This window comes from Sorangiineae bacterium MSr11954, assembly GCA_037157815.1.
GTDB lineage: Bacteria > Myxococcota_A > Polyangia > Polyangiales > Polyangiaceae > Pendulispora > Pendulispora albinea.
In genome coordinates, this window is sequence record CP089984.1 from 11,177,501 (window position 1) to 11,292,843 (window position 115,343).

73 protein-coding genes, 1 tRNA gene, 2 rRNA genes and 1 pseudogene (2 of these 77 running past the window's edge) are annotated in these 115,343 nt (G+C 65.2%); 35 read left to right on the plus strand and 42 right to left on the minus strand.

The genetic code is table 11. The annotated features are described in order from the left end of the window. The 3 genes from LZC94_43890 to LZC94_43900 form a co-directional block, all read left to right on the plus strand. Positions 1–1,848 (plus strand): 23S ribosomal RNA (locus tag LZC94_43890) (it extends 1,113 nt beyond the left edge of the window). A 170-nt stretch (positions 1,849–2,018) separates the two neighbouring features. Then, a 5S ribosomal RNA gene (gene rrf / locus LZC94_43895) occupies positions 2,019–2,135 on the plus strand. A gap of 833 nt (positions 2,136–2,968) precedes the next feature. Beyond that, entirely contained in the window at positions 2,969–5,425 is a 2,457-nt protein-coding gene (locus tag LZC94_43900) for a transglycosylase domain-containing protein (GenBank protein ID WXB14751.1), read from the plus strand. A 588-nt stretch (positions 5,426–6,013) separates the two neighbouring features. Here the strand turns inward: LZC94_43900 and LZC94_43905 are convergent. Then, complete coding sequence (locus LZC94_43905; GenBank protein ID WXB14752.1) at positions 6,014–6,511, minus strand: nucleoside deaminase; 498 nt, start codon at positions 6,509–6,511, stop codon at positions 6,014–6,016. Between the two features lie 715 nt (positions 6,512–7,226). Between LZC94_43905 and LZC94_43910 the strand changes: the two genes are divergently transcribed. The 4 genes from LZC94_43910 (at position 7,227) to LZC94_43925 (ending at position 34,872) form a co-directional block, all read left to right on the plus strand. Beyond that, positions 7,227–31,109, plus strand: a complete 23,883-nt coding sequence (locus LZC94_43910; GenBank protein ID WXB14753.1) for a non-ribosomal peptide synthase/polyketide synthase — start codon at positions 7,227–7,229, stop codon at positions 31,107–31,109. 537 nt (positions 31,110–31,646) lie between these two features. Beyond that, the gene (locus tag LZC94_43915; GenBank protein ID WXB14754.1) at positions 31,647–32,792 is read left to right on the plus strand and encodes a cysteine synthase family protein; all 1,146 of its coding nucleotides are present in this window, start codon (positions 31,647–31,649) and stop codon (positions 32,790–32,792) included. Between the two features lie 4 nt (positions 32,793–32,796). Next, a complete protein-coding gene (locus LZC94_43920; protein WXB14755.1) occupies positions 32,797–34,059 on the plus strand; it encodes an MFS transporter in 1,263 nt (420 codons plus the stop codon). Between the two features lie 123 nt (positions 34,060–34,182). Beyond that, a complete protein-coding gene (locus tag LZC94_43925; GenBank protein ID WXB14756.1) occupies positions 34,183–34,872 on the plus strand; it encodes a class I SAM-dependent methyltransferase in 690 nt (229 codons plus the stop codon). 2 nt (positions 34,873–34,874) lie between these two features. On the opposite strand, the gene LZC94_43930 is transcribed toward LZC94_43925, so the two are convergent. Together LZC94_43930 and LZC94_43935 are read right to left on the minus strand one after the other, a co-directional pair. Further along, positions 34,875–35,627: a helix-turn-helix domain-containing protein gene (locus tag LZC94_43930; protein ID WXB14757.1), complete on the minus strand. Its 753-nt coding sequence runs from the start codon at positions 35,625–35,627 to the stop codon at positions 34,875–34,877. 270 nt (positions 35,628–35,897) lie between these two features. After that, positions 35,898–36,986, minus strand: coding sequence for a hypothetical protein (locus LZC94_43935; protein ID WXB14758.1), 1,089 nt, complete (start codon positions 36,984–36,986; stop codon positions 35,898–35,900). Here LZC94_43935 and LZC94_43940 point away from each other — a divergent pair. Then, positions 36,973–37,206: a hypothetical protein gene (locus LZC94_43940; GenBank protein ID WXB14759.1), complete on the plus strand. Its 234-nt coding sequence runs from the start codon at positions 36,973–36,975 to the stop codon at positions 37,204–37,206. The genes LZC94_43935 and LZC94_43940 overlap by 14 nt on opposite strands. A gap of 107 nt (positions 37,207–37,313) precedes the next feature. Next, complete coding sequence (locus LZC94_43945) at positions 37,314–38,252, plus strand: SH3 domain-containing protein (GenBank protein WXB14760.1); 939 nt, start codon at positions 37,314–37,316, stop codon at positions 38,250–38,252. A 51-nt stretch (positions 38,253–38,303) separates the two neighbouring features. On the opposite strand, the gene LZC94_43950 is transcribed toward LZC94_43945, so the two are convergent. The 7 genes from LZC94_43950 to LZC94_43980 form a co-directional block, all read right to left on the minus strand. After that, positions 38,304–38,750, minus strand: a complete 447-nt coding sequence (locus LZC94_43950; GenBank protein ID WXB14761.1) for a hypothetical protein — start codon at positions 38,748–38,750, stop codon at positions 38,304–38,306. 95 nt (positions 38,751–38,845) lie between these two features. Beyond that, positions 38,846–39,073, minus strand: a complete 228-nt coding sequence (locus LZC94_43955) for a hypothetical protein (protein WXB14762.1) — start codon at positions 39,071–39,073, stop codon at positions 38,846–38,848. A 789-nt stretch (positions 39,074–39,862) separates the two neighbouring features. Further along, positions 39,863–40,378, minus strand: a complete 516-nt coding sequence (locus LZC94_43960) for a hypothetical protein (protein WXB14763.1) — start codon at positions 40,376–40,378, stop codon at positions 39,863–39,865. A gap of 136 nt (positions 40,379–40,514) precedes the next feature. Continuing rightward, entirely contained in the window at positions 40,515–42,284 is a 1,770-nt protein-coding gene (locus LZC94_43965) for an amidohydrolase (protein WXB14764.1), read from the minus strand. Positions 42,285–42,302: 18 nt separating this feature from the next. Next, positions 42,303–42,596, minus strand: coding sequence for an acyl carrier protein (locus tag LZC94_43970; GenBank protein ID WXB14765.1), 294 nt, complete (start codon positions 42,594–42,596; stop codon positions 42,303–42,305). A 146-nt stretch (positions 42,597–42,742) separates the two neighbouring features. Continuing rightward, a complete protein-coding gene (locus LZC94_43975; GenBank protein ID WXB14766.1) occupies positions 42,743–44,131 on the minus strand; it encodes a DUF3459 domain-containing protein in 1,389 nt (462 codons plus the stop codon). After that, complete coding sequence (locus LZC94_43980; protein ID WXB14767.1) at positions 44,128–45,897, minus strand: ABC transporter ATP-binding protein/permease; 1,770 nt, start codon at positions 45,895–45,897, stop codon at positions 44,128–44,130. The genes LZC94_43975 and LZC94_43980 overlap by 4 nt, the downstream gene beginning before the upstream one ends. A 173-nt stretch (positions 45,898–46,070) precedes the next feature. On the opposite strand from LZC94_43980, the gene LZC94_43985 reads away from it, so the two are divergent. Beyond that, on the plus strand, positions 46,071–47,492 hold the full coding sequence (locus LZC94_43985) for a M20/M25/M40 family metallo-hydrolase (protein WXB14768.1): 1,422 nt from the start codon (positions 46,071–46,073) through the stop codon (positions 47,490–47,492). Between the two features lie 217 nt (positions 47,493–47,709). Here LZC94_43985 and bla read toward each other — a convergent pair whose 3' ends face one another. Beyond that, positions 47,710–48,561: a class A beta-lactamase gene (bla, locus tag LZC94_43990; protein ID WXB14769.1), complete on the minus strand. Its 852-nt coding sequence runs from the start codon at positions 48,559–48,561 to the stop codon at positions 47,710–47,712. A 294-nt stretch (positions 48,562–48,855) separates the two neighbouring features. Between bla and LZC94_43995 the strand changes: the two genes are divergently transcribed. Then, complete coding sequence (locus LZC94_43995) at positions 48,856–49,233, plus strand: GatB/YqeY domain-containing protein (GenBank protein WXB14770.1); 378 nt, start codon at positions 48,856–48,858, stop codon at positions 49,231–49,233. Between the two features lie 30 nt (positions 49,234–49,263). On the opposite strand, the gene LZC94_44000 is transcribed toward LZC94_43995, so the two are convergent. From LZC94_44000 to LZC94_44010, 3 genes are all read right to left on the minus strand, one after another. Beyond that, complete coding sequence (locus tag LZC94_44000) at positions 49,264–49,950, minus strand: hypothetical protein (GenBank protein ID WXB14771.1); 687 nt, start codon at positions 49,948–49,950, stop codon at positions 49,264–49,266. Next, positions 49,950–51,056: a hypothetical protein gene (locus LZC94_44005; GenBank protein WXB14772.1), complete on the minus strand. Its 1,107-nt coding sequence runs from the start codon at positions 51,054–51,056 to the stop codon at positions 49,950–49,952. Before LZC94_44005 ends, LZC94_44000 begins: the two co-directional genes overlap by 1 nt. Before the next feature lie 342 nt (positions 51,057–51,398). Further along, entirely contained in the window at positions 51,399–52,067 is a 669-nt protein-coding gene (locus LZC94_44010) for an alpha/beta hydrolase (protein WXB14773.1), read from the minus strand. 455 nt (positions 52,068–52,522) lie between these two features. On the opposite strand from LZC94_44010, the gene LZC94_44015 reads away from it, so the two are divergent. Together LZC94_44015 and LZC94_44020 are read left to right on the plus strand one after the other, a co-directional pair. Then, entirely contained in the window at positions 52,523–53,389 is an 867-nt protein-coding gene (locus LZC94_44015; protein ID WXB14774.1) for an alpha/beta hydrolase, read from the plus strand. Between the two features lie 814 nt (positions 53,390–54,203). Next, entirely contained in the window at positions 54,204–54,497 is a 294-nt protein-coding gene (locus tag LZC94_44020; protein ID WXB14775.1) for a helix-turn-helix domain-containing protein, read from the plus strand. 285 nt (positions 54,498–54,782) lie between these two features. Here the strand turns inward: LZC94_44020 and LZC94_44025 are convergent, their stop codons facing one another. From LZC94_44025 to LZC94_44035, 3 genes are read right to left on the minus strand one after another with little or no spacing between them, the layout of a single operon-like run. Beyond that, positions 54,783–55,964: a cupin domain-containing protein gene (locus LZC94_44025; GenBank protein ID WXB14776.1), complete on the minus strand. Its 1,182-nt coding sequence runs from the start codon at positions 55,962–55,964 to the stop codon at positions 54,783–54,785. Between the two features lie 18 nt (positions 55,965–55,982). Beyond that, the gene (locus LZC94_44030) at positions 55,983–56,312 is read right to left on the minus strand and encodes a hypothetical protein (GenBank protein ID WXB14777.1); all 330 of its coding nucleotides are present in this window, start codon (positions 56,310–56,312) and stop codon (positions 55,983–55,985) included. Next, positions 56,309–59,176, minus strand: coding sequence for a protein kinase (locus tag LZC94_44035; protein WXB14778.1), 2,868 nt, complete (start codon positions 59,174–59,176; stop codon positions 56,309–56,311). Before LZC94_44035 ends, LZC94_44030 begins: the two co-directional genes overlap by 4 nt. Before the next feature lie 1,031 nt (positions 59,177–60,207). Here LZC94_44035 and LZC94_44040 point away from each other — a divergent pair. From LZC94_44040 to LZC94_44050, 3 genes are all read left to right on the plus strand, one after another. Further along, on the plus strand, positions 60,208–60,927 hold the full coding sequence (locus LZC94_44040) for a superoxide dismutase family protein (GenBank protein WXB14779.1): 720 nt from the start codon (positions 60,208–60,210) through the stop codon (positions 60,925–60,927). A 429-nt stretch (positions 60,928–61,356) separates the two neighbouring features. After that, positions 61,357–62,580: an anion transporter gene (locus LZC94_44045; GenBank protein ID WXB14780.1), complete on the plus strand. Its 1,224-nt coding sequence runs from the start codon at positions 61,357–61,359 to the stop codon at positions 62,578–62,580. A 232-nt stretch (positions 62,581–62,812) separates the two neighbouring features. Beyond that, complete coding sequence (locus tag LZC94_44050; GenBank protein WXB14781.1) at positions 62,813–63,658, plus strand: methyltransferase domain-containing protein; 846 nt, start codon at positions 62,813–62,815, stop codon at positions 63,656–63,658. A gap of 329 nt (positions 63,659–63,987) precedes the next feature. On the opposite strand, the gene LZC94_44055 is transcribed toward LZC94_44050, so the two are convergent. Then, the gene (locus tag LZC94_44055) at positions 63,988–64,287 is read right to left on the minus strand and encodes a hypothetical protein (GenBank protein ID WXB14782.1); all 300 of its coding nucleotides are present in this window, start codon (positions 64,285–64,287) and stop codon (positions 63,988–63,990) included. 1 nt (position 64,288) lies between these two features. Further along, positions 64,289–64,966 carry a pectinacetylesterase family protein gene (locus tag LZC94_44060; protein WXB14783.1) on the minus strand — a complete coding sequence of 226 codons (678 nt, stop codon included), beginning with the start codon at positions 64,964–64,966 and terminating at the stop codon, positions 64,289–64,291. A 399-nt stretch (positions 64,967–65,365) separates the two neighbouring features. On the opposite strand from LZC94_44060, the gene LZC94_44065 reads away from it, so the two are divergent. The 7 genes from LZC94_44065 (at position 65,366) to LZC94_44095 (ending at position 72,103) form a co-directional block, all read left to right on the plus strand. Then, entirely contained in the window at positions 65,366–65,731 is a 366-nt protein-coding gene (locus tag LZC94_44065; protein WXB14784.1) for a nuclear transport factor 2 family protein, read from the plus strand. A 418-nt stretch (positions 65,732–66,149) separates the two neighbouring features. Further along, entirely contained in the window at positions 66,150–67,316 is a 1,167-nt protein-coding gene (locus LZC94_44070) for a PQQ-binding-like beta-propeller repeat protein (protein WXB14785.1), read from the plus strand. A 287-nt stretch (positions 67,317–67,603) separates the two neighbouring features. Further along, a tRNA-Arg gene (locus tag LZC94_44075) sits at positions 67,604–67,680 on the plus strand. Positions 67,681–68,384: 704 nt separating this feature from the next. Then, a complete protein-coding gene (locus LZC94_44080; GenBank protein ID WXB14786.1) occupies positions 68,385–69,770 on the plus strand; it encodes a hypothetical protein in 1,386 nt (461 codons plus the stop codon). Between the two features lie 382 nt (positions 69,771–70,152). Beyond that, positions 70,153–71,163: an IS21 family transposase gene (istA, locus tag LZC94_44085; GenBank protein WXB14787.1), complete on the plus strand. Its 1,011-nt coding sequence runs from the start codon at positions 70,153–70,155 to the stop codon at positions 71,161–71,163. Continuing rightward, positions 71,145–71,612 (plus strand): hypothetical protein, encoded by a 468-nt coding sequence (locus tag LZC94_44090; protein ID WXB14788.1) that lies wholly within the window; start codon positions 71,145–71,147, stop codon positions 71,610–71,612. The genes istA and LZC94_44090 overlap by 19 nt, the downstream gene beginning before the upstream one ends. After that, complete coding sequence (locus LZC94_44095) at positions 71,609–72,103, plus strand: ATP-binding protein (GenBank protein ID WXB14789.1); 495 nt, start codon at positions 71,609–71,611, stop codon at positions 72,101–72,103. The genes LZC94_44090 and LZC94_44095 overlap by 4 nt, the downstream gene beginning before the upstream one ends. Before the next feature lie 43 nt (positions 72,104–72,146). Here the strand turns inward: LZC94_44095 and LZC94_44100 are convergent, their stop codons facing one another. The 5 genes from LZC94_44100 to LZC94_44120 all read right to left on the minus strand — a co-directional run bounded on the left by LZC94_44100 (position 72,147) and on the right by LZC94_44120 (position 74,960). Then, positions 72,147–72,362: a hypothetical protein gene (locus tag LZC94_44100; GenBank protein ID WXB14790.1), complete on the minus strand. Its 216-nt coding sequence runs from the start codon at positions 72,360–72,362 to the stop codon at positions 72,147–72,149. Next, complete coding sequence (locus LZC94_44105; protein ID WXB14791.1) at positions 72,359–73,171, minus strand: AAA family ATPase; 813 nt, start codon at positions 73,169–73,171, stop codon at positions 72,359–72,361. Before LZC94_44105 ends, LZC94_44100 begins: the two co-directional genes overlap by 4 nt. Next, complete coding sequence (locus LZC94_44110; GenBank protein WXB14792.1) at positions 73,168–73,947, minus strand: integrase core domain-containing protein; 780 nt, start codon at positions 73,945–73,947, stop codon at positions 73,168–73,170. The genes LZC94_44105 and LZC94_44110 overlap by 4 nt, the downstream gene beginning before the upstream one ends. Further along, positions 73,887–74,510 carry a helix-turn-helix domain-containing protein gene (locus LZC94_44115; GenBank protein ID WXB14793.1) on the minus strand — a complete coding sequence of 208 codons (624 nt, stop codon included), beginning with the start codon at positions 74,508–74,510 and terminating at the stop codon, positions 73,887–73,889. Before LZC94_44115 ends, LZC94_44110 begins: the two co-directional genes overlap by 61 nt. Before the next feature lie 126 nt (positions 74,511–74,636). After that, positions 74,637–74,960 (minus strand): hypothetical protein, encoded by a 324-nt coding sequence (locus tag LZC94_44120; protein WXB14794.1) that lies wholly within the window; start codon positions 74,958–74,960, stop codon positions 74,637–74,639. Positions 74,961–75,544: 584 nt separating this feature from the next. On the opposite strand from LZC94_44120, the gene LZC94_44125 reads away from it, so the two are divergent. Together LZC94_44125 and LZC94_44130 are read left to right on the plus strand one after the other, a co-directional pair. Then, entirely contained in the window at positions 75,545–75,856 is a 312-nt protein-coding gene (locus tag LZC94_44125) for an ATP-binding protein (protein ID WXB20323.1), read from the plus strand. Between the two features lie 504 nt (positions 75,857–76,360). After that, positions 76,361–77,263: a hypothetical protein gene (locus LZC94_44130; GenBank protein ID WXB14795.1), complete on the plus strand. Its 903-nt coding sequence runs from the start codon at positions 76,361–76,363 to the stop codon at positions 77,261–77,263. A 28-nt stretch (positions 77,264–77,291) separates the two neighbouring features. Here the strand turns inward: LZC94_44130 and LZC94_44135 are convergent, their stop codons facing one another. The 6 genes from LZC94_44135 to LZC94_44160 all read right to left on the minus strand — a co-directional run bounded on the left by LZC94_44135 (position 77,292) and on the right by LZC94_44160 (position 82,770). Then, positions 77,292–77,909, minus strand: a complete 618-nt coding sequence (locus LZC94_44135) for an IS3 family transposase (GenBank protein ID WXB14796.1) — start codon at positions 77,907–77,909, stop codon at positions 77,292–77,294. Positions 77,910–77,987: 78 nt separating this feature from the next. Beyond that, entirely contained in the window at positions 77,988–79,358 is a 1,371-nt protein-coding gene (locus LZC94_44140; protein ID WXB14797.1) for an IS66 family transposase, read from the minus strand. Between the two features lie 118 nt (positions 79,359–79,476). Next, the gene (gene tnpB / locus LZC94_44145; protein ID WXB14798.1) at positions 79,477–79,875 is read right to left on the minus strand and encodes an IS66 family insertion sequence element accessory protein TnpB; all 399 of its coding nucleotides are present in this window, start codon (positions 79,873–79,875) and stop codon (positions 79,477–79,479) included. After that, positions 79,869–80,198 carry a hypothetical protein gene (locus LZC94_44150; GenBank protein WXB14799.1) on the minus strand — a complete coding sequence of 110 codons (330 nt, stop codon included), beginning with the start codon at positions 80,196–80,198 and terminating at the stop codon, positions 79,869–79,871. The genes tnpB and LZC94_44150 overlap by 7 nt, the downstream gene beginning before the upstream one ends. Positions 80,199–80,957: 759 nt before the next feature. Then, entirely contained in the window at positions 80,958–82,082 is a 1,125-nt protein-coding gene (locus tag LZC94_44155; GenBank protein ID WXB14800.1) for a hypothetical protein, read from the minus strand. Further along, the gene (locus LZC94_44160) at positions 82,075–82,770 is read right to left on the minus strand and encodes a hypothetical protein (GenBank protein WXB14801.1); all 696 of its coding nucleotides are present in this window, start codon (positions 82,768–82,770) and stop codon (positions 82,075–82,077) included. The genes LZC94_44155 and LZC94_44160 overlap by 8 nt, the downstream gene beginning before the upstream one ends. 1,464 nt (positions 82,771–84,234) lie before the next feature. Between LZC94_44160 and LZC94_44165 the strand changes: the two are divergent. Further along, a pseudogene (locus LZC94_44165) lies at positions 84,235–84,525 on the plus strand (ISKra4 family transposase). Between the two features lie 399 nt (positions 84,526–84,924). On the opposite strand, the gene LZC94_44170 reads toward LZC94_44165, so the two are convergent. Both LZC94_44170 and LZC94_44175 read right to left on the minus strand, forming a co-directional pair. Continuing rightward, the gene (locus LZC94_44170; GenBank protein WXB14802.1) at positions 84,925–85,278 is read right to left on the minus strand and encodes a hypothetical protein; all 354 of its coding nucleotides are present in this window, start codon (positions 85,276–85,278) and stop codon (positions 84,925–84,927) included. A gap of 1,096 nt (positions 85,279–86,374) precedes the next feature. After that, entirely contained in the window at positions 86,375–88,090 is a 1,716-nt protein-coding gene (locus tag LZC94_44175; GenBank protein WXB14803.1) for a 4-alpha-glucanotransferase, read from the minus strand. A 141-nt stretch (positions 88,091–88,231) separates the two neighbouring features. On the opposite strand from LZC94_44175, the gene LZC94_44180 reads away from it, so the two are divergent. The 4 genes from LZC94_44180 to LZC94_44195 all read left to right on the plus strand — a co-directional run bounded on the left by LZC94_44180 (position 88,232) and on the right by LZC94_44195 (position 96,036). Next, complete coding sequence (locus LZC94_44180) at positions 88,232–90,229, plus strand: alpha-1,4-glucan--maltose-1-phosphate maltosyltransferase (GenBank protein WXB14804.1); 1,998 nt, start codon at positions 88,232–88,234, stop codon at positions 90,227–90,229. Further along, complete coding sequence (locus tag LZC94_44185; protein ID WXB14805.1) at positions 90,226–91,716, plus strand: putative maltokinase; 1,491 nt, start codon at positions 90,226–90,228, stop codon at positions 91,714–91,716. Before LZC94_44180 ends, LZC94_44185 begins: the two co-directional genes overlap by 4 nt. Then, the gene (glgB, locus tag LZC94_44190) at positions 91,706–93,592 is read left to right on the plus strand and encodes a 1,4-alpha-glucan branching protein GlgB (GenBank protein WXB14806.1); all 1,887 of its coding nucleotides are present in this window, start codon (positions 91,706–91,708) and stop codon (positions 93,590–93,592) included. Before LZC94_44185 ends, glgB begins: the two co-directional genes overlap by 11 nt. Positions 93,593–94,644: 1,052 nt before the next feature. Then, a complete protein-coding gene (locus tag LZC94_44195; GenBank protein ID WXB14807.1) occupies positions 94,645–96,036 on the plus strand; it encodes a hypothetical protein in 1,392 nt (463 codons plus the stop codon). A 171-nt stretch (positions 96,037–96,207) separates the two neighbouring features. Here LZC94_44195 and LZC94_44200 read toward each other — a convergent pair whose 3' ends face one another. Further along, positions 96,208–97,398 (minus strand): beta-lactamase family protein, encoded by a 1,191-nt coding sequence (locus LZC94_44200; protein WXB14808.1) that lies wholly within the window; start codon positions 97,396–97,398, stop codon positions 96,208–96,210. 407 nt (positions 97,399–97,805) lie between these two features. Here LZC94_44200 and LZC94_44205 point away from each other — a divergent pair, with 407 nt between their 5' ends. After that, positions 97,806–98,363: a dihydrofolate reductase family protein gene (locus LZC94_44205; GenBank protein ID WXB14809.1), complete on the plus strand. Its 558-nt coding sequence runs from the start codon at positions 97,806–97,808 to the stop codon at positions 98,361–98,363. Between the two features lie 557 nt (positions 98,364–98,920). On the opposite strand, the gene LZC94_44210 is transcribed toward LZC94_44205, so the two are convergent. Then, entirely contained in the window at positions 98,921–99,976 is a 1,056-nt protein-coding gene (locus LZC94_44210; GenBank protein WXB14810.1) for a beta-lactamase family protein, read from the minus strand. A gap of 474 nt (positions 99,977–100,450) precedes the next feature. Beyond that, entirely contained in the window at positions 100,451–101,287 is an 837-nt protein-coding gene (locus LZC94_44215) for a hypothetical protein (GenBank protein ID WXB14811.1), read from the minus strand. Between the two features lie 706 nt (positions 101,288–101,993). Here LZC94_44215 and LZC94_44220 point away from each other — a divergent pair. After that, on the plus strand, positions 101,994–103,481 hold the full coding sequence (locus LZC94_44220; GenBank protein ID WXB14812.1) for a hypothetical protein: 1,488 nt from the start codon (positions 101,994–101,996) through the stop codon (positions 103,479–103,481). Between the two features lie 497 nt (positions 103,482–103,978). Here the strand turns inward: LZC94_44220 and LZC94_44225 are convergent, their stop codons facing one another. From LZC94_44225 to LZC94_44250, 6 genes are all read right to left on the minus strand, one after another. Further along, positions 103,979–105,271, minus strand: coding sequence for a sigma 54-interacting transcriptional regulator (locus LZC94_44225; GenBank protein ID WXB14813.1), 1,293 nt, complete (start codon positions 105,269–105,271; stop codon positions 103,979–103,981). A gap of 59 nt (positions 105,272–105,330) precedes the next feature. Continuing rightward, positions 105,331–106,185, minus strand: a complete 855-nt coding sequence (locus LZC94_44230; GenBank protein ID WXB14814.1) for a hypothetical protein — start codon at positions 106,183–106,185, stop codon at positions 105,331–105,333. 60 nt (positions 106,186–106,245) lie between these two features. After that, positions 106,246–106,920, minus strand: coding sequence for a hypothetical protein (locus LZC94_44235; GenBank protein WXB14815.1), 675 nt, complete (start codon positions 106,918–106,920; stop codon positions 106,246–106,248). 354 nt (positions 106,921–107,274) lie between these two features. Then, positions 107,275–108,807 carry a serine/threonine protein kinase gene (locus tag LZC94_44240; protein ID WXB14816.1) on the minus strand — a complete coding sequence of 511 codons (1,533 nt, stop codon included), beginning with the start codon at positions 108,805–108,807 and terminating at the stop codon, positions 107,275–107,277. A 13-nt stretch (positions 108,808–108,820) separates the two neighbouring features. Continuing rightward, positions 108,821–109,801, minus strand: coding sequence for a hypothetical protein (locus tag LZC94_44245; GenBank protein WXB14817.1), 981 nt, complete (start codon positions 109,799–109,801; stop codon positions 108,821–108,823). Positions 109,802–110,252: 451 nt separating this feature from the next. Beyond that, positions 110,253–110,894, minus strand: a complete 642-nt coding sequence (locus LZC94_44250; GenBank protein WXB14818.1) for a dihydrofolate reductase family protein — start codon at positions 110,892–110,894, stop codon at positions 110,253–110,255. 66 nt (positions 110,895–110,960) lie between these two features. Here LZC94_44250 and LZC94_44255 point away from each other — a divergent pair, with 66 nt between their 5' ends. Beyond that, positions 110,961–111,968 (plus strand): RNA polymerase subunit sigma-70, encoded by a 1,008-nt coding sequence (locus tag LZC94_44255; GenBank protein WXB14819.1) that lies wholly within the window; start codon positions 110,961–110,963, stop codon positions 111,966–111,968. Here the strand turns inward: LZC94_44255 and LZC94_44260 are convergent. Continuing rightward, positions 111,904–112,956, minus strand: a complete 1,053-nt coding sequence (locus LZC94_44260) for an AraC family transcriptional regulator (GenBank protein WXB14820.1) — start codon at positions 112,954–112,956, stop codon at positions 111,904–111,906. The two genes, LZC94_44255 and LZC94_44260, sit on opposite strands and share 65 nt — an antisense overlap. A 248-nt stretch (positions 112,957–113,204) precedes the next feature. Between LZC94_44260 and LZC94_44265 the strand changes: the two genes are divergently transcribed. Both LZC94_44265 and LZC94_44270 read left to right on the plus strand, forming a co-directional pair. After that, the gene (locus tag LZC94_44265) at positions 113,205–113,579 is read left to right on the plus strand and encodes a nuclear transport factor 2 family protein (GenBank protein WXB14821.1); all 375 of its coding nucleotides are present in this window, start codon (positions 113,205–113,207) and stop codon (positions 113,577–113,579) included. Positions 113,580–114,251: 672 nt separating this feature from the next. After that, positions 114,252–115,343 carry the 5' portion of a hypothetical protein gene (locus LZC94_44270; GenBank protein WXB14822.1) on the plus strand. The gene runs 84 nt beyond the window's last position, so only the first 1,092 of its 1,176 coding nucleotides appear in the window; its start codon is at positions 114,252–114,254; the stop codon falls past the right edge of the window.

Below are 115,343 nucleotides of genomic sequence, written 5' to 3' on the forward strand. Positions count from 1 at the left end.
AGAAGCAGCCATCCTTTAAAGAAAGCGTAATAGCTCACTGGTCAAGCGAATCCGCGCCGAAAATATAACGGGGCTAAAGGTCAGCACCGAAGCTACGGGCTCAGAAATGAGCGGTAGAGGAGTATTCTCAAGTAGATACACGTCGGACCGTGAGGACCGATATCGGACTTGAGAAGAGCTTATGCAGGCATGAGTAGCGATAAAGCAGATGAGAAATCTGCTCGCCGTAAGCCCAAGGTTTCCTGGGGAAGGATAATCCTCCCATGGGTTAGCCGGTACCTAAGCCGAGGCCGAGAGGCGTAGGTGATGGAGAACAGGTTAATATTCCTGTGCTACCGAGGATGGCGTTGAAGTAAGCAGGGACGGAGTAGGATAGGCCAAGCGCGGTGAATGGATCCGCGTTCAAGCCCGTAGGGTGTTCTGCCAGGACCCGAGAGGGACAAACAGCAGGACATGAGCCCGAGAGGTGATGAGGCGAAGCTTCGGCTTCGCAACTTGGTGATTCCACACTTCCAAGAAAATCTGCGTACAGAGCCACTTCGGTAACCGTACTGCAAACCGACTCAGGTGGGCGGGAAGAGTATTCCAAGGCGCGTGAGAGAACCCTGGTTAAGGAACTCGGCAAATTGACACCGTAACTTCGGGAGAAGGTGTGCCCTTTTTCGTGAAGAGCTTTGCGCTCGGAGCGTTGGAGGGTTGCAGAGAAACGGCGGTTGTGACTGTTTACTAAAAACACAGGACTCTGCAAAGTCGTAAGACGACGTATAGGGTCTGATGCCTGCCCGGTGCTGGAAGGTTAAGGGGACACGTCAGCGCAAGCGAAGCGTCGAACCGAAGCCCCAGTAAACGGCGGCCGTAACTATAACGGTCCTAAGGTAGCGAAATTCCTTGTCGGGTAAGTTCCGACCTGCACGAATGGCATAACAACATCCGCGCTGTCTCGACCAGGGACTCAGCGAAATTGTATTGGGGGTGAAGATACCCTCTACCCGCGGCAAGACGGAAAGACCCCATGAACCTTTACTGCAACTTGGCAGTGAGTTTCGGGACATTCTGCGTAGGATAGGTGGGAGACTTTGAAGTCGGGCCTCTGGGTTCGATGGAGTCACCGTTGAAATACCACCCTGGATGTTCTGGGATTCTAACCTGCGCCCATGACCTGGGCGGGGGACACTGCCTGGTGGGCAGTTTGACTGGGGCGGTCGCCTCCTAAATCGTAACGGAGGCGTGCGAAGGTTCCCTCAGCCTGATTGGAAACCAGGCGTAGAGTGCAAACGCACAAGGGAGCTTAACTGCGAGACCGACAGGTCGAGCAGGTGCGAAAGCAGGCGTTAGTGATCCGGTGGTCCCGAATGGAAGGGCCATCGCTTATCGGATAAAAGGTACTCTGGGGATAACAGGCTGATCACTCCTGAGAGTTCACATCGGCGGAGTGGTTTGGCACCTCGATGTCGGCCCATCGCATCCTGGGGCTGGAGCAGGTCCCAAGGGTTCGGCTGTTCGCCGATTAAAGCGGTACGCGAGCTGGGTTTAAAACGTCGTGAGACAGTTTGGTCCCTATCTGCCGTGGGCGAAGGATACTTGAGAGGAGCTGACCATAGTACGAGAGGACCTGGTTGGACGCACCTCTAGTGAGCCAGTTGTCACGCCAGTGGCATAGCTGGGTAGCTATGTGCGGAACGGATAACCGCTGAAAGCATCTAAGCGGGAAGCCGGCCTCAAGACAAGGTATCCCAGGCCGCAAGGCCTCTAAAGACCCCTTGTAGACTACAAGGTTGATAGGCTGGGGATGGAAGTCCTGTAAAGGGCGGAGTTGACCAGTACTAATAGGTCGTGAGGCTTAACCATGTCTCTAAGGCAAACATCGTTTGCACCGACCGCCGCGCATGCGCGAGCCGGTCGCGTGAAGCTCGCACCCAGGATTGGGTTTGCGAAGCTCGCGCTTTAGCAGCCGTTTCGAAAAGACGATCTTTTCACTGACCAACAAGACACGGTCGGAAACGTGGAAACCCACAGTTTCCGGTGGTGATCTCGAGGAGGCCACACCCGATCCCATCCCGAACTCGGAAGTTAAGCTCCTCGGAGCCGATGGTACTGCACGGGAAGCCGTGTGGGAGAGTAGGACGCCGCCGGGATTTCTTATGAGGGCTCGAATCTTTCAGATTCGAGCCCTTCTTTTTTTGTCTCTGCGCTTTGCGGGTGCTGCTTGGCGCGCCTGTTGGGGGCGTTTGTCCCTCGCGGGGGATGAGGCTTTAGGGGGCTCGGATCTTTTCGGATTCGGGATTTTGCGTCTGTTCGGTCGCAAATGCTGCCTGGCGCGCCAGCTGGGGTTCGTCGCTCGCGGTGGATGAGGCTTCTAGGGGCTCGGATTTTTTTCGAATTCGGGCCTTTTGCGTTTTGTTCGCTCGCAGATGGTGCCTGGCGCGCCAGCTGGGGTCGTTGGTCGCTCGCGGCGGATGAGACTTCTAGGGGCGGTTGATGCGACGCGGTTAGGGCGGATCCGGCCTTGCGTTTGTTCAGTTGGTCTCGCGGCGGAGAGACTTCTAGGGGCGGTTGATGCGACGCGGTTAGGGCGGATCCGGCCTTGCGTTTGTTCAGTCGCAGATGGTGCCTGGCGCGCCTGTTGGGGTCGTTGATCGCTCGCAGCGGATGAGACTTCTAGGGGCTCGGATCTTTCTCGGGTTCGGCCTTGCGTTGGTTCGGTGCGGCGCTTCAGGAGGAGCTGGGGAGTGCGCCTGTTGGGTCGGGCGGTTGATGCGATGCGGTAGGGCGGACGTGTGCACGCGGCTTGCTGGATCGACTTCGGCTGCTCTGGCGTTAACCTCGGTGAACCGTGCGTCCGCGTTTACGAAAGGTGTGGGATTTGCTGCCGCGTGGCCCCTTGCGGTGGGTGCTTTTGGCGCCTGTGGCGACGGGGATCGTGGCGGCGATTTCGTTTGGGCCGTTTGTTCGCGGGCGGGTCCACGCGATGGGGGAGAAGCGGGGGCTCGAGGTCGATATTAAGGACGTGAGGCTGGGGTGGTTCGCCTTGAAGCTGTCGGATGTGGAGGTGCGACCGGAAGGGGTGCCCCAGGTTCGTGTCACGCTGCCCCAGGTCGATGTCGCGTTTGGTGCGTGGATGCGCCCGGAGAAGGTTGCGCTCGTTGGGGGGCGGCTTGCCGTCGAAGGGGCGCTCGCGGATCTGGAGAGTGCGTTCGACGCTTGGAAGGTGCGGCACCCGAGTGGCTCTTCAGGAAAGGGGGGCGGGTCGGCCGAGCGGCGAAAGAAGCTCGAACTGCGCGGGGATGCCCTTTCGGTCAGCTGGGTCGGTGGGGTCGATAGCTTCGAGGTGTCGGGGATCTCGTTCTCGCGCGATGAGCAAGGGGTGCGCGTGGCGGCGTCCGAGCTGCACGCCAAGCACGATGCCGAGCCGGGCGTGAGGGACGACGCGAAACCGGATGCGAAACGCGACGTCGACAAGCACGACGCGAAACACGATGCCCACAATGATTGGGCTGTCGAGATGGCGGAGTTGGGGGCGCGTCTCTCGAAAGAAGGTGCCCTCGTCGAGGCGGGCGCAAAATGGGTCGCGCTCGATCTCGGAGGGAACGCGAAGACCTCCAATGCCGCCCCGGCGAAGAAGTCCGATGCGGTCGAAGCGCCGCCCCCCGTTGCCGCGGCCCATGCCGAGCCGCCCCCGCGGGTTGCGAAGCGGCGCGGAGGCGGAGGCGCCGGAACGAACGTTACGGGAACGGGGGCTGCCGGAACCAACGCGGCCGGGCCCGGTGGGGGGCAAGCCTCGACGCGTGGAGGGCACGCGTCCGCGCCGCCCTCTCCATCCGCAAACGCCCCGGCCGCCGATCCGACCCCCCTGGTGCGGCTGCCGGACCTGCACGCGGTGCGCGCGCGGCTCGCGACATTGGCGAATCTCTTCGCTGCGCACTCCGAGCGCGACGCGGCGGTGAAGGTGGAGGGCCTCTCGTTTCGATGGGGCCGAGAGCCGCATCGGCTGACGGTGGGGCCAGGGCCGGTTTCGCTTTCGCGTTCGCAACAGGGCGACGAGCTCGTGCTCGAGTTCTCGACGAGCCAATCGCCATCGGGAACTCCGCTTTCATTGCGCGGTGAGCTTCCCTTGGGGAGAGGGGATGCTCGCGTATCGCTTGCCGGGGGCCCGGTGGCGCTCGCGGCCCTCGGGGCCAAGGAAGGCGCGGCCGGGCTCACCGATGTGGAGCGCGGAACGATCGCGGGAAAGGGGAGCCTGGTGCTCTCGGACGCAGGGGACGCGCTGTCGTTCGACGTGGACGTGGGGGCGAAGAACATTTCGATCTCGGACCCGCGCCTCGCGGACGATGTGGTGCGCGGGCTGGGGGCGAGCGCACGGGCGCGCGGTGTGCTGAGCGACCGCGGCGTGCTTCGGCTCGAGGACTCGGAGGCATCGCTCGGTGCGTTGCGTTTGGCGCTGCGGGGGACGTTGGAGCAGTCGGGCGAGCGCACGCAGGGGGACTTTGCGTTTGCCGTTCCGGGCGCGCGCTGCCAAGACCTCTTCGAGAGCATCCCCAGCGCCCTTCTGCCGACCTTGGATGGTGCGGAGATGATGGGCACCTTTGGCGGCAAGGGCGCGCTTCGCTTCGACTCGAGCAAGCTCGACGAGCTCGCGCTCGACTACGACTTCGACAACTCGTGCAAGCTGACGGTGGTGCCCCCAGAGCTCGAGAAGCGCCGTTTCTCCAGACCGTTCACGCATCGGATCTACCTCGCCGACGGAACGGTGGGGGAGCAGGAGACCGGCCCGGGCACCCCCGCATGGACCGATTTGGGCGCCATCAGTCCCTACATGCAGGTGGCCGTGCTGACCACGGAAGACGCCGCGTTCTTCCGCCACCATGGCTTCAACCATCGCGCGATCCGCGAGTCGCTCATCACCAACCTGAAGACGCGGCGCTTCGTCCGTGGTGCGAGCACCATCACCATGCAGCTCGCGAAGAACCTCTTCCTCTCGCGGGAGAAGACCCTGTCGCGCAAGTTCGAGGAGGTGATCCTCACGAGCTACCTCGAGCAGAACTTCACCAAGCAGGAGATCGTCGAGCTCTACTTCAACGTGGTCGAGTTCGGGCCCGACATCTACGGCATCACGCAGGCTGCCGATCACTACTTTGGGCGCCGGCCCGACGAGATCCACCTGGAGGAGGCCTTCTTCCTGGCGTCGCTCCTGCCCCGTCCGCTCGCGTACCATAAGAGCTACGAGCGGGGGGAGCTCTCCGAGTCATGGACCAAGACCCTCCACTCCCTGATGCAGACCGCCTTCAAGCGCGGCACCATTTCGCGCACGGAGCTCGACGATGGGCTGGGCGAATCCGTCGTGTTCCACAAGCCGGATACCCCGCGGCCCGTACCGCGTCCACCGGTTGTCGGCTCGCGGCTGTTCGAGCAGGCGATTCAGAAGTAGCAGGCCGCCTTCAAGCGCGGCACCATTTCGCGCACGGAGCTCGATGATGGGCTGGGCGAGTCCGTCGTGTTCCACAAGCCGGATACCCCGCGGCCCGTACCGCGTCCGCCGGTTGTCGGCTCGCGGCTGTTCGCGCAGGCGATTCAGAAGTAGCAGACCGCCTTCAAGCGCGGCACCATTTCGCGCACGGAGCTCGATGATGGGCTGGGCGAGTCCATCGTGTTCCACAAGCCGGATACCCCGCGGCCCGTACCGCGTCCGCCGGTTGTCGGCTCGCGGCTGTTCGCGCAGGCGATTCAGAAGTAGCGCTACTTTTTGCCCTGTGCGCGAAGCGCGGCAAAGAAGGTGCGCAGGCGCGAAGCGCAGGCGTCGGCCAAGACGCCCCGGGTGGTGGGAAAGCGATGGTTCAGGCGTGTGTCTTGGCCCGCCATGTAGAGTGAGTGCCGCGTCCGCCGGTTGTTCGCGCACGGAGCTCGACGATGGGCTGGGCGAGTCCGTCGTGTTCCACAAGCCGGATACCCCGCGACCCGTGCCGCGTCCGCCGGTTGTCGGCTCGCGGCTGTTCGCGGAGGCGATTCAGAAGTAGCGCTACTTTTTGCCCTGTGCGCGAAGCGCGGCAAAGAAGGTGCGCAGGCGCGAAGCGCAGGCGTCGGCCAAGACGCCGCGGGTGATGGGAAAGCGATGGTTCAGGCGCGTGTCTTGGCCCACCGTGTAGAGCGAGTGCAGCGCGCCGCCCTTGGGATCGTCGCAGCCGTACACGACCCGAGCGATACGCGCGTGCACGAATGCGCCGGCGCACATGACGCAGGGCTCCAACGTGACGTATGCCGTAACCCCATCCAGGCGCCAGCTGGGCGCTTTGGTCGCGGCCGCGCGGAGCGCGACCATTTCCGCGTGCGCGGTGGCATCGAGGAGCGTCTCGCGGAGGTTGTGGCCGCGCGCGATCTCCATACCCCCGGCGTCCACCAGGATGCAGCCGATCGGAACCTCGCGCTTCGCATGCGCGGCGTCGGCTTCGGCCAGGGCCACCTCCATCCACGCGATGTCGCGATCCTCCGGCGTTTGCGGTGTTGCGGCGTCGTCCACGTTGCTGGCTCGTAGCACATATCCCACCCAACGCGGGCACGGGGACCTTGCATCGTCGTCTCCGAATCGTCATAGGTCGGTCGGAGCGATGGCCGTTGTCGTGTTCGGTTCGGACGTTTGGTTCGTGCGCGAGCGCCTGCGTGACGGAAGCGCCCAGCGTCGATACCACTCCATGCATATGCAAATATTCTTCGAGCGGTTCACTCGAATTCGATTCGCAGGCGAATATCCGGCAGGCGGAACATCGTAATTCAATTCGTTCGATCGGCATCGCGCATCGCCGATCGACAGCACGGGCCGCATCGCCAATCGAGCGCGCGCCCCGCTGGTCGAAAATAGCCGCATGATCCATTCGATCATGATCTCGCCGATGTGAGCACTGCATCTGCCCATGTACCAAACCGGTACACCCCTGCGAATGCGAAGGTGTACCAAACCGGTACACTCGTACGCGCCGCGCAGTATGGTGAGTCGCTGCGTGGGTGTAGCCAAGGGCTTGGAGGCTGCCCTTTGCGGAGACTGCGCGGATGTGGATTCGGACATTCCGCAGATTTTGCGTCGTCGTCGGGTGCAATTGGCGGCACGCGTGATGCTTAAGCGCGCCGCGCAATGGTGCGCGTGAAGCACGTTGTCCATCGGTAGCTCGTAGTTGGATGTGTGGGCCTGTTCGGGGCGGAACCGCAATGCGAGTCAGGAGATGTGGAGGCATGATCCCATGAGCAACGTCAGCGTCGATCGCGAACTCGCCCATGCCGGGCACGAGCTGGGTTCGATGGAGCACGTGGTGGGCCACGTCGCCGGCGGCGCCTCCAATGTGCAAGACGTCTATCCCCTGGCGCCCGCCCAGGAAGGAGCGCTCTTTCACCATATCGTGGCGACCTCGGGCGATCCGTATTTGCGTTCGACCATCCTTCGCTTCGATCATCGCTCGCGCCTCGATCGGTATTTGCGGGCCCTGCAGGCCGTGATCGATCGGCACGATATCCTGCGAACGGGGGTGGTGTGGGAAGGTGTTCCCGAGCCCGTGCAAGTCGTGTGGCGGCGCGCCGTGCTGCCCATCGAAGAAGTGACGCTCGATTTCGTCCCCCACGATCGCGACAGCGACGAAGACAATGGCGCCAAGCAGCTGTATCGCCGGGTCGACCCGCGCAACAAGCGGCTAAACCTCGGCCATGCGCCCCTGATGCGCGCCTATGTCGCGCGCGCCCGGGCGGGCGAGGGGTGGCTCTTGCTGCTGCTCACCCACCATCTCATCGTCGACAATGTCACGCTGACGCTCCTGTCCTCGGAGATCGAGGCCCACATGGCAGGCCTCGCCGATCGGCTGCCGCCGCCCATACCCTTTCGTCACTTCGTCATGCAGGCCCGACGCGGCGTGAGCCGCGCGGAGCACGAATCGTTCTTTCGGCGCATGCTCGGGGACGTACAGGAGCCCACGGCGCCGTTTGGCCTGCTGGAAGTGCACGGCGACGGCAGCGGCATCCGGCAGGGCCGCGCGGCGCTCGACGCATCGCTGGCGAGCCGGCTCCGGGCGGCGGCGCGCCGTTTGGGCGTGCGCACGGCCAGCCTGTTTCATCTGGCGTGGGCCCAGGTCGTAGCGCGCGTATCGGGGCGCGGTGATGTGGTGTTCGGCACGATCCTGCACGGCCGCCGCAACGCGGGCGACGGCGCGCAGCGCGCGCTGGGGGTGTTCGTCAAAACGTTGCCCGTGCGCCTCCGCATCGACGCGTCGAGCGTGGAGTCGAGCGTCCGCCGGACCCACGAGCTGCTATCGGATTTGTTGCATCACGAGTACGCATCGTTGGCCTTGGCGCAGCGCTGCAGCGGGGTGGCCGCGCCCGCGCCGCTCTTTTCCTCGTTACTCAATTACCGCCGCAACCGCGAAGGCGATTTGGCGGAGGCACCGCGCCACTGGGAGGGAATCGAGGCGGTGCACGGAGAAGAGCGCACCAATTACCCATTGATCATGATGGTCGACGATCTGGGTGAAGGCTTCGGCCTGACCGCGCAGGTGCAGACACCGATCGAGCCCGAGCCGATATGCGGTTCGATGCAGACCGCCCTCGCGGCCTTGGTGAAGGCGCTGGAGCGCTCCCCCGGCGAGGCCATTCAGCGCCTCGACGTATTGCCCGCCTCCGAACGCCGCCGCGTGCTCCAGGAATGGAACGCCACCGAAACGGAGTATCCGCGCGACGCGTGCGTGCACGATCTGTTCGAGGCGCACGTCCAGCGCGCCCCCGACGCGGTAGCCTTGGTGCACGGCGCGCGCTCGCTGCGCTACGCGGAGCTGAATGCGCAGGCCAACCGGCTGGCGCATCGTCTTCGCGCGCTCGGCATTGGTCCCGAGGACCGGGTCGCGCTGTGCATGGAGCGAAGCGTGGCGTGGATCGTGGGGCTCTTGGCGGTGCTCAAGGCGGGCGGCGCCTATGTGCCGCTCGATCCCTCGTACCCGTCCGAGCGGCTCGCGTACATGCTTCGCGACAGCGCGCCAAAGGCGTTGCTGACCTCGACGGGAAGGGTGCACGACGGCATCGCGGGCGACGTCCCGGTGTTGGAGCTCGACCTCGAGGACCCGGAGTGGGCGGCGCTCTCCGCGGAGAATCCCGAGCGGCGGCACCTGGGGCTCACCCCCGAGCATCTGGCGTACGTGATTTACACCTCCGGTTCCACCGGGCTGCCCAAAGGCGTCATGGTGGAGCACCGTGGCGTGTGCAATCTGGCTCATTGGCATCGCCACGCCTTCGATATCGCCCCGGGCGCGCGTACTTCCTGCGTGGCCGGGTTGGGATTCGACGCGGCCGCGTGGGAGATTTGGTCCGCGCTGGGTTCGGGCGCGACATTGCTCTTGCCGGATCTGCCGGACGCGCCATCCGAGGACGCCGCGCGCGATCCCTCCGCGCTGCTCGCATGGTGGGCGGAGCAAGAGCTCGATACGAGCTTCATGCCGACGCCCCTGGCCGAGGTCGCGCTCTCCGAGCAAAAGACCGCCCGAGGACTGCGCACCTTGCTCGTGGGGGGCGATCGCCTGCGCGCGCCGCTCGATCGCGCATGGCCATTCGCGCTGATCAACAACTACGGACCGACGGAGACCTCCGTGGTGGCCACCTCCGGCCGTATGGAGGCGCACGCCCCGGTGGTGCACATCGGTCGCCCCATCGCGAACACGCGGATCTACATCCTCGATGGGAACGGCGAGCCCGTTCCCGTGGGGGTGACGGGGGAGCTGTACATCGGCGGCGTCGGGGTGGCGCGAGGCTATCTGCATCGGCCCGAGCTGACGGCGGAGCGGTTCGTCCCGGATCCCTTTGCGTCCGAGCCGGGAGCGCGCATGTACCGAACCGGCGATCTCGGACGATGGCTGCCCGACGGAAACATCGAATACGTGGGGCGGAACGACGAGCAGGTCAAGCTCCGCGGCTTCCGCATCGAGCTGGGGGAAATCGAATCACGGCTCGCCGCCCACGCGGGGGTGCATGAGGCGGTCGTGTTGGTGCGCGAGGACGAGCCGGGCGAAAGGCGCCTCGTTGCATATTACACGGGGTCCGAGCCGGTCGACCTTACGGCGCTGCGCGCGCATATGTCGTCGACCCTGCCGGACTACATGGTGCCCGCGGCGTATATGCATATGCCGTCCTTTCCGCTGACCGCCCACGGTAAATTGAATCGCCGCGCGCTGCCCGTGCCCCACGCAGGAGCGTACGCGGCGCGAGGATACGCAGCGCCCGAGGGCGAGGTCGAGGCCATCCTGGCGGAGCTCTGGTCGGAGTTGTTTGCGCGCGGCGCGCGCGATACGCGCGCAAAATACGAAAAAGAGGCAGAACACATCAAACGCGAAAGCATCGGCCGCTACGACAACTTCTTCGAGCTCGGCGGTCATTCCCTCCTGGCCGTGACCTTGATCGAGCGCATGCGCCATCGCGGGCTTTCGGCTACGGTTCGCACATTGTTCGCGGCGCCGACCTTGTCGGGGCTGGCCGCGGCCGTGGAGCGAGGTGTTTCGCCGGCGCCCGTACCGCCCAATGCCATTCCGGAGGATTGCCGCGCCATCGTGCCGGAGATGCTGCCCTTGGTGTCGCTCACCGCCGCGGAGATCGAGCACGTGGTGCACGGTATCGCCGGGGGCGCATCGAACGTGCAGGACATTTACCCCTTGGCGCCTTTGCAAGAGGGCATTCTCTTTCATCACCTTTTGGCCACGGACGGCGATCCGTATCTGAGCTCGAGCATCTACCGATTTGCGGATCGACCGCGCCTCGAGAGCTATTTGGCGGCGCTGCAGGCGGTCATGAACCGTCACGATATCTTGCGCACCTCGGTGGAGTGGGAGGGCGTCCCCGAGCCCGTGCAAGTGGTTTGGCGCCAGGCCGCACTGCCGATCGAGGAGGTGGTGCTCGAGCGTGGCCCAGGAGATGCGGCCGAGCAGCTTTATCGAACGATCGATCCCCGGCGGCAGCGGTTGAACCTCCGAAGGGCGCCGCTGATGCGCGCGTACGTCGCGCGCGCGCCGGATCGCGAGGGGTGGCTCTTGCTCCTGCTCACGCATCATCTAGTGGGGGACAATGCGTCGTCCAAATTGATGCTCTCGGAGATGGGCGCGCACCTCGCCGGGGAGACGGCTCGATGGCACGCGCCGGTTCCATTTCGCGATTTCGTGGCGCGCGCCCGGCAAGGCGTGGCGCGCGCCGAGCATGAAGCGTTCTTCCGGCGGTTGCTCGCGGACACCACGGAGCCAACGGCGCCTTACGGATTGTCCGATGTGCGCGGGGATGGAAGCGGAATCACCCAAGCGTCTCGGACCTTGGAGCCAGAGCTCGCCCGACGCCTTCGCGCGCGCGCCCGGCACCTCGGGGTGAGCGCGGCCAGCATCTTTCACGTCGCGTGGGCGCTGGTGTTGGCGCGCGCCACGGGACGCGGTGATGTGGTGTTCGGCACCGTGCTGCTCGGGCGCTCGGCCGGGCACGCGGGGGTGGAGCGCGCGATGGGATTGTTCATCAACACGCTCCCGGTGCGCATCCGCATCGATGCAACGGGCGCCCACGCCAGTGTGCAGCGGGCGCACGCGTTGCTCGCGGATTTGCTGCACCACGAGCACGCGCCGCTGGCGCTGGCCCAGCGTTGCAGCGGGGTGGCGCCGCCGGCGCCGCTCGTGACATCGCTGCTCAATTACCGTCATGGCCTCGAGCTCCCCAACGCCGCGCCGCAAAGTACGGGCGGATCGCCGCTTGGATGGGGCGGCATTGCGCTCGTGCACGCGGAGGAGCGCACCAATTATCCATTGACCTTGTCGGTGGACGATCGCGGCGACGACTTCGTGCTCACCGTGCAGGTGCGCGCGCCCATCGAACCGGAACGCGTCGGGCATGCGATGCACACCGCAGTATCCGGCTTGGTGGAAGCGCTCGAGCGCGCGCCGCACCAGGCGATCGAGACGTTGGACGTGCTCCCGGCCAGCGAGCGCCGTCGCGTGCTCCGCGAGTGGAATGCCACGGAAACCGCGGAGACGGCGTATGTACGCGAGCGTTGCATCCACGAGTGGTTCGAGGCGCAAGCCGCGCGAACGCCGGACGCCGTAGCGTTGACGTTGGTGCACGGCACGGAGAGCACGACGGAGGTGCGCTACGCGGAGCTGAACGCGCGCGCAAATCGCCTGGCGCATCATCTTCGCGTGCTCGGCGTTCGCCCCGACGATCGCGTGGCATTGTGCGTCGAGCGGGGGCTCTCCATGGTGGTGGGCCTCCTGGCCGTGCTCAAGGCAGGCGGTGCGTACGTGCCGCTGGATCCCTCGTATCCGCCCGAGCGGCGCGCGTACATGTTGCGCGATTGCGCGCCCAAGGTGCTCCTGACGCAATCGGGAATCGGGCGGGGCGAAGGGATGGACGACATGGGCGACGCGACCGTGCCCGTGCTGGATCTCGACGCGCCGGAGCCGGTCTGGTCCGGGTTCCCTGCGAGCAACCCCGACCCGCGTGATGTAGGGCTTACGTCGCGGCATTTGGCGTATGTCATATACACCTCCGGCTCCACCGGACTGCCCAAAGGCGTCATGACGGAGCACGCCAACGTCACCCGCTTGTTCGCCGTAAACTCGGAGTGGTTCCGATTCGATGGCAAAGACGTTTGGGCGCTTTTTCACTCCATCTCGTTCGACTTTTCGGTCTGGGAGCTCTGGGGCGCCCTTCTTCACGGCGGACGCCTCGTCGTGGTGCCCGCCGCGATCGCGCGCTCGGCCAACGACTTTTACCGCCTGGTGTGCCACGAAGGCGTGACCGTCCTCAATCAGACGCCGGGTGCATTTCGGCATTTCGTGGCCGCGCAGGCCGCGAGCGCAGCGGGAGGAGGTCTCCCGACGAGCGCATCGAGCGCGACTCCGCACCGATTGCACACCATCATCCTCGGCGGCGAAGCGCTCGATGCTGCCACGCTCGAAGCCTGGTACGCCCGAAACGGCGCCGGGGACGTGCGCATCGTCAACGGCTATGGTCCAACCGAAACGACGGTTTGGGCAACGTGGTATACGTGCCGTGAGACCGACGCGGCCCATCCACCCATTGGTCGTCCGATATGGGATACGCGTGTTTATATCCTGAACGAGGACGGCCAGCCGGCGCCGGTGGGGGCGGTGGGAGAGCTGTACATCGGCGGCGCGGGGGTGGCGCGCGGGTATCTGCACAGGCCCGAATTGACGACCGAACGATTCCAAAAGGATCCGTTCGCCGGCGAGCCAGGGGCGCGGATGTATCGAACCGGCGATCTCGGCCGGTGGCTCCCCGACGGCAACATCGAATATTGGGGGCGGAATGATCATCAGGTGAAGATTCGCGGGTTCCGCGTCGAGCTCGGCGAGATCGAATCGCGGCTCGCCGCGTATCCCGGGGTGCGCGAAGCCGTGGTGGTGGTGCGCGAAGACGCGCCGGGGGAAAAGCGCCTGGTCGGGTATTACACGGCGGCGGAGGCGCTGCCCGTCGGCGAGCTGCGCGCGCATCTTTCGTCGGCGTTGCCGGATTACATGGTCCCAGCCGCGTACGTGCATATGTTCGTCTTGCCGCTCACCGCCAATGGCAAATTGGACCGACGCGGCCTGCCGGCGCCCGATGCGGACGACTACATGGCGCGAGGCTATGTTCCACCGCAAGGGGAGGTGGAATCGACCCTCGCCGAGCTCTGGGCGGAGCTGTTGCAACGTGAGCGGGTCGGGCGGCACGACAACTTCTTCGAATTGGGCGGCCATTCGTTGATGGCCGTCACCTTGATGGAGAAGATGCGCCGGCGCAGCCTGCACGCGCACGTTCGCACCTTGTTCGCCACGCCAACCTTGTCCGACTTGGCGGCCGCCGTGGTTCGCGAGGCGCCGTTGCATGCGGTGCCGCCCAATGCCATCCCCAACGATGGCACGGCCATTACGCCCGCGATGCTTCCGCTGGTGGCGCTCACGGAAGCCGAGATCGAGACGATCGTCGCGCGCGTGCCCGGCGGGGCCGCGAACGTGCAAGACATTTATCCGCTCGCGCCTTTGCAAGAGGGGATTCTCTTTCATCACCTTTTGGCGACGGAAGGCGATCCCTATCTGATTTCGACCATCTTTCGATTTGCCGATCGGGCGCGCTTGGAGCGTTATCTGGCGGCTCTTCAGGCCGTGATGGATCGGCACGACATCTTGCGTACGGCGTTGGCGTGGGAAGGCGTATCCGAGCCCGTGCAAGTCGTCTGGCGCCGCGCGACGCTGCCGGTCCACGAGCTGACGCTCTCCCGCGAGGCCCGCGCCGATCGCGCCGCTCACGAAGATTGCGCCGAACGCGCCGATCGCGAAGGCGCAGACGCCGCGGAGCAATTGTACGCGCACATCGATCCGCGCCACCGGCGACTCGATTTGCACGAGGCCCCGCTGATGCGCGCCTACGTGGCGCGCGATACGTCCGGCGACGGCTGGCTCCTGCTCCTGCTCACGCACCACCTGGTGCTGGATCACAGCACCTTGGACGCGATGCACGACGAGGTGCTGGCGCACCTCACCGGGGAGACGCACCGCCTACCGCCCCCGGTCCCCTTTCGCAACTTCGTGGCGCAGGCGCGTCTCGGTGTGGGCCGCGCGGAGCACGAAGCGTTCTTCCGACGTCTTTTGGGCGACGTCGATGCCCCCACCGCGCCCTTTGGCGCATTGGAGCTGCGCGCCGACGGTGCCGGCATTTCCCAAGCGCGCCGCGAGCTGGATTCGGATCTGGCCGAGCGGCTTCGCGGGGCGGCGCGCCGCTTGGGCGTGAGCGCGGCGAGCATTTTTCACCTCGCGTGGGCGCAGGTGCTGGCGCGCGTCTCGGGACGGAATGACGTGGTGTTCGGCACCGTCTTGCTCGGGCGCATGTTGGGCGGGTCCGGTGTCGAGCGCGCGATGGGCTTGTTCATCAACACCTTGCCGGTGCGCATTCGCATCGACGACACCGATGCCGAATCGAGCGTGCGCCGAGCGCACGGCCTCTTGGCGGATCTGCTGCATCACGAGCACGCATCGCTGGCGTTGGCGCAACGCTGCAGCGGGGTGGCCGCGCCGGCGCCTCTCTTCGCGTCATTGCTCAATTATCGACACAGCCCGGATGACGCATCGGTGAAAGGTCGTTCGTTTTGGAACGGCATCGAGCTGGTGCACGCCGAAGAGCGCACGCACTATCCACTAACCCTATCCGTGGACGACCTGGTCCGAGGTTTTTCCATGACGGCGCAGGTGCAGGCGCCCGCCTCGCCCGAGCAGGTTTGCAGCTCGATGCAGACCGCCATCACACGGCTGGTGGAGGCGCTCGAGCGATCCCCGCAAACGGCCATCGCGGCGTTGGACGTGCTGCCGGCCACGGAGCGCCATCGCGTTTTGCAGGAGTGGAACGCCACGGAAATCGACTTTCCGCGCGACGCGTGCGTGCACGAATTGTTCGAAGCCCAGGTGGCGCGAACGCCGGACGCCGTGGCGCTGGTGCAGGGCCCGACCGTGCTGCATTACGCAGAGCTGAACGCGCGCGCCAATCGGCTGGCGCATCATCTTCGAGGGCTCGGCGTTGGTCCCGACGATCGCGTCGCTTTGTGCCTGGATCGGAGCGTCGCCATGGTGGTGGGGCTCTTCGCGGTGCTCAAGGCAGGAGGCGCCTATGTACCGCTGGACCCGTCGTACCCACGCGAGCGCCTCGCGTCGATGGTGCGCGACGCGGCCCCCAACGTGATCCTGACGCAGTCCGGGACGGCGCTCGCGTTGGCCCGTGCGATTGCGGGTGGCGTTGCCGTGTTGGACTTGGACACGCCGGAGCCCGCGTGGTCCGCGCTTCCCCCGGACAACCTGGAGCGCGACGCCATCGGGCTCACCTCGGAGGCCCTCGCCTATGTGATTCACACCTCCGGCTCCACCGGGGTGCCCAAGGGCGTGATGAACGAGCACCGCGCGGTGGTCAATCGACTCCTCTGGATGCAGCGCGAATACCAACTATGCGAACGCGACGCCGTTTTGCAAAAGACGCCTTTCAGCTTCGACGTGTCCGTGTGGGAGTTCTTCTGGCCGTTGCTGGCGGGGGCCAAGTTGGTCCTGGCGCGCCCCGAAGGCCACAAGGACGGCGCGTACCTGGCCGAGATCCTCCGGCACGAGGCGATCACCACCGTGCACTTCGTGCCATCCATGCTTCACGCCTTCTTGGAGCAGCCCGATGCCGCGCAGTGCCGCGCCTTGACGCGCGTGATCTGCAGCGGCGAAGCGCTGCCGGCGTCCCTCGTCGAACGCTTCTTCGCCCAGCTGCCCGCGGCGCGGTTGTACAATCTCTACGGTCCGACCGAAGCGGCGGTCGACGTCACCGCGTGGGAATGCACGGCCGGCGCGACGGTCTCGGATATCCCCATTGGCCGCCCGATTTCGAATGCGCGTATCTACATCTTGGATGAGCGCCGGCAGCCGGTTCCGACGGGCGTACCCGGGGAGCTCTACATCGGCGGCATCCCCGTGGCGCGGGGGTACCTGCATCGGCCCGAGCTGACGGCCGAGCGGTTCGTGGAGGATCCCTTTGCGCGCGAGCCGGGGTCGCGCATGTACCGGACGGGCGATCTCGGCCGGTGGCTCGAGGATGGAACCATCGCGTACTTGGGGCGAAACGACGATCAGGTGAAGATCCGCGGCTTCCGCATCGAGCTCGGGGAGATCGAGGCGCGGCTGCGCGCGTACCCAGGCGCGCGCGAAGCCGTCGTTCTGGCCCGCGAAGACGAGCCGGGCGAGAAGCGGCTCGTTGCATACTACACGGGTTCGGAGCCGCTCGATACGGTGGGGCTGCGCGCGCATCTCGCGTCGGCGTTGCCCGATTACATGGTGCCGGCGGCGTACGTGCACATGCCCGCACTGCCCGTCACGCCCAATGGCAAACTGGATCGGAGCGCGCTGCCCGCACCCGGCGCGGGCGCGTATACCGCGCGCCAGTACGCTGCGCCTCGAGGCGAGGTGGAGTCCATCCTCGCGGAGCTATGGGGCGAGCTCTTATCGCGGGAGCGGGTCGGACGGCACGACAATTTCTTCGAGCTCGGCGGCCATTCGCTCAAGGCCGTCGCGCTGATGGAGAAGATGCGACGGCGCGGCCTTCGCGCGACCGTCCGAACGCTGTTCGCCGCGCCCACCCTGTCCGAGCTGGCCGCCGCGACCGAGCGCGCAGCGCCGCAGGCCGAGGCGCCGCAGGCCGACATTCCGCCCAACGCCATCCCCGAGGACTGCGACGCCATCGCGCCCGAGATGCTGCCGCTGGTGACCCTCTCGGCCCGCGAGATCGCGCAGATCGTGGGTCGCGTGGCGGGTGGCGCCTCGAACGTGCAAGACATTTATCCGCTGGCGCCGTTGCAGGAGGGCATTCTCTTTCATCATCTTTTGGCCACCCACGGTGATCCTTATTTGAGCTCGAGCATCTTTCGATTGCCCGATCGGGCGCGGCTGGAGAGCCACCTCGAAGCGATACAGCACGTGATCGATCGGCACGATATCTTGCGGACGGCGGTGGAGTGGGAAGGTGTCTCCGAGCCGGTGCAAGTGGTGTGGCGCCGGGCGCTGCTGCCGGTGGAGGAGGTGGCCCTCGATCCCGAGGCCGGGGATGCGGCGGAGCAGCTGTATGCGCGCGTGGATCCGCGCCGATTGCGACTCGACGTGCGCCGCGCGCCGTTGATGCGCGTTCATGTGGCGCGTGACATTGGCGGCGCGGGGCGCGATGGCTGGTTGCTGCTCTTGCTCATGCATCACCTCGTCGGTGACAACACCACGTCCAGAGCCATGGTCTCGGAGATGGAGCTCCATGGGTCGGGGCAGCTCTCGCGTTTGCCGCCGCCGGTCCCATTTCGCGCGTTCGTGGCGCGGGCGCGGCTCGGCACCCGCCGCGCCGAGCATGAAGCGTTCTTTCAGCGGCTCTTGGGCGACGTAACGGAGCCCACGGCGCCATTCGGGCTTTTGGAGGTGCGCGGCGACGGCAGCGGCATGGTGCAAGGCCATCGGCCCGTCGCGCCGGAGCTCGCCCGGCGGTTGCGCGAGCGCGCACGGCGGCTGGGGGTGAGCGCGGCGAGCCTCGTTCACGTGGCGTGGGCGCAGGTTTTGGCGCGGGTCACGGGGCGCGACGATGTGGTGTTCGGCACCGTGCTGCTCGGGCGCATGGTGGGCGGCGCCGGGGTGGAGCGCGCCATGGGGCTGTTCGTCAACACGCTGCCCGTGCGCATCCGCATCGACGCGACCGGCGTTGCGGACAGCGTGCGCCGGGTGCACGCTTCGCTCGCGGATTTGTTGCATCACGAGCACGCCTCGTTGGCGTTGGCGCAGCGCTGCAGCGGGGTGCCGGCGCCCGCGCCTCTCTTCTCGTCGTTGCTCAATTACCGCCATGATTCTTCCGAGGCGAATCATTCCTCCCCGCATCATTCCTCCCCGCAAACCGTCATCGAAACGGTGCGGGTGGACGAGCGCACCAATTACCCCCTGACCGTATCGGTGGACGACCTCGGGGAAGCCTTTGCGCTAACGGCGCAAGTGCAAGCGCCCATCGACCCGGAGCGCCTCTGCGACACCCTGCTCACCGCCCTTGCCGGTTTGGTCGACGCCTTGGAGCGCGCGCCCGAAACCGCCATCCGAACCTTGGACGTGCTACCCGCCTCGGAGCGCCATCGCATCGTGCACGCGTGGAACGCCGTCGCGACCGAGCCTTCGCCCAGCGCCTGCATCCACGAGCTCTTCGAGGCCCAGGTGGCCCGAACGCCCGACGCGGTGGCGCTCGTTCACGGCTCGCAGACATTGAAATACGCGGAGCTGAACGCGCACGCCAATCGCCTCGCCCGTCACCTGCGTCACCTTGGCGTACGACCCGATGACCGGGTCGCCTTGTGCCTCCCGCGCGGTGCGTCGATGGTGATCGCGCTTTTGGCGGTGCTCAAAGCGGGGGGCGCCTATGTGCCGCTCGACCCGGCGTATCCGTCCGAGCGCCTCGCGTACATGCTGCGCGATAGCGCCCCGAAGGTGCTCCTCACGCAAACTGGACTGGCGCCTGCGGACCTCGGCGACGACGTCGCGGTGTTGAACCTCGACGCGGAGGAGCCGGCCTGGTCCGCTCGTTCGGCCGATGACCTCGCGCGCGGCGAGCGCGGCGAGGTGGAGCTCACCCCCGCGCACCTGGCGTACGTGATCTACACCTCCGGGTCCACCGGTCTGCCCAAAGGCGTGATGGTCGAACACGCCCAGGTCGTGCGCTTGTTCGAGGCCACCTCCGCGTGGTTCCAATTCGACGCCAACGACGTTTGGACGCTCTTTCACTCCATCGCCTTCGATTTTTCGGTCTGGGAGCTCTGGGGCGCCCTCTTGCACGGCGGACGCCTCATCGTCGTATCCCCAGAGACGGCGCGTTCCCCCGACGAGTTTTATCGCTTGGTCTGCCGCGAGGGCGTGACCATCCTCAATCAGACCCCCAGCGCCTTTCGTCACGTCATGGCCGCGCAAGCCGCCAGCGCCGATCGCCACCGCTTGCGGACCGTCATCTTCGGCGGGGAGGCCCTCGAGCCTGCGATGCTCGCGCCCTGGTACGCGCGGAACGATGACGAGCAACCTCGCCTCGTCAACATGTACGGAATCACCGAGACCACCGTGCACGTGACCTACCGCCCGCTGCAGCGCGCGGACGTGGCGCGCGCAGGCGCAAGTCCGATTGGCGAACGGATACCCGATTTGCGCATCTATATTTTGGATCGGCACGGGGAGCCCGCTCCGGTGGGGGTCGCGGGCGAATTGTTCATCGGGGGCGCCGGCGTCGCGCGCGGATATCTGAATCGCCCCCAGCTGACCGCCGAGCGGTTCGTGAAGGATCCCTTCGCCGGCGGGCCGGGAGCGCGCATGTACCGCAGCGGCGATCTCGGGCGATGGCTTCCGGACGGGAGCATCGAGTACTTGGGACGAAACGACGACCAAATCAAAATACGCGGGTTTCGCATCGAGCTCGGGGAAATCGAGGCGCGGCTGCAATCGTATCCGGGGGTGCGCGAAGCGGCCGTGGTGGCGCGCGAGGACGAGCCGGGCGAGAAGCGCCTCGTCGGCTATTACACGTCGGCGGAGCCCGCGGTCGTGGAGAGCGTCCGCGCGTACCTGGCGGCGAGGTTACCGGATTACATGGTGCCCGCGGCCTATGTGCATCTGCCGGCGCTGCCGCTCACCGCCCACGGCAAATTGGATCGGCGCGCCCTGCCCGCGCCCGACGCAGGCGCGTACACCGCGCACGAATACTCCGCGCCTCGAGGCGAGGTGGAGTCGATCCTCGCCGAGCTCTGGGCGGAGCTCTTGCAGCGTGACCGGGTTGGACGGCACGACAATTTCTTCGAATTGGGCGGCCACTCGCTCAAAGCCGTGACCTTGATGGAGCGGATGCGGCGGCGCGGTCTGCACGCACCCGTGCGCGCCATATTCGCCGCGCCAACCTTGTCCGGATTGGCGGCCGCGACCGGGCGTGAGGTTTCGGCCCTGGCGATACCGCCCAACGCCATTCCCGAGGATTGCAAAACCATTATGCCCGATATGCTTCCACTGGCGGCGCTGACGGAGCGCGAGATCGAGCACGTGGTCGGACGGGTGGCAGGGGGCGCCTCCAACGTACAAGACATTTACCCGCTGGCCCCGCTGCAAGAGGGCATTCTCTTTCATCACCTTTTGGCGACCGAAGGCGATCCCTACGTCATTTCGACCCTATTCCGTTTTCCGCATCGCGCGCGCTTGGAGGCTCACCTCGACGCCATGCAGGCGGTGATGAACCGACACGACATCTTGCGGACGGCCGTGGAGTGGGAAGGCGTCTCCGAGCCCGTGCAGGTCGTGTGGCGCCGGGCGATGCTGCCGGTGGAGGAGGTGGCGCTCGATCCTCAATCCGGAGATGCCGCGGAGCAATTGCGCCGCCGCATCGACCCTCGGCGGCAGAAGCTCGATGTGCGCCGCGCGCCCTTGATGCGCGCGTACGTGGCGCGCGACACGCGCGGCGAAGGGTGGCTGTTGTTGCTCCTGACCCATCACTTGGCCATCGACCACAGCACCTTGGAGGTGATGCACGAGGAGGTGACCGCCCACCTCGCGGGCGCGACGCAACGGCTTTCGCCCCCCGTCCCCTTCCGCAACTTCGTGGCGCAGGCGCGCTTGGGGGTGAGCCGCGCGGAGCACGAAGCGTTCTTTCATCGCCACTTGCGCGGGGTGACGGAGCCCACGGCGCCCTACGGGCTCGTGGAGGTGCGCGGCGACGGTCGCGGGATCGCGCAAGCGCACCGCCCGCTGGATCCCGATCTCGCGCGCCGGCTGCGCGATCGCGCGCGGCGGCTCGGTGTGAGCGCGGCCAGCATCTTCCACCTCGCGTGGGCCCGGGTGCTCGCCCGCGCAACGGGGCGGGGCGATGTGGTGTTCGGAACGATCCTGCTCGGGCGCATGCTGGGCGGCGACGGTGTGGAGCGCGCGATGGGGCTGTTCATCAACACCTTGCCCGTGCGCATCCGCATCGATGCCACGGAGGTCGTCGCCAGTGTGCAAAAGGTGCACGGCCTGCTCGCCGATTTGCTGCACCACGAGCACGCGTCCCTGGCGCTGGCGCAGCGTTGCAGCGGAGTTGCGTCGCCGGCCCCTCTCTTTTCGTCGTTGCTCAACTACCGCCATAGTCCCGAGATCCTCGAGACGTCTGGACGCGTTTGGAACGATATCGAGATTGTGCACGTGGAGGAGCGCACCAATTACCCCCTCACCCTGTCGGTGGACGACGGGGGTGAAGCGTTTGCGCTCACGGTCCAAGTGCAGGCGCCCATCGAGCCCGATCGCGTTTGCGAGGCGGTGCACACCGCCGTTTCGGCCTTGGTCGACGCGCTCGAGCGCGCGCCGCAAACCCGCGTCGAGGCGCTGGACGTGCTGCCCGCTTCCGAGCGGCACCACGTACTCCATGCGTTGAACGCCACCCAAACGGACCATCCGCGCGACGTGCGCATTCATGACGCCATCGAATGGCACGCCGCGCAGACGCCCGACACCCTCGCGGTGGTGCAAGGCCCGCTGGAGTCGACGTACGCCGAGCTGAACGCGCGCGCCAATCGCCTCGCGCACTACCTTAGACGGCTCGGCGTCCGGCCCGACGATCGCGTGGCGCTGTGCGTGGAGCGAGGCATCGCGATGGTGGCGGCGCTCTTGGCGGTGCTGAAGGCAGGCGCAGCGTACGTGCCGCTCGATCCGTCGTATCCCTCGGAGCGGCTCGTGTACATGCTGCTCGACAGCAACCCCAAGGTGCTGCTGACGCAAGCGGGAACCGCGCTTCATGATTATCCCCACGAGACGCGCTTGCGGGTGCTCGACTTGGATGCCGCGGAGTCGATGGCGTCCGAGCTCCCTTCGCACGATCCCGCGCAGAGCGAGGTGCGGCTCACGGCCGGGCACTTGGCCTATATCATCTACACGTCCGGCTCCACCGGACGACCCAAGGGGGTCATGGTGGAGCATCGCGGCGTATGCAACCTCGTTCATTGGCACCGCCGAGCGTTTGGCGTGGCCCCCGGATACCGCGCCTCGTGTGTGGCCGGGCTCGGGTTCGACGCGGCCGCGTGGGAGATCTGGTCGGCGCTCGGCTCCGGTGCCACCCTCGTCTTGCCGCCCGAGGAGGCGGAGCACAATCCGCACGCCTTGCTCGCGTGGTGGGCGGACCAAAAGCTCGATATCGGCTTTCTGCCGACACCCTTGGCGGAGGTGGCGCTCTCCGAACGAACGATCCCGAAGGGGCTGCGGACCTTGCTGGTTGGAGGCGACCGCTTGCGCGCGCGCCCCGACGGGGCTTTGCCGTTCGAGCTCGTCAACAATTACGGCCCCACCGAGACCTCCGTGGTCGCGACCTCGGGACCGGTGGAGTCCTCGGCGGCCCCCGTACACATCGGGCGCCCTATCGCCAATACGCGCGTTTACATTTTGGACGAGGATGGCGAGCCGGCTCCGGTGGGGGTGGCCGGCGAATTGTATGTTGGCGGTGCCGGTGTGGCGCGCGGATATTGGCGTCTCCCGGGGTTGACCGCGGAGCGGTTCGTCGAAGACCCCTTCGCGGGCGAGCCGGACGCGCGCATGTACCGCACGGGCGACGTGGGCCGTTGGCTGCCGAGCGGGAACATCGAATACCTCGGACGGAACGACGATCAAGTGAAGATTCGCGGCGTCCGCATCGAGCTGGGCGAGATCGAAGCGCAGCTCGCGTCGTGCTCCGTGGTGCGCGAAGCCGTGGTGGCGGTGCGCGAAGACGAGGCGGGCGAGAAGCGCCTGATCGGTTATTACACGGCGGCGGCGCCGGTGGCGGTCGAGAAGCTTCGCGCCCACCTCGCCTCGGCGTTGCCGGACTCGATGGTGCCCGCGGCCTACGTGCATTTGCCGGCATTGCCGCTTACACCCCACGGCAAATGGGATCGCCGCGCCCTGCCGGCGCCCGATCGAGACGCTTACGTCGCGCGCGGTTATTCGGCGCCGCGGGGCGAGGTGGAGACGATCCTGGCGGAGCTTTGGTCGGAGCTCTTGCAGCGCGACCAGGTCGGACGGCACGACAACTTCTTCGAGCTGGGCGGTCACTCGCTCCTGGCCGTGACCTTGATGGAGAGGATGCGCCGGCGCGGCTTGCGGGCTACCGTTCGCACGTTGTTCGCTGCGCCCACGCTGTCCGAGCTGGCGGCGGCCATCGGGCGCGAAGGCGCGTCGGCGTCGAATCCCACGTTCGACAATGACAGCGCTCATGGTGCCGATCTTTTGCGCCTTACGGCGGCGGAGATCGAGCACGTGATGGGCCGCGTGCCGGGCGGCGTGGCGAACGTGCAAGACATTTATCCGCTGGCGCCATTGCAGGAAGGGATCCTGTTTCACCATCTCCTGGCGAGCGACAGTGACCCTTACGTGCTCTCGAGTGTTTTCCGGTTCGCCGATCGCGCGCGGCTGGAGCGTTATCTCGAGGGAATGCAGGCCGTGATGGATCGGCACGATATCCTGCGCACGGCGGTGGAATGGGAAGGCGTTTCGGAGCCCGTTCAAGTCGTATGGCGGAAGGTGGCGCTCCCGGTGGAGGAAATCGCGCTCGACCCCGAGGCCGGTGATCCGGTGAAGGAGCTGTATCGTCGCGTCGATCCCCGACGGCAGCGGCTCGAGCTGCGCCGGGCGCCGCTGATGCGCACCTATATCGCGCGCCAGGGCGCCGGCGAGGCTTGGTTGCTTTTGTTGCTCACGCACCATTTGGCCATGGACCATGGCACAGTGGCGGTGATGCACGAGGAGGTGACCGCGCACCTCGCGGGCGAGACCGCGCGGCTCCCGGAGCCCGTGCCGTTCCGTCGATTCGTCGCGCAGTCGCGCTTCGCCGTGGGCCGCGCCGAGCACGAGGCGTTCTTCCAGCGCTTGCTCGGCGACGTCGCCGAGCCCACGGCTCCCTTTGGCTTGTCGGAGGTGCGCGGCGACGGCGATGCCATTTCGCAAGCCCGAAGAACGCTGGAGCCCGAGCTCGCGTCGCGCTTGCGCGAGCGCGCAAGGCGGCTGGGGGTGAGCGCGGCGAGCATCTTCCACTTGGCGTGGGCGCAGGTGCTGGCGCGCGTATCCGGTCGCGACGACGTGGTGTTCGGCACGGTCTTGCTTGGGCGCATGAGGGGCGGCGATGGTGTGGAGCGCGCGATGGGGCTCTTCATCAATACCTTGCCCGTGCGCATTCGCATCGACGCGACCGGCGTGGAAGCCCGCGTGCAGCGGGTGCACGAGCTGCTCGCGGACCTGCTGCACCATGAGCATGCGTCGCTGGCCTTGGCGCAGCGGTGCAGCGGGGTGGCCGCGCCGGCGCCTCTCTTCTCGTCGCTGCTCAATTACCGTCATAGCTCGGACGCCTTCGACGCGGGCCGGCCGGCGTGGAACGGGATCGAGCTGGTCTACGCGGAGGAGCGCACCAATTACCCCTTGACCATGTCCGTGGACGATATGGGTCGAGGTTTCGCCCTGACCGCGCAGGTGCAATCACCCATCGAGCCCGAGCCAATTTGCGACGCGATGCACACCGCTGTCTCGGTGTTGGTGGAGGCGCTGGAGCGCGCGCCGCAAAGAGCCATCGAAGCGCTGGACGTGCTGCCCCCAGCGGAGCGCCACCGCGTTCTCCACGCGTGGAACGCCATCGACCTCGAGCCTCCACGCGACCGGTGCATCCACGAGCTGTTCGAAGCGCAGGTCGCGCGCACCCCCGAGGCCGTGGCCTTGGTGCACCAAGGGGCAACGCTGACGTACGCCGAGCTGAACGCCCGCGCCAATCGGCTGGCGCACCACCTTCGCGATCTCGGCGTGCGCCCCGACGATCGCGTGGCGTTGTGCGTGGAGCGGAGCATCGCGATGGTCGTGGGGCTCTTGGCGGTGCTGAAGGCGGGCGCAGCGTACGTGCCGCTCGATCCATCGTACCCCGCCGAGCGGCTCGCGTACATGCTGCGCGACAGCGCGCCCGAGGTGCTGCTGACGCAAACAGGAATGGCGCTTGGCGCGCTGGCCCGTGAGGCCACCATGCCCGTCTTGGACTTGGACGCCCCCGATCCGGCTTGGTCCGGGCTCTCTTCGAGGGACCTGAAACGCGAGGACATGAACCTCACGCCCGAGCACCTGGCGTACGTGATTTACACCTCGGGCTCCACCGGATTGCCCAAGGGGGTCATGGTCGAGCATGCAAATGTCACCCGACTGTTCTCGGCGACGTCGGCATGGTTCGAATTTGGCGCCCATGACGTTTGGACGCTCTTTCACTCCATCGCGTTCGACTTTTCCGTTTGGGAGCTCTGGGGCGCGCTCCTCCACGGCGGGCGCTTGGTCGTGGTGCCGCACGACGTGGCCCGCTCCCCGGACGAGTTTTATCGGTTGGTGTGCCGCGAAGGGGTGACCATTCTCAATCAAACGCCCAGCGCATTCCGTCACTTTATGGCCGCGCAGGCGGCCCACCCCACGGCGCACCGCTTGCGGACCATCGTTTTCGGCGGGGAAGCGCTCGACGTCGCCGCGCTCGAACCCTGGCACGCGCGCAACCCGGGCGAGCTTCCCCGCCTCGTCAACATGTACGGGATCACCGAGACCTCCGTGCACGCGACGTATCGTCCGCTGGTACGGGCCGAGGTGGCTCGGGCGGGATCGAGCCCAATTGGACGGCGGATACCCGATTTGCGCATTTACATTTTGGACCGACACGGCCGGCCCGTGCCCGTGGGGGTGGCCGGGGAATTGTACATTGGCGGCGCCGGCGTGGCGCGGGGATACCTGCATCGTCCCGAGCTCACCGCCGAACGATTCGTCCGCGATCCCTTCGTCCACGGGCCGGGCTCGGGTTCATCTCGTTCGTCTCGCTTGTACCGAAGCGGCGATCTGGGGCGATGGCTTCCGGATGGAAGCATCGAGTACCTCGGACGAAACGATGACCAAGTCAAGATACGCGGCTTCCGCATCGAGCTCGGGGAAATCGAAGCGCGGCTCGGCTCGTGCCCGGGGGTGCGCGAAGCCGCGGTGTTGGTGCGCGAAGACGAGCCGGGCGAGAAGCGACTCGTCGGCTATTACGCGGCGGCGGAGCCCGTGGCGGTAGAGAATCTGCGCGCCCACCTGTCGTCGGTGCTGCCCGATTACATGGTGCCGGCGGCGTATGTGTACCTGGAAACGTTGCCGCTGACGGCCCACGGCAAGCTCGATCGCCTCGCGCTGCCCGCGCCCGACGATGACGCGTACACCGCGCGAGGGTACGAGGCACCGCGCGGCGAGGTGGAGACGATCCTGGCCGGGCTATGGTCGGAGCTCTTGCAGCGCGAACGGGTTGGACGGCGCGACAACTTCTTCGAGCTGGGCGGCCACTCGCTCCTGGCCGTGACCTTGATGGAGAGGATGCGCCGTCGCGGATTGCAGGCGACCGTCCGCACCGTGTTCGCCACGCCCGCGCTGTGCGATCTGGCCGCGGCGGTGAAGCACGACGCCGCGCCGGCCGCGATCCCGGAGAACACCATTCCAGAGGATTGCAACGTCATTACGCCCGACATGCTGCCCTTGGTGGCGCTCACGGCGCGGGAGATTGCGCACGTGGTCGCGCGGGTCGCCGGCGGTGTGCCCAACGTGCAAGACATTTACCCCCTGGCGCCGCTTCAGGAGGGGATCCTCTTTCATCATCTTTTGGCGACCGAAGGCGATCCGTATATCGTCTCGAGCATCTTCCGATTTGCCGATCGGGCGCGGCTCGAGGGCTACCTCGGCGCCATCCAAGCAGTGATGGCGCGGCACGATATCCTGCGCACCGCGGTGGAGTGGGAAGGTGTTCCCGAGCCCGTGCAGGTCGTATGGCGCCGGGCGGAGCTGCCGGTGGAGGAAGTGACGCTCGAGCCCGCGGTGGGCGATGGGGCGGGGGACGCCGCGAAGCAGCTGTACGAACGGATCGACCCCCGGCGGCAACGCTTCGATTTGCGTCGGGCCCCGCTGATGCGCGCCTCCATCGCGCGCGACGGTGCGGGCGAGGGGTGGCTGCTTCTGCTCCTGACGCACCATCTGGTGGTGGACCACAGCACGCTCGACGTGATGCACGAGGAGGTGACGGCGCACCTCTCGGGCGACATGGCGCGCCTCCCTCCGCCCGTACCATTCCGCCAATTCGTGGCGCAGGCGCGGCTCGCGGTGAGCCGTGGAGAGCACGAAGCGTTCTTCCAGCGCCTCTTGGGCGACATCGAAGAGCCCACGGCGCCTTATGGCTTGTTGGAGGTGCGCGGCGACGGCAGCGGGATATCCCAAGCGCAAAGGACCCTCTCGCCCGAGCTCGCCCAGCGGCTGCGCGCGCGCGCAAAACGGCTGGGGGTGAGCGCGGCCAGCATCTTTCATCTGGCGTGGGCGCAGGTGCTGGCGCGCGTATCGGATCGCCGCGAGGTGGTGTTCGGCACGGTTTTGCTGGGCCGCATGCTGGGCGGAGACGGCGTGGAGCGCGCCATGGGGCTCTTCATCAATACGTTGCCCGTGCGCATCGGCATCGACGCGTCGGGCGCCGAGGCCAAGGTGCGAAAGGTGCACGAGCTGCTCGCCGATCTGCTGCACCACGAGCACGCCTCGTTGGCCCTGGCGCAGCGCTGCAGCGGGGTGGCGGCGCCCGCGCCATTGTTCTCGTCGCTGCTCAATTACCGGCACAGCCCGGAGGCGCTGGAGGCTTCGCGGCGCATCTGGAACGGTATCGAGGTGGTGCACGCCGAGGAGCGCACCAATTACCCATTGACGTTGTCCGTCGACGATATGGGAAAAGGATTTACGCTGACGGTACAAGTGCAAACGCCCATCGCGCCCAATCCCATTTGCGAAGCGATGCACACCGCCGTCGCTGGATTGGTGGAAGCGCTCGAGCGCTCCCCCGGTACGTCCATCGAGACCTTGGACGTGCTCCCGGCCTCGGAACGCCACCGCCTCCTTCACGCGTGGAACGCCACCGAGGCGGATTATCCGCGCGACGCGAGCGTTCACGAGCTCTTCGAAGCGCAAGTGGCGCGCACGCCCGATCGCGTCGCCTTGGTGCACGGCTCGTCCGCGCTGCGCTATTCCGAGCTCGACGCGCGCGCCAACCGCCTCGCGCATCGTCTGCGGGCGCTCGGCGTGGGGGCCGACGACCGGGTCGCCGTGTGCGCGGAGCGCAGCGTCGCCATGGTGGTGGCCCTCTTGGCCGTGCTCAAGGCGGGAGGCGCCTATGTGCCCCTCGATCCGTCGTATCCGCCCGAGAGGCTTTCGTACATGCTGCGCGACAGCGCGCCCAAGGTGCTCCTGACGGCAGCCGGGATGCCGCTCGATGACCGCGACGGCATCGCCGCCGGTATCCCCGCGGTGCTCCGTTTGGACGCGGCGGAGCCCCTCGATGCCGGCTTCTCCAGCGAGAACCCCGAGCGCCTGGATATCCAACGAGCGCCCGAGCACCTCGCCTACGTGATTTACACCTCCGGCTCCACCGGGGTGCCCAAAGGCGTCATGAACGAGCACCGCGCCGTGGTCAACCGGCTCGTCTGGATGCAGCGCGCCTACGGTCTCGCCGAGCACGACGCCGTGCTCCAAAAGACTCCTTTTAGCTTCGATGTCTCCGTGTGGGAGTTCTTCTGGCCGTTGCTGACGGGCGCCCGGATGGTCCTGGCGCGCGCCGATGGACACAAAGACAGCGCCTACTTGGCGGAGGTGATTCGGCATGAACGGATCACCACCGTGCACTTCGTACCCTCGATGCTCCACGCCTTCCTCGAGCAACCCCAGGCCGCGCGCTGCCGCAGCTTGACCCGGGTGATTTGCAGCGGTGAAGCGCTGCCCGCCTCGCTCGTGAGACGCTTCTACGAGCAATTGCCCAACGCGCGGCTCTACAATCTTTACGGGCCCACGGAGGCCGCCGTCGACGTGACCGCGTGGGAGTGCCCCTCCGATGGATCGATATCCGAGATGTCGACCATCCCCATCGGGCGCCCCATCGCGAATGCGCGCATCTACATCCTGAACGGGCGAGGGGAGCCGTCTCCGGTGGGGGTGGCCGGCGAATTGTACATTGGCGGCGTCGCCGTGGCGCGCGGATACCTCCATCGGCCCGAGCTCACGGCCGAGCGCTTCGTTCGTGATCCCTTCGCCGTCGATCCGGAGGCGCGCATGTACCGGACCGGCGATCTCGCGCGATGGCTCCCGGACGGGGACATCGAATATCTGGGACGAAACGACCATCAGGTGAAGATCCGCGGTTTCCGCATCGAGCTGGGGGAAATCGAGTCGCGGCTCGCGTCGTACCCCGAGGTGCGGGAGGCAGCCGTCTTGGCCCGGGAGGACGCGCCCGGCGAAAAGCGCTTGGTCGCCTATTACACGGCCGCGGAGCCCGTGGCGGTGGAGGACCTCCGCGCCCATCTCTCCTCGGCGCTGCCCGAGTACATGGTGCCGGCCGCATACATGTATCTTGCAACTATGCCGCTCTCCCCCAATGGCAAGCTGGATTGCCGCGCGCTCCCGGCCCCCGACTCCGGCGCCTACACCGCGCGTGGCTACGAGCCGCCGCAGGGCGAGCTGGAGTCGCTCCTGGCGGAGCTCTGGTCCGAGCTCCTGCAGCGGGATCGCATTGGCCGCCACGATGACTTCTTCGAGCTCGGCGGCCACTCCCTCTCGATCCTGCGGGTCATCAACTCCCTCCGCCAAGGCGGCCTCTCGATCACCGCCTCCGACGTCTTCGATCACCCCACCATCGCCCGCCTCGCCGAGTCCATCGCGCGCGCTCCCCAGGGACCGAGCGAGGGCAGCATCGCCATCCGCGCCCACGGCGCAGAGCCGCCGCTGTTCGTGGTGCACGAGGGGGCAGGTTCGTTGTTCTACGCGCACCACCTGGCGCGCTTCATCGACGAAGACGTCCCGGTTTACGGGATGCTCCCCGTGTCCAAGGGCGACCGCCGGGTGCTGGCCATCCACGACATGGCCGAGCAGATGATCCGCATCCTTCGCGAGCTGCGCCCCAGTGGCCCATACCGGCTGGCGGGATACTCGTTTGGTGGTTTGATTGCATATGAAATTGCGTCGCAGCTCATCGATCTCGGTCACGAGGTGGAGTTCGTCGGCCTGCTCGATACGTACCGCTCGGTCCATCGGAGCGCGAGCCCGGCGATTCAAGCGCCCGACGAGCAAGATTACTTCTCGATCCTGCTGCACGATCTCCTCTCGGTCGGCGAAGAGCACTATTCGCCCGAGCAAATGAGCGAGCTCGAGTCGCTGGCCCGAAACGCGGACTTCGAGGGCCTGGTGGCCATTGCCAAGCGATGGTCGCTCATGCCCCCGGAGCTGGCCGATCTCTCGTGGGTCGAGGTCAAAGCGATCATCCAACAACTCCACGAGAACGCCGAGGCAGCCGGCAGCTACCACCCGAAGTGCATCTCCGCCCCCGTCCATTTTTACCGCGCCGAAGACTCGGCCAACGGCATCGATCCCATCGCCGACTGGGCCCGCATCGGGCTGCCCAACCTTCACGTGACCCGAGTCCCCGGCTCGCACCGGAGCATGATGAGCCGCCGGAACATTCACCTCCTCGCGGAGGCGATGAACGCGTCACTCAAACATCGTCCTGGCCAGGTGTAAGTCCAATTCGAAGTTCGTCGTAAGCTGCGTCGATTGGCGCGCTTCGCGTGGCTTGCGTCAGTTGCCTGCGTCGTTTTGTCGCGGGCTCCGGACCGGACGAGGTTACTTTTCGGCGCACGCACCGGTGCATGGTATGTGCTGGTACGAATACCGGTGCCATTACCAATCAGACGGCTGATACGATGTCGGTCATCGTCATTGTCGTGAGGGCGCCGTCCGTCGTGGCAGAAGCTCAAACGTCGCGGGGTGGTGAGTCAAAAGGTCGCACCGCCGTCTCGAAACGACGGCGTCCGTATCGAAATATGCGAAATTCCGCGTACTGTCTTCGATTTCGGCATGGTGGATGTGTGGCTCACGACACGCGGCCTCCCCGCGCGGCCGATCGCGGAGCCGGGGCGCCGCGAGATACCCCATGCGGATACTCTCTGTATTAAATGGGTGCGCCCACAATCGATTCTCAAATTAAGTTAATTCGTTCTTTACGTCTGCGTCCCCGCCTTGTATGAGATTGCCGCCAATCGAACTTTGGAGGAGGCCATGACTTATGAGCATGCCTTTGAGGCCGACGAGCCCGCAATCCCTAGTATCCCGCATTTGCTGGAATCGGTCGGCCACACCCCGCTGGTCCGCCTCGAGAACCTGACGACGCGGAGCGAGGGACGTCTGCTGGCGAAGCTCGAATCCGCGAACCCCGGCGGGAGCCTGAAGGATAGAGCCGCCTGGCACATCATCCGCGACGCCGAAGCGCGCGGGCTGCTCCGGCGCGGGGCGACGATCATCGAGTCGTCGTCCGGCAACTTCGGCATCGCGCTCGCCATGATCGGCGCGGCCCGCGGCTACCGGGTGATCGCCATCGTCGATCCGAAGATCACGCCGACGAACCTCGCGCTGTTCGCCGCGTTCGGCGCCGAGGTCGTCGTGATCGAAGAGAAAGACGACAGCGGCTCGTACCACAAAACGCGCATCGCCTACGCGAACCGATTGCACCGCGAAATCCCCGGCTCGTTCCGGCCGGATCAGTGCTTCAATCCGCTCAACAGCGAAGCGCATTACCAATCCACGGCGCCCGAGCTCCTCGCCGATTTGGGGCCGAGCCTGTCCACGGTGGTGTGCACGGTCAGCACCGGCGGGCAGCTCGGCGGCATCTCGCGGTACCTGCGGCGCTACGCGCCCCACGTCAAAGTCGTCGGCGTCGACGTGGATGGCTCCACCGTATTTGGCGGCGAAGCGCACGGCTACCTGACGCCCGGGGTCGGGTTGAGTTGGACCCCCGACAACCTCGACGATCTCTCCGCCGTCAACGAGGTGTACATCGTATCCGACGAAGACGCCTTCGTGGCGTGCCGCACCTTGGTGCGCACCGAGGGTTTGCTGGCCGGTGTCTCCACCGGCGCTGCGCTCTTGGTGGCGTTTCGATTGGCCATCGCCAGCCGGCCCAGGGACCATGTCGTGTTTCTCGCGTCCGATCGTGGAGAGCGTTATTTGCAAACGGCGTTCGACGAGCGATGGCTCAAGGAGCACGGCATGAGCACCGAGATATCGCTCGAGGGGCTCCGCCGTCGCGCCGCGCGATTGAGGCCCCTGTCGACCGATCCCAAGTCCGAGTGCGCGAATTACCGTTACGAGCTCGCCGAGCAGCTCGATTCGCCGACCGCGCGGCGCCGTCCGAAGAGGCTGGGGTAATCGGGTGTTCCGAGCACTGCGCCACCGGGGCTTCCGCATCGCGTGGACCAGCTACACCGCGTCCGCGGCGGCGACCGGAATGTTGCCCACGCTCTTTACGCTGCACGTGCTGCGCACGCGGGGCGCGCTGACCGCGCTCGGGCTGGTCCTGGGCTGCACCACCGCCGGCTTTCTTTTGGGCGCCCTGTTCGGTGGGTTGATCGCCGATCGCTGGCCGCGCCGCCGGGCGCTCGTTTTTTCCAGCGCGCTCCGGGGCGCCGCCGTCCTTGCCGTCGTCCCCGCGTTCGACGCGGCCTTGTGGCTCGTTTGCATCTGCGCCGTGATTTCGGGGATGGGCGAGGGGATCTTTCGAAGTGCGTATCAAGCCATCGTGGCCGAAGTGGTGCCGGAGCCCGAGCGCCAGCAGGCCAATGCCGCCACCGCGCTGAGCATGCGCGTTTGTCTCACGGGTGTGCCGGCCGCCGCGGTGCTGCTCTACAATGTGTGGGGCGGCGCGGCCAGCTTCCGATTGGCCGCCGCGCTATGGTTTGGGTCCGCCGGCGCGGCCATGTTGCTCGGGCCGAGCTCCGAACGCACCGCGAGCGGGGGAAGCGAGACCCGCGCGCGGGGGCTTTTGGCCGATTGGCGCGAAGGGTTCGCGGAGGCCTTGCGACACCGATGGTTCCTCGCGGGGCTCGCGGCGCTGGTGGTGTGGCTCGGGCTCGGCGAAGCTTCCGGTAAGCTCATGTTGCCCACCATCAGCCAACGCCATTTTGGCGGCGACGCCATGTTGGGTATTGCGCCCGGTTGCTATTCGGCGGGCGCCATCGCCGGAGCGCTGCTCCTCGGGCGATGGAAGCCCCGCCATCCGGGGGTGGTGGCCTTTGGAGGCTTGAGCCTGTACGGCCTGGTACCGCTCGCGTTGTGGGTGGGGGATCGCGGTTGGATGATCGTCGTGGCCTATGCGCTGGGCGGGCTGGGCATCGAACTGTTCAACGTGCCCTGGTTTACCGCCCTGCAGCGCGAGGTGCCGCGCGAGAAGCTGGGGAGGATCTCGTCCATCGATTTCCTCGTTTCCTACGGTCTGGCGCCGGTGGGTTTGGCGGGGTTGCCTCATCTTCTTGCGTGGCTCGGGGAACAGCGGGTGCTCCTCGCCTCGGGCCTGGGCGTGTTCGCGGCGGCGGTGCTCGCGCTGCTGGTGCCCGGCGCATCGGAGCTCTCCGAGCCGCGCCCGCGCGATTCGGTGCGACGGCCGATGGCGGCGCCCCTCGACACCATGGATTCGTGACCATGGATACGTGAGGTGCCGGCGGCGCTCGCGCAAACGTCTTTCTCGATGGCGCAAAGGTCTTCTGGCTGGCACGCGGCGGCGGCGGATCCCATCATCATGGGCTCACGAAACGGGTGAACCATGAAAACGCCGATGCGCGACGCCGCGATCGAGAGCGTCTTGAGGCGCCTCTACGGCATGCACCAACGTCAGACGCCGTCCTTGCTCTTCCATTTCCTTCCACGCATGGTCCTTCATCGCATCAAGGGGACGCGCTATCTCGAGTTCGACGACCGATTCTTTCGCGATAAATTGGTCGCGCTCGATCGCGACAAGAACGAGTTCAACTACGCCATGTGCCGCGCGCTTCGTGCGCGTCGGGTGGTGGAGGTCGGCACCTCATTTGGTGTCTCGACCTTGTACCTCGCGGCGGCGGTTCGGGAGAACGTCGCGGCATATGGCGGCGGCGGCGTGGTGATCGGGACAGAGCTCGAGCCGTCGAAGGTAGCGGCGGCGCGGGCCAATTTCCAGCAAGCGGGGGTGTCGCAGTATGTCGACCTGCGCGAAGGTGACGCGCTGACGACCCTCGAAGACGTGGGCGGCGAGGTCGACTTCGTCCTCGTCGACACCTGGATTGCGGTCGCCAAACCCGCGCTGGAGCGATTGGTACCGCGGCTGCGGCCGGGGGCCGTGGTGGTGTGCGACCAGGTCGTGGCCGCGGCGAAGGATTATGCCGATTACCTCGGTTACGTTCGAAATCCTGCGAATGGCTTCGTGTCGGTGACCGTGCCCTACTCCGGAGGATTGGAGGTGTCGGTCCGGTCCGGGTGAGCTCATGAGCGAAACCGCTTCGGCGTCTGACCGAATCGGCGTTTGAACGCCGTGGCGAAGTTTGCGGGGCTTCGGTAACCCGCCTCGAAGGCGGCCTCGCTCACCGTGAGCCCATGCTCCAACGCCTGACGGGCGCGTTGCAGATTCCGTTCGCGCAGGTATCCGAACACGGTGCTGCCGAAGGCCGCGCGGAAGTGTTGCTGAAGGGCAGCGACGTTCATGCCTGCTTGCTTCGCCACGGCGGCGAGCGACGAAGGCATGCCGCCGGAGGCGTCCAGGCGCTCTTTGACCGCGCGGATCCGTTGGAATGCGCGCGGGTCGAGGTTCCCGTGCCCCGGCCCGATCTCCCCGCCCGCGATGGTGCGAAGACCGTCGGCGAAGAGCTCGATGGCCTTGCTCTCCAGGAGCAGATGGTGCACCGGCGGGCCGTAGATGGGCGGTGCGAGGAGCTGCTCCGTCAGAAAGACGATTTGCTCCGAGAGCCGCCACCGGCGGAGCGCGAGGTGCTCCCGCTGGAACGCGCGCACCGCGGGCGGCACCGTGTCCGAATCGAGCCCGCTCGCCGCGAGCCATTCGCGCCCGGCGATGACCACGAAGTGACGCAGGTGCACGCCCTGGCGGAGTCTCCGTACGACCGTGTCGCCCTCGGCCATCGAAAACATGACGGCCGTGGCGATGCGCCTGTCCGAACTGCCTCCGGCGGCCAACGCAATTTCGCGTCCGCCCACGGAGAGGTCGGTCGGGCCATCGAGCACCAGCGAGAGGCTGATGGACGGTGGGAATGCAAATGCGGCATCCGCGTCGTGAGGGATTCCTTCCGTCCGTCCAATGCATGGCCAAACCCGGTCGGAGCTGGACGTAGTGAGCGTCCGGCGCGCTCTTCCCATGTGGTGGTCGCCACGCGCTCGTTTCACCATCGGCCGCGACCTCACGGATCATACCGACGATTATGCGTCACGTCCGCGGTTCGCCCAGTCGTGCGATGGGAGCGGGTGCGCGGTTCGGTCCCTCCGCGGCGTGGGCAGCTAGGGGCACGTGGCGCGCAGGTATTGAACACCTTGCTCGCTGCGCCAGGCATACACGATGGACCCATCGGCCCCCACGGCGAGATCGCGAAAGGATTCTTCCGGCGTGTCGTTGGTCGGGAGCGAGGTCTGCCCGAGGGTTCGCCCGTCGGCGGAGGATATGCAGAATACACGGATGCTGTCCGGCGGCTGCTCGCCCGCGACGGTCATCCAAGCTCCCACATAGATGGTACCGCGCGCGTCGGAGTCGAGGAGCAACAAAGCTTTCAGCTCCGGGCCCAGCGCGACCTTCTGCGTGAAGCGCAGGCCATTCTTGGCGCGATCGAACACATTGACATAGACCACGCCCGCGCGCGCCGAGAGCACACCGGCCGACAGGAGGAGCGCGCCATCCTTCGACGGGCGCCCACTGAGCTCGGTCCCATCGGCCGAGGGCTGCCCGCCTGCGCCGCCGAGCATGACCAATCCCCCGTGCTCGCGCTCGACGTAAACCTTCTTCCCGTCCATGAAGACACCGCTGGTGGTGCCGGGCTCCTTGATGCCCTTGGCGCCGTCGAGCGCATACTCTCCGGTCTTGCGGCCCGACGCATCGTACGTGGTGACCTTCTTTTGAACGAGGCGATCGAGCACGGCCATGGAATCTTTGCCGGCCGCGATATCGTCGCTGGTCTCGGAGACGGGGATGGTCCCGATGGGCTTTCCCTTCGCGTCGTAGCGCACCAGCCGCTCGTTCACTTGATCCAAAACGATGTAACCATCGTCGGTCACCGCAAAGCTCTTCGGGCCCTCGGGGTTCCCCTCTTGCGGGCGAGAGCGCCCGAGTTGCCCAAGCCCCGAGCCCCATGTCGCCGTAAAGATCGCGCGCGGATCGCGGATGAACGATCCCGCGTCCGGGAACGCCGATGTGGTCTGAACGGCCGCCGCGGCCCCAGGTGCAGTTGCCCCAGGTGCGAGGGTGGGCGACGCGGTCTCCGAGCCCTCGGTCGTAGACGAGACAGGCGTTGGGGGGTTCGCTTTTCCGCGCAAGGAGACGACGCCCGCGACGGTGGCCAAGCCGATGATGGTGGCCACCGCGATGGACTTCGCCAAACCCGATAGATCCGAAGGGCGTGTTTTCACGTCGACCGTACCTCCCGAATACCCCGTTGGAGAGCGAGGGGCGTGCCAGGAGATCGCCCTCGCGATCTTCGCGATCACCGCGATCCAGAACGGTGAACGAGCCTGGATCGCGAACCCACCAGGTGCGATCCACGCGATCACGGCGCGCAATTTCGCGCTATTTCACCGGGTGGGCGGCGATGCATCGTAGGGATCGCGGTGATCGCGAAGATCGCGATAGGGCGCGAACGGTCCATTTCATGTTTTGAAATCGCGCGGCGTGGATTTCGCAATGCTACTTCGATGAAAGGGGACGATATGAAGAAACTCCACGCATTCATTGCAGCGGCATTGTGTGTTGCCGTTCCGATGGTCGGATGCAGCGCGTCGGAAGGCGCAGCCGTCGATGAGGAAGCCGATCCCATCGCCTCATCCCCCGGGGACGTTGGTGAGATCGAGAGCGGCCTTTTGGTCGGCGCCGACGAACGCGCCGAGGATGTCGAAGCACCGGATACTTCGGCCTACGTGGCCGGGGTCAAGCTTCGCACCATGGCCGATCTGAATTTGCGCGCGGAGGGATCGCCCGAGGGCGCGATTCAGCGCGTGATGATGGTGGGCTCCGAGGTGACCCTCGTCGACCCCAAGGTCGAGAACGGATTCGTTCGCGTCGAGCACGACGGCGTTCAGGGGTTCGGCTCGGTGAAGTACCTCGAGGTGGTCGAGGCGCTGCCGGACGATGGCGAGGACGGTCTCTCCACCGCCGCCGTCGCCGCGGCCGCGGGGCCGTCGCCCGCCGATACGATCGCGCGCGCCAAGGCCTCCGTGGGGTTCTCGTATTGGTGGGGCCACGGCGCATGGCGCTCCGCCGGGCCGACGTCGTCGACCAAGGGATCGTGCCGCGGCAGCTGCCCCAACTGCAGCCATAGCGGCTCGTACGGGGCCGACTGCTCGGGCATGGTCGCCAAGGCGTGGCGCTTCGGGGCCGCGAAGCTCGAGACGAACTCGCACCCTTACTCGACCGCCGACTTCATCCGCTCGCGCGCGGGCAAGTGGAAGATCATCAACCGCAGCTCCATCAAGAAGGGCGACGCGTTGGTTCACCACTCCGGGGGCGCGGGGCACATCGTCATTTACGAGAAGGGCGACGCGTGGAAGACGCCCACCGTCTACGAATGCAAAGGCTGCGCAGCGGGCTGCGTGCACGACACGCGCAGCTTTGGGAGCGCGTACAAGGCCATTCGCCGAAACGGGTTTTGAGCATATCGCCCCCTCGCCCGCGGCGGGGAGGGGGCGCCGAGCCAAGGATCGTTACGGTTTGGGATAAAGGGCGCACTTGCCCTTCAAGCAGCCGCACGCGTTCGAGTCGGCCGAGGTGCAGGCCATCATCATGGTGCACATCGTATCGGGCGTACGCGCGACGGCCTTGGCCTTCGCCACGCACTTCGGCGCGTGGCACGGCACGGAGGGAGCGCAGTCCGCGTCCGTCGTACAGGCGTCGTCGCTGACGACGGGCTCGCAGAGCGCGCAGCCGCAGGCCTTCGGTGTGGCGGCTGCCGCGGAGCCCGTTGCGGCCGGGGACGCGTTGCTCGCGGCGGGAGACGGCGCATTGCCCGCCGAGGGGGACGGCGTTTCGCCCGTTGCGGGAGGCGGCGAGGACGAGCCTGATGCACACGCCACCAGCGTTGCAACGAGGGCGGCCACGCCGGCCATCCCCATACGGGTCGACGCGGATTTCAAGGATGAGTTTCGGAACATGCTGCCCTTATACGCCGGCGCGCGCCCGCGGGCGAGGCCTCACACGGCGCCGCTCGCTCCGGTGGCCGGGTGCGCGGCCTCGTCTGGCTCGACGATCATTTGCACGTGTTGCCGTCGGGGACGATGCATTTGCCGTTTTCGCACATGGATGGCGCGAGGCAGTCGGGACCGCGCGTGAGGGCGCAGTCGTCTCCTTCGCGCGGCTGGCGGGCGCACGTGGTTCCATTGCAATAGCTGCCGCCCTCGCACGCCGTGGCCAGACCACCGCAGCGCTCGCCGAGCTTGGCGACCGTCGTGCTCTGGCAGCTGCGCGCGATGGCCACGCAGTAGACGCCGTTGATGTTGTCGCAGATGTCGGGCGACGTTGGGCTATCTCCGCACGCCGCTCCCGCGGGATCGCCTCTTCGGCATTGGCCGTTCGCGCATTTGAGCCCGATCTTGCAAGGCTGGTATTCGTCGCATCCTTGTCCGTTGTCAGCCGGCTGCGCGCAATAGCCTCGTGCGCAAAGCAGACCATGTTCGTCGACTTCAGCGCCGGCCCCGCACCTAGAAAATGGGCGAGGCACGCGAGCTTTCGACGCTCTTGGCAGAGCGCATCGGGGCCGCTGAGCACGCGATGGTAAAAGTCGCTGCAGCTCTTTTCCTTCGCGCAGTACGCCGCCGCAAAGGCGGTGCAAGCGGGGCCCGGATCGTCGGCGCCGGGCTGGCCGTCGGGCCCCGCGTCGGCGCCGGGATTGCCAGGCTTGCCACCATCCGAATACGGGCCTTCGCCTGGGGGGCCGCCATCCTTTTGCCCCCCCGATCCAGGCTCCGCGCTGTCGGAGCTCGAACAGGCCGCGGCCAATGGAACGATCAACGCTGCCGACACGATGAGGACGCGTAAGTTAAATGTAGAGTGCATTCGTTTCTCGCAGGGTGAGATCCGTCGTAGTGTTTGCGTCGGACGGTCTCACCGCGCAGAAAGTCACGCCGTGAACATCAAAAAATGAAGCATCGCGCGCCACCGCGCCCAATTCGCTCGAGCGCCATGTGTGTGGTGGCGCCGCTGTGAAGCCATGGTTCGCAGTGACGCGGTGGCGAAATATGCCACCTAGGCAGATATGGAAGCGCGATTACTCGTAAATCCAGCACAGCACGTCGCTGAGGAGCGCCACATCGCTCGTCGTGACCGCGCACATTTGCGCGAAGACGTTGGCGTCGACGGTGTGCCCGCCTTTGCGGAAGCAGCGCACGCCGCTGCAGCCGTGCGCCGTGCTCTTGCAATCGAAATCGGGTGCGATGCGCTCAATCTCGGCCGCCGATGTGGCTGGGATGCAGAACTCGAGCGAGTCGCAGTACGCGCCCTGGGCGATCGGGAGGCAGCTGCGCGCGAGCCCCGCCCCGTGCGTTTTTCGAAGATTGCACGCGCCGCCGTCGGCCGTCGTTTTGTCGTAGACCGCGGGATCGGGACCGCCGTCCGCGCACGGATCGGTCACGCTCGACGACTTGTCGGTGGTCGCGCTGTCATGGGTGGGCCGGAAGGTAACGTCCGCACCGCCGTCGGCAGAAGGGGACGAGGAGGTATTGTCGCCACACGCGCCAAGCAGCGTGGCGCCAAAGGCCAACGCCGTTCCTGCGCAAAAGCTCATCCGAATCGTACTGTGGAGTCGCATTTCCTTTGGATGGCCGGAGGCGTTCGAATCTTTGTCATAACGCCATGCGCGCGATCGCAGCCGACCGCCAAAGGCGAAAATTGGCGTGAGGCGCAACGATTCAATCACCGCATCATCGGCTGGGCGACGACGACGATTGTTCGTGGACCACCTGGCCGCCGGCGATGGTGAGCATGACGTGCGCGGTCGCAATCTCGTTGCGCGCGGCAGGGTCGAGGATGTCGTGCGAGAGGACGACCACATCACCGAGCTTGCCGGGCGCGAGGGAGCCCTCGTCCAGCTCGCGCCGGGCGGCGAAGGCGGCGCTGCGCGTGTAGGCAACGACCGCTTCGCGTGCGGAAATGCGCTCGGCCGGGAACCACCCTTCGGGGTGTTTGCCGTCGAGGGTGCGCCGGTTGACGGCGGCGTCGATGCCCGTGAGCGGCGAGAGGGGCGCGACGGGCCAATCGGAGCCGAAGGCGAGCGTCGCGCCTTTGTCCAAGAGCGAGCGCCACGCGTAGGCGGCGGTGAGGCGCGCGGCGCCGATGCGGCGTTCGATCCAGCCGCCATCGTCGACCGCGTGATATGGCTGCATCGATGCGATGACCCCCGAGCTGGCAAAGCGCGTCAGGTCCTCGGGCCGGAGGATTTGCGCGTGCTCGATGCGGAAGCGGTGCGGCGGGCCTCCATTCTTTTGTGCCACCTGAGCGAAGATGGATAAGAGGTCCGCGTTGGCGCGATCGCCAATGGCGTGCACCGCGACCGCGAGGCCTGCCGAATCGGCGGCGCCGATCCACTCGCGCAGCTTCTCGGGCTGTGTCACGAACAGACCCGTCGAATCGGGCTCGTTGAGGTAAGGCGTGAACATCTTGGCCGTGCTGGAGCCAATGGAGCCATCGACGAAGCCTTTCACGCCACCGATGCGCACCCAGTCGCTCCCGAAGCTCGCTCGTACGCCCGCGCGCGCGAGCTCGCCGTAATCGGCGAGAGGCCAGTAGAGCGCAACCCGCACCCCCAGCTCGCCGCTCTGCGCGAGCCGCTGGTAGGTGCCGAGCAGCCGCGCGCGCGTTGCCGGATCGCTGCCATCCATGTCCTCGACCGCCGTGACACCGCTGCGATGGGCCTCGCGGGTGGCGGCGCGCACGGCCTCCACGATTTCATCGTCGCCGAGCGGAGGGACCTTGCCCCACACGAGGTCCATCGCATTGTCGCGCAGAATGCCGGTTGGCGTGCGCGAACCGGGTTTGCGGACGATGGCGCCACCGGGCGGGTCCGCCGTGCGGGCATCGATGCCGGCGATGGCGAGCGCGCGGCTGTTGGCGACCGCCATATGACCGTCGTAGCGCGATAGAAATACCGGTCGATTCGGCACGTACTTGTCGAGCAGCGCCGCGTCGGGAAGACGTCCGGCCAAGGTGTGCTCGTGCTCCCAGCGCCCGCCGAGCATCCATCGCCCGGGCGCGAGCTTGCGATCGTATTCGACCAAGCGCCGTCCGAGCTCCGCCTCGTTGGCGGCATCTTTGAGCGCCACGCGGGAGAGCTCGAGGCCTCCGCTGAGAAAATGCACGTGGCTATCGCGCATGCCCGGCACCGCCCGCCGGTTCGCCAGATCGATCACCCGGGTCTGCGCGCCAATGAGCGGACGAATGTCGTCGTCACCTCCGACGGCGAGAACGCGGCCGCGCCAGATGGCGAGCGCTTGCACCTCCGGGCGCTCCGCATCGGCGGTGAAGATGCGCCCGTGCAGGAGCACCAGATCCGAGACCACCGCGCCTCGGTCGCTCGCCGGCTCGGCCTGGCCACGCTCGGCGCCCGACGTCGTCTTCGCGCCAGGTGCGGGCGCGCCGCCGCACGCGGCGGCCATGACGAGAACCATTCCCACGCCCGCGGCTCTGCGAATCATCGGATCACCCTGCGCCGTTCAATGCCATTCACGAAGGCAAAGGTCGGCTCCGCGACTCGAGCGAAGATAGACGTCGACGGCATGGAGCACCGCGCGCGGCGTTCGTATTTCGGCCATTACCGAGAAGTCGACGACGATATGGCATTCGAGCTCGATCCGGCGCCACATTTCCAGCACCGTCACGGAATCGTAGCCCAGCTCTTCGAAGGCGGCGTCGATCTGGCCGGCGGCGAGATGGACGTTTTTGTCCTCTCCCGTGCTGGCGAGCAGGATCCCTTCGAGGTCTTCGAGGGTGAATTCCTTCGTAGTCACGTTAACTCCTTGTTGGTCGCACGATGGTGTCGATCGTCATTCTTTCTCTCCCTTTGGATGGCCGCCAGTCAAAACGACGTACGTGACGAAATCGTTTACGAAGCTGGTCGAAGCCGCAAATCGTGATCGCGAAACGAGCCGCTCATTCAGTTCGAACCGAGAATCGCAACTCCCCACCTCGGGAGCGAGAGCGACATCCGTCCCTCATCCATGCGCGGCGATGGACCGCCGACGCCATCGCGCCATGTCGCGCTCTGGTCCTGCCGATCGGGCAGCTCCAGCACCACGTTCACGGGCTGGTCGCCGAATTGGAGCACCACGAGCGTTCTCTCCGCGCCCTCGGTTCGAACGTAGGCATAGACCGAGCGAACGGACACGGGCACCCGCGTCCAATGGCGTGAACGCAGGCTGGGGCGCGCCGCGCGAAGTGCAATGAGCTTCTTGTACCAATCGCGCAGCGCGCTGCCTCGATCCAAATGGACGACACGGTTGACGTCGTAAGGCTCGTATTCGGCGCCCACCTCTTGTCCGGTGAAGAGGCACGGAACCCCGGGCAATGTCAGGAGCGCCGCGGCGGCCACGCGTGCCAGGTTCGGACCGTGACGGGTGATGAAGCGCGCGCCGGTGTCGTTGTTCTCGAGAAAGCGAAGAACGCGCGCCTCGGGGGCGCGCGCGGCCGTCTCTTGCAAGGCGCGGTCGAGCCGTTCGGGGATGTCGTCCGGATCGTCGAACACCTTTTCCCACGCCCAATGTCCGGGCTCCGATGTCCAATCGTAGGATGCGTCGAACCCCTGCGCGGCGTAAAAGGGATCGCGCGCCGAGGCCTCTGCGATCAAGATCGCATCCGGCCGGGCGCGCCGGATCTGCGCGGTCCAGGCGCCCCAAAACGAAGGTGTGCGCTCGCGTATTCCCCATGCAGCGTCCACCCGGTATCCGTCGATGCCGCTCGTGCGAATCCACGACAGGGACGCGTCCGTCATCCAGCGCACCACGCCGGGCTCGTCGTAATTCAAATTGGGGAGGTGCGACCAATCGAAATAGTGTACCGGCGCGCCACGTGGGTCGTGCTGATAGAAGCGAAAGTAGGGCGAGGAGGGACCGCGTGCCGCGGCATCACGGAAGTACGGATGCTTCGCCGAGGTGTGGTTCGGTACCAGATCGAGGAGCACCTTCAGCCGAAGACGATGGGCCTCGGCCACCAGCGCATCGAGATCGGCGCGTGTTCCATACTCTTCCCGCACGGTCAGGTAGTCGGTGACGGCATAACCGAAGTCGCCGGGTGGGGATTCGAAGATGGGGGTGAGCCACAAAGTGGTTACGCCCAAGTCGGCCAATGCCGGCAGGTTTTGCGTGACGGCTCGCAGAGGAGGCGATCCGAAGCGAGGCGGAATGACGCCATAGACGATCATGCCATCGGCCGCCTTCGTGGCGCCGTCGGCCGCCTTGGCCGCGCCATCGTGCGGCGTCGCGGGCCCGCCCGGCGATAGGAGCGCCAGCGAAAGAATCGCCGCGGCCAGCGACGGCCAGCGCATCATGCCGCGCGCTCGTCCACGTCGATGAGACCGCGCACTTGATGATCGACGAGCGACGCATAATAGCCCCTCGCGCGCAAGAGCTCCGCGTGCGTGCCGCTCTCCACGATGGAGCCGTCTTTGAGCACCAGAATCCGATCCGCGCGAACCACCGTGGCCAGCCGGTGCGCGATGATGAACGTCGTTCGTCCCACCATGAGCCGGCCGAGCGCCTCTTGCACCAGCGACTCCGACTCGGCATCGAGGGCCGACGTCGCCTCGTCCAAAATGAGAATGGGCGCGTCCTTCAGCAGCGCGCGGGCGATGGCGAGCCGCTGGCGCTCGCCCCCCGACAGCGTGCTCCCCCGCTCGCCCACGCGGGTCGCGTACCCGCGCGGGAGCTTGCTCACGAAATCGTGCGCGTTGGCCGCGCGCGCGGCGTGCTCGATTTCATCGTCCGTCGCGTGCGGCCGCCCGAACGCAATGTTGGATCGAACCGAGTCGCTGAAGAGGAGCCCCTCCTGGAGGACGACCCCGATCTGCGACCGCACCGATCGCTGCTTGAGTGACCGAAGATCCAACCCGTCGACGTGAACGGATCCCGACGTCGGATCGTGCAAGCGCTGGAGCAGGGCCATGAGCGTGGTCTTGCCCGCACCGCTCGGGCCGACCAGCGCCACCGTCTCGCCGGGGTTGACCGCGATGTTGACCCGATCGAGCAACGGGCGGCCGCCGTAGCCGAAGCTGACATCGCGGAACTCGACCGACCCGCGCAGCGGCCCCGCGTCGTGCGCGTCGGGCGAATCGAGCACGGTGTCCTCGGCGTCCAGGATGGAGAAGACCACCTTGAGCGCCACCTGCCCGCGGCGCGTCGTCTGATAGGCGCTGGTGAGCGATTGCACGGGCTGAAAGGCCCCGCCCACGTAACCGAGAAATGCGATCAACGTTCCGATGGGGATCGCGCCGGCGGCGATCAGATATCCGCCCAGCGATACCGCCGTCACGCGCGCGATCACCACCACGGCGTTCTTCGTGGCCTCCACCCGCACGTCCGTCGCCACGCCGCGCATCACCAATCGATTCGCCGCGTCGACCCGCTTGAGAAAGCGATGCTTCTCGCTCTCTTCGCGCGCGAAGCTCTTGACCACCGTCATTCCGGCCAGCGCCTCGTTGAAGCGCGCGAACACGCGCGACCATCGCTCGAGGAGCCTCCGCTCACGCGTCACCTGCTCGCGCGAGGCCCGCGCGCCCAGGATGGCCGGGATGGGGGCGAAGGCCAAGACCAGGAGCCCCAATCGCCACTCCAATCGAAGCATGATGACGATGGCCATGATCAGATAAATGATCGAGGGCAGGATCTGGACGAACACGGTGGAGAACGCGGTCACCGTGCCGGTGATCCCTCGATCGACCTTGGCCATCAACGCGCCCACCGAGTGCCGTTGATGAAACGACAAAGGGAGGGTGTGCAGACGATCGATGGTGGCGCTGGTCATTCGAAAATTGATGTCGATGCGCGTGCGCCAAACGAGCCACTCGAGGAGGCCGGCGACGGCCTCGCGCGCGAGGAGCATCAGGGCCAAGAGCCCGACGATCCCCATCAATGGCGCCAAGCCTGCGCGGGCGATCAGCGCGTCGAAAAAGCACTTGAGCACCAGCGGCTCCAGCGCGAGCACCAGCGCGCTGGTGGTCCCCAAAAGTAGAATCCCGACGAGGGAGGTGCGATCGGGGCGGACGAACGACCAAGCCCGCCGCCATGGAGCTGGCGGGCGCGAAACGGTTTGCTGCATGAACCGGAGGTCATTTTGACCAATGGTCGAGCAAAAGCCAGTGACGATTGATGGTCGACCGGACCTACCGATCCATTGCGTTCACGATGGGGTGCGCGGGCCACATCGCGCGGTCGCCGTGCCATTCGCATTTCCGTCCACGCCCCCATGGATGTCGTTTAGCCTTTGGCACCATGCGCCTGACGACTCCGCTTCTTTCGCTTGCCTTGTTGGTACTTGCCTCCTGCGCGGGCTCCACCACGCACGCCGCACCCCGCGCGGGTTCCTCGGCGCCGGCTGCGCGCGTTCCCAATGCCCACGATCGGTATGCGCGTGACGTGCTGAAGGAGCTCATCGAGCTCAACACCACCGAATCTGCGGGGGATACCACGCGCGCCGCGCAGGCCATGGCAAACCGGCTGCTCGCCGCGGGTTTCCCGGCTGGCGATGTCCAGGTTCTCGGCGCGGAGGCGCGCCATGGGAACCTCGTGGCGCGGCTGCGCGGGCGCGGAACGAAACGCCCTTTGCTTCTCTTGGCGCACCTCGACGTGGTGGAGGCCAACAAGGAAGATTGGTCGTTCGACCCCTTCGTCTTTCGCGAGCAAGACGGATATTTTTATGGTCGCGGGGTCAGCGACGACAAAGACATGGCCGCCATCTTCGTGGCCAATATGGTGCGGATGAAGAGCGAGGGGTTCGTACCCGATCGCGACATCATCCTGGCGCTCACCGCGGGTGAGGAGTCGGGCTCCTTCAATGGGGTGCGCTTTTTGCTCGAGCACCACCGCGATCGCATCGACGCCGAGCTGGCCTTGAACGAGGGCGGCGGCGGAGAGATCAAAGGTGGAAAGTATCTCGCCAACGAGGTGACCACGTCCGAGAAGCTCTACACCTCGTTCGAGCTCGAGGCGAAGAACAAGGGAGGCCATAGCTCGCTCCCCACGCGCGACAATGCCATTTACCGACTCTCCGAAGCGCTCGTGCGGGTCTCGAAGTTCGCATTCCCCGTGGAGCTCAATGACACCACGCGCGCTTATTTCGAACGCCTCGCGACGATCGAGCGCAATCCCGATATGACCGCCGCTGCGCGCGGGGACACCGCCGCCGCCGCGCGCCTCTCGGAGTCCTCCTATTTCAATGCCGCCCTGCACACGACGTGCGTCGCCACGCTCCTCGCCGGTGGACATGCCGAGAACGCCCTGCCCCAGTCGGCGCGCGCCACCATCAACTGCCGCATCTTGCCCGGCGTCGATCCTGCGCGCATCGAGGAGACGCTCCGCACCGTCGTCGCCGATCCGCAGGTCGAGCTCCGCCGCTCGCCGCACGGCCCTCCCGCTCCGCCGTCTCCGCTCACGCCGGAGGTCGTGCAAGCCATCGAGAGCGTGACGCAGGCCATGTGGACCGGCGTTCCCATGCTTCCAACCATGCTGGGCGGCGCCACCGATTGCCAGCATCTCCGGCGCGCCGGCACCGCCTGTTACGGCCTCTCCGGCGAGTTCGCCGACATCGAGGACGTACGCGCGCACGGAAAGGACGAACGGCTCCTCGTGCGCTCCTTCTACGAGGGGCGTGAGTTTCTCGATCGGCTCACGCGAAAGCTCGCCGGCGGTAGGTAGCGCGCGCCGCGCGATTCAGGCGCGTGCGATAACGCGCTTCGAGATGGCGAGGAAACGTGAGCGCACCGCGGTCGCGATCGCCATGAGCCCGCCCGTGAGGCCCACCTCGCCCGGTGCGATATGCGCGCCGACCTGGGCGCAAGGTGGCGTTTACGCAACATGGATGATCGCGAAATGCACTCTCCGCCTCGTGCGCGGGCTCGTCTGCGATCGCTCGTCAGCGGGCTTGTGCGTGGCGCTCGTCCCCGCCCGGTGCGAGATGCTTTGCGACCGCGCGGGCGACGTCCGCCAATGCCGCGCTCAACGATTCATTCGATGCGGCGCCATCGCTGGTGTACGCCGCGATCAAAATCGGCGCGCGTCCAGGCGGGGTGGCGATGGCCACGTCGTTGACGGCGCCCGCGAGCCCAGTGCCTGTCTTGTCGCCGATGCGCCAGCTGGCGGGGAGCCCCGCGCGCAAGCGAGCGTTCCCCGTTTCGCATGCGATCATCCAGTCGAGCAGGCGATCGCGGCTCACGGGGGTGAGGACGTTTCCGCAGAGGATCGCGCGCATGAGGCCCACCATCGCCCGCGGGGAGGTGGTATCGCGCGCATCGCCGCGGATGTTCTCGTTCAATGTCGGCTCGTCGCGATCGAGCCTCGTCACCGGATCGCCGGCGCGGCGGATGAATTGGGTGAGCCCGGCGGGGCCGCCGATTTTGCGGAGGAGCAAGTTGGCCGCGGTGTTGTCGCTCTTGGTGACCGCCACCTTTGCGAGCGCATCGACGCTCATCGAGCCCTCGCCGACGTGCTCGCGTGTGGCCGGCGCGTACTCGAGGAGGTCCGACTCGCCATAATGGACCCGTTCGTCGAGCGCGATCGCTCCCTGATCGACGCGCGCCAGGACGGCGGCCGCCAGCGCCCACTTGAAGGTGGAGCACATGGCGAAGCGCTCGTCCGCGCGGTGTGCCACGTACTTGTTGGGATCGCCGGTATCCAGCGCAAATACACCTACACGGCCCCCAACGGACGCTTCGATGGCTCGGAGCGCATCGGGCTCTTGCGCAGGTGTGGGAGAGCGCGAAGGCATGGGGCTCGCGTCGCGGGTACACCCGGCCACGAGGGTTGCGCCAATGGCCAACATCGCATTTCGCCGTGTGAGGCCGCTTTTCATTTGGTCGAAGGACATGTTGCCTGAGAACGCTCCGGTGGACACGGCACATTCCCAGGCTTCTATCGAACCGATGCGCCCGGGCCAGCCGAGGGCGATCCCACCTCCACCATCCTTATGTCGGTGTTGCTCGCGCGTGACGCGGCCGTTCGACAGGTGCGCGTCGCGCTATTTTTCGTTCGGTCCTCGAAGCGCTTGGAGTAATTTCGCTCGATGGACCCGCGCTGCACGATTCGAAGTGTTGACGAGTGGAAGACCGTTTTGCGCGCCGCGCTGCGCGAAGCGCTCCGCAGCCGGCAGGCGCATGCGCTGGCCGTCGTTCGCGAGACATTGGCCGCCATCGAGAACGCGGAAGCGCCGGATTCGAGCGCAGCCCCGCCCCTGCAGGAGGGCGTGATTGCAGGCGCCGTCGCAGGGCTCGGCGCGGGTGACGTGGAGCGACGGATTTTGAGCCCAGAGGCGGCCACCGCCATCGTCGAGCGCGAGATTCGAGATCGGCGCGACGCGGCGGTGACGTATACGGCGCTGGGCCGGCACGAGGAGGCCAAGGCGCTGATGCAACAGATCGATGTGCTCCTCGCGCTGGGGTGAGGCCGCGCGGGCGAACGGCGGTCGTGCGCCTCAAGGGACGGGCGAGAAGTATTGCGCCCGGACCAAGAGGCCGGTGTTCCCGATACGCGTTTCGGAGAGCGTGGCCGCATAATCTCCAAACGCGTACTCCTCTTGGTACGATTGAAGGGGACCCTTCGCGAAGTGCTCGGGGGTGTTCACGCCTGCGCTCTTCGCAGGTGCGCCGAGCTCCCCCGAGAGCCTTCGCGATAGCTCGGCCACCATCGTCGTCGCATGGGCGACCTCGAGCTTCCGCCGGAGAACGGTGACGACGGCGAGCGTTCCGCGCGCGCGGAACTCGAAGTCCACCTCTTCGGCGGGCGCAAACGAAGTTGGCTCCCCGAGATCGACCGCGTCCACGTCCTTGCAGGCGCGGATGGTCTCGTTGCCATGGAGCCGCTCGCAGTGAATTCCCCGCCGCTCGGCCCACGCTTCCAAATCGGAGAGCGTGGTCTTCTCCAACTCGAAGCCAGCCGCGGGGCGCGTGGGAGCGGATGGCATGCCCGCGTACCCAGCGGCGGGGATGGCGCGCGCCCGATCGATTTGCTCGGGCGTGGCTTTGGTGATGGGGCAACCGACGCCGAGCTTGGCGAGCAGCGGCCTCCCGATCGGCATATGAAGAACGCCGATCACGGCGACCAACCCGACGGTGATCGCGCCGCACCGGACGAGCGCGCGCCGAAGTCTCGTGGAGGACATCACCCACCCGGAAACGGTGCAGGGCCGGAGGGGGCCGAGGGATCGGTGATATCCGACTTGGTATCCGTCAACGCGCTCGCGAGCGCATTGAACTCGGATTGCGTGATTTGGCCCGCACCCGGCGTCTTCCCGTCGGCCACCACCAGAGGCATGAGGTCCGTCGCGAGGATATTCAAGAACGCGTCGAAGGTTTTGTCGCCGATTTTGAGGCCCGCGTGCGACGCCTTCATGTTGCGGCAGGTGAAGTTCGGCGTGTTGGTGTTCGCCGCATCGTTCACCGGCGCGCCCGGGTACGTTTCGGCCCCTACGACGGACGCGACGAGCCGGGTGAAGCACTCTTCGATCTGCGCCGCGCTGGGGTGCCCCGCGGGGATGGGGCTTTTGACTTGGTTGAAGAAGTACGTCTTCAGGTTGGTGTCTTTGAGGATCTTGTTCTCGACCTCGCCTTTGACGAAGGCCAAGAGTCCTTCGTGCTTGCCGAGCCGTTCGTAGGCCGACGGCGCCGGAGGCGTAAAGGGGCCGGGGCCCGGCGGGGCGCCTTGTGTGGTGATGGCCGACTTGGTGCCCGTGAGCGCCGAAGCGAGGACGTTGAACTCCGATTGGCTGATGTGGCCTGCCGTGAGCTTCGTTCCGTCCGGAACCACCAAAGGCATCAGGTCGGCGGCGAGGATTCCAACGAACTTATCGAACGTCTTGTCCCCGATGTTCAGCCCCACGTGCGACGACTTCATATCGCGGCACGTGAAGTCCGGTGTGTTCGTATTGGCCGCGTCGCGGACCGGGGCGCCCGGGTACTGTTCGGCCTTCACCGCCGAGGCCACCAGGCGGGTGAAGCACTCCTCGATCTGGGCCGCGCTGGGATGACCGGCCGGGATGGGGCTCGCGACCTGGTTGAAGAAGTACGTCTTCAGGTCGGAGTCTTTGAGGATCTTGTCCTCGACCTCGCCTTTGACGAACTTGAGGAGCCCGGCGTGGCCCCCGAGCCGCTCGTAGGCCGAAGGCGACATGCCGCCCGAGTTGGAGTCATCGTCGCTGCTGCAACCTACGACAGCCGGAGCCGCCACGATGGCGACCACGAAGGGGCCTAGGAGCTTTATCGATTTCATCGGACATCCTCCTCCAGCCCACCTACGCTCGGAGGCGGCATTCGGATCGATCGATGCCAATGCTCAACCGCGATATCTTCTCGCATGAGTCGACGATCCGCCCCACCGTCTCGCACGTAAACGGGGATCGCGCGACGGCGCGGCGCTCGAAGGTCGCGCTGCGCCCCGCGCGGAAGCCGCGACGGCGACGTTGCGCGCCGGGGCCTCCGACGCGGCTACGCCGCCGTCACGTGAAGCTTTACGACGATGTCGGTTCCGAGCGGATGGAGCGTCCGTGGGCCACGAATCGGACGAGTCTCTGATGGATCCGCGATAATTCCCTTGGCGCGCGAACCGCGCGGCTCATGGCGCATATGCGGCGAGGCGGGCGGCGAGCTCCGCGGGGCGGCTCAAGTAGACGCAATGGCTGCCGTCGATTTCGTCTGCCGTGATCCCCAAACGTTCTTTCGCCAGTTGCCGCAGGAACGATGCGGGAAAGAAGCGGTCATCACGACAAAGCACGAACGACGTCGGGACGCTTGGCCACGTCTGGAGCGGCCACGGCTTCTCCATGGGCGTGCCGGACTGGTTTCGTCCGCGGCGCGTGGCCTCCGCCAAGAGCTCCGGGGGCACGTCGTGCATGAACAGCGCGACCTCGTCGGTGGCGCGTTCACCTTTCGCTTCCTGCTCGCGCGCCATACGTTCGTAACCGCTGGCGGCCCACCATTCCCCAGGTGTCTCGCCGGGCTTCGGGATCATGCCGGCCAAGAAGACGAGCCGCTGCACCGGGACCCGGTCGCACACCAAGGGCGCGGTGAAGCCGCCCAGCGAGTGGCCTACGACGATGAGATCGGTGCGGCCGCCGATGGCCGCGATTACGGCGTCCGCGTACTCCGATAGCCCGGTCGAATCGTCGTCACACGGCAGGTCCATCGCGATCACCTCGTGGCCCCGCGCGCGCAGCTCGGGCTCCACCAGGTGCCAGTCCCACGCGCTACCTCCGGCTCCATGAATCAGTACGTACGTGCTCATCGTCGATCGTCCTTCTTTCTTCCGTCGCTCGACCGGTCAACATTTCAGGAAAGGGCGTAAACGTCCACTGCATTCAAACGCGAGCCGCGCACGATCGAGCTCGAACTTCGGAGACACGCGAGCCTCCATCGACGGTCGCGACCGGGCGATGGATGGGTGTCGTTGCCTTTGCACGAACACTTCGTTCGCAGTTCGGCGACCTTCCCGCGCTTGCTCGCGCTCGGACGTCATGCAACTAAGCCGCTCCGTCAATCGTGCTTCGACGATGGATCGCCCGCCGTCGAGAGAAAATTCGCTCGACCTGCGATCCGGCGACGATGGCGCCAAACAGGGCCGGCTCCGTTCCGACTCCGCCCCGGGTTCCTGGCCGAACTTCGCGGGAACGGCGCGGCGCACGGGCCCGTCGCGGCGACCTTCGAGCTCGCGTTTACTCGTCACACGAAGAGGTTTCTGTCATGAATTGGAAATGCCTTGCTACGGTTTCGGCGCTCACGGCCGTTGGCGCAACGGCTTGCGGTGGGGCCTCGGGCGCGGGGAGCGCTGCTCCCAAAGCGGAAGACGCGACTGCCAACAAGAGCCCGGAGGCGAAGATGGACGATCCGAGCCCGAAGCCCACCATCGCGTTGATCCACGGCGCGTTTGCCGATTCATCCAGCTGGAACGGAGTCGTTCAGCGTCTACAGCAGCGCGGCTATCCTGTCATTGCACCGCCGAACCCCTTGCGCGGCATCGAGTCCGACGCCGCCTCGGTCGCCAGCGTGCTCAAAACCGTGCAAGGTCCCATCGTCCTCGCGGGACACTCGTATGGTGGAATGGTGATCTCCGAGGCGGCGAAGAGCGTCCCGGCGGTCAAAGCATTGGTGTATGTTGCAGCCTTCCTCCCCGAGCCCGGCGATAGCGCGATCGGGCTCACCACCAAGTTCCCCGGCAGCAAATTGGCGCCGACCACCACGAACCCCGTTCCGTACGCCACGCCTTCGGGCGGCAAAGGGGTCGACACGTACATCAAACCGGACGCCTCCCGCGACGTCTTCGCGGCCGACCTCCCCGCCAGCACCACCGCGATCTTGGCCGCCACCCAAAGGCCGATCGAGGGAAGCGCGTTGGGCGGGCCGTTCCCGGGGACGCCGGCTTGGAAGACCATCCCGTCTTGGGCGCTGGTGGCCCGCGCGGACCAGGCCATTCCCGCGGAGTGCGAGCGCTTCATGGCCGCCCGGGCCAAGGCCCGCGTCGTCGAGGTCGACGCGTCGCACGCGGTGTTGGTGTCGCGCCCCGACGCCGTCGCCGATCTCATCGTCCAAGCCGCGCAGGGCGCGCGCTGACGCAGAATGACGGCGTTCGATGACGCGCGGTATGCTCGCAGCACCATGCCGTCCGGCCGTCGAATCGCCGTCCTCGACGACAATCGCGCGCAGCCGACTTGGCCGCCAAGTCGATCATCGACTTGAATATCGTGACCGATCCGGCAGCGAGCTCCCGCCGGTGATCGAGCGGCTCGCGGGCATCGGTTACCGATGGGTCGGGGACCTGGAGGTCATCGGCCGAGCCGCACCTCGATCATGGCTTGCTTCGTGATCTGCTGCGAACGGATCCAGCGGTGCGGAGGCGCGATTCCGCGCTCAACGAAGGAGCGCCGAGCCCGCCCAAGGCGATATGCAGTTCGATGTCGCGGCCAAGGCGGCGTTCGTCGCCGCGCGCGCGCGGGCCCGCGCCTAGCCAGAAATGGCGCCCATCGCCCCATTGAAGCCCGGCGAGATCCTCGCGCCGCGCCCGCGGTGAGTCGGAGGGCGCCCGATATTGGGCAATCTGCGTTGAAACCGCAAATATCCTCTACATCGTGAGACGCTGAGGATTCCGCAGCTGTACGGCTGTCGAAATATAAGACACACCAAAGAGAAAAGCGCGTACGTACGCCCTGAACCACGACGCCAAGCGTCGAGCGCGCCATCGCGATCCCCGTCGAGTTCGTCGGTATCCAATTGACGGCCTTGTTTCAGAGAAGTTACACACTACCCATTGAAACGGCAGTCGCAGATCGTCTAGGGAAACCGGATAGCACTTACCTCCTAGGGTAACGCGGACATTTCTGACCGACCGCGCCTCGGTTCCACATCCTTATCTCTTTGGCACGTACACATGCAAAACGTTGAAAACCCCCGAATCTCGGAAGAGGGGGAGCGCGAAGTTCAATCTACGGAGCTCGACGCCATTGCCAGCAAGCTGCTCACGCTCCCCGGCAGCTTTGGCAACAAGCTCGAAGTCATCGAACGCGCAGCCATCGTCGAGACGATGCGCAGCGTGGGTCACAACAAAAGCCAAGCCGCGCGCCTGCTCGGTATGGATCGAAAAGCCCTCGAGCGTCGGTGGCAACGCATCCGCGCGCTCGAATCCGCCCCCGCCGAGGGCGAGACCGAAACACCCAATCGGTAAGCAATCGACGGGACAGTACGGGCGAGCGCAACGCGCTCCCACGCGCAGCTCGCCGCGTTGCAACAGTGGATACTGTCCCGTACCGTGAGTCGATAAAAGTAGAGCCGGCGGTGATCCGTTTGGGTATTCCGGCCGGATAGGAAGTTTAGATATCGATTCCACTTTCAGGACGGTGTCCCGCTCCGGACGGCAAATGCCTATTGCAGTGTAAGCACGTACACGAGCTCGGTGCCAGAGCTTGTGCCTGCAAGTTTCTTGGAGCGTCTTCGAGCGAACGCTGCTCCGTTAGCGTTCGCTGGCGCGGCGCGCGTAGCCGCTATCGCAAAGGAGGTGCACCAGACCGAGCGCTTCGTCGAGCGAGAGCTCGGGGACGTGCGCCGCCAGATCCTGCGCGGAGAGGGGCTCCCGGCTTCGCGCGACGAGGAGGGTGGCCGCGAGGTACGACTGGGACATCTCGACCGTCGTCGCGTCCTCGAGCCCGAACTCCTCCGCCGAGAGGCGAACGGTGTGACGGCCATTGTCCGTGCTCACGACCCCCATCGCGGAGCGCGCGCGGCTGATCACGCGATCCGCCGGGCCTGGGAGCCACGGGGCGGGCCGCTGCAAATCATCGACGCTCAACCGCGCGACCGCGCGCCGGAGGGCCTCGAGGGCGGCGGCGGCGTCCCACGAATGGGGGCCCGCGTGGCCCCAGAGCGTGTAGGCCGTCGAACGCCACGCTTCGTCGCGAAGGAGCTGCGCGCGAAGCGTTTTGGTGACCACATCCGCCCAGGGGCACGACTGAAGGTGAATATGAAGCGCGATGGACTCTTCGCTCGAGAGCGTGTCATGCCAATATCCGCGTGGCACGTAAAGCATCGCCCCGGGCTCGAGCCGGTGGGTCTCCGCGAGATGATCGGGTATGCCCGGCGGAAAGGGCTCATGCGCATACAGGCGCAGTTCGTGAGAGACCTCTTCACGTGTGACCCAGGTCTCCGTCGGCTGCGGCGCGTGCGTATTGGGCGCGATGTGCCACGTCTTGCTTCCTTTGACCTGAACAGTGAGCGTCGCCACCGAATCGAAGTGGGGTTGCGTGGAGGCGCCCGGCTGACTGCAAAACACGCTGCAATCCACGTACGTGGCCGGCATTCCGAGCGCGCGCGCGATATCCGCCTGCAGGCTCTCCAACCGCCGCAGCTTGCGCAGGTAAAGGGTAATGCCCGCCTCGTGCAGCAGGCCCGCCGCGTGGGCGCGGACCCGTGTCGTGCGATGTTTCCCCTCGCGCGTTCGAAACCACGCGATGGGGTCGTCGCCCGCGTCCAGCGCGAGATCCTCCACCTCCCACGAGGGTAGAAGGCTCGTGACGGCGGCCGCGCGCTCGGCCGTCGCGGGGAAGAACTGCGCGCGGCGTTCGACGATCTCCTGGGCGCAATCGGGAAATGGCGATAGCCACCGATTCACCGCACGATCCGGCGCGTGTAGGTCCATCGTTCGTTCCTAGTGCGATTAGCGCGTGGCGCTCGGATCGGGCTGCACCATACCGACGATGGCGAATGACGTGGGGGTGACCGGACCGATGGACCGACCGGTCACGCGAAGCAGCTTCGTTTCGGCGGACGAGCCCCGCGCATCACCCGCGGCGGGCGTTGCGGTTGCCTGAGCCTCGCCGGCCCCCGTCTCGCGCGCGGCGGGCTCGGATCCTGTCGTCGGGAGACCTGCTCCCGCCTGAGCGGATTCGCTCACGGAAGACTCGTTCGGCGCCGCGTCGGCGATGCACCCCGTGACATGGCCGAGGAGGGCGATCGTGGCTGCAATGGGCTTGATCGAGGGGTTCACGGTCCTTCGCTCGCAATCTGGACGCCCGAGGGCTCCGGTGTAGTGGAAACTTCTTTTGGGCACGATGAGAGCTTCGCCCGCGCGCGGCGCGCGGTGATGCTGCGGGGCTCGCGGCCCCATCGTTCGACGACCTTGCTGTACGCGCTGCAAGCTTCGGCGTGCTGGCCCTTCGCATCGAGGCTCTCTCCGAGCCAGAGCAGCGCGTGCACGTAATCTTGTGGTTTCGGAAGGGTCGAACACGCCGAGGTGGCCCGCCGCAGGAGGGTGATGGCCTCGTGGATGCGCCCGGCGCGCAAATAGACGAACCCCAGGCTCGAGTCGACGCCCGCGTCGCGCTCCACCAGATCGATGACCGAGTCGGCGGGCCTCGCGGCGATGGCGTCTTCGGCATCGACCGCGTCGCGCGCGGGCCGAACGTAGTTCTCGAACCAGCGGACGCCGGGGGCCGAGAAATAGCCACCGCGCTCGAGTTGTTTGGCAGCTGCCGCGTCCCGCGCGCGCCGGAAATCGGATCGCGATATTTGCGACGTGAGATAGAGGGCCCGCAGGTTCTCGATGCCCGCGTCGTAGATGTCGTTCGGCAGCCACGCGTTGCTTCGGTAGGCCACCTCGCGGGCGGCGCGGCGCGCATCCTCGTCGAGGCCGAGCTCGCGGGCGATCTCGAGGCGCCAGAGGAACGGCATCGATCGGAGCATCGCATCGCTCGACGTCCCGGCAGATTGCCAGGCGTCGACGTCGCGGAGCGCCGCATCGAACTCGCCGTCGAAGACGTGGAGGAACAAGGCCAACAACGCTTCCAGCTCTTTCCGCGTATCCGGCGCGGAGCGCTCGATGCGTGTCTCCAGAATACCTCGCGTCGCCGCCGTGGACTGCGTTTGCGCGAGGACGATATTGGCGAGGAGCGCATACGCCATGGGCTCGTCCGGATTTTTGGCGATCAGCTTGCGCGTCGCCCGCTCGGCGGCGTCGCACCGGCCATCGTTGGCCTCGAGGTGCGCCAGCCAATCGAGGCAGTCCGTCGCGTTCGGCGAGATGGCGATGCAATCCTCCAGCATGGCCCGACCGTCGCCCACGTTCCCCAGCTGGAGCTGAGCGGCCGCGCCGAGCCATCGCGCGGCCGGGGCGAGCGTCGTGTCGAGGGCCGCGGCCAGCTCGAGGGCCCGGCGAGGCTCGCGTGCACGGATGTAATGCTGCGCCTGCGCCAGCCGCACCACTTTGTTGCTCGGATAACGTTGCGCCAGCTCCTCGAGGCGCTGGGTGCTGCCCGTCACGTCGGTGGGCTCGTCGACGAGCGGCCGGAGCGCTTCGAGCAGAAGCCCGTCGGGCTCGGTCAGGCGGCCGTGGAAGGTGAGGGCAACGCGCGCATTGCTGCGCGCGACGGCGTCGATCCGTTTGGCGGCCGCGAACGACAGCAAGTGGGCGCGGACGTCGTTCGGATCGCGCGCCGCGGCCTCGGCGAAGCGGGTCCGCGCCGCGCTGCTCGAGCCATCCGACCAGAGCTGGATCCCCTGCTCGACCAGCGCGGTGGTCTCCGCAGGCTCGCGCGGGGTGACCGGCGGCCGGCGGGCCGCCCCCGACAAAATAACGGTGTAGCCGATCAGGATGGCCGCGAGCGCGCCGAGGAGCACGCCCCGTTTCGTTCGGCTCAACACCGACGCGCCACCGGCGCGCAGCGCGGCGAGCAGCCGGTGGAAATCGGGGTAGCGCGCGGTCTTCTCGACGGACATGGCGCGGCGGATCACGCGCGCGACGTGCGCCGGCACCCCGGGCATATCCTGCGGCGAGGAGCGTTGGGAGAGCCTCTCGACGCCGGTCGATCGCGGGTGCGCCCCCGTGAGCACCTCGTAGGCCAGAACGCCCCACGCAAATTGATCGGCGCGCGCGTCGACGGTGCCCCCGAGGAGCTGCTCCGGCGCCATGTAGCGCGGCGTCCCGACGATGCCGGCGGTATCGGTGCCCGTCCACGCGAGCGCCTTGGCGATGCCGAAGTCCGCCACTTTTGCAGCTCGGTCGCGGGTGAGGATCACGTTCTCCGGCTTGACGTCGCGGTGCACGATGCCGTGATCGTGCGCGTACGCGAGGGCCTCTGCGATCTCCGTGAGCCAGCGCAGGCGCTCGGCCTGGCTCGCGTTCTCGGACATGGCCTTTCGAAGATTGCCGCCGTCGCAGAGCTCGAGCACCAGATAGGGCAGGCCGGAGCTTTCGGCCGCGTCATAGATTTCCGCAATATGCGGGTGCCGCAAGGTCGAGACCATGCGGGCCTCGCCCAAGAGACGTTGCTTGGCTTGGTCGCGCTGCTCCGTCGTACCCTCGGCATCGACCCGAACGACCTTGAGCGCGACCCCGCGTTCAAATGTCGTATCGAAGGCGCGGTACACCTCTCCCATACCACCTCTGCCGAGCACATCCTCGATTCGGTAGCGCGCGGCAAAGACATTCCCGTTGGCGAGCTGCCGGTTCGCGGAGCTAATCGGAGACGACAGGGTCGCGCTCTCCGGGGGCTCGGACGCGGAAGAAGCGGAAGAAGAAGCAGAAGGGAGAGGCGCTGCGAGGATCCGGCGCGCGAAGGCTTCCAGGTGCGCCTCCTCGAGCGCGACCTCGGCCATGTGCCACACGCCGAACATGGTCCGGTCGAGGACGGTTCCCGTGGCGGGGCCAGCCAAACACTTGGTCAGAGCTTCGCCCGAGATGGCAAACACCACAAGGACGAGCTCACGACGTTGCTGATCGTCCGCAAGGTAGAGAACCCATTGTTCCCCGCGCTCGAGGAGCTGCTCGAGCCGCAGGTGCCCGAAGATGGAGACGCCTACTTGCAGTCCACCGGACCCCGAATCAGGGATCGTACGGCCGAAACCAGGCTCCAAAGCGGGCCCAATACCAGGCCCAATACCAGGATCGCTGCCTGACACTCCTGAAGCGCCGAGGGGCAAAGCCGGTTGGATATCGACTGGCGCTTCCAAGCGCGGCCTCCCCGCCATTGCAGCAAACGTGCACGATGATGCAGGGTCGCGCGAGGTGCTGCAACTCCATTCAGCCGCCCGCCGGAAATAATTGCAATAGCTACGAATTGACATCCGACTACCATTCAGCTGGGCGGTCGAATCCATTTACGCGGCACGTCGGCCGTCGCGGGGCGCGGTCGTTTGCGGCCTGCGCAAGGAGTCGTTTCGAGCTGCCCACGCGGCGTGTTTTGCTTCGTCCGCGTCTCTCGGGGCCGCGTCTCCTTTCGCTCGCGTCTCGGTTCGCCCGCGTCCCGCGCCGCCCCGATGCTCGCGAGGGCGGACGCTTTCCGGTGGCGTGCCGAGCTCCGCGCACGGCGGGCTGCCGGCGACGTCGACCCAACGCGGCACGCGGGCGATGATTTCGGCGCCATCCTGCTCAGCTGCTTGGCGCGCGTGGCATCTCGGACCACGCGGTCCGAGGGCGCGGAGCCCGACGTTCGCCGGTCCCTTGCGACCTCGTCGCGGGCGTCCGTCCTCGTCTTCTTTGCGTCGCCGTCATGCTTTCGCCTCCTCGTCTTCTTTTCGTCCTGGTCTTCTTTTGCGCGCGCTTCCGAACCGAATCCTCCGAGAACGAAGCATTCGGGCGAATCGTCGGTTCGCAACGCTTCCGAGCCGGTGGTGAAGTCGAGGAGCATCTCCGGATGGATGGCATTCCAACGTCGAATTATGAGTCTGGTTCGGAAAGCTCGATTGTGCGCACGTCTTCCGCGCTTCCGCTGTAGAGCCAATATGGTGTTATAAGCTGCAGGGGATGTATTTGCGATTTTCTATCAACTCATTTGGAGTTGACGATCGGCTCCCGGAGGCACCACTCTCCAGCCCAATCCAATAGAAGCGACAGGTCGAATCTGGAGCTCACCTCTTCCTGGTGAGCTGGTGAGAAAGGGCTTCCCATGAAACGCGAACAGCTCGTTGGGGCAGGTGCCGCACTCGTTCTCGGCAGCGCATTTCTCGGATGCAGCTCCTCGCGGGCGGCGCCCCCCTCGCCGGTCGAGGAGAGGCCCGCGACGGAATCGCTGGAGTGGAGCCCGGCGAGCGGGGCAGCCGGCGACGAAAAGGTCTTCAGCGAGGAGGCGCAAGAGGCACTGTCGCTCGGAACGGCGAAGTTCACCGCGTTGAAGGATCCCAACGGGAACGTCGTCGCCCGGGTCGCCTTCGTCGCGCGGTCCGAGCACTCCACGCGGGTCGAGGTCTTCGCGACCTTGCCGGCGGCGCTCGCGGGCTATCATGGATTCCACATCCACGCGAACGACAACCCCGCCAACGGGGTGGGATGCATCGCCGATCCCGCGCAACCCGCCAATACCCATTTCGTCTCGGCCGATGGCCACTACAATCCAGGCAACTCCGTTCACGGAGCCCACGCAGGCGACATGCCATCTCTATTCATCGACAAAGACGGAAAAGGCTCCATGGTCTTCACCCTCGACCGCTTCGGTCTGGCCGAGCTCACGCGCCGCGCCGTCATCATCCACCTCGGGGCCGACAACTTCGGAAATGTGCCCACCGGCGCCGCCGTGAATCAGTATACCCCCAACGGCCCCGACGCCGTTACACTGACCCAAAATACCGGAAATGCCGGCAATCGAATTGCTTGTGGGGTCATTCCATGAAGCTTTGCGGGCGTGATGGGGGATCGGGCGCGTCGGGCGAAGGGGATCGGTCGTGTGGGGCGAAGGTGATCGGTCGCGAGGGGCGAAGTGGGGTGGTCGCGAGGAGCGGAGCGTGATCGGTCGCGAGGGGCGAAGTGGGGTGGTCGCGAGGAGCGGAGCGTGATCGGTCGCGAGGGGCGAAGTGGGGTGGTCGCGAGGAGCGGAGCGTGATCGGTCGCGAGGGGCGAAGTGGGGTGGTCGCGAGGAGCGGAGCGTGATCGGTCGCGAGGGGCGAAGGGTGTTCGATCGTAGGGAGCGAAGCGCCCGAGCGAGTTCTTCGTGAGCGAGCGCCCTCTTCGCACGGTGCGCCGGATGGATGGCGCGTGCAAACGAGGTGTTCGGATGCATCAGGCTATCCACGCACACCCCTGACGCGCTAATTCTGCTGAGGTGGCCACCGAAGCGCTCCTGATCTTCGTCTTCACCTATGTTGCATTTTCCGTGGGCCGGGTGCCCGGCTTGCGTTCGGACCGCGTGGCCGCCGCGATCATTGGGGGCGTTTTGCTCGTGGTCCTCGGGGTCCTCACGCTCCCCGAGGCGCAGGCGGCGGTCGACGGTGGGACCCTGGGTCTACTCTTCGGCATGATGGTGCTCTCGGCGGCACTCGAGATCTCCGGCGCGTTCAACATCATTGGTTGGTGGGTGACCCGGCGGGCGCGAAGCCCCATGGCGCTGCTCGTGGGGATCTCCATTACATCGGCCGTCCTGTCGGCATTTCTCATCAACGACGTCGTTTGCATCGCGTTCACCCCGCTGGTTCTGCAGATTGCCGAGTCGCTCGAGCGCAATCCGCGCCCTTATCTTTTGGCGCTGGCCACCTCGTCGAACATTGGCAGCGTGGCGGCCATCACCGGCAATCCGCAAAACATTCTCATCGGCTCCCTTTCGCACATCTCCTACGGGCGCTTCGCCCAGGCGCTCGTTCCCGTGGCCGTCCTCGCGCTCGTTGCAAATGTCGCCACCATTGCGTTCTTGTACCGTTCGAGCCTCGGTGCTCCATTTGCACCGAGGGTCGAGGGAAAGGCGCCCATGGTCTACCGCCGCTGGATGTGGAAGAGCGGGGTGGTGGGCGGCGGTGTTCTGTTGGCGTTCGTAGCCGGAGTCCCTCCGGTCATCGCCGCGCTCTTCGGTGCATCGATGATGCTGCTCACGCGCGCCGTGAATCCAAAGCGGTTGTACGTGCGAATCGACTGGACCTTGCTCGCCCTCTTCACCGGCTTGTTCGTGGTCGTCGGCGGGATCGAAAAGGCCGGCCTCGCCGAGTACCTGCTCCGCATCCTCCAGCCGCTGCGCCCCGAGAGCCCCCTGGGCCTTACGATCATCACGGCCATCTTGTCGAATGTCGTGAGCAACGTACCCGCCGTGATGGTGCTCAAATCCATCGTGCCGCATCTGCCTCACGCCGAATCGGCATGGCTCACCCTCGCGATGGCCTCGACCTTGGCGGGCAACCTGACCCTCCCCGGTTCCATCGCGACCATCATCGTCGTCGAGCGCGCGAAGGGAAGGGCCACCATCTCGCTCGTCGACTTCATCAAAGTCGGTATTCCATCGGGGCTCGTAAGCCTTGCCATCGGGACCTTATGGCTCGGGTGGTGGTGGCTTCCCCGCTGAGGTGCACATATCTGCACGCGTAGCGTATCGCGCAGTGTGGCGTGTGGCGATTGTGCGGCAATCTCCACGCGAATTGTGCACCTCAACAACGCATGCGCCGCGCGGGCGAACTCCTCGGTACGATGTTGTCGCCCGCTTCGTGAAGCCATTCACGACGCACCGTTTCATTCTCGGCAGGCGATGAAAATGACGATGATGCCACGTCGCCCGTCGGTGGATCGTTGCCGTTATTGTGCTGACGCCGGGATCGGTCGGATCCATCGCGCTTAATCGAGGAAAGGAGCGCTGTATTCAAAGAGACATCTTTCAGCTGCGGACATCATACGACACAATGATCCTGCGTCGTCTCTCGACATTCCAGCAATTGGTCTCCGAGGCCGAGTCCGCACCCATCGAGGGTTGGGGCTATTCCTGGCGCGCAACGGAGACGCGGCCCCCGTGGCAATACGGCCGCATGGTGGCGGAGCGCATGGAGCGGGCCCGCGATGCGCTCGACGTACAGACCGGGCGCGGAGAAATCCTGGCGAGCGTTCCGCGTCTCGCCGTGCGAACGGTGGCCACCGAAGCGCGGCCGGAGAATATCGTGCAGGCCGCGAAACTTTTGCGCCCGCGCGGTGTGGCCGTCGTCGCCAATCACGATGCATCGCCGCTTCCCTTTGGCGACGACACATTCGATTTGGTGACCAGCCGCCATCCCGCGGTGACCGAGTGGAAAGAGATCGCGCGCGTGCTGAAGCCCGGTGGAACCTTCTTCTCGCAGCAAGTCGACGCCATGAGCGTCCTCGATCTGTTCCACGACGTCGTCGGGCAGTCCCACGTTCGTAGGCGGCCCCTCGACGTCGAGGCGGCGGCCGCCGACGTCGGACTCGAGGTCCTCGATCTCCGTCGCGAGTTCGTTCGCACCGAGTTCCACGACGTCGCGGCCGTGATTTATTTTCTACGAAGGATGCTGAGCAAGGTGTCTGCCTTTTCCATCGATCCGTACCGTACGGAGTTCCACGAGCTTCATGAGCGCATTCAGCGGCACGGGTCTTTCATCGCACACACGACGCGATTGCTCGTCGAAGTGCGAAAGTAGCGGGCAAGAAATGGCGCCATTCGCGCTGCGCGCGGCATGCGGCGCGGCCGGAGCGTTCCGGGAAATGGTGACTGTTCGAGCCGCCGCGTGGGGTCGTCGGAGCGTCCGAGAGACGGCGTCATGGTCGGAGCGTCCGAGAGACGGCGGTCCTTCGAGCGCGCGCGGCGTATCCGGAGCGTTCCGAGAGACGGCCTCATGGTCGGAGCGTCCGAGAGACGGTGGTCCTTCGACCCACCGCGCGCGCGTCGCAGTAGCAACACCGCTACGTAGCAACAACGCTATGTAGCAGCTTGCTACGTATCAACGGCGCTACGTAGCAAGCTTGCTACTCAATTCGGGTGGTTGATCCATTTCGGATCATCCTCGAGCATGGCCCTCAGCCAGGCATAAAAGCCAGGCGAAGAATCGTAGACCAAGCCGACGTGCAGAGCGCCCGGAATGTAATAATAGCGCGCCGCCGGCCACGACGAGGCAATCTTCGTCCCCAGCTCTTCGAGCTTCGCATTGAACGCCGAGGCCGAGAGCCCCATGTAGCCTGCGATGACGCTGTCGAACGTGTACGAGACGAGCGCGAATCGATTCGGGCCCTTCGAATACTTCGTGGCCAGAAAATCGAAATACCCGGACACTTCATGGCACGCGGGACAATCGGGCGGAAGCTGTAGACCCCAGCGGGTCTTCACCGTCTCCCAGAGCCCGGGCGCCGGCTCGATCATCGGCCCCCGAATCGTCGATTCCATCGACGCGCACCTCGGGAAACCGTCGCTGCACGCGATCGAAGTTGAACACGGTGCCGAAGCCGCCCGCGCTCACGCCCATGACGATCAATCGGCTCATCGCAGGCCAGATGGTCGCGACGTAATCGAGAGCCCGCCCGACGTTTTCATAACCGACATGATGCGCGGTCCGGCTCGAACCCTTGTCATCGTACCGAATGACGTTGTTTCCCGCGTGGTCATCCCCCGTGCAGTACGGGACATAGACCATGTTCCGGCCACGAAGTGGCGTGTTCCCGTCCGGGAGGCTCTGGACGGTCACCGCCTGTCGATCGGACTCGAAATCCCTCTTGGTGAATCCCGAGTCCATATAGCTCGCCGCCTTGAGCCCATAGCACGTAGGACCGTCCCAGCACGCCCCACCACCCGCCATGTAGAAGATGGTCTCGGACGATTCGGGGACCACATAGACACCCACGCCGGTGGGCTGTCCGTTGCCGCACGTCATGCCGGGAATGTCGACCCACGTCCATGTCTTCGCGGGCGGCCGCGGTGCCGATGGAACGGCTGCGGCACCTCCGTCATTGCTCATGCGTCCTGCATCGGACGACGAACTGCACGCGGAGCTCGACGCCACGAGCAGCGCAAGACCCGCGGTGCAGGCGCTTACCCACCCCGAGACCCGTTGGCTCGGCAGCATCGGCGGGCTGCTGGCCGCCTTAAACGACGTGAGCGATCGCGAGGACACCGAGATGGTCGATGACGCCGAGTCGCATCATGTTTCTAGCCGAACCATCGTAAAAGGTTCACGGCGCCGGCCACGTCTTCGCATCTGCATCCCATGCGGGATGGGGCGTCCGGGATCCCACTGCGCGGGATGTCTCGGATCCCACTGCGCGGGGCGTCCGGGATCCCACTGCGCGGAGGCCCACCTCGGCTCGGCGCGTGATCGTGGGGCTGGACATTGCCACATTCGGGTTATTCTCATTGGATGCACGAAACGGCTGCCCGTGAGTTTGCGCAAAATTGGCTTGCTGCTTGGACAGGCGGGGCGCCAGCGGTGGCGCGCCTGCTTTCATTCTATGCGCCCGACGCGCTGTACTGTGACCCCGCTCATCCCGAGGGGATCCGAGGCCAGGAACGCCTGAAAGCGTACTTCGATCGACTTCTTCCCCGCTATCCCGATTGGCGCTGGGAAATCGTGGAGCTCTTCTCGACCGAGCGTGGATTCACGCTGAAATGGAAAGCCACCCTGAACGACAGGACGTGCCATGGACTCGATATCGTCGACGTGGACGGCGCCAAAATCGTTCGGAACGAGGTCTTCTTCGACCCCCGCGCGTTGTTTGGCGCGTAGCGCCTATTCGCTCCACGACGTTTTCGATTCTCTCGATGTCGACGTTCTCGAACGCTTCGACGTTTCTCGAGCGCTTCGACGTTTTCCGAACGTCTCGACGTTTCCGAACGCCTCGACGTTTCTCGAACGCCTCGACGTTCGAACCCATGAATCAAACCCGCCGTCATCCGTCCCTCCTCGAGTGCCGCCGAAACCCACGAGGAGAGCTCGCGACCTACCGTATTTTGGCAAGCAGACCGCAGCCGTCATGGCGCTGTCGTTGAGCGCCACAGGGCTCGGTGGATGCGCGAGCACGCAAGCGCTCCGAGGCTCGTGGCAGACGCCACCCCGCACGTCCCTGGTGGCCATACCGTACCCGACGCACGTCGACACGCAGCACGTGCAAGCTTTATCGCGCGCCGCAGGCGGAGACGTAATCATGGCCGGATTCGCCTCATGGCCCGATCACGGCGACGAGTTCGCAGCCCGCGTTTCATCCTCGGGGCAGCTCCGGTGGGTGCATCATTTCACGACGTGCAACTCTGGAATCGCACAAGAGCTGGTCGTAGGGCCGACCGACGACGTGTTCGTCATGACCGTCGGCCCCATTTGGCTCGACGCGGGCAACGGGCGCCCCACGGGCGACGAATGGGATGCCGCGTGCAGGACGCACGCGCCCATCACCCCGTTTCCAACGGAGCGACAGCGAACCGCCCGCGTCGTGCACTTCGGGAGCGACGGAGAGCTGCTCGGACAATTCGACATACCGGGCGCGCGCTATGAAAACAGGGAACCCCCAAAGCTCTTCGCCCGCACCGACGGAAGCCTCACGGCCGTGGGCGGGCAGGTCATCGAAGGAGGCCCCCACCTGGAAATCGTCCACTTCGCCGCGACGGGCCACCTCATCACACGCCGAGCCATCGCCGGAACCTTCGACAACGACGCAACCGCATCCGGCAAAGGCTTCATCCTAACCGCCTCGCAAGATCCCACCTCCACGTCCCGACGTCTCCACGCATTCTCCTGGACCGGCGACCGCTTATGGTTGGCCGATCTGGCCTCGCCGCAAATCCTCTACCCCGGCTCCATCGTTGCGGTTCACGGCAACCGGATCGTCGTCCGTCTCAACGACGAAGACCCAACCTTCGTGAGTCTCTCCGCCGAAACCGGCCAACGCCTCTGGGCAGCAAGCGGCGGCACCGACTGCGGCGCCCCGCCCAAGGGCCCCCGCACCTTGCGCAACACCGAAGTAGCAATCCGCCGCCGCCGCTTCGACGACACCCGCGCCACCTACTGCGCACTCGACCTGCAAACGGGCGCAGTCCGCACGCTCTTCACCCTTGTGTCCCAGCCCATCGTGGGGCTTCCGCACCAAAAAACCGTCTCTCCTTTCGTCCGCGGCGACGCGGCGGTCATGAGCGCGGGCTCCCTCTGGGTCGTGGGAACCTACATGGCGCGACTGACCCTCGATGGTCTGTCCATTCAAGCCGACGCGAAGGTCTGGCCTTACTGCGACCTTCATCCCGTCGAGTGCTTTGGCCACGACGACGACTGGGCCGTCGAGACGTACCCGGAGCCGTTCATCGCACGCGTTCCGCTGCGTTAGCGCAAGGCGGCATGTGCCGCGTCGGGTGGGGGCCGACCGACGGGTTTAGCTCGCGGGCTTTCGGGGATCCGAGCGGATGAAGGGAAAACGGAGCGGGAAGGGGTACGCGGCGGGACATCGTTTGCATGCGTTCTGCATTGATATAAAGACGAGCTCGCTTTGATCGCGGTCGAGCGACTGGGCCGAATTTTACGGGTGTTCGCGCGCGAGAACGAGCATCTGTCGGCTTGTTCTCACAGAGTGGTTGACAGCGTGAGCTACGCGAGTATGTTCCCGGCCTTGCAAGGGCGCCCATAGCTCAGCTGGATAGAGCACTGGTCTACGGAACCAGTTGTCGGAAGTTCGAATCTTCCTGGGCGCGCCACTCAATTGCTAAAGCGGAAGAAGCAGACCCAGGGTTCCGGCCCTGGGTTTTTTGCGTTAGGGGCTGGAAATTAGAGCATCTGCACTGCTGGCTCGTTCTCACAAAGAATGAGAATTGGCTGCAGAGTGCACGCAAAGAAGGTGCTTTCGCTTACTCAGACTGCTTCTCGGCGCCTCAGACAAGTAGAGACCGGTTCCGGCCGCTCCGAAGGTCTGGATGTTCTTAAGAATGCGCCTTAAGAACGGAGACCCGATCCGCGGGCGTGCACAACTTCGATCGCGGACGCAGCGTCGGCGCCGAGCCCGTGCGGCACGCAGACGCCCACGCTCTTCGGCCGAACGCGCCCGGTGATGCATCGGTCGCATCCAGACGACGACCACGGGCTCCCGCGTCGCTCCTCGAGACGCTCAAACGCCATCCCGCAGCGGTGACACGGAGCACCGCGGCGCAAGCTATGACGGCACGACCTGGCGGCAGCCCTGCACCGACAGCGCCGAGAAAGAGGAAGGCGCCATGCTGTACGCGGTCTTGTCCATAGGGCGAAACCTCACGTCACGCGCACCAGCGAGCATGGCCGCCGCCCTGACGTAAGGAGCCTCCCTGCGCCCATCCGTTGGGGGGCTTTGGCTGACGCGGGATGTGACAATGTCACCGAACAACGGGGCGTCGACTCTTCGGCCCTATTCCGAGGTATTCTGAGGGCCGTGATAAACAGCGAACGCCCGGCCGATCTCGACGATTTGTTCATTGCGTGCCGCGCTGAGAATGCGAAACGCGCTTTTGGTGAGGCTGTTGCCTGCTTTCGCGCCGGGGCTTATCGAGCCAGCATCGTCGCAACGTGGACCGCCGTGGTCTTCGATTATCTCGGCAAGCTGCGGGAGCTGGAACTCGCCGGAAATAAAGAAGCGGCGAACGTTCTACTCGAATTCGAAAACGCGCGAGCAAGTAGCAACATCCCGCTGGCCCAGAAGCTTGAGGGGCAAGTTCTTGCCGATGCTGCTGTCAAATTCGAACTCCTCACGCCGATCGAACACGAGGATCTTGAGCGCCTTCGACTCGACCGACATCGATGCGCACATCCGTCGCTCCTCACACTTGATGAGCCATATCAGCCTCCTGCCGAACTGGCGCGCGTGCACATGCGAAACGCCGTCACGCACCTCCTTTCTCGACCCCCATTGCAGGGGCGCGAGGCCTGGGAGCGGGTCTGGGCAGACGTTTCGTCGGAATACTTCCCCCTAAATCAGCTGGAGGCAGTCGAGAGGATTCAGCTCCGTCTCACGCGTGCACGGCCCTCGTTGGTTCGAATGCTCATTATCGAATTAACGAAGAAGCTTCTCGGACCGTACGACCAAAACGAGGATATGCGGGCAGATGCACGGGCGCACGCGGCACTCGCAGCAACGGTCTCGTTGCATCACGCTGAAGCTGAGAGGCTCCTTCGCGAAAAGTTCGACAAATTAGCAGATTCCGTCCCAGACTCGAACCTACATCGCCTCGTGCACTATTGCCGCCGCGTCAGCCTTGCTTGGTCGGCCCTGGGACGTGCGATGCAAGGTAAGCTGCGAACATTTGTTGAGGGTGCGGCCCCGATGGTACTGGACGATGCGCTTGAAATAGTCGATCTGCGCGAATGCGTAGTCAAACGAATTCCGCGCCTTGGCGATGGATCGTTGATTGGTCTCGCACAAAGGTCGCGTGACACTGCGGTTCTCGACGAGATTGTAGCTCGTTTCGAGGGTAAGGCGTTGTTTACGACATTTCGAGACCTCAGGCCAGCGCTGAACGACGAAGATCTTCGTGCGCGGTGGACCGTTGATCAACGGAAGCGACTTGTACGAGCCCTCGCAACGAATGACACGCTCAAAAGCTACATGGGGTACGAGAGCGTGATCGAAGGAGTCCTCGAAATCTCTTCTAGTGCGAATAGCGAAGACGAATGGCGTCCAGTATTCGAGTTCTGCATATCGAAAAAGTGGCTGCTAGCCGTAGCTCGTGCAATTCGGGCTATATATCCGAATTTTCCCGACGTTCCAGACGTCAAGCCGACCGACCCCGCGGCGGAATCTTCGGTAGCCTCAAGCGCCTAACTTTCCACGGTGTGCTACGGGGAGCTCGACGACAGCGCACCGGGCTCTGAGGCTTGGGCGCAGGATCCGTGGTTCTACTCCTGGAGTCGAACGGAGGGGATCATTTTGGTCGCGCGGTCGACCCCCCATCAGACGGCGCCCGCTCCCAGCCCGCCGATGCGGGAAGCCCTCGCAGCGCGAGTTCGACCTCGCGCTTGCAAGCGACGTCGTGAAGAACGGCGCGGCGTTGTACGCGGCCACGTTAAATTGACCCACGACGGCCACCAGAAATTGACCCACCCGGCGGAGCGAAGCGCGGGGGGGAGCAGTTTCGGCCAGGGAAAATTGACCCACCCCTGAAAGGGGTGGACAGGCGAGCGGGCGATGGAGTCGTCGTCCGGGGATGGTGCCGATGGACGTGGTGGCAGTGATTCGACACAAGGTGGCGAGCGAAGGGGTTCCGATTCGAGAAGTGGCGCGGGAGCTCGGATTGTCGCGAAACACGATTCGGCGATACGTGAGGGCCAACAAGATTCCGGTTCCAAGGCCAGAAAAACAGGTCCGACCAAGCCCGGTGCGCGACGAGGTGGCCACGGCGGCCGCGGCTATCTGGCGAGCGCGCCGATCCTTTACGGCGGGCAAACAGCGGCTGACGGCCAAGCGGCTGTGGGAGCTATTGCGTGAAAACGGGCACACGGCGAGCGAGCGCACCGTGCGGCGATTGGTGGCCGAATTTCGTAGCGGTGAGCGTGAGGTGACTGTTCCTCTGGTGTACACGCCCGGCGAGCTCGCACAGGTGGATTTTTTCGAAGTGTGGGTCGAGCCCTCGGGGATTCGCCAGAAGGCGTGGATGTTCGTGATGCGCTTGATGCACTCAGGGCGCGACTTCGCCATGCTCTGCGCGCAACAAGACGCCACTTGGTTCTTAGCGGCTCACGTTGCGGCGTTTACCTACTTCGCGGGGGTGGTGGCCGCCGTGGCCTATGACAACTTGAGCGCGGCCGTGGCCAAGATCCTCGTCGGGGCGCCACGGCTGCTTCGGCCCCGATTTGCCGCGCTTTGCGCCCACTACGCCTTCGAGCCACGTTTTTGCCGCCCCGGCGAAGGCCACGACAAGGGAGGAGTCGAGCGCCGCGGAGGACACGTACGTCGCCAGCATTTGGTGCCCATTCCGCGCGGTGAATCACTTGCCGCCATGACCACGGCTTTGCAAGCACGCCTCGATGCTCAGCATTCGCGCAATCCGATGTACGTCGAGGCCTGGGCCCGCGAGCGCAGCGCGCTGCGGCCTCTCCCAGCGCCTTTTGACGGCCGCCAGGTGCGCACCGTGCAGCTTCGCCACCACGCCAGCTACCTCGTCGCGGGCGCTCGGTGCCCAGTCGGTGGTGCGGTCAGATGGTCGACCTATTCCTAGGCATCGACACCGTCACCTTCGCCAAAGGCGACGAGACCATCTGCCATCCTCGCGTGGCCTTCGGTGGCCGAAGTATCGACTATCGGCATTTGCTACTGCCACTATCGCGCAAGCCACAAGCTCTGCGCCAGGTCGCTCACGAGTTGGTGGTACAATTCGGCTCACCATGGCCCGAGCTCTGGGAGACGCTTTGCAATCGGTATTCGCCCGACCTGATCGAAGCTGCACGAAGACTGGCTCCGTGGTTGGAGCGCGCTGACCGCGAGGGAGTCGGTCGGGTCAAGCAAGCCATCATCACCGCCCTTGCGTGCGGTACGCTGGTGCCCTTTCTGCAACGCACAAGGCGCACCGAAACCCTCGCCGCTGTCCCGCTGGCATTATCGGAATACGCGGTCGAGACGCCCGACCTATCGCGCTACGACGTGCTTCTCGAGAGGGCATCGGCATGAGCACCGACGACGTGCTCTTGGCCGCCGTACGCGCCCATACGCGCGTACTCAAGCTGCCGACCGTCGCACGAGAGTGCGAAACGCTGGGACGTCAATCGCTGGCCGAAGGCTGGTCACCGTTGCAGTACTTGCGGGCGTTGCTCGACGCCGAGCTCGCAGTCCGCGCCGAGCACGCGATTGGGCGCCGCATGCGAGCGGCTCGTCTGCCCGTGCACAAAACGATGTCGCAATTCGATTGGCGGAGGCCACACGGTCTCGAACGCGCCCGCGTCGAAGACTTGGCTCGTGGTGCCTGGATTCCGACGGCGCGCAACATCGTGATCTTGGGCCCCGTGGGCACCGGAAAAACGCACTTGGCCATCGCGCTCGCCATCGAGGCCATCAAGCGCGGCCACCACGTGCTCTTTTACCGCGCCTCCGACTTGGTCCGGGCACTGACCGAGGCCCGGTGTTGCCACGCCTTTAATTTGATGTCGTTCCGCGCCGGCTAAATGATGGGCATCACGCAGACGGCGCGGTGGCGGGCGGTCTGCGTCAGAAGGGCTGCGAGCCGATGCGGTCGCGGTCCAGGGCGATGTCGAGGCGGAGCAGCGCGATCTCGAGTTGGTCGAGCAACTCGAGTACCCGGCCTACGTCACGTTGGTGAGGCTCGAAGGCGTCGTCGCCTGGAAGGTAGACGTCGCGGAGCGTACGCCGGACGAGGGTGATGGCGACGCGCAGGGCGGCCGCTTCGAGGGTCACGCGATTCATGTGGCAATTCCTTCGGCGTGAAGGACGCGGGCGAGGAGCTCGCGTTCGATGGTCTTGCGTTTGCGCCGGACTGCCAAGCGCAGAGCGGCGGTGGCGATGCGATCGGTGTCGCGCAGGCTGCCGGCGGCCGCCTCGTGGAGCATGGCGACGGCGTCGGGGGCGAAGAGATCTTTCGGTCCGCCGGCGCGGGTGACTCGCATGCGGACGTAATCGGCCGTATCGTCGGCGGTGAGCGACCCGATGGAAACGCGGTGGTGTAATCGCGAATAGAGCGACCGATTGCGCCGTAGGCGCAGTCGGTCGTCGAGATCGGGTAACCCGACCAGCAGCAGCGACAACAGTGCGCGACTGTCCCATGCGTAATTGAGCAAGATGTGGAGATGGTCGAGCGTGTCCTGATGAAGCAGGTGCGCCTCGTCGACGAGGAAGACGGGGAAGACGCGCTCTTTGGCGAGCTCCTCGACGTGGGTACTCACGGACAAGAAGACATCACCAGCAGTGGCACCACGGGGAACGCCGAGGGCGAGACATAGCTGGCGATAGAAATCGCGCCGGCCGAGCGTAACGTTGTGGCAATAGGTCAGACGGAAGGTGTCGGCCTTGAGCGCGTGCCGCAACGCGCGCAAGAGGCAGGTTTTTCCGGCGCCCGGCTCGCCGGTGAGGACGGCGCTTTTTCGAGCGTGCACCGCGTCGGTGAGCTCGTCGAGGACGGCGTGCTTGCTGGGGGGCAGCCATAGATCCGCGTCGTCGATCTCCTTGGAAAATGGCTCTTGATTCAAACCGAAGTGGGAGAGCGTCTCGGGGCTCATCGCGATCCCTCCGGCTTTCTGCCGAGCGCCTTGTCGAGCAGCGCGCGCGATGGGTCGAATGCGACACGTGCAACGTGAGGCTCGTCGAGGTTTTGTGCCGAGCGCGGACGCGTTGCGTTTCGCACGGGGTCGACCGGGTGCAGGACGAAGCGCTTGCCTTCGTGGTCGATGAATGGCGGCTCGCTCGGATCGACCAGGCAGCGCGAGACGGAGACGAGTTGGCCGGCAAGAAAGTGCAGATCGGTCTCCCAGTCCACGCCATCCATTGCGATGGTGTTGTCGCGACGGACGCGACGACGGGCGTGGACGGTGAGTGCAGCGCGTAGCTTTCTTTCGTCGAAGGGATCGGGCTCGCTTGCAGCGGCGGTGAAGACTTCGAGCGGCGTTTTGCCCATCAGCGCGCCGTGAGGGGTCTTGTGGTAGTGCTCATCGAGCCACGCCCAGAGCCGGACGTTGAGGGCGTGGAGCGAGGTGAGCGAGCCTATGTGATCGAGGCACCCTTCGCGCAACGTACGCCAGAAGCGCTCGATCTTGCCGCGAGCCGGGGCATCGTACGGCTTGGAATGCACCAGCGTGGTGCCCATACGGGCGCACGAGAGAGAGAGCGTCTCGCCGCGGTAGGTGGCGCCGTTGTCGAGGTACATGGCGTCGGGGGGACCATGCTTGCGCACGGCGCGTACGAAGACCGACAGCATGTCGATCTCGCGCTCGTAGGTCATGGCTTCAAGTGCAATGACGTAGCGAGACGCATCATCCATGAGCGCGTGGATGCGCACAGTCGTCGAGCCGGACGAATGGACGAGCGGCGCGCCATGGCAGACATCCCCTGCCAGAGGGCGCCCGGATGCTCGGCCTGCCAACGCAACCGCATCTTGCCGCGCGTACCGCCGGCGCGCAGCGATGCCTTGTCGAGCCCGCGCTCGGCGAAGAAACGGCGCACCGTCGACGCGCTGACGGTGCCCGGCTCGAGGCGCCCGTCGGCTCCGAGCGTCTGCAGGATGAGCGGCACCGATGCCGACGGATGCTCGTGGCGAATGTCGACCAAAAGCTCGCGCAGGGCGACGGGCATCTCGCGCCCCCGACCACGGTCGCAACGGGCCTGCGGACGCAGCGCTTCGAGGCCTCCTTCCTTGTACGCGTAGTACCAACGCTCGAGTGTCGCGACCGAGTAGGTGCGCGACGAGTGGCCTCGTGGTGGACGAAAGCGCTGCTGAGAAAGCTCGGTGAGCGCCTCGGCCAACTGGCCGCGATCGAGCTCGCGGCGCGTGAGGGAGCCTACGATCTCACTTCGATAAAGCGCGACCGCCTCGGCGTGATCTTTGGGAGTGAGCGATTGCATGCAGTATACACCATTTCTGCGCCGGACGACCCTACGCCCGAGCGCCTACGGGAATGGAGCGCACTCGATCGCAGCGCGCGACGATCCAACGCGGTGGGGCGCGGGCTTGCACTTGGAGGCAGAGGGTCAATCGCGCCCCGCGAAGGCGGCCCCCTCGAACGCCCTCGCCTCGATCGAGACGAGGTGGGGTAAGGGCGCGAACGCGACGAGCGTGGCCGCGACGCGCTCGGCTCGCGCCCGCAACAGCGCTTCGCGTGGCCACGGCCGTACGACGCGAAACAGGACGCGCCGCTCGACGGCCTGGAGCCATCGTCGGAGCGTCGGCCACCCTGCTTCGGCGCTACGCCAGGGGCTCGTCCGCCTGCGCGTGTCCGAAAGCGTCGCGCCGAGCATGCCGTAGAGCGCGCACGCCAGGGCGATGGCCCCCGCGCTGTAATGCCGACGCGCCACGGCTCCTCGAGGCAACACGGTGATCGTCGCTTTGCAGCGCCGACACTGGTAACGCCGTACCCGCACGACGCTCATCGTCGGAGCTGCCTCGGGCTCTGTCGGCCCGCGGACTTGCCGAGCCCGAAGCCCATGCCCCCAGAGACCGAGCAATCCCCCCACCGGGCGCGACGCCGCGCCGCACCGGGGGCAGCAGGAGGGGCGGCCGGCCTCCACGCTCGGCGGCGACTTCGCCCAATTCTTGACATCTATGGCCAGATGAACGACGACGTAAACGCTCCGTCTCGGTAGCATGCGATCGGAGCGCGACGGGAGGACGTTTCCGCTTCCAATCGGGTCCTCCCGTCTCCTTTTTGTCTTCAGACGACACCACGTCGACGCTCCACCTCCGTGCCCCGCTCTACCTCCCTTGGAGGGAAAGGGACCAATCCATGTATGTGATGGGGAATAGGTCGCCTATGGCCGCTCTCCCTCATACTTCCGGCGCGATCTCGCGCCATCGAGCGTCAACAGATAGGTGCGTTAACACCCGGGATGCACGCGCTCTTTCTCGCCTGCAAGAGCGACTGCGAAGGGTTTCACTCTTGGTGGTGGACGAACTTGGCTTTGTACCGTTTGAAAAAGCCGGCGGAGAGCTGCTCTTCGACGTCTTGTCCACCCGGCACGAACGGTGCGCAACGGTGATCACATCGAATCTGGCTTTTAGTGAATGGAACCGGGTCTTCGTCGACGACAAGCTGACGGCCGCACTCCTGGACCGTCTGGCCCAGCATGCGGAGGTCCTCGTCACTCGCGGTCCGGGAGACCGTGTCCCGGCCGCGGCCACCAAAAAGACAGATTCAAGATCTGACGAGAGCAAACCCAAAGCGACCCAGGAGGTGCCGGCGCTCACGCGGTGAGTGCCCCCCATCGCGGCGGGGTGGGTCAGTTTTTGATGGCCGAGATGGGTCAGTTTTCGGTGGCCGTTGACAGGCGTGCCGCTCGGCATCACGGGCACCGTCAAGAAAGCTTCGCGCGCCGTCGGCCCTGCGGCTCGCTCGTACTCCGTCCCGCATCGATCGCGCCGCATCCTGATGCCGTCCGGACTGATTTGGATTCGACCTATGGTTTGACGGCTTTTCCGGCGTCTCGAGTTACCGTTGCTGCAAAATTTCTTGGGGGACTGCCGATAGAGAGGCCAAAAGCCCGACGACAATTGCGTCCCGCCACCGTCCCCATGACGACAACTACCTCGATGAACAGGTAGAGCAGCGTGAGAAGCATCGAGCAGCAGAAAAGAAGATCAGGACGCGCACGACAACGACAATTACAGTGGAAAGGCGCATTGACTCACTCGGTTTCCTACCAAACACGAACCGTTGCCTCATGAATTTTGCTACCAGCGGAGCAAACGAGGGAACGACATGGCGAAGATCAGCGCGAAGGTGCGACGGGAGTTGGTGCAGGCGGTCGGAGAGCGATATCGGACGGTCTCGAGGGAGGAGAAACGTCGCATCCTTGACGAGTTCGAAGCGGTGACCGGGTACCACCGCAAACACGCTATTCGGATCCTGCACCATGCGTCCCTGCGTGCACCCGTTACCGAAAGAAAGGCTGACCGCGCTCGGGTCTATAACGAGGCGGTGCGCCAGGCTCTCTTGGTTCTGTGGGAAGCTTCGGATCGCGTCTGCGGCAAGCGCCTGCGCCCTCTGCTGCCTACGCTTCTTCCGGCACTGGAGCGTCACGGCCACCTGCATCTCGACGTGACCGTGCGTGCCCGGTTGCTTGAGGCGAGCGCCGCGACGATCGATCGACTCTTGCGCACTGCCCGCGCTAGCGCAGGAGGACGTCGCTCGCGAAAGAAGAGGACCGCCGCGCAGCAGAGTGTGCCCGTGCGGACTTTCGCAGACTGGAAGGAACCGGAGCCTGGCTACCTCGAGGTCGATCTTGTTTGCCATGCCGGGGAGAGCATGGCCGGCAGCTTCGTCCACACGCTCTGTCTCACAGATGTTGCGAGCGGGTGGACTGAGTGCGTCGCTTTGCTCGTGCGCGAGGGGGCCTTGATCGTCGATGCACTTGAGCGGCTGCGCACGACGATGCCGTTCCCATTGCGCGGGATAGATTCGGACAATGGCACAGAATTCATGAACGATACTTTGATTGACTACTGCGCCAAACACAATGTCAAAAATACGCGCTCGCGCCCTTATCGCAAGAACGATCAGGCATGGGTCGAACAAAAGAATGGATCCGTGGTACGACGGATGGTCGGCTACGGGAGGCTGGAAGGACTGGTAGCCGCGGAGGCACTCTCGCGCCTCTACTGATCCTCCCCCGCCGCGGTGGACACGGTAACTATGCCGCAAGAGCGGCGACTTGGGACTTCAATTCGAACGCCATCGGACTGACATAGCCGACGTACGAATGCCGGCGCACGGTGTTGTAGAAGTGCTCGATGTAGTCTCCGATGGACGCGGTCGCGTCGTCGCGCGTCGCGTAGCGTTGGTGGTCGACGTGCTCAGCCTTCAGCGTCGCGAAGAAGCTTTCAGCAACGGCATTATCGTAGCAGTCGGCCGTGCGACTCATGCTCACGACGACCCCCGCAGCGACGAGCGCCTGGAGATAGTCCTCGCTCGCATACGGGCTTCCGCGGTCCGTGTGATGAATGAGCCCTGGGGCAGGTCGACGCGTTCGCAGGGCGCCGCGGAGCGCGGCGAGGACGAGGGAGCGGTCGTTGATGGCGCTCGTTGCCCATCCCACAACACGACGTGAGAAGAGGTCCACGAGGACGGCAAGATAGAGCCAACCCTCACCTGTCGCGATGAAGGTGACGTCACCCACCCACGACCGGTTAGGTGCACTCGCCTCGAAGTCCCGCGCGAGGAGGTTTGGAGCGATGGGAAAGGCGTGCTTTGAATCGGTCGTATGCCGAAAGCGACGTTTTTGACGCGCTCGTAGGCCGGACTCCCGCATCAATCGTTCGATGCGTTTCTTACCAACGTAACCGTACGGCGAACGGCCTGAACGGGGTTCCGTTCGATCCGCGATGGTCTAAGGGTCGAAGAACGTCGAGGGTGATGCGATCGCGTGTGGTTTCCAGCGATCGGGCAGGAGGTTCGAGAGATTGTCGTCGGCGGTCTTGTCGATGCGTTCGAGGACGTCCGCGATGTACTCAACGGGATTGATGGCAACGCGTGTGCACGAGACGACCAGTGAGTAGAGCAGAGCGAGTTCCTTACCGGCGTCCTCGCTGTGGACAAATAGAAAATTTTTCCGGCCAAGAGCGACGAGCCTAAGGGCATTTTCTGCCAAGTTATTGTCCAGGCGGATGCGCGGATCGCGGAGAAAACGGCCGAGCGGGCGCAGGTTGCGCCATACATAGTGCGCGGCACGACCGAGCAACGTCTTCGGTCCGTGTGCACGACGAAGTTCGCGAGAAAGCAGAAGTAATCGGACAAATAGAGGCCGTGCATAGGTGCGCCGCAGCGCGAGATGCTCGGCCGTGCCAAGGAACGCGCGATGCTCTGCCTCGTGCTCGACACCGTACATTCCGGCGATGAGGTCGAGTGCTTCCTTCGCTTCGGGCACCTCCCCGGCCTCGAAAAATTTCCGACGAACGTGAGCGAGACAGCCACATCGCTGACGGAGTCCTCGCTTCTCGAGCGGGTCATATCCACGATAATCGTCGCACAGAAATGCGCCAGGCGAATCACCGAGGACCTCGAGTGGAGCATCGCCACCACGCGTGAGCTCAAAGCGATATCCCGTGAGGCGCTTGCCAACAAAGGCCCAGATAAACGCCTTCGAGGTTTGCTTCGTCAGCGTAAACGACGTCTCGTCGACATGGACGAGGAAGTCCTTCTTGATGACGTCGAAGAGCGGGGCTCGGAGGGGCTCGAGCTTTTGCGCCGCACGCCGGAACAAGTCATTCATCGTGCTTCGTGCGATGGGCATACCGAGCCGCGCGAACGACTGCTCGAGACGATAAAGCGGCGTGACGACAAGGCACTTCGAGACGACGAGGTGCGCAACGAAGCTCGAATCGTACCGCGTCTTGTCCGACCAACGCTCCGGCGGCGGCGCGGTAATGACGCATCCACCGCATCGACACGCGACGACCTCGCGCGTGTGCACAACACGTCGGAAGTAGCCCGGGACGTACGAGTAAACCTCGGATGGCTTGCCGGTGCCGACGCTGCGAAAATTCGTGCCGCCGCAAAGATGACACTTCTTCAGCGTCTCGGGCACGGGCTCCGTCTTCTCTTCTGTGACGATGTGTTCCGCGCGAAGCAAAGCCTGCTCCGTGCGGCGCTCGGCGATCTCCGCTGGCGTCCTCGGTGGCCGCGCGATCTTGGGCATCTTGCCCATCTTCTCGGTACGCCTGGCGAAGGCGCGTTTGAGCACCTCGAGCTCGGCCTGCATGATATCCATTCGAGCTTGCGCCCGCGCACCCTCCTGTTCGAGGTACTGCGCGTACTCGCGCCAAGCGCAGGAACCGTGTTCGTCGTTGTCGGGAGGAGGGACCAATAAACAGCTTTGATCATGCACTCCGCCGAATGTCGATCCCCTTTTTCGCTTCGGCGGTCGTCTTCGCGGGTTTCCACATCGGTGTGCGTCGAACGAGACGAAGATCGACACCATCGAGCAGCATGGTGAGCGACGTCGCGTCGAGGTCGATGCATGAGGCCCCTTCAGGGATCCGCGGCAGCGTGAAGCGCCCAGATTCGAGCCTTTTGTAATAGACAACGAAGCCGCCCGCGCTGAAGAAGAGGATCTTCACGCGATCCATGCGGCGACCAAGAAACACGAAGAGGGTGCCACTGTACGGGTCGGCCTTCCACAAAGACTGCACGAGCGTCACGAGGCCATCGTGTCCGCGCCGAAGGTCGACGGGCGCACTCGCGAGGACGATCTCGATGCCGGGCCCGAGACTCAACACGCGCGCGCCGCGGCGGCCACCAGCACCGCAAGATGCTCGGCCGTAATCGCTCCACGCATCGTGATGCGTGCCGGTCCGGCTTCGACGACAAGCTCGATATCGCGCTCCACCGTCGCAGGTCGTGTCACGACGACGGGCAGCAGGCGCGTGGGGCCTGCTGTGCGCGCGCGCCGCTCAAGCTCGGATCGCCACCAGATCAACGTCCGCTCCCTGACGCTGTGTCGGCGGGCGATCCCCGCCGCGTCGCCGCTTTGCGCCAGCTCCTTGATCCGCTCAGCCCACCAGTTCGCATCATGTCTCGCCATGCGCGCAATGAACATCAAACGCGACCGCCCCGCACGGCGTCTTTGCCCGTACGGTTACACGACAAACGCGACGGTCACGCGGGACCTCACGATCACTTTGGCATCTCGGCGGACAATTCAACATCAATCCATGACCCCCTCACTCAGGGAAAGGTTACATCCGCGGCCGACGGTTGATAGGGGGTACGAGGGTTAGCACGAGCAAGAGAATGGAATAGATAACCAGGTAGGAGAACCCGCCAGGGACCTTCTCCACGCAACAGCGCGCGGGCCCGGGCGACACGCACCATCCGAGGCCCCCATACCATCTCGAGAACTCGATCTGAAATGGGTGGAAGGCTTGAATCGTCGACAAGGAGTTGGATGTTCGCTCCCTCACGATAGCAGCAAAGGACGAAGCCCGCGCAACTGAAACGAATCGTCTTCACGCGTCCAGTCTGTTCGTCGCGCACCTCGTCACAAGACGGCTCCACAACGTACTCGGTACTGGTACATCGTGTAAACATGTCATCAAGCCAGAACGCGATCCTTTCTCGTTCCTCTGTTGTGAGGTCGTCGACCCATCCGATGACATGAGAGGGTATTGGTTCGTCTGGCCGCATTGGCGGCCGCATATGGTGCACCGTTGCCATTCCGCCTAGGGTCAGGGATTGATCCGCCGCGAGGAGTCCAGCATGCCCCACGGCATGCGTCGTGCCTGTATGCGTTCCAATGGCCGAGTATTGTGGTGCAACACATGTTCCCAGCTTCAGTGCCGGCATGATCGAAACCTCTCGACTACACGTTCGATGAGAGGACGTCGAGACACTCCTTCAGCACACGCTCTGCGCGGCTGGTAATGCCGTGCGCTCGCCAACGGGCAAGAGTATCGCGTAACGCGCTCTCGGTGCGTCGAGTGAGCCAAGCACGTCCAAGTTTCGTAACATACTTAGCAAACCGGGGTGCCTCAGTAGATCCTACGAGCGCGGCTACTAGAAAGGCGTTGTACCCAAGAGCCATGTTCTCTGAGCCGCTGACCATGTCCGGATCTAAGTACTTTTCGACGAGCTCGATGGCGCGCGCAGAAATGGCGCCGAGCGGCAAGTCATCCCGAGGAGGCTGGACAGAGAACATATTTTGTACGCTCTGGAGCGCAGTCTGCCGCGTCTTTGGTGGATCTTCGGGTCGCATGAACTTAATAAATTGCTCCACGACATCTGCGGGTGCCATCGATCCGAGCTGCCGTAGGGCCGACCAAAGTGCGGGTTCGGAACGAGAGTCCGTAGCATCACGCAACGTAAAAGCGTGCCGCCATAGGGAATTGACCAACGATGCTCGATCCTCATTCGAGGCGATTCGCTGTTGTTCCACGGCCTGCACGAGGATCTCCAACCAACGCATATCGATAATTTCGTCTTTACGCAGTTCGTTGACCAAAAATCGTGCAAGACGAGGGTCGTGTTCCGCACTGAGACGAGACAACGCCTCGATCCGTTCGTTCATCGACGCGACGTTAGAACGCACGATTTGCCAATCGTCCTTCGTAGGCGCGGCTGGCGCATCTGACTCGGAGAGTTTCGTGTCGTGCTGGTTCGATGGCGCCAATGGAAGTTGGCCTCGCGCCCTCTCCATTATCCGCAGCAAGAGAGTCAGCAGCTCGAGTAACTCCTCGCGTTCGTCGAGGAACCACCCGGCTACATTTCTGGCACTTAGTCTCGGCGGAATACGGACGATCAGCTTATCGAGCCCTATTTTGTTCAATTTGAACAAGTCTTTTGGACTCTGTTGCGGTGGAAAACGAGCCTCCGTCTTGAAGCGCCACGTCATGCTTTCGGACGCCGCGGAAGGCACGCACGGAACCCCCCAGACCATTACGTCCAGAGATGGCGAACTCGGTTCCTGTTCGAAGACAGCTTCAGTCATCGTCGGACTCCCCCGAAACCGATGTGCGAAGTTGAGCCTTGTCATTTAACAGTGTAGCGATAGCTTTGGCTTTGGCGAGGGCACGCTCGCATTGACGGTGCAATTCTTTGATGTCTTTTGCATCCATTGCAAAGCTGATGCTCTTTCGAAGGCCATCACCATCACCGAGATACTCGAGACGTAGAGTCTGCGTTACGATGGCACCACGGGGTTCAGGAACGTCGCGAGCAAAGACGGGGCGGACGTCAGCGAGGAGACGCATGCGCAGGAGCACATTTGTCTGCTCAAAGCGCAAGTCGACCGCCTTATCGAGAAGATAGAGGTTGTCGAGGCTGAGGAGAGCTATGAGCTGCGAGGTACGCTGGTTCCATTTCCTGATCTGCGCATCGTCCCAACGATGCGGCTGCGGCAAATGAGTAAGAGCCGCGCTTATGCCATGGATCACTTCCTCGGTAGAGATACTGTTCTGTTTTTGCAGAGAATAGAGCGAAAGTAGGAGCTCGATCAGTGGTTTGACGGCCTCCTTAGGGAGGAACTGATCAAGGCTCTTTTGCAAGTCGGCCTCGCTCAGCAAGGTCCCCGCATCCCTGACGTGGTCCACGAGCTCGTCCAGGTGACCCTCTGGCATGTCCCGAAGTTGAGCAAGGCTGGGCAGCAGATGGCGCGGTACTGTGAAAGGCTTGGGCATTCAGCATACTCCGAGGGGATTATCGGGGTCAGGCATGCAATACTAGGGCCAAACCCCGTAGAGGAGGAGCCAGAATCACCGCCAAAAAACGAGCGAGCTTCATGTGAGTTGTTAGCGCCGTTCTGACGCTCGAGCCTCCTATTAAAAAAGAATACGCGAACCGCGCCTCACCTGCTGGACATGAATACATAGCTCTGTACAGTTCGGTGCGCTCGCAAAAAAGGTGTTGACAAGAGGGATGACGTATAAGTTGTGCAGAGTACTCCCACTTGAGACTGCGCACGCGTCACGGCTCTCGAGTTGGTAGCGAGGGTAACCTGGTCCTTTCATTTGGTCGTTGTCCCCCCGCAAAATCTGGCGATTTCGCGCCCTACAGTTACCCTTGCTCGTCTTCGGTTCTGACGCTCCGTTCGCGACGGAGCCTCAACACGACAGGGGACCTTCAATATGCGTGAAGGAAGCTCGCGGACAGCCCCGCCGACTTGGCGGTCAGCGCAACAGGTAGCTTTGCCCCCAACAGCAGGCTACGGCTGAGCTTTCACACCCTTTGTTTTCACCCCCCCCCGGCGGGGGGACACGCTGAACGCGATGGGCAATCTATGAGCGACTGCACGGCGCGTGCCGTCCGAATCCCTCGAGAATTCGCTTATTTTCCAGGGCCTGTAGGTAACAGTGGTCCTACGGAACCAGTTGTCGGAAGTTCGAATCTTCCTGGGCGCGCCACTCAATTGCTAAAGCGGAAGAAGCAGACCCAGGGTTCCAAGCCCTGGGTTTTTTGCATTTAGGCGTGGAATTTGGCTTCGGTGCGCGGTTGGGGCTGCTCTCATCGAGTGAGAATTGAGTGCAGAGCGCACGCAGGTAGGGCGCCGTTTAGCCTCCTCATCTGCTTCAAGGGCCCGAGACGGCGAGAGACCGGAGAGCGGCGCGTCTCGCGTGCGTGGACCCGTCCTTTCCCTTTCCTGGCCGTGATGCCCAGCCGTCCGCCGGTCGAAATGTGGGGCCGTGGACGAAGCAGCGAACGCAGGTCAGCCTGACAGCGCCTATCGTTGCTGCGTGGATACCTTCGTCAACCAAGTCTGGACGGCGACAGCGTCTTGGGCGTAAAGGCGGCCGGCGTGCTGGTGGCCGTCTGCCGCATCGTTGGCCAGGCGTCGCGCGCGCGCCCGGTCACCGCCGGTTCGCCGCAGAACGCGGGCAAGGGCGAAGCTGATGGTCGCGCGGTACTCTCGCCGCGGCGGTGTCGTCTCGTCTTCGAGAAGCTTCTCGGCTCGTTCGAGTGCCTCGAGTGCTTCGGGGAGCCGGGCCGAGCTGCTCGTATCCTTCACCGACACAAGAGACGACCAATGCGATGAAGACCCCATGTTGCCCGAGCATCCGCTCGCCGGCGTCGAGTAGCCGCGTACAGAGCTCCAATGCAGCGCGCTCGCGGCCGTCGAAGATGCAGCCGACTACCTGCAGACGTATGCGGACTACATGCGTTACGGCGAGGCGCTCGAAATGGGACTTCCCATCGCAACGGCGGTCATCGACAGCGCATGCCGCTATCTCGTCAAAGATCGTATAGACTGCGGTGGCGCACGCTGGACGCTCGATGGCGCCGAGGCCGTCCTGCGCCTACGCGCGTTGCGCGCCAGCGGTGACCTCGATGGCTACTGGGAGCTCCATGTACGCCAAGAACACCAACGGCGTCACGCGCAACATTCCGCGGCCGGCCATTCACCTGACCCTGTCCGGCCACTACGAAGGATTAATTAAGTAATCCGAGAAAATGTGCGTTTCAGGAGCGCCGGCCCCTTTCGATTTTGCACCGGGCATTCAAGGCACGCAGTTCCACCCCGAGGCCGACAAACCGAGCGTCATGGCCGGCTCGAAAGCCCGACACACGGCGCAAGTCGAAGAGGCGTATGGCCGCATTCTTTATGAAAAGATGAGGTATCGGTTCAACGAAATTGCCGAATCGCGCGGGCTGCGTCGCTCGAGCAGCCCACGATTCGATATGCAGGAACTCGATGTTGCGGTTCGAGTCACCCGCGGGTGGATCGGCGGGTCCCAAGCCCGCCTCGAGAATGTACGAGCACCGCGAGCGGCCATCGATATGCATTGTACGGATCGCTCGTGCGCTGGGTCGTCATCTTCCGAGGTACGCCGATGCATTTACCTCGGACACGTGTCGTTGGTCTCATAGCTCTTGCCGTTGCTGCACGCACACGAGTAGAAGCAAAATCCGGGAGCAGGAGGATTTCTCCAATCACACCAGTGGATTCCTCTGCTTCCTACCCCTGCGCCATAAGCGCGCCGGCAATCCGAAACATTGCAGTTTGTCTGAACTTTTCGAATCTCCGCATTGGAACAACCGGACAAAACGGCTTCTGTCGCCGACGCGGTTTGGTCGGGTTCTTCGACTCGACTCGATTCGACGGTATTCTCGTCATCGAGTTTGTCGGCGGCGCAAGCAGCCAGGGGAAGCGAGAGCAACATGGTGGCGATGATCGCTTTGGCAAATTTCATGAATGTCTCCAAATCCCTCAAATAGGCGACGCTCCTCGAACAGGCCGCCGCGAATGGTTCGACGGGTGCGGATAGCAATCGATGTGCCAGTGCACGAGACCGCCGTCAGGGCGGAAGGCGTTCCGGGTGAATCATAAAAAAGGCCGCCGATTAGACGCAGAGCGCGTCACCGCAGTGTACCACTGCGGTGTACCATCTATCTCGGCCAGTCGGTACATCGAACGATGGCGGTACACCGACGTGCGGTGCACGGCGACGAGATTCACGCACCGCTCAGGACCAACGCGGCAAGTCGCTCGTGGCGGGCACCCAGCACACCTGCGCCGCGACATGGGCCTGCAAGGTTTTTTGCTGGGGCAAGGACGAATACGGGCAGCTTGGACTCGCCGATGGTGCTGCCAGGTCGTTTACGCCGGTGGAGATCCAAGGCGGCTTTTGATCACAACCCCAGAGCCCTCTTTCTCGTCCATGGCGGAGGGCATGGGCGTTCGGCGCGCCACACCCGGTCGGTGGCCTCGAGTTTCGAGCGGTGCGCAGGCATCGCGCGCCAAGCGACCTCGGAAAGCGCAAGTGGGATCCGTACGCGGGCAGCGAGAGCCGCGTAGCCGTGTGACTCTGCGTGGGAAGGGCGCCCGACTGCTAACCGCCGGCTCCTGCGCGGTCGTCGAGCCTCCATACCAGTGGAAGTGACGCGCCGACAGGCACCAAGAGCCCGGGGGCTCGTACTCTGGAAAAAAGCACGGATCCATCGCGATGCGCACGCGCAATTCGAAGGTCGGCTGTACTCGGTACCGTGGCGTCTCATGGGAAAAGACGTCTGGATCAAGGTGACGAAAGGAATCATCACAATCTGTGCCGACTTCGACCCGAAGCTGCGGCGCCTGTGCGCTGTTTCAGTGTGAACGGTAACATAACGCCCCGATCGTGGCATTCCACAGCGAGGCGCGCGTCTGCTTGATGGGCTCCTGCCTCCGGGCCGTTGCGAACGAGACACATTGCTTGCGGGTGGTTTCGCCCTGCGAGTCGAACGGTATTGGAGCAGAGCTGCCCGGACTCGCTCGCCCAGCAAAAGCCCAGCGCGATGGCCGCCGCGGCGTTACGTCCGCTCGAGTGCCTCGATCAGATCGGTGCGCGCGCGGGTGGCGTCGGACTTCGCGCGGAGGGCCATCGCCATCGCGCGCGGCACGTTCATCGCTTCGCCGCGCGCCACGTTGTCGGTGTATACGCCGCGGAAGTTTTCGGGGACTCGCCATGTCCAGTTGACGTCGTCCACGATTCCTGGGCGATTGTAGATTGCACGTACCCCGAGGAGGTCGGGGACGAAGACCATGACGTTTCGTGCCGCGCTGGCGAAGAGGGCGGCGAACATCGCCTGCGTGAGGCTCGCCACGTCGGTCCCGAGCGATCCGCGCGGCAGCGCGAGGCGCTCCTCGAGGTACCGCGCTCGCGTCTCGGCGACGCCCTCGTCACGCCAGCGTTCGACGACGAGGAGGAGGGGCGCGGTGTCATGGTTGCCGACCATCATCCAGTCCGTCGGGCGGGCGTTCTCATGGCGGTAGACGTCCAGCGGGTCCAGCGGGTTCGCCTTTTGGGTCACGCGAAAGCGCCCCAGGCCGTGCCGGTCCATCACGCGGCAGAGCGGATACGGTTGGGTGCTCAGCACCTCGCACACCACGCCGCGCAAATCGCGCCCCGCTGCCAGCATCATCTGGACGATGGAATCGAAGCGGGTGCCGTAGGCGTCCACCTGCGTCTCGTCGAGCTCGCGCACCCAGCCGTCCGCGTGGCGCGGCAGGCTGCGATCGAGCTGCGCCGGCCGCACGATCGCGTGGCGGGCGAGCGCGGGGTGGTCCGGGAGGTCAGGCGACGCGAACAAACGCGCACCGTGCTTCACCGCGTGAATCGGATCCGGGGCCAATGCGTCGTATACCCAGGGACAGACGAGGCCGTGCGGGTGATCGATCCGGAGCCCGTCGAGCTCGCGCAGCATCTTCGCGACGCGGAGCTCGAGCATGACCATCGCCTCGCGCGCGCCCGGATCGAGCACCGGGTACCCCCACGGCTGCCCGTCGGGATCGGTGCGACTCGGCGGCGCCCCCATCGCGTAACCGGCGAGCATCAGCGGCTCGCGCCTCCAGCGATCGCACAGCGAGAGGCCGACTTGGAGATCGCCGTACATCGTGAGCCCGCCCTGCGCCGTCCCCGCCCGCATCGATTCGTGCTGCGCATGGACGAGGAACTGCCCGAAGGCGAACGCGTCGCCGAGCTCGAAGTGCCCCGTGGCGCGCTCGTATGCCTCGTCGTGGTCGAGCCACACCGCGTTGGTCGTCCGGAACGCGTCGTACCTGGCGCGAAGTGGCGCGGAGGCGCTGCGCGAGAAGCGCTGCCACGCCCCTTTGACCACCTCGCGCATGGCGCGGAAGGCGTAGGAGTACTGCACGCCATCGCCCCCGACGCTCGTGGGGCGTCCCGCGATGCGATCGCGCACGATGGCGCCGTCGACCAGCTCCGCGCAATCCGGATCGCGGGTGAGGCCGAGGAGATCAATCGACAGCACGCTCTTAGCAAACACGGTGCCGTCGTACGGCGAGCGGTTGCCGAGCGTTGTCTCCCCTTGCGGCCCCAGCTGCACGCCGGTGAAGCCGAGGCTCCGCGCGAAAGCGAACAGGTCCCGTGCGCCGCGCGAGTAGGGCGACCCACGGCCAAGATCCTCGCCGGCGAAACCGGGGAAGCTCGAGTCGTGGATGGCCAGTACGAGCTGCTCGATCCCGAGCGCTCGCCTCGCTTCGTGCAGAAGCTCCCTTGAGTTCATGAGGGTCAATCAAGCACGGACGCCCGCGCCTTTTCTAGCCGGTTCGAGCCGGCGAATGGCGTGTCTCGCCACACCGTGACCTCTGGCAGAGCCGAAAAAAGAGCTTTTCAGCATCACAGGACGGGCGCAAGCTCGATCGGTATGAGTGAGAGAGCCGCGATCCCGCGCGAAGGACGTCGGCGGGTCCTCGTCGAGGACGTGACCCCCCGCGTCGACGGCGGCCGCTATCCAGCGAAGCGAATTCTCGGCGAGCGCCTCGACATCGGCTGCACCCTCGTCGCCGATGGTCACGATGTCCTCGCCGGGACCCTTTCGTACCGTCGCGTCGGCGACAGTGCGTGGCACAGCATACCGCTCGAAGGCGGAAGAAACGATCGGTGGACGGCGTCGTTCGTCCCCGACACGGTGGGCACTTGGGAGTTCGCGGTCGAAGGGTGGGTCGATCGCTACGAGACCTGGCGGCGCGGTGTCGCGCGGAAGATCGAGGCGGGGCAGGACGTGAGCGTCGAGGTGCTCACCGGCGCGCAGCTCCTCGCCGAGGCGGCCGCACGGGCGAGCGGCGCCCACGCGGAGGCGCTCGCGCAGGCAGCGACCCACGCGCGTGACGCGAAGAAGGCCGGGGCAGACCGCTTCGCCGTTTCGGCCAGCGACTCCGTCGCAGCGCTCATGGCGCGTCACCCGGATCGCGCCGAGGCGACGCGGTCGCCAACGTTCCGCCTCGTGATCGATCCACCGCGCGCGCGGTTCAGCGCCTGGTACGAGATGTTCCCGCGCTCCGCGGGGCCGGCGGGGAAGCACGGCACCTTGCGCGACGTCATCGCGAGGCTCCCTTACGTCCAATCGATGGGGTTCGACGTCCTCTACTTGCCGCCCATCCATCCCATTGGGCGTTCGTTCCGCAAAGGAAAGAACAACACCCTCACCGCGGGTCCGGAGGACGTGGGGAGCCCGTGGGCGATCGGCGCGGCCGAAGGCGGGCACAAAGCGGTGCACCCCTCCCTCGGCACGGTGGCGGATCTCCGCGCGCTCGTCACCGAGGCGCGCGCCCGCGGCATCGAGCTGGCTCTCGACATCGCGTTCCAGGCCTCCCCCGATCACCCCTACGTCAAAGAGCACCCGGAGTGGTTCTCGAAGCGCCCCGACGGGACGATTCAATACGCCGAAAATCCACCGAAGAAATACCAGGACGTCTATCCATTCGATTTCGAGTGCCAGGCGTGGGAGAGCCTCTGGATCGAGCTCGCGAGCGTCGTGACGTTCTGGTGCGAGCAAGGGGTGCGAATCTTCCGGGTCGACAACCCGCACACCAAGTCGCTCCGATTCTGGGAGTGGTGCATCGCCGAGGTGAAACGGGAGCACCCGGAGACGATCTTCCTCGCCGAGGCATTCACGCGCCCCACATTGATGTACGCGCTGGCCAAGGCGGGATTTACCCAATCCTATACGTACTTCACCTGGCGGCACACCAAGGGCGAGTTCACCGAGTACCTCACCGAGCTCACGCGGCCTCCGGTGAGTGACTTCTATCGGCCCAATTTCTGGCCGAACACACCGGACATCCTCCCCGAGCACCTCCAATTCGGCGGACGCAACGTGTTCGTCCAGCGGTTGATCCTCGCCGCGACCCTGTCGAGCAACTATGGCATCTACGGTCCGCCGTTCGAGCTGATGGAGCACGTCGCGCGCCCTGGCGCCGAAGAGTACATCGACAACGAGAAATTCCAGCTTCGCACATGGGACATCGATCGCGAGGACAGCCTCAGGGATATCATCACCTTGGTGAACCGGATTCGACGCGAGCACGCGGCATTCCACGACAACCGGATCACCTTCCACCGGACGGACAATGAGCAGCTCCTCTGTTACAGCAAGCGGAGCGCCGACGGAGCGAGCGTCGTCCTGGTGGCGGTGAACCTCGACGCCTCCCACCGCCACGCGGGGTGGATCGATCTCGACCACGGTGCCCTCGGAATCGACCCGCGCGAGTCGTTCCAAGTGCACGATCTCCTCGCCGACGCGCGCTACCAGTGGCAGGGGCCGCGCGCGTACGTCGAGATCGATCCGGGGATCATGCCGGCCCAGATCTTCCAGGTGCGCCGCCGTATCCGCACCGAGCACGAGTTCGAGTACTTCCTATGAGCGACGTCGATCCCGATTTGAGCGGCGTAGAGGCTGGGCTCGCGTCGTACGTGGCAGCGCGGCGATGGTTCCGCGGGAAGGCGCGGAGCATCGCGGCCGCAACGCTCCGGGACGCGATCCCGCTCCCGGTCGACGGCAGGCGGGCGTGGATCGGGCTGGTCGACGTGGCGTATGCGGATGGCGCGACCGACCCGTATACGTTGCCGCTGATGACGGTCGACGCGGAGCAGGCGGCCGCGATCCGTCGCGAGCGGCCGCACCTCGTGGTGCGCGAGCGGGCGGACGGCGGCGCGGTGGTCGACGCGGTGGGCGATGCGCGGGTGCTGCGCGCGCTGCTGGCCTTGATCGGGCGCGATGCGGTGATCGAGCACGGCGGGAGCGTGCTGCGGTTTCGCCGCACGGCCCGAGCGCTCGAGGCGGTGGATGCTGAGCCGCGGCCCATCGACGTCGAGCAGTCGAACACCAGCGTGGTGTACGGGCAATCGTACATCCTCAAGGTGATTCGAAAGATCGACGAGGGGGTGAGCGCGGACCTCGAGATGGGAGAGTTCCTCACGCACGCCGGCTACGCCCACGCCCCCGCGGTCGCCGGTGCGATCGACCTGGCGTACGGAGGGGCGGAGCCCGCCACGTTGGGGATCTTGCACGGGTTCGTCCGCAATCGTGGCGACGCGTGGGCCTTCTTCCTCGGGCGGCTCGCGCAGATCGCCGAGCGACCGCCCGCCCCCGGTGCCGACCCGCTGGGCGATGATCGGGCGCGGGTGCGCCTCCTCGCGACGCGGGTCGCCGAGATGCACGTGGCCCTCGCCTCGCGGAGCGATCTCGCCGCGTTCGCCCCCGAGCCGATCACGCGCGGCGAGCGGGAGCGCATGGTCGAAGCGGTCCGGGGCTCGCTCCGCACGGCGTTCGCCGAGCTGACCGGCAGGCGTGGCAGCGCGCTCCCCGCCGACGCCGCATCGCTGGTGGCGGTGCTCGCGCCGCGCGCGCGGGACTTCGAGGCCCGGCTCGATCGCTTCATCACGCGCGAGGTGGCGGCGTGGAAGACGCGCGTGCACGGCGATCTCCACCTCGGCCAAGTCCTCGTGAGCGACGACGATTTCGTGATCATCGATTTCGAAGGCGAGCCGGCGCGCCCGCTGTCCGAGCGGAAAGCCAAACGCTCCCCCCTGGCCGACGTCGCCGGGCTACTCCGCTCGCTCCATTACGCGACCGTCGCCGCAGCTCGCGCGCGCGGCACGCCGGAGGCTCGAGGTGCGCTCCAAGCGTGGCACGTCGAGTCGAGCCGCGAGCTCCAACGCGCCTATTTCGCCGGCACGCGCGGACAATCGTTCCAGACCGCCCCGGGCGACGTCCAAGCGATGCTCGACTTCTACGCCCTCGAAAAGTGCGTATACGAAGTCCTCTATGAGCTCAATAACAGGCCCGACTGGGTCGCCATCCCGCTCGCCGGGCTCGCCGAATGGATCGAGCGCACCGATGACCCTTGAACGACTGACCCACCTCGACTTCGAAGGTTTCAACCAGGGCGCCGACGCACGCGCCTACGAGAAGCTCGGATCGCACTTCATCGACGGCGGCGTCTCGTTCGCCGTGTGGGCGCCCGAGGCCGAACGCGTCAGCGTGATCGGCGACTTCAATGGGTGGCGGGCCGACGCGTCGCCGCTGCATCGCGTCGGCGACACCGGCGTGTGGCACGGCGTCGTGACCGGCGCGCACCCCGGGCAAACGTACAAATACCGGATCGTGTCGCGTCACCAGGCCCGCGTGCTCGAGAAGGCCGACCCGTATGCGTTCTTGCAAGAGGTCCCGCCGAAGACCGCGTCCGTCCTGACGCGCCCCACGTACGCGTGGCGCGATGAGATCTGGATGAAGGGGCGGCAAGATTGGCAGGCGCTAGTCGCGCCGATATCAATCTACGAGTTGCACCTCGGATCGTGGAAGCGGGTGCCCGAGGAGGGGTTTCGTTCGCTCAATTACCGGGAGATTGCCCCGCAGCTCGCGGAGTACGTCAAGAAAATGGGCTTCACCCACGTCGAGCTGATGCCGGTGATGGAGCACCCGTTCTTCGGATCGTGGGGATATCTGGTGACGGGCTATTTCGCGCCTTCCCACCGCTACGGCACCCCCGAGGATTTCATGTTTCTCGTGGATACGCTGCATCAAAACGGGATCGGCGTGATCCTCGACTGGGTCCCGGCGCACTTCCCGACCGACGCGCACGGCCTCGCCGAGTTCGACGGGAGCCACCTCTACGAGCATGCGGATCCGCGCCAGGGGTATCACCCGGAGTGGAACAGTTACATCTTCAACTATTCACGCAACGAGGTCCGGAGCTTCCTGCTCTCGTCCGCCATGTTTTGGCTCGATCGGTACCACGTCGACGGCCTGCGCGTCGACGGCGTAGCCTCGATGCTCAACCTCGATTACGCGCGGAAGGCGGGGGAGTGGATTCCCAACGAGCACGGCGGGCGAGAGAACCTGCACGCCATCTCGTTCCTCAAGATGCTGAACGAGACCATTTATCGGAACCACCCCGGCGCTCAAACCATGGCCGAAGAATCGACGGCGTTCCCCCTCGTGTCCAAGCCGACGAGCATCGGCGGCCTCGGATTCGGGCTGAAATGGGACATGGGGTGGATGAACGACACGCTGGAATACATGCATCGGGATCCGCTGTATCGCTCGCATCACCACCGCGACATTACGTTCCGCTCGATTTACGCATACAGCGAAAACTTCCTCATGCCGCTGTCGCACGACGAGGTGGTGTACGGAAAGGGATCTCTCCTCCGAAAGATGCCGGGCGACGAGTGGCAACGCTTTGCGAACTTACGCCTCCTCTTTTCCTATATGTGGTCGCAGCCGGGGAAAAAGCTCCTCTTCATGGGAGGGGAGTTTGGGCAGTGGAACGAGTGGAACCACGACGGGACCCTCGATTGGCACCTGCTCGACCTTCCGATGCACGGGAAGCTCGCGAGGCTCGTGGGCTCGCTCAACCACCTCTACAAGACGGAGCCGTCGCTTCATCGGAAGGACACCGAACAGGGCGGCTTCGAGTGGATCGACGGGAGCAACGCGACGATGAGCATCCTGACGTACCAGCGGCGGGCGGAGGACGACCGGGACGTGATGCTCGTAGCGCTCAATTTCACCCCGACGCCGCGCCACGGGTACCGCATCGGCGTGCCGCGCAGCGGTTCGTGGCGTGAGGTCCTGAATAGCGACGCGAAGGAGTTCGGCGGGAGCGGACACGGGAACATGGGAGCCGTGGAGACCCGCCCGATCCCCTGGAATGGGCGGCGATTTTCCATCAACGTGACCCTTCCGCCGCTCGGCGCGATCTTCCTCAAGCCGGAGACCTGAAGACCGCGCTAGCCGTTGGGGACGTGGATGGCCACCGTGTCGACCGATTCGAGGATCTCGAACGTCTCCGAAATATTCTCTTTCGTCGTACACGACGCGAGCGCGCCGCCACCACCGGCAACGATCACGATAAATGTCGTCCTGCCCGCCGCGATCGTTCGCGCGGCAACCCCCGCAGCTTTCGCTCCCGTACAGCGTCGCCGGAGTCCTCGACCTACCATCGATACCCTGGGCAAAGCGCGCCATCCGCTCGTCGACCTGCAGGCGCGACTCTCTCGGGACGCCGTAGTACAAATCTGCGGAGGGTGGCACTCTAGGCTGCGAGAAGGATCGCCGACATGATGAGAATTCCGAGCAAGGCCCGGCTCTTCGTTGGACTCGTCGTGATAACCGCTGTCTGCTCGGCTCTCGGGTGTGGTCCGCGAGCAGCCCATACGAGACCCGTATCCCGGGACCCATCAGGGTGCCCCCGAATTCCCGTTCGTGCCGTCGCTGAAGATGGACAGCCACTGAGCGGAGTCGAGGTACGAACCGTCGCCTCTTACTGGGCCGGACCAGCAGGTGCCTTCTACTTCGAGGGAGGACACCAGCAGACGCATGCCAGCGAGACGGTGGTCACCGATGCGACAGGGATGGCATCCGTGTGCAACGCAGAAACTGCAGCTGAAGACGAGGGAGCGCGGATCAATCAGGTCCCCTTCTCTTCCTCACCCTGGTACGGGGGAATGGGGCCTGCACGAGCCGGCCGGGTAGACGACCTGATCGTGATCGCACACCGGCCAGGCTGGCCGCGCGCAGTGGCTCGCCTTGGGATACCTCCGCTCGGGCCGGGTGCATCCTCGGATCGTCCGCTCGAGATGGTGCTCGGGCCCCCTCGAGACATTCAACTCGATGTGCGGTCGCGTTGCATGCCGGAAGGAACGAAAGTGACGATCGACAGCGCTTCAACGCTGGATCCGCCTCGCGTAGAGCGTGGCTCTGGCACCTTCGTGAGCGTGAAAGGTCTGGGACCATTTCCCTACGCCGCGAGGGCCGAGTGTTGCGGGACATCGATGAAGCTGCAGATCGACGGACGAGATGCGCGCGGTACGCTCCGTTTCGATGGGACGCGGATCACGCTGAAGGCTCCGGGGTTCGAGAGTGGAAGCGTCGATATCCTCGTTCCGCCCCCCAGCAGGCGCTCGGTCCAGGCGGCGACCCTGGATTCTGAAGGAGCCGCCACCGTGGAGGTGCCCGAGGGAGCCCAGTATTGCGTCAAGGTTCAGAAGGGGGCCAAGTGCGATGTCGCGCTGCTTTCCCCCGGGTTAGACAATCCACGTCCGCTTGCATTCGGTGACGCTTATGCGGTCGCGACGTGCGGGGCCTGTCCGCAGCCAGCGGCCGCGCTCTCCACGACCGTCGGCGAGCTCCGTGTCTCGGCGTTGGCCCTGGGCGGCGAAACGAGCTGTGCGCTGCTCGCCGAGGGCACCGTCCGGTGTTGGGGTGAGAACGCGATGGGGATGCTCGGCGACGGCTCGGGTATGACGCAGCCGGTTCCCGTCCGCGTCGAAGGCCTCCGCGACGTGCAGGAAATCGGCGTCGGCAGCCGGCATGCGTGTGCGCGTAAGCGCGACGGCTCGGTCTGGTGCTGGGGTGACAACAGCCGCGGGCAGCTTGGTCATGGAACGAGCAAAGGCCATGAAAGCGTACCCGGACAAGTGAGCGGTCTGGTGGCAACTTCTCTCTCTGTCGGGAGCTTCCATAATTGCGCCATATCAAAGGACGGACAGGTTCTATGTTGGGGCTGGAACGACTACCGGCAATTGGGGGTGGGTGATCGCGATATCAGATCAACACCAACGATTGTGAACGGTCTACCCAACCCGGAAGAAGTACGGGCTGGCCATTTCCATACGTGCGCCCGTCTTCAACGTGCTGGCCTGCGGTGCTGGGGCTGGAACTCCCATGGCCAGATTGGCGATGGAAGCGAAGGCGAGTCCGTGTTTCGCGACACGCCGGTCGAGGTCAAGGCTGTCCGGGGGGCGACCAATATGATCCTTGGGGTCCATCATACGTGCGCTCTGGTCGGCAAGGGCGAGCTGATGTGCTGGGGGCAGGGCACGGGGGGCCCGAATCAACCGGGCAAGATCCGCAACAGCTCGCTTCCGTTCCAGGTACAAGGGCTGTCGGACATCGGCAAGGTTGCCGCGGGGTTCCAGACCTGTGTCGCGCCGAAAAGCGGAGGAGCGCAATGCTGGAACGTGGGTGCAGGGCCGCTCACGCCGGTGGGTGGTGTCCAAGGACCAATTGCCGATATCGTGGTGGGAGAGGGGCATGCCTGCGCCCTGCTCTCGGACGGAAGCGTCCGATGTTGGGGCCGCGGCGCGAGGGGGCAGCTCGGGGACGGGCTGTGCAAGGAGCGGTATGGTGCGGCTGCAGGGAAGTCCGTCCAGGTTCTCTTTTGACCCGAGCTGCAAGCCCTCGAACGCGAATTTCATAGGCAATTGACCGTAATATGCGTCGCGGCGGTCGTGCGAAGGATCCATCGCGGATCGGACGAGGCCCCGCAACCGTGACCGGTGCCTTGGATGCGGCTTAATGCCGACGAGCAGGATTTGCGGCTGCTGGCTGGAAACTCATCGATCGGCGCACATGACGTCTTCCAGCAGTTGCAGCTCGTCTTTGGCGCGAGACGCGACGGAGACGCCGCCGGTGGTGTTTTCCGAGAGCACCACCGAGCGGGTACCTCCGTCATTGACCGCATTGCGTGTGGAGAACCCAGGTGTGTCGCCGGGGTGATGCCAGAAGCCACCACACCGCGTTGGAGACCAAAAGATGCCAAGTCCGTCGCGCAGCCCCGGAAACACGGCATGCAGCTCGGTGGCAGGGACGGTGTCATGCATCTCCGCCATGCGCGCGGGGGACAGAAGCTCTCCACCCTGCAACGCACGCCAGAATCGAGTCAGATCCTCGGTCGTGGTGATCAGGCTACCCGCAGCACCGCCCCAGCTCATGTTGAATAGGGTGACGTCAATGGGCGGCTGTCCCGCGGAGAACGAGTTGTAGCCCTGCGCATGCGGCGCGGGTAGATCGGCCCAATCTCCCGGTTCGAACGTGTGCCACATCTGGAGCGGCTCCAAGATGCGTGTACGGACCTCTGTGCTCCAATCATGGCCGGTGACTTTCTCGATGATCATGGCCGCGAGCGTGTAATTCGTATTCGAATAACTCCAACCCGTTCCGGGTGCGAACTTCGGCTCGTGCGCGATCGCGGTTGTGACCAGCTCCTCGGGGTCGAAATGTTGGAAACGCTTCGCGTAGTAATCCTTTTCCGTAAAGTCTTCGAGCAAATCGTCGGAGTAATCGCGGAGACCGCTCGTGTGCTGCAGGAGATGCCGCATCGTAATCTTTTTGCCATCGTTCCCATGTCCGGATACCAGCCCGGGCAGCCATCGATCGACGGTGTCGTCGAGTCGAATCTTCCCTTCGTCGACGAGTTGCAGCATCACCACCGCAACGAAGGTCTTGGTATTGCTGCCCATCCGGAACTGGCTCTCGAAGGCAACTGGTTCCGTGCTATTGCGACGAGCGCTGCCGCTGCGGGCATCGATCACCCGAACACCGTCGCTCCCTCGAGCGACCACGCCAATCACGCCGCCGGCATGAAGCCGATCGAGACCTCTTTGCAGGGGCGTCGCTCGTTGGTCGTCCTCCTGAACAGTCCGTGCACCAGATGACCGCTCATCCAGATTTGGCGAAGTATCCTCCGCACAACCTACCAATACCAAGCTCGCAAATACCAAACGCACGATCGTGTCGGGACTCACGTGACCTCCTTCACCAAAGTGGCTACCTAGTTCCCAGCTGCCCCACGTTCGTTCAACGCGTGAGCGAAATTTCAGGAGCGCGGGGCTGCTCGCGGTTCACGCGGACGGATGCCAACCTAACGTTAGAATGAGCAGGGCTCCGTTAGCCGACCGAGAAGGCGATTTCTCCGAAGGGGCGCCCGTCTCGGCGACCACGAGAATACCCACGCGCGACGTGCTCGCGTGTGCGGCGTATGGGCGACTCGTTCAGGGCCGGTACCAGCCCTCATGGTCTTCTATCGCGGTGGTCACCGTGTCCGGGCAACGCCGGCCGCGAGGAGGTCACCGTGTCCGCCCGCGACGGCTCAGCGTCGTTCTGCGACGGCCTACCGTTCCATCGCCAGGCGTGTGTGGCGTAGACTCGCCGCATGGGACTCTTGACCTTCAGCATCAACGTCACCCTGGACGGCTGCGTCGATCACCAGGAGGGAATCGCCGACGACGAGACACACGCCTTCTTCACCCGCCTCATGGACGAGGGCGGGGCGATGCTGTGGGGCCGCGTCACCTACGAGATGATGGAGAGCTACTGGCCGGCGGTCGCCCGCGGCGACGAGGAGGCGCCGCCGGCGATGCGCGAGTGGGCGGTCAAGCTGGAGGCCAAGCCGAAGTATGTGGTGTCGTCGACGCGAAAGGACTTCCCGTGGACCAACAGCCACCCCATCGCCGGCGACCTGCGCGCGGGCGTGCAGAAGCTCAAGGACGCGACCCCGGCCGGCGTGCTCCTCGGTAGCGGCAAGCTCGCGACCGAGCTGGACCGGCTGGATCTCATCGACGAGTACAAGTTCCTCGTTCACCCCAGGCTCGCCGGCCACGGCCCGACCCTGTACCAGAGCGGACTGCCCAGCACGCGACGGCTCGAGCTGGTCTCGGCGAAGCCGCTCCGCAGCGGTGCGGTCGCCATGCACTACCGGCGCGCGCGCTGACTCAGAGCAGCCCATCGCGCCCAGCTCGCGGGCCAGCGCGCCGTCGGGAGCCTTCTCGCCGCGCAACACGGCGTACCAGCAGCTCGGACGGCCCGCTGCGGCCGCGCCGGCGGATCCAACCGAGCGGCTCGAGGTCATGAAGCTCGAATCTGCTTTCGAAATGGCCCTACCATCACCAAGGACGTTGATCGTCCGCCGCTGCTTCGCGGTAACGCGAGTCGCCTCACCGGCGAGGTGCTCACGGAGATCGCCGAGGTTCCCTGCCGCGGCTCCTCGCGGTGGCCGGTTGCATCTACGCTTCGCGCGTCGCGCAAATCGCGGTCGTTCGTACCTTGCAGGAGCGGCGGGTATGCCGCTGATAGGATAATCCTGCCCGTGTTTGAGCCAGCCGACGTTCAACTGCGGAGGGGCGAGGTGCTCTTGCATCGCCGTATGCGTATGGCTTTCGCGGTCCGCTCCCGCCGATGCGTTCGCGGTGACACCGGCTCCCCGTCAGAGACCTTCGGAGGAGGCGAGGGCTCCCAGCGAGGGGCCGAGGAGAGCTCCCGCAGCTTGGTTCATGGTGCCGGAACGACCGCGAGCACGTCCGCCAGCACCGATGTAGCAATCTTGCTCTGGTCGGGTCGCTCGTAATTGCCGGCGGTCACGACCACCACCAGATCGCGCGACGGGACCACCCAGATCCGCTGGCCGCCATAGCCGGCCGCCATGTACCAGGGCGTTGGCGGAGTCACGATGCAACCTGGCGAAAGCCAAAAGTGATATCCGTAGCCCCAGCCACACTTCGGGTCGGGCTCCGTCAGCGCGTGCAATGCAGTGGCATCGTCGATCCAAGCGGCGGGGACCACTTGTTGGTCGTTCCAGCGGCCATGGTCCAGGACCATCTGACCAAGCTTTCCCATGTCTCGCGGGGTGAGCCTCAGGCCCGATGCGGCGATGGGCACTCCCTTGGTGTCCTTCGCCCAGACCTGCTTGGTGACGGCCAGCGGCCCCCACAGCTTCTGCTGAGCGTAGGCGTCCAGAGGCGTCCCGGTAGCACGGGTCAGGATGGCCGCGAGGAGGGCCGTACAGGCACCGCTGTATTGAAACTTCTCTCCGGGCGGGGCGAGGATGGGCTGTTCCAGGACATAGCGGTAGCGGTCCGGGGCCATATCCATGGCCGTCTCGCTGTTGCGCGGGTCACCATACGGCACGCTATCCTCGTCCCAGGCCACACCCATCGTCATGGACAGCAGGTCACGCATCCGGATCCTCAGCCGATCGGGGGTCCGCAAATCGGCATATTCGGGGAACGAGTCGAGCACCGGAACATCCAAGTCTTTCACCGCCCGCTCGGAAACGGCAATCCCGAATAAAAGTGCGACCACGCTCTTGCTGATCGAGCGCACATCATGAAGGGTCGTCGCGTCGTGGTTCACCATTCCTGGCCCCTGTCCGTACTCGACGTCGTTGCCGGCCAGATACCATTCTGCCAGGGTCTTGCCGTGCTGAAGCACCAGCACGGAATGAATATTGGGGATCTCGCCGCTGCGCGACCGCTGCTCCAGATCGTGAAAGGGTGTCGGCGTAGAGGATGTCGATTCACACGCGGCGCACTGGCCGATGATTGCCACCGCCGCGAACCATGCCCACCGATGCTTTCGACGCGCCGAGCGACAAAACGTTCTCATAATGGTCGAAGTGTAGATCATGGACCCCATTCGAAGAGAGGAAGCACGTCACAATTGTCGGAATATCAAAATCACATCGTCGGTACCTGATCCCATGAGACTCGACGGCTTTCGAGCATCACGCGCTTTCTCAACCGTATTGCGACAAGAGAATCCGCGGCTGAGACGTGCGCGTCACACGAGCTGCGTCATCGCATGGCACTCTCGTGCGCGTCTGCGCGGACCAGCGGTGACGCGAGCGGGCCCGGGCCTCGAGCAACGAAGCGGCAGACGGCCCTCTGCACGCGCCGACGCCCCACAACGCGGTTGCTCCGCGCACGACTGGGTGATCGAAGGGAAGCTCGTCGTCGCGACAGAGGATGCTCTCCCGGTAATCGCCGACGGACAGTTCACTGCTCGCCGACGCCGATCCTGCACTCACCAGTACTGCTGCCGCTCGACCTCGCGGAGATAATCTTCTTCGGGAAGAAGGTCGCGCATGCTGAGCCACCATTTGCGGCCGTTGAATTCGAAGGCATGGTTCGCGCGAAGAATGAGCATCCTCATGGTCGTCCGGTGAATACCCGGTAGGATATGACGATACGCTTCGGTCTCGACCTTTTCCGGCGTGGTCGCGTCCTCGGGTGGAGCAGGAACTTCACGCGGCCACGGGAAGGGCGGCGCATGCGAGCCCGACATGTCTCGCACTTCGATTTCGATGAGCTCGGGCTTCCACGGAGTCGCCCCGGCGGGGTGAAATTCCTTCAGCATCCGGTATGCGGCAATGAATTCGTCCGGTGCGCTCGAGGCGTCCATGCCCTGCATTCCGTACGACTCGGCTTTGCCGTCGTCTCTCATACCGTAAACGCTCACGGAGCGCCATCCGTCGCGCATTCGAAACAGGATTCGCGTGCTCACGCCGTCCTTGAGGCCCTCGACTAAATGGATGTATGACGGGACACGATCGATGTCCGTCGCCTCGAACCGCTCCCGGAATTCGGCCAGCTCGTGTGGCGTGAGATGGGCCACCCACCAATCCGGGCCAGCCGCATCTTTTTCGAGCGGCTGCAAGCCGATGACGAGTCCGTCCTCGTAAAGTGTGATGGGAGGGTATGTGGCTCCGCCCGGATTAATCTTGTAAACCGTCATGAGCGGTTTGTGCACCAAGCGCTCGAGCCCGTTCACGGCGAAGGGCTCGGTGCGCGGGGATGTAGCCTTTCTCGTAAGATGACAACCGACGGTGAAGGCCGCGATGCTGCAACTCAGACCCGCCATGGCCACGGCTCGCGCGGCTTTGCCGAACCGCACATGCTCCCGATCGCTCGACCCGAATGGCATGATCGTGCACCTCACGATAATCATAGTATTTCGCTCGAGGAGCCACGACGGATTCGGGCTCGGGGTCCTCGCCGGTGGCGGGTTTCGTACAATCGCGAAGCGCTCACCCATCACTTGGATATTCTGTGCAGCCGCCCCCCGCGCGCGCCGCAAACCGCCTTTGCGGTGGGGCATGTCGAGGAGTGCTTGATCGCGAAGGCGAGGCATGACCTCCGCAACCGTCGGCGGAAGTCGCTGGGTGATGTGCGGCGGAATCACGTGTTCACCCCTTTGGAGCGACGCGTCGCGCTGGTTGCCGGCCGTCGAGCTTGGCATGGCACAGTTTGCGCCGCCGTTGCATCTCTCCCTCCGCGACTTGCGATCCGTCGCCCCTTGATTCGACAAAGGGCCGTGGACAACTTGTTCGATCGTGCGCCGAAACGAACGGCGCGACCTCGGCGTAACACCTACCGAGGCACTGGCCCCGATTCAACCGAGGGGACCTTAACGAAATGAAAGACGGCAGGCAAATCTGCCTGCCACGGAGGGAGCGTATACCATGCATTGGACGGTCCTACGCTTATCGATTCTTATCTTCTCGTCGATCGTGCTCATCGCGTGCGGAGCGCAACGTGACGACTCGGAAACAGAGGCCGAAGTCGCGTTGGCAAGCGGTGACAATCCTCCACCGCTTTCACAAATCATCGTCCCGCAACCGAGCGGCGGCGACATCGCGGATCCCGCAGCCGCCGTCCGTTTGGGCAAGGCGCTGTTCTGGGATATTCAAGTCGGCGGCGACGGTCAAGTGGCGTGTGCTACATGCCATTTCCGCGCGGGCGCCGACAATCGAAGGATCAACACCATCGACCCCGGCCCGAACAACGTCTTCGAAAGCGGCGGCGTCACCGGACCGGGGCAAACGTTCAACGGCGCGTCGATCAATGCAACCGACGACCGCGTCGGATCGCAAGGGATCGTTGGAAGCACGTTCGTATCCGTCGATCCCAATCCGGCCAACGCGGCCGATAGCTGCAGTCCAAATCAAATCGCACCGTTCTTCGCCAGCCGCCGCGTGACCGGCCGCAACGCGCCGACGGTCATTGGCGCGATCTTCTTTCGCGACAACTTTTGGGACGGGCGTGCAAATAATCGCTTCAACGGCAAGAACCCATTCGGCTTTACGGGCAATGATACGGAGGGCAGCTTCGTGAGCATCACGAACGCCAGTTTGGCATCGCAGTCCGTGGGGCCGCCCACCAACGACATCGAAATGTCGTGCACCGGCCGCGCATTCAACGGCGCCGGGAGCCTCGCAGAGAAAATGTTGGCCAGGGTGCCGCTCGGAAAGCAGGTGGTGAGCCCGACCGACGGCGTGCTCGGCGCGATGTCGAATTCACCGAGTCCCGGAATCAACAAGACGTACACACAGCTCATTCAAGATGCGTTTGGTGTCAGCCTAGCGGGCAATTCACTGGCTCAGTTCTCCCGATTCTGGGGGCAGGCCGTGCAAGCTTACGAGACGACCCTCATCCCGAGCGCAACACCGTTCGACGCCTTCCTCTCGGGCAATTCGAGCGCCATGACACAACAGCAGCAGCGAGGATGGGACCGATTTCAAGGCAAGGGCCACTGCACCAAATGCCACTCGGGATCGGAGCTCTCGGACGCTACCGTCGGGTTTGCGGCCTCCAATGGGCTCATCAACGAAGACGGCGGTGATCAGGGCTTCCACAACAACGGCGTCCGCCCGACGGCCGAGGATCTGGGCCGAGCCGGCCTCGGTCCGGGTGGCGTCTCGTTCTCCGTGAGCGGCTCGAGCAGGGATCGCGGCGCCTTCAAGACGTCCGCCCTCCGCAACGTGAAGCTCACGGCACCCTATTTCCACAACGGCGCATTTGCCACCCTCGAGGAGGTCGTCGACTTCTACAGTCGCGGGGGTGACTTCAACAACCCGGAAAAGGCGAGCCGCATGCAACGCATCTCCTTCGACTCCGGAGACAAGGCCGCCGTCGTCGACTTCCTGCGCAACGCTTTGACCGACTGCCGTGTCGAGAAAGAGCGTGCGCCCTTCGATCACCCGTCGTTGCCGCTCCCCAATGGGACCGCGGTACCGGCAATCGGCGCAAACGGCACGGGCGCTTGTCCGCCGTAAGACGCTAAGCACAACAGAATACGCAACGGCAATCGCGGGTCTTGCAGCGGGCGGCTTCGAAGGCGACGTACTCGTCGAACGAGCCGATGGCCACGTCGCGGATCCGCGATTGCTCGTGTTGGGGCCGCTCGGATGTCGAGCGGCTCCGCGGGGTCCAATGTCCGCGTCCGGCACGCCGGCGAACGCGGGGCTCGTCCGGCGGACGGATACAATCCCGCATGAGCGACGCGCTCCACAAGTGCTCAACGTGCTCGCTGGCCAGGTGTGGCTCCAAGGTCCTCGCCCAAGCGTAAATCCACGGCGAGACCGTCCATACGAGAATGAGCTTTGCGTCGAAGCGCGACAGACATGGTCAGGGAATGTGTGTCAATCGGAAAATGCCTTTATTCGATATGAATCGTCGGGAGGCTCATGGCCTTCATGAATAGGCATTTGCTTGCGCCCGTAGTTCATCGAGACCTCGGCAAGCGCATCGGCAACGGGACATCTCGGTAAGCTCACCGGGTGCGCTTGCGGGGGCGCGGCAGATCGTACTCCTCGAGACGGTTGATGAGCGTGCGCCGCGAGACGCCGAGGATCTCGGCGGCGCGCGTTTGGTTTCCTTCGGAGGCTTCGAGGGCATCGAGGATCTGCTGGCGCTCGTCGGGTTCGTGAGCGACCCCCGGCGCGTCGTCGAGGAGCAGATGTGCCGGCTCGAGGGCGCGCCCCTCGCAGAGCGCGAACGCCCTCTCCATCACGCTCCGCAGCTCGCGCACGTTGCCGTACCACGGATGCTGCAAGAGCCGCCCCTGTGCGCGCGACGTGATCGAGGGCGCGGCGACGCCGGCGGCACGAGCCGCATCGTCGAGGAACCCCTTGGCCAGGGGGAGAATGCGCGGACGGCGCGCGCGCAGCGGCGGAATGCGCACGGTGGCGCCCGCGAGCCGGTAGTAGAGATCGCGGCGGAAGCTTCCGGCGGCGATCGCGGCATCGAGATCGCGGTGGGTCGCCGAGACCACGCGAATGTCGACGTCGACGGGCTTCAGCCCTCCAATGCGCAGCACCTGGCGCGCCTCGAGCATGCGCAGGAGCGCGGCCTGCATCGTCGGAGGCATCTCCGCGACCTCGTCGAGGAACAGCGTTCCACCGTACGCGGTCTCGACGAGTCCGAGCTTCCTCTGGACCGCCCCGGTGAACGCGCCTTTTTCGTAGCCGAAGAGCTCTGCTTCGAGCAAGGTCTGGGGGAACGCCGCGCAGTTCAGTCGGACGAGGGGGCCCGCCGCACGTGGAGACCGGAGGTGCAGCTTCTCGGCAGCGCGTTCCTTGCCGACGCCCGTCTCCCCGACGATGAGCACGCTGAGCGGGCTCTTGGCGATGAGGCTCAGGAAATGATCCTCGACCTCCGGGCTCGGCGCGGACAAGCTGGCCTTTGGCCCCGTCACTCCGACGTCGCCACGCACGATGAGGAACCCCGCGCCGATCTCGGCGATCTGATTGGGCCCGAATGGCTGCGAACCTTCACCCATCGGCACACCGTCGATGCGGGTGCCGTTCGAGCTCCCGAGGTCTTCGATCATGAGGGGTGGGCCGAGACGGAGCCGAGCGTGCTTGCGCGAGACCGACGGGTGCAGGATCTGGATGTCACACTCTTCGGCGCGCCCGATGACGATATCGCGGCCGACGTCGAGATCACGCACCACCGTCCCGCCCTCCCAGACGAACGTCGCGCGAGGGCGGCCCGGCGGTCCCGGATCGAACGTATGTGAACGCGTCTTCTCCTCGGACAGCCTCGCCACCGCAGGGACGAGCATACCGAGCGCGTGTGGGCGTGGCAACGAGCCGGCGAGCCGGCGAGCCTGAGTGAGTCGCGTCAGAACGTCAGGCGCAGCGGCGTTGCGGCGGTGACCTTGGGGAGCGCCGCCGTCATGCCCGCCGCGGGCCGGTGCGCCACGAGCTGCCAGATGGTGATCCCCAGCGCGACGGCGGCAGCCGCCGCGGCGACGCCAGACACCATGTAGTCCGTGCGAATGGGATCGACCTCTGCATCGGTGCACGTACCCGTGACGCCGCACGGGCTCGCTGCGAGATCCTGCTCGCGCGTCTTCCCTCGGACGAGGAACAGGACGGAAACGCCGGCGAGCGCCGCGGTGGCGCCGGCGCCCACCCACGCGGCCACGGGGATCGACGACGTGGCCCCTCGCGAGGTGGGTACGGCGCCGAGCGTCTCTCGTCCAGTGCGCGGCCGGACGGGCGACGTGAGCTGCAAAACGACCCGTCGTTCGCGGTCCCCGTCGCGGAGAATCACCGTCGTCTCTGCGGGGCTCCACCCGGCGTGCTCGACGCGCAAGGTATGAGCGCCGGGATCGAGCGCGAGCGGCGTCGAGGGCACGCGCGACGCCCGCTGCGCCCCGTCTACGAAGAACGCGGCGTCGTCCGTGTCCACACCGTCAGGTCGCTTCGTCTCGACGACGACGGTAGGGATCTGCCTTTCGAGCTCGCCGCTCCACTCGGTGCAATCTTTCACGAGCGGTGCCGGACAGCTCGACTGCGCGCACTGCAGGAACAGCGCGCGCGCTTCCATCCACTTGCCCGCGAGGCGCGCCTCCTGCCCGTGCTCGTGCGCGTCGATGCACGCCGCCTTGTCGACGGCGAACGCCGCGTTCGTTTGCCCCGTGACCACCACCACGATGCACGCCTCGAGCAGGCGACCGCGACGTGCGCGCATACCGAGAAGTGTACGCGGGTCGTAGTTCGAAGTCACGATATCATCGCCATTCGGCGACGTTCAACGACTCGTCACGGAGAAGTCGTTCACGGAGAAGGTGGCCGGGCCGTTGGTCTCCGCGATCTCGACTCCGTATTCGAACGCGTGCAACGGGGCGTTCGCGGGCACCCATCCCTTGGAGACGAGCCAGTCGAAGACGTGGCGGAAGTTCACGGTCCCCGAGGTCTTCTTCTGCGTCATGGCCAACGCGATGTATTTGTGATCGGGCTCTGCCCAGGCGATGTACGGTTGGCCGTCGATGGTCGGACGATCGGTCTCATTGCCGCCCGGCGGGAGCGTCGCGAGATAGCGATAGTCCGTCCAGAGCATCACCTCGATGTCCCATCCGCCCGGCCCCAGCCAGATGTCGTAGGACGCGTTCCAAACGCCCGATGCCGGAGCGGTATGTGCAAAGGTGCTGTCGATCGCCGTGAGCGTGTTCAAGGCGCGGCCGTTGAACATCCACTGGGTACATGGATACGATTTGATCTCGCCTCTCGAATCCGGAAGCACCGGCTGGTTCGAGACGACGTACCAGCTGCTCGGTGAGCAGGCGTAGATGGTCTGCGGACCGCCGCTCCCGCTCCACACGTTGTTGAAGACCGTGTAGCCGTTGGGAAACGTGTGGTCTTCATGGGGATCGGAGCTCGTAAAGACGGGGTTGGTGCACGGGCCGACCGTGCTCCCACTGTCCACCCTCCCACTGTCCACCCTGCCCCTGCCGTCCGAGGTGCCCCCGTCCGTCGTCGACGTGCCGGCGTCGCACCCTGGGCTCTGGCACTTCCCAGGCACGTCCCCGGATGTTCCTCCATCCGCAGGTTGCCCCTCATTCGCCTTGTCGGTGGAACATGCAAACGACCCAACTCCGAAACCGAGTACGGCGACCATGAATGACAGCGTTCGAATTCTCATGTGGGCGCTCCTTGACGAGGACCGACAGCAACGTTCGGACCAACGCCGTGCGCACGCGCGAATCTCGTCTCCAAACGGCCTTTCCGGAGCGCGCTTGTGCAACGGTGCACAAACGGTCAACGGCGTTGCGCAAACCCGTCAGAGGCACCAGGGCTTGAAGCGCTTCACGCCGTTCGAGTCCAGCCTGTAGCTCGGATCGCAGTCGGGTTTTCGGGCCGAAGGCGGCAGGGCGGCGCCCGGGCGGCCTGACGTTCCGCTTCGTTTCGCACCAGGGCGCGGGCCGGCGCCCTTCGTCGGCGATTCGTCCACGACCGGCGCGGCCGGCGTCGTCGCCGTGGCTGCGTTCGCGACCACCGCGGAGGCGGGCGGTGGGACGTTCGCCGTCTCGGGTGGGAGGCCGGGTGCCTCACCCGAAGGAGCGGGCGGCGGTGTCTGGGCCATCGCGATGGAGGGGTCGCCGCGCGTGCGCGCAAGCAGGTGGACGTTCGCCTCGAACACCGCGCCGATGGCAACGGCGAGCGCGACGGCCAACCATGGCCTGCCGCGACCGCGACCGCTTCGTGTCGCGGGGGTCGAAATCGTGACCGCGGCCGGGGCCTGCATCGCAGGCGCGGCGTGCTTCTCGGTCGCCATCGCGGCGAGCTTCCGCGCGTCGTCGGGCGAGCGCGGATGCCCCGCAAGCCTCTCCACCGCGGATTCTTCCGCGGCGGGAGCCATCGCCGGCGTCCGCTCGAGGTTCGTGACGCGCGTGCGCTGCTCGTCGATGCGCGGACCGAGCAGCCGCGCCACCCACGCGCTCACGTCGCGCTGAGGCGCCGGCACGATCACCGCCTCGAGCGCCGCGGCGAAATCGAGCGCCGTCTCGAAACGAGCCTCGACGTCGCGGTTCAAGGTGCGACGGAGAGCCTCGTCGATCGACGGCGGGACGTCGGAGCGAACACGCGCGAGCGATGGCACCTCCCCCTCGAGCACCGCCGCGATGACCCCCGACGTGTCATCGGCCGCGAACAGCTGCCTGCCCGCGAGCACCTGCCAGAGGACGACCCCGGCGGCGTAGACGTCCGCCCGCTGGTCCACGCGTTGACGCAGGATCTGCTCCGGCGACATGAACGCCAGCTTACCTTTGACCGTGCCATCGCGTGTGGACTGGAGCCTCGACGCGGCCTTCGCGATACCGAAATCAACGATGCGCGCCACGCCGTCGGCACCGACGAGGATGTTCTGCGGCGACACGTCGCGGTGCACGATCATGAGGCGCTCGCCCCGCTCGTCGCAGGCTTCATGCGCTGCATGCAGCCCGTAGAGCGCGCCGACGACGACTGCGCACGCGACGGCCGGCGGCACGCGTTCGCCTTGCACGGCGGCGGCTCGCAACAGCTCGGAGAGCGACGCACCGAGCACGTAGTCCATGACGAGGAACAGCTCGCCATCGCTCACGACGACGTCGCGCGTCGCCACGACATTCGGGTGCTGCACGCGAGCTGCGAGCCGCGCCTCGTCGAGGAACATGGCGGCGAACTCGGAGTCGGTCGCGAGGTGCGGGTGGAGGCGCTTCAAGGCCAAGGTGCGCGAGAAGCCAACCGGCCCCACGAATCGCCCGAGGTGGACGACCGCCATGCCGCCGGACGCAATCGCTTCGTGCAGCTCGTAGCGTCCGATTCGTCGCGGCATCGCCCGCGTTAACTTACTGAAAATGAAGGATTGTGCCACGGGTGCCGACGGCCCAGACGTCGTTGGGCGCGCGGCCCCAAACTCCGTTGAGGGCGGCGTCGGTGATGCGGGGAACGAGCGACCATGTGGTGCCGTCGCAATGCGCCATGGTTCCATCGAACGACACGCCCCAGATGTCGTTCGGGCCACTCCCCCACATGGCCGAGAGCCCGCCGCGGTAGCCCGACGTGGACGCCGGCGTCCACGTCTCACCCCCGTAGCGGAGGAGCGCGACGTTACCGGCCGCCCACGCCGACGTGTCGCTCGTCCAGACCGTGTGCATGATGTTCGACGCGCCAAACTGCACGATGTCCTTCGTCCAGGACCCTTGCGCGTAGCGGAGGATGACGTTGTCGCCGCCTACGGCGAGCGGACCGGCCGCCCCGCCCGCGATCGCCGTGAGACCTGTCTCGACCTGCTTCTGCTCGGACCACACGTTTCCGTCGAAGTGCAGGATGGTGCCGCGCCGAGAGGCCGCCTCACCGACCGCCCACACGTTGGCATGCCCGCTCCCCCACACGCCATGGAGATCGGCCTTCGTCCCGGCGTCGACTGGCAACCACGCCGACCCATTGTAATGGAGCACCGTCCCGCCGGCGCCGACGCTCCAGACGTCGCGCGGGCCTGCCCCCCATATGCCTTCCAGAGCCGCGCCCACATCACTCGATGTCCAGTTCGCTCCGTCCCAGTGCTCGATCTGACCGTAGCCAACAGCCCAGACATCTTGGGCACCCGATCCCCAGACTCCTGCCAAGTCCGCGAAGCCGGCCGACGCGTCCACCGACACGGACCAGCGCCCTGCCATGACGTCGGCGCGTGCATCTGCAGCGGCGCCCTGCCCGCCGTCGTCCGATGGTCCGCGTCCTGGCTCGCCGGCGTGCTCGGTCAGATAAGCCAGCGAGCACGCGGTGACCGTGGCGAGCCACGGCACCAGCACCCACCGCCAGCGTGACATCGGTCAACTATACATGCACGCATCGCGCGCTACGCCACAATCGATGCCAGCTCGACATTTCTTCCGCATACGATGACATCGACGGCTAATCGAAATAACGGCCCCGAGCCCTCGGTCACCGGGGTCGATGAATCGCCGATGGGATGCGCGCCTACCGCTGCGGGGATATTTCTAATATCGATAGAATCGTCCGTCCCGATTGAAGAAGGCAATCTCCGATTCGACGAACTCGCTCAAAGGGAGTCCGCCGCGCATCGTCCCATTCATCGAATTTGCAGGCTCTCGAGTGAGAGCGCACGGGCGTTGGTATTCGCATGCCCGAGCCATCGCCAGCTTCGGGAGGCGAGCTCGAAGCTCATTGCGCGAGCCTCGGAGACAACGCCCCGCGGGCCTGCCGTTTGGCACGGTATGGTCACGGAAGGTCGTCCCCTGGAGGTTCACTGGCATGCGGCTACGGCTTGCGCACGGCGTAGCGCGCGTGGGTCGTGCGCGGCGATGCGATGGTCTCGACGAGCTCGACGCCGACGTCGCGGCCGATGCGCGCGAACAGTTGCTGCCCGCCGCCGAACATCACCGGCGCGATCGCGAGCGCGAACTCGTCGACGAGCCCGGCGCGTAGGTACTGCTGGATGACGTCGGCGCCGCCGGCGATGCGGATGTCCTGATCGCCCGCCGCCGCGCGCGCTTGGCGGAGCGCGCTCTCGATGCCGTCGTTGACGAAGTAGAACGTCGTGCCGCCGGGTCGCACCCACGGCTCGCGCACCTGCGAGGTCAGCACGAACACCGGCGTGTGGAACGGCGCTTCCTCGGGCCACATCCGTTCGCCCAGGTCGAACATGCGTTTGCCCATGATGCTGACGCCGGTGCGCCGGAACGTGTGCTCGACGATGTCATTGTCGGTGCCGGTCTCGCCGCCCTCGCCGAGCTTCAACATCTCCCGCAAGAATCGCTGCGGCAAGATCCAGCTATGGAGCTTGCCCCATTGGGCACCCCAATCCTCGTAGGTCGGGTCGCCGGCGTGCTCCAGGTCCATGCCGGGAGGTACGAGATATCCGTCGAGGGAGACGCTGACGAGGAAGAACACTTTGCTCATGGGTACGGGCCTTTCGCGGTGGGGTCCGGTGGTGTAACGATGGGCGGGCGTGCGAGTCATCGGTCCATGAGCGAAAATTTCGAGCCCTTGGTAGAGGCCGCCCGCGGCGGCGACGAGCGAGCGTTTCGTGCGCTGGTGGAGCCGCTCGATCGCGAGCTGCACGCGTACGCCTACAGGATGCTCGGCGGGTTCCACGACGCCGACGACGTGCTCCAGGAGTCACGACTCAAGGCGTGGCGCGCGCTCGCGACGTACGAGCCGCGCGCGAGCTTCCGCGCGTGGATGTACCGGATCGTCACCAATACCTGCCTCGACATGCTCAAGGCGCGCCCGCGTCGCGTGCTGCCGCAAGACGTCGGCTCGTCGGTCGCGCCGGGGCCGCCCACGACCGAGCCGCGCTCCGACATCCTCTGGCTCGAGCCGTACCCCGATGCGCTGTTGCCGGTCGTGCTCGAGCCCGAGCAGGTCGCGCGGCTGCGCGAGGGCATCCGGCTCGCGTTCGTGCGCGTCGTGCAGGTGCTGCCGCCGCGCCAGCGCGCCGCGCTGATCCTTCACGACGTCCTCGACTGGAGCGTCGCCGAGGTCGCCGCCATCCTCGAGACCACCGAGGCCGCGATCAACAGCGCGCTGCAGCGTGCGCGCGCTGCGATCGCGCGACCACGCGAGGAATCACCCGCGCTCGCGACCCGCCACGCCGAGGTCGTCGATCGGTTCGTGCACGCGTGGGAGCGCGGCGACTTCGACGACTTCGTCAGGCTGCTCGCGTCGGACGCGGTGATGAACATGCCGCCCTGGGAGTACTGGCTCGACGGCAAAGATGCGGTCGTGGCGACGATGCAATCATCGGGCACGTGGGACGGCGAGCCGCGCCCTGGGCGCTACCGGATCGTGCCCGCGCCGATGAACGGCGATCCCGGCGGACTCGCCTATGTCCGCGGGCCGGACGGTCGCTACCACCCCGTCTGCCTCACCGTCATGTCGCTCGATGCCAACGGTCGGGTCGTCGAGCTCACGACGTTCGTGCTGCCGGAGCTGTTCGCGGCGTGGGGCTTCCCACCGGTGCTCGACGCGTAGCTGCGTGATGGCGCGGCGCCGGGGCCCGTGAGGGAGCGGGGGCGACGTCGATCGGAGACGCGCTCGAGGACCGGAGCGCCCGAATGTCGCGCATGGGGGATTGTCCGAAGAAACGGCTGTATTCGCGGTTGAATTGGCTGGCGCTCTCGTATCCGACCTCGAACGCAGCGCTCGCGGCGTCGAGCCCATCCAAGAGCATTCGCGAACGCGCGGTCTGCAGCCGGAGCTGTTTTTGGTACTGAAGGGGGCTCATCGCGGTCAGCGCTCTAAAATGATTGTGAAACGTGGAAACGCCCATGCCGGCCATGTGTGCGAGCTCTTCCACGCGAAGCGGTTTCGAGAAGTTCGATTTGATCCAGGAGATGGCCTTCGTCGTACGCTGGCTTTGGTTTCCTCGCGTGGCGATCGCTCGGAGCCGCGCGGCTTCTGGCCCCTGGAGTATCCGGTAGACGATCTCACGTTGAATCAAGCCATTCAGAAACGGTATGTCCTTCGGGGTTTCGAGGAGCCCCACCAAGCGGCAACATGCATCGAGCAACTCGGGTGTCGTCTCTCCGGTTACCATTGCAGGGTCATCGGAGGCCGCCCCGCCGAGCGGGATCTCGTCTTTGCTCAAGAGCTCTTGGACGACTTCGATATCGAGGGAGAGCGCGAGCGCGAGGAGGGGCCGCTCTTCGCTGGCTTCGAGCGGCCGGCTCGAGATCGGTAGGTCCACGGACGTCAGCAGGTACCTGGACTCGTCGTAGACGAAGGACCTCTTGCCGAGCTCCACCTCTTTTCGTCCTTGCGCGATGAGAGCGATGCTCGGCTCGTACGTCCCACAGCCGGGGGCGACCACCTTGGTTCGGCGCACCAATGTGAGGCCGGGTACGTCCGTAACCCATTTCTCTTTCGAGCCCATGAGCGAGGCAATTTTATGCGCAAGCTCGGCGCGCCTTTGTCGAGCACGGTTTTCGAGCTCCGGTGCGCTTTCGACGTGGGCTCTCATGGAAAATGTGGGCAAGTGTGGGACATGCTGAGGGGACCTCCGGGTCCTGAAGTTCCTACAGGATTCTTGAGGCAGGAAGAGGATTAGGCAATAGCTCGGGAGGATCGGGATACCCCCCGAGCGCTTCCGGCCATAGTCTTGGCCGTGTGGAAATGACCACTCTGGTCGATGCGTCGGCATGGAGTGGGAGGAGAACGAGGGTCGGCCTCGTTGGCTGGGCGGGCTCGGATAGGGCAAAGGAGATCTTCTTGGATAACGACATTCGTGATTTGCGCGCTGTAGCAAATATCTATTTCGAAGCTGCCTACGAGATGGACGCGGACAAGTTTGCGTCCATCTTTCATCACTCGAGCTCCGTGACCAAAATCGGCGAAGACGGCAACGTGAGCGTAACGCCGATCGAGACGTGGCTGGCGGCGGTCCGCAGCATGAAAGCTCCGAAACAACTGGGCCTGGAGCGCCATGACGAGATCGTGTCCATCGACGTCGTAAGAGAGCTCGCGCTTTTGAAGCTGAGGTTTCAGATTCCGCCACGGCAATTTACCGACATGTTGTCCTGTCTGCGAGTCAACGGGACCTGGAAAATTGTTCAGAAAGTGATGACCGTCGAAACACGGGGATGAGCGCTAGGCCGCGCTTGCGGCGTGGCGGTCGCAAGGCCTTCGTTCACGAATTGCAAATTGCGGGTGCCCCTGTCGTCGAGGACGCGCAGTGAACCTTCGACGACGCCGTAACCGCTGTCGGTACGGAGCATCTTCCCGATGCGCGGGCGAGCTCGCCGGATCGCCGACGGTCGCGGTGCGCGGTGCCATATAGGACGAGCGCGGTCAGTCCTTCACGTTTTTCGAGGTGGCGTGCTGTATCTTTCCGCCACCTCGGTGATTCAATCGTGAGGCCTCGTGGTGGCCCGCGTTGGGTTCTCGAGCACCCAAATCGAATCCGCGGGCCGCCCGTTTTCGCGGGATATCGAGCGTCGATCGCATGGCATCCGTGTTGCTGTAGGTGCGGCGATGTTGTCATCGGTATCGAGCTATCGTCGAAGCGATCCAAAGAAATGCAAAGCCGCCCAGGGCGAACGAGTTTCGTTCCGAGGTCGAGCAGAAATGTACTCCGCAGAACGTGGCGCACGAGAGACATGCTTCTTTACGTCGCGTCGAATGATCCGATTTCAACTTGTATCGAGCGCGGCTGCGCAACGTCCAACGGTTCGTCATGGATCGACGCGCAACTGCCCGCACGCCGCGACCGTCCTCACACGATCGAAGTCCTCGAGCAATTAGATAGGATCATTCAACATGCGTTCTCCTTTCATTGGTATTGCCGTTCTCGTTTCAGCGCTCGTGCCCATCTCCGTGGTTGCGTGCATCGGTTCATCCGGCGACCCGCCCTCCGACGACCGCGGTGTTGCCGAACAAGAAACGGTTATCCGCCCCGACGGCTCGGACTTTCCAGCTCACTTCAAGGTCGTGACACCCGCAGGCTCGTCGACCAAAGGCACCGTGCGGATCGATGGTATCTCCGGTAGTCTCGATGCATTGATCGGGCCCGTCAAGACCGGCAATCGTGCTTTTTCGATCACCTCGGGCGGGATCTTCATGGAGAGCTCGGCCACCGTGACCGCAGGCAAGGTCACCACGGTGGAGGCGGGGCTTCTCGCTGTCGACATCAAGAATGCGCCGTCGCCCACCCTTGGAATCAGCAGTGTCGACGGCATACAGGCGCCGTCCGTGAATGTCTGGCGAAATGTCGGTGGCTCCTGGATCCAGGCAAGCAACGGATCATTGCCGCTGACGTCGGATGGAACGGAGCCCGCGGCGTTGCTCCCTGGCCAGTACAGGGTGGATTTCGGCTATAATCGAGTCGACGGCCAGATCGTGGACGTTGCCGCGCTCGATACGAAGTCCATCAAAGTATGGGACTACGCCGGGCGGAATGTCGCGAAGATCGTCGCGCCCGTACGCGAGTTCCCGACCGCTAAGTGCGCGACGGGAGTCTACACGCTGCAAGACTACAGGTTGCTGGGCTCGAGCTCCAATTCGTTCCGCCTCGCCGACGGCGCGAGCTCCATCGAGATAGGCAAGCGTGAAGACGCATTGGCTTCGTACTATTTCACGATCAGCGGGGTGTACGAGGGAGGGGGCCTCATGCGGATACCGCTTCCTCTCGGCAACACGGGGCAAGGCGCGTTGCCCTTTCAGGTCGGACGTCTCGACGTCGATCACGTGGCGGTCCTGCAAAGCGACGGCACGACGAAGATCGTGCCCGGTGGGTATCGTGTTTATCGGAAGACCGGCACGGACCCGAGCGGCAAGGAGATCTTCACCTCGAGCCCCGTCGCGTGCGACACCCCTCTCGCTCTGCCGACGCAGACCGGCGTGGACCTCCCG

Bases quoted from the DNA above. Each gene is read 5' to 3' on its own strand.
- LZC94_43900 (WXB14751.1), top strand. From the start codon at position 2,969: ATGGGGGAGAAGCGGGGGCTCGAGGTCGATATTAAGGACGTGAGGCTG.
- LZC94_43910 (WXB14753.1), top strand. From the start codon at position 7,227: ATGAGCAACGTCAGCGTCGATCGCGAACTCGCCCATGCCGGGCACGAG.
- LZC94_43915 (WXB14754.1), top strand. From the start codon at position 31,647: ATGACTTATGAGCATGCCTTTGAGGCCGACGAGCCCGCAATCCCTAGT.
- LZC94_43925 (WXB14756.1), top strand. From the start codon at position 34,183: ATGAAAACGCCGATGCGCGACGCCGCGATCGAGAGCGTCTTGAGGCGC.
- LZC94_43940 (WXB14759.1), top strand. From the start codon at position 36,973: ATGGACTTCGCCAAACCCGATAGATCCGAAGGGCGTGTTTTCACGTCG.
- LZC94_43945 (WXB14760.1), top strand. From the start codon at position 37,314: ATGAAGAAACTCCACGCATTCATTGCAGCGGCATTGTGTGTTGCCGTT.
- LZC94_43950 (WXB14761.1), bottom strand. From the start codon at position 38,750: ATGTTCCGAAACTCATCCTTGAAATCCGCGTCGACCCGTATGGGGATG.
- LZC94_43960 (WXB14763.1), bottom strand. From the start codon at position 40,378: ATGAGCTTTTGCGCAGGAACGGCGTTGGCCTTTGGCGCCACGCTGCTT.
- LZC94_43965 (WXB14764.1), bottom strand. From the start codon at position 42,284: ATGATTCGCAGAGCCGCGGGCGTGGGAATGGTTCTCGTCATGGCCGCC.
- LZC94_43975 (WXB14766.1), bottom strand. From the start codon at position 44,131: ATGATGCGCTGGCCGTCGCTGGCCGCGGCGATTCTTTCGCTGGCGCTC.
- LZC94_43980 (WXB14767.1), bottom strand. From the start codon at position 45,897: ATGCAGCAAACCGTTTCGCGCCCGCCAGCTCCATGGCGGCGGGCTTGG.
- LZC94_43985 (WXB14768.1), top strand. From the start codon at position 46,071: ATGCGCCTGACGACTCCGCTTCTTTCGCTTGCCTTGTTGGTACTTGCC.
- bla (WXB14769.1), bottom strand. From the start codon at position 48,561: ATGCCTTCGCGCTCTCCCACACCTGCGCAAGAGCCCGATGCGCTCCGA.
- LZC94_43995 (WXB14770.1), top strand. From the start codon at position 48,856: ATGGACCCGCGCTGCACGATTCGAAGTGTTGACGAGTGGAAGACCGTT.
- LZC94_44000 (WXB14771.1), bottom strand. From the start codon at position 49,950: ATGTCCTCCACGAGACTTCGGCGCGCGCTCGTCCGGTGCGGCGCGATC.
- LZC94_44005 (WXB14772.1), bottom strand. From the start codon at position 51,056: ATGAAATCGATAAAGCTCCTAGGCCCCTTCGTGGTCGCCATCGTGGCG.
- LZC94_44010 (WXB14773.1), bottom strand. From the start codon at position 52,067: ATGAGCACGTACGTACTGATTCATGGAGCCGGAGGTAGCGCGTGGGAC.
- LZC94_44015 (WXB14774.1), top strand. From the start codon at position 52,523: ATGAATTGGAAATGCCTTGCTACGGTTTCGGCGCTCACGGCCGTTGGC.
- LZC94_44020 (WXB14775.1), top strand. From the start codon at position 54,204: ATGCAAAACGTTGAAAACCCCCGAATCTCGGAAGAGGGGGAGCGCGAA.
- LZC94_44025 (WXB14776.1), bottom strand. From the start codon at position 55,964: ATGGACCTACACGCGCCGGATCGTGCGGTGAATCGGTGGCTATCGCCA.
- LZC94_44040 (WXB14779.1), top strand. From the start codon at position 60,208: ATGAAACGCGAACAGCTCGTTGGGGCAGGTGCCGCACTCGTTCTCGGC.
- LZC94_44060 (WXB14783.1), bottom strand. From the start codon at position 64,966: ATGAGCAATGACGGAGGTGCCGCAGCCGTTCCATCGGCACCGCGGCCG.
- LZC94_44065 (WXB14784.1), top strand. From the start codon at position 65,366: ATGCACGAAACGGCTGCCCGTGAGTTTGCGCAAAATTGGCTTGCTGCT.
- LZC94_44070 (WXB14785.1), top strand. From the start codon at position 66,150: ATGGCCGGATTCGCCTCATGGCCCGATCACGGCGACGAGTTCGCAGCC.
- istA (WXB14787.1), top strand. From the start codon at position 70,153: ATGGTGCCGATGGACGTGGTGGCAGTGATTCGACACAAGGTGGCGAGC.
- LZC94_44090 (WXB14788.1), top strand. From the start codon at position 71,145: ATGGTCGACCTATTCCTAGGCATCGACACCGTCACCTTCGCCAAAGGC.
- LZC94_44095 (WXB14789.1), top strand. From the start codon at position 71,609: ATGAGCACCGACGACGTGCTCTTGGCCGCCGTACGCGCCCATACGCGC.
- LZC94_44100 (WXB14790.1), bottom strand. From the start codon at position 72,362: ATGAATCGCGTGACCCTCGAAGCGGCCGCCCTGCGCGTCGCCATCACC.
- LZC94_44105 (WXB14791.1), bottom strand. From the start codon at position 73,171: ATGAGCCCCGAGACGCTCTCCCACTTCGGTTTGAATCAAGAGCCATTT.
- LZC94_44115 (WXB14793.1), bottom strand. From the start codon at position 74,510: ATGCAATCGCTCACTCCCAAAGATCACGCCGAGGCGGTCGCGCTTTAT.
- LZC94_44130 (WXB14795.1), top strand. From the start codon at position 76,361: ATGGCGAAGATCAGCGCGAAGGTGCGACGGGAGTTGGTGCAGGCGGTC.
- LZC94_44135 (WXB14796.1), bottom strand. From the start codon at position 77,909: ATGCGGGAGTCCGGCCTACGAGCGCGTCAAAAACGTCGCTTTCGGCAT.
- LZC94_44140 (WXB14797.1), bottom strand. From the start codon at position 79,358: ATGCAGGCCGAGCTCGAGGTGCTCAAACGCGCCTTCGCCAGGCGTACC.
- LZC94_44155 (WXB14800.1), bottom strand. From the start codon at position 82,082: ATGACTGAAGCTGTCTTCGAACAGGAACCGAGTTCGCCATCTCTGGAC.
- LZC94_44160 (WXB14801.1), bottom strand. From the start codon at position 82,770: ATGCCCAAGCCTTTCACAGTACCGCGCCATCTGCTGCCCAGCCTTGCT.
- LZC94_44170 (WXB14802.1), bottom strand. From the start codon at position 85,278: ATGAAATTTGCCAAAGCGATCATCGCCACCATGTTGCTCTCGCTTCCC.
- LZC94_44175 (WXB14803.1), bottom strand. From the start codon at position 88,090: ATGAACTCAAGGGAGCTTCTGCACGAAGCGAGGCGAGCGCTCGGGATC.
- LZC94_44180 (WXB14804.1), top strand. From the start codon at position 88,232: ATGAGTGAGAGAGCCGCGATCCCGCGCGAAGGACGTCGGCGGGTCCTC.
- LZC94_44185 (WXB14805.1), top strand. From the start codon at position 90,226: ATGAGCGACGTCGATCCCGATTTGAGCGGCGTAGAGGCTGGGCTCGCG.
- glgB (WXB14806.1), top strand. From the start codon at position 91,706: ATGACCCTTGAACGACTGACCCACCTCGACTTCGAAGGTTTCAACCAG.
- LZC94_44195 (WXB14807.1), top strand. From the start codon at position 94,645: ATGAAGCTGCAGATCGACGGACGAGATGCGCGCGGTACGCTCCGTTTC.
- LZC94_44205 (WXB14809.1), top strand. From the start codon at position 97,806: ATGGGACTCTTGACCTTCAGCATCAACGTCACCCTGGACGGCTGCGTC.
- LZC94_44215 (WXB14811.1), bottom strand. From the start codon at position 101,287: ATGGCGGGTCTGAGTTGCAGCATCGCGGCCTTCACCGTCGGTTGTCAT.
- LZC94_44225 (WXB14813.1), bottom strand. From the start codon at position 105,271: ATGCTCGTCCCTGCGGTGGCGAGGCTGTCCGAGGAGAAGACGCGTTCA.
- LZC94_44230 (WXB14814.1), bottom strand. From the start codon at position 106,185: ATGCGCGCACGTCGCGGTCGCCTGCTCGAGGCGTGCATCGTGGTGGTG.
- LZC94_44240 (WXB14816.1), bottom strand. From the start codon at position 108,807: ATGCCGCGACGAATCGGACGCTACGAGCTGCACGAAGCGATTGCGTCC.
- LZC94_44245 (WXB14817.1), bottom strand. From the start codon at position 109,801: ATGTCACGCTGGCGGTGGGTGCTGGTGCCGTGGCTCGCCACGGTCACC.
- LZC94_44250 (WXB14818.1), bottom strand. From the start codon at position 110,894: ATGAGCAAAGTGTTCTTCCTCGTCAGCGTCTCCCTCGACGGATATCTC.
- LZC94_44255 (WXB14819.1), top strand. From the start codon at position 110,961: ATGAGCGAAAATTTCGAGCCCTTGGTAGAGGCCGCCCGCGGCGGCGAC.
- LZC94_44260 (WXB14820.1), bottom strand. From the start codon at position 112,956: ATGAGAGCCCACGTCGAAAGCGCACCGGAGCTCGAAAACCGTGCTCGA.